This is a genomic window from Sporosarcina sp. AD_1, assembly GCF_057373025.1.
The window spans coordinates 1-101,287 of the sequence record NZ_JBPVIR010000011.1 but is presented as its reverse complement, the minus strand read 5'-3'; the positions used below and the strand labels follow the sequence as shown (position 1 = coordinate 101,287).

General features: G+C 44.3%; 100 protein-coding genes and 1 riboswitch. Of the genes, 30 read left to right on the top strand and 70 right to left on the bottom strand.

Features of this window, described 5'->3' with window-relative positions:
- Positions 1–325 precede the first annotated feature (325 nt).
- Complete coding sequence (locus ACSW3C_RS18430) at positions 326–1,228, bottom strand: DMT family transporter (protein ID WP_486564367.1); 903 nt, start codon at positions 1,226–1,228, stop codon at positions 326–328.
- 127 nt (positions 1,229–1,355) lie between these two features.
- Here ACSW3C_RS18430 and ACSW3C_RS18425 point away from each other — a divergent pair, with 127 nt between their 5' ends.
- Both ACSW3C_RS18425 and ACSW3C_RS18420 read left to right on the top strand, forming a co-directional pair.
- Positions 1,356–2,078, top strand: a complete 723-nt coding sequence (locus ACSW3C_RS18425; protein WP_486564365.1) for an MgtC/SapB family protein — start codon at positions 1,356–1,358, stop codon at positions 2,076–2,078.
- A gap of 15 nt (positions 2,079–2,093) precedes the next feature.
- A complete protein-coding gene (locus tag ACSW3C_RS18420) occupies positions 2,094–3,104 on the top strand; it encodes a cation diffusion facilitator family transporter (RefSeq protein WP_486564363.1) in 1,011 nt (336 codons plus the stop codon).
- A 79-nt stretch (positions 3,105–3,183) separates the two neighbouring features.
- On the opposite strand, the gene ACSW3C_RS18415 is transcribed toward ACSW3C_RS18420, so the two are convergent.
- The 4 genes from ACSW3C_RS18415 to pruA form a co-directional block, all read right to left on the bottom strand.
- The gene (locus tag ACSW3C_RS18415) at positions 3,184–4,350 is read right to left on the bottom strand and encodes an iron-containing alcohol dehydrogenase (RefSeq protein WP_486564361.1); all 1,167 of its coding nucleotides are present in this window, start codon (positions 4,348–4,350) and stop codon (positions 3,184–3,186) included.
- Positions 4,351–4,432: 82 nt separating this feature from the next.
- Positions 4,433–5,677 (bottom strand): Glu/Leu/Phe/Val family dehydrogenase, encoded by a 1,245-nt coding sequence (locus ACSW3C_RS18410; protein ID WP_238081086.1) that lies wholly within the window; start codon positions 5,675–5,677, stop codon positions 4,433–4,435.
- Positions 5,678–5,762: 85 nt separating this feature from the next.
- On the bottom strand, positions 5,763–6,956 hold the full coding sequence (locus tag ACSW3C_RS18405; RefSeq protein ID WP_486564359.1) for an ornithine--oxo-acid transaminase: 1,194 nt from the start codon (positions 6,954–6,956) through the stop codon (positions 5,763–5,765).
- Between the two features lie 75 nt (positions 6,957–7,031).
- Positions 7,032–8,579: an L-glutamate gamma-semialdehyde dehydrogenase gene (gene pruA / locus ACSW3C_RS18400; RefSeq protein WP_486564372.1), complete on the bottom strand. Its 1,548-nt coding sequence runs from the start codon at positions 8,577–8,579 to the stop codon at positions 7,032–7,034.
- 140 nt (positions 8,580–8,719) lie between these two features.
- Between pruA and ACSW3C_RS18395 the strand changes: the two genes are divergently transcribed.
- A complete protein-coding gene (locus tag ACSW3C_RS18395; RefSeq protein ID WP_486564357.1) occupies positions 8,720–10,027 on the top strand; it encodes a sigma 54-interacting transcriptional regulator in 1,308 nt (435 codons plus the stop codon).
- A 35-nt stretch (positions 10,028–10,062) separates the two neighbouring features.
- Here ACSW3C_RS18395 and yugI read toward each other — a convergent pair whose 3' ends face one another.
- The 5 genes from yugI to ACSW3C_RS18370 all read right to left on the bottom strand — a co-directional run bounded on the left by yugI (position 10,063) and on the right by ACSW3C_RS18370 (position 15,424).
- Complete coding sequence (gene yugI / locus ACSW3C_RS18390) at positions 10,063–10,446, bottom strand: S1 domain-containing post-transcriptional regulator GSP13 (RefSeq protein ID WP_486564355.1); 384 nt, start codon at positions 10,444–10,446, stop codon at positions 10,063–10,065.
- A gap of 105 nt (positions 10,447–10,551) precedes the next feature.
- On the bottom strand, positions 10,552–12,207 hold the full coding sequence (locus tag ACSW3C_RS18385) for an RNA polymerase sigma factor (RefSeq protein WP_486564353.1): 1,656 nt from the start codon (positions 12,205–12,207) through the stop codon (positions 10,552–10,554).
- 115 nt (positions 12,208–12,322) lie between these two features.
- A complete protein-coding gene (locus tag ACSW3C_RS18380) occupies positions 12,323–14,500 on the bottom strand; it encodes a hypothetical protein (protein ID WP_486564352.1) in 2,178 nt (725 codons plus the stop codon).
- A complete protein-coding gene (locus ACSW3C_RS18375; protein ID WP_486564350.1) occupies positions 14,490–15,047 on the bottom strand; it encodes an RNA polymerase sigma factor in 558 nt (185 codons plus the stop codon). Before ACSW3C_RS18375 ends, ACSW3C_RS18380 begins: the two co-directional genes overlap by 11 nt.
- A gap of 116 nt (positions 15,048–15,163) precedes the next feature.
- Positions 15,164–15,424, bottom strand: coding sequence for a DUF1871 family protein (locus tag ACSW3C_RS18370; RefSeq protein ID WP_238081069.1), 261 nt, complete (start codon positions 15,422–15,424; stop codon positions 15,164–15,166).
- 79 nt (positions 15,425–15,503) lie between these two features.
- On the opposite strand from ACSW3C_RS18370, the gene ACSW3C_RS18365 reads away from it, so the two are divergent.
- On the top strand, positions 15,504–16,676 hold the full coding sequence (locus ACSW3C_RS18365) for a MalY/PatB family protein (RefSeq protein WP_486564348.1): 1,173 nt from the start codon (positions 15,504–15,506) through the stop codon (positions 16,674–16,676).
- A gap of 29 nt (positions 16,677–16,705) precedes the next feature.
- Here the strand turns inward: ACSW3C_RS18365 and ACSW3C_RS18360 are convergent, their stop codons facing one another.
- Entirely contained in the window at positions 16,706–16,924 is a 219-nt protein-coding gene (locus ACSW3C_RS18360; RefSeq protein WP_486564346.1) for a hypothetical protein, read from the bottom strand.
- A 31-nt stretch (positions 16,925–16,955) separates the two neighbouring features.
- Complete coding sequence (locus tag ACSW3C_RS18355; RefSeq protein WP_486564344.1) at positions 16,956–17,693, bottom strand: peptidylprolyl isomerase; 738 nt, start codon at positions 17,691–17,693, stop codon at positions 16,956–16,958.
- A gap of 204 nt (positions 17,694–17,897) precedes the next feature.
- Between ACSW3C_RS18355 and ACSW3C_RS18350 the strand changes: the two genes are divergently transcribed.
- From ACSW3C_RS18350 to ACSW3C_RS18340, 3 genes are all read left to right on the top strand, one after another.
- Positions 17,898–19,133: an MFS transporter gene (locus tag ACSW3C_RS18350; RefSeq protein ID WP_486564342.1), complete on the top strand. Its 1,236-nt coding sequence runs from the start codon at positions 17,898–17,900 to the stop codon at positions 19,131–19,133.
- An 85-nt stretch (positions 19,134–19,218) separates the two neighbouring features.
- Entirely contained in the window at positions 19,219–21,072 is a 1,854-nt protein-coding gene (locus ACSW3C_RS18345) for a transglycosylase domain-containing protein (protein ID WP_486564340.1), read from the top strand.
- A gap of 298 nt (positions 21,073–21,370) precedes the next feature.
- Complete coding sequence (locus ACSW3C_RS18340) at positions 21,371–21,523, top strand: hypothetical protein (protein WP_486560570.1); 153 nt, start codon at positions 21,371–21,373, stop codon at positions 21,521–21,523.
- A gap of 489 nt (positions 21,524–22,012) precedes the next feature.
- Here the strand turns inward: ACSW3C_RS18340 and ACSW3C_RS18335 are convergent, their stop codons facing one another.
- From ACSW3C_RS18335 to ACSW3C_RS18320, 4 genes are all read right to left on the bottom strand, one after another.
- Positions 22,013–22,399: a hypothetical protein gene (locus ACSW3C_RS18335; RefSeq protein ID WP_486564338.1), complete on the bottom strand. Its 387-nt coding sequence runs from the start codon at positions 22,397–22,399 to the stop codon at positions 22,013–22,015.
- Positions 22,400–22,428: 29 nt separating this feature from the next.
- Entirely contained in the window at positions 22,429–22,905 is a 477-nt protein-coding gene (locus tag ACSW3C_RS18330) for a GNAT family N-acetyltransferase (RefSeq protein WP_486564337.1), read from the bottom strand.
- 118 nt (positions 22,906–23,023) lie between these two features.
- Positions 23,024–24,049 (bottom strand): helix-turn-helix domain-containing protein, encoded by a 1,026-nt coding sequence (locus ACSW3C_RS18325; protein ID WP_486564335.1) that lies wholly within the window; start codon positions 24,047–24,049, stop codon positions 23,024–23,026.
- A gap of 34 nt (positions 24,050–24,083) precedes the next feature.
- The gene (locus ACSW3C_RS18320; RefSeq protein ID WP_486564333.1) at positions 24,084–25,238 is read right to left on the bottom strand and encodes a PstS family phosphate ABC transporter substrate-binding protein; all 1,155 of its coding nucleotides are present in this window, start codon (positions 25,236–25,238) and stop codon (positions 24,084–24,086) included.
- 155 nt (positions 25,239–25,393) lie between these two features.
- Between ACSW3C_RS18320 and ACSW3C_RS18315 the strand changes: the two genes are divergently transcribed.
- The gene (locus ACSW3C_RS18315) at positions 25,394–26,137 is read left to right on the top strand and encodes a hypothetical protein (protein WP_486564331.1); all 744 of its coding nucleotides are present in this window, start codon (positions 25,394–25,396) and stop codon (positions 26,135–26,137) included.
- Between the two features lie 33 nt (positions 26,138–26,170).
- Here the strand turns inward: ACSW3C_RS18315 and ACSW3C_RS18310 are convergent, their stop codons facing one another.
- Positions 26,171–26,926, bottom strand: coding sequence for a DUF5694 domain-containing protein (locus ACSW3C_RS18310; protein ID WP_486564329.1), 756 nt, complete (start codon positions 26,924–26,926; stop codon positions 26,171–26,173).
- Between the two features lie 137 nt (positions 26,927–27,063).
- Between ACSW3C_RS18310 and ACSW3C_RS18305 the strand changes: the two genes are divergently transcribed.
- Positions 27,064–27,813, top strand: coding sequence for a MerR family transcriptional regulator (locus tag ACSW3C_RS18305; RefSeq protein WP_486564327.1), 750 nt, complete (start codon positions 27,064–27,066; stop codon positions 27,811–27,813).
- A complete protein-coding gene (locus tag ACSW3C_RS18300; protein ID WP_486564325.1) occupies positions 27,810–28,481 on the top strand; it encodes a VC0807 family protein in 672 nt (223 codons plus the stop codon). Before ACSW3C_RS18305 ends, ACSW3C_RS18300 begins: the two co-directional genes overlap by 4 nt.
- A 7-nt stretch (positions 28,482–28,488) precedes the next feature.
- Here the strand turns inward: ACSW3C_RS18300 and ACSW3C_RS18295 are convergent, their stop codons facing one another.
- Positions 28,489–29,223, bottom strand: a complete 735-nt coding sequence (locus tag ACSW3C_RS18295) for a sulfite exporter TauE/SafE family protein (protein ID WP_486564323.1) — start codon at positions 29,221–29,223, stop codon at positions 28,489–28,491.
- Positions 29,224–29,359: 136 nt separating this feature from the next.
- Between ACSW3C_RS18295 and ACSW3C_RS18290 the strand changes: the two genes are divergently transcribed.
- Entirely contained in the window at positions 29,360–29,914 is a 555-nt protein-coding gene (locus tag ACSW3C_RS18290) for a sigma-70 family RNA polymerase sigma factor (RefSeq protein ID WP_486564321.1), read from the top strand.
- Complete coding sequence (locus ACSW3C_RS18285; protein ID WP_486564319.1) at positions 29,911–31,014, top strand: DUF4179 domain-containing protein; 1,104 nt, start codon at positions 29,911–29,913, stop codon at positions 31,012–31,014. The genes ACSW3C_RS18290 and ACSW3C_RS18285 overlap by 4 nt, the downstream gene beginning before the upstream one ends.
- Before the next feature lie 139 nt (positions 31,015–31,153).
- On the opposite strand, the gene ACSW3C_RS18280 is transcribed toward ACSW3C_RS18285, so the two are convergent.
- The 10 genes from ACSW3C_RS18280 to ACSW3C_RS18235 form a co-directional block, all read right to left on the bottom strand.
- A complete protein-coding gene (locus ACSW3C_RS18280) occupies positions 31,154–32,743 on the bottom strand; it encodes a malate:quinone oxidoreductase (RefSeq protein ID WP_486564317.1) in 1,590 nt (529 codons plus the stop codon).
- Positions 32,744–33,017: 274 nt separating this feature from the next.
- Complete coding sequence (locus ACSW3C_RS18275; protein WP_486564315.1) at positions 33,018–33,767, bottom strand: SDR family NAD(P)-dependent oxidoreductase; 750 nt, start codon at positions 33,765–33,767, stop codon at positions 33,018–33,020.
- Positions 33,768–33,835: 68 nt separating this feature from the next.
- Complete coding sequence (locus tag ACSW3C_RS18270; RefSeq protein WP_486564313.1) at positions 33,836–34,645, bottom strand: SDR family NAD(P)-dependent oxidoreductase; 810 nt, start codon at positions 34,643–34,645, stop codon at positions 33,836–33,838.
- Positions 34,646–34,679: 34 nt separating this feature from the next.
- Positions 34,680–35,114: a MarR family winged helix-turn-helix transcriptional regulator gene (locus tag ACSW3C_RS18265; RefSeq protein ID WP_486564312.1), complete on the bottom strand. Its 435-nt coding sequence runs from the start codon at positions 35,112–35,114 to the stop codon at positions 34,680–34,682.
- A gap of 400 nt (positions 35,115–35,514) precedes the next feature.
- A complete protein-coding gene (locus tag ACSW3C_RS18260; RefSeq protein ID WP_486564310.1) occupies positions 35,515–36,705 on the bottom strand; it encodes a DUF4317 domain-containing protein in 1,191 nt (396 codons plus the stop codon).
- 122 nt (positions 36,706–36,827) lie between these two features.
- Positions 36,828–37,220 carry a helix-turn-helix domain-containing protein gene (locus ACSW3C_RS18255; protein ID WP_486564309.1) on the bottom strand — a complete coding sequence of 131 codons (393 nt, stop codon included), beginning with the start codon at positions 37,218–37,220 and terminating at the stop codon, positions 36,828–36,830.
- A gap of 12 nt (positions 37,221–37,232) precedes the next feature.
- Positions 37,233–37,547, bottom strand: coding sequence for a hypothetical protein (locus ACSW3C_RS18250; RefSeq protein ID WP_486564307.1), 315 nt, complete (start codon positions 37,545–37,547; stop codon positions 37,233–37,235).
- A gap of 471 nt (positions 37,548–38,018) precedes the next feature.
- Positions 38,019–38,417 (bottom strand): VOC family protein, encoded by a 399-nt coding sequence (locus ACSW3C_RS18245; protein ID WP_486564305.1) that lies wholly within the window; start codon positions 38,415–38,417, stop codon positions 38,019–38,021.
- A 31-nt stretch (positions 38,418–38,448) separates the two neighbouring features.
- The gene (locus ACSW3C_RS18240) at positions 38,449–38,796 is read right to left on the bottom strand and encodes a short-chain dehydrogenase (RefSeq protein ID WP_486564303.1); all 348 of its coding nucleotides are present in this window, start codon (positions 38,794–38,796) and stop codon (positions 38,449–38,451) included.
- 92 nt (positions 38,797–38,888) lie between these two features.
- Entirely contained in the window at positions 38,889–39,596 is a 708-nt protein-coding gene (locus ACSW3C_RS18235; protein WP_486564301.1) for a hypothetical protein, read from the bottom strand.
- 329 nt (positions 39,597–39,925) lie between these two features.
- Between ACSW3C_RS18235 and ACSW3C_RS18230 the strand changes: the two genes are divergently transcribed.
- From ACSW3C_RS18230 to ACSW3C_RS18210, 5 genes are all read left to right on the top strand, one after another.
- Positions 39,926–40,573, top strand: coding sequence for a GntR family transcriptional regulator (locus ACSW3C_RS18230; RefSeq protein ID WP_486564299.1), 648 nt, complete (start codon positions 39,926–39,928; stop codon positions 40,571–40,573).
- Positions 40,574–40,807: 234 nt separating this feature from the next.
- The gene (locus ACSW3C_RS18225; protein ID WP_486564297.1) at positions 40,808–41,926 is read left to right on the top strand and encodes a M20 metallopeptidase family protein; all 1,119 of its coding nucleotides are present in this window, start codon (positions 40,808–40,810) and stop codon (positions 41,924–41,926) included.
- Between the two features lie 33 nt (positions 41,927–41,959).
- The gene (locus tag ACSW3C_RS18220; RefSeq protein WP_486564295.1) at positions 41,960–43,372 is read left to right on the top strand and encodes a YfcC family protein; all 1,413 of its coding nucleotides are present in this window, start codon (positions 41,960–41,962) and stop codon (positions 43,370–43,372) included.
- Between the two features lie 72 nt (positions 43,373–43,444).
- Complete coding sequence (locus tag ACSW3C_RS18215) at positions 43,445–44,668, top strand: M20 metallopeptidase family protein (RefSeq protein WP_486564293.1); 1,224 nt, start codon at positions 43,445–43,447, stop codon at positions 44,666–44,668.
- Positions 44,669–45,040: 372 nt separating this feature from the next.
- Positions 45,041–46,084 carry an AI-2E family transporter gene (locus tag ACSW3C_RS18210; RefSeq protein WP_486564291.1) on the top strand — a complete coding sequence of 348 codons (1,044 nt, stop codon included), beginning with the start codon at positions 45,041–45,043 and terminating at the stop codon, positions 46,082–46,084.
- Between the two features lie 22 nt (positions 46,085–46,106).
- On the opposite strand, the gene ACSW3C_RS18205 is transcribed toward ACSW3C_RS18210, so the two are convergent.
- The 4 genes from ACSW3C_RS18205 to ACSW3C_RS18190 all read right to left on the bottom strand — a co-directional run bounded on the left by ACSW3C_RS18205 (position 46,107) and on the right by ACSW3C_RS18190 (position 49,581).
- The gene (locus ACSW3C_RS18205; protein WP_486564289.1) at positions 46,107–47,384 is read right to left on the bottom strand and encodes a DUF4179 domain-containing protein; all 1,278 of its coding nucleotides are present in this window, start codon (positions 47,382–47,384) and stop codon (positions 46,107–46,109) included.
- Positions 47,385–47,397: 13 nt separating this feature from the next.
- A complete protein-coding gene (locus tag ACSW3C_RS18200) occupies positions 47,398–47,910 on the bottom strand; it encodes an RNA polymerase sigma factor (RefSeq protein ID WP_486564371.1) in 513 nt (170 codons plus the stop codon).
- Positions 47,911–48,116: 206 nt separating this feature from the next.
- Entirely contained in the window at positions 48,117–48,779 is a 663-nt protein-coding gene (locus ACSW3C_RS18195; protein WP_486564287.1) for a peptidylprolyl isomerase, read from the bottom strand.
- A 94-nt stretch (positions 48,780–48,873) separates the two neighbouring features.
- Complete coding sequence (locus tag ACSW3C_RS18190; RefSeq protein ID WP_486564286.1) at positions 48,874–49,581, bottom strand: ZIP family metal transporter; 708 nt, start codon at positions 49,579–49,581, stop codon at positions 48,874–48,876.
- Between the two features lie 148 nt (positions 49,582–49,729).
- Between ACSW3C_RS18190 and ACSW3C_RS18185 the strand changes: the two genes are divergently transcribed.
- Positions 49,730–50,263, top strand: a complete 534-nt coding sequence (locus ACSW3C_RS18185; protein WP_486564284.1) for a DUF6143 family protein — start codon at positions 49,730–49,732, stop codon at positions 50,261–50,263.
- A gap of 84 nt (positions 50,264–50,347) precedes the next feature.
- On the opposite strand, the gene ACSW3C_RS18180 is transcribed toward ACSW3C_RS18185, so the two are convergent.
- The 3 genes from ACSW3C_RS18180 to yeiL form a co-directional block, all read right to left on the bottom strand.
- Positions 50,348–50,824, bottom strand: coding sequence for a hypothetical protein (locus ACSW3C_RS18180; protein ID WP_486564282.1), 477 nt, complete (start codon positions 50,822–50,824; stop codon positions 50,348–50,350).
- Positions 50,799–51,386, bottom strand: coding sequence for a GNAT family N-acetyltransferase (locus ACSW3C_RS18175; RefSeq protein WP_486564280.1), 588 nt, complete (start codon positions 51,384–51,386; stop codon positions 50,799–50,801). The genes ACSW3C_RS18180 and ACSW3C_RS18175 overlap by 26 nt, the downstream gene beginning before the upstream one ends.
- 83 nt (positions 51,387–51,469) lie before the next feature.
- Entirely contained in the window at positions 51,470–52,141 is a 672-nt protein-coding gene (gene yeiL, locus ACSW3C_RS18170) for a transcriptional regulator YeiL (protein WP_486564278.1), read from the bottom strand.
- Between the two features lie 79 nt (positions 52,142–52,220).
- On the opposite strand from yeiL, the gene ACSW3C_RS18165 reads away from it, so the two are divergent.
- Both ACSW3C_RS18165 and ACSW3C_RS18160 read left to right on the top strand, forming a co-directional pair.
- Positions 52,221–53,390, top strand: coding sequence for an MFS transporter (locus ACSW3C_RS18165; protein WP_486564276.1), 1,170 nt, complete (start codon positions 52,221–52,223; stop codon positions 53,388–53,390).
- 559 nt (positions 53,391–53,949) lie between these two features.
- The gene (locus tag ACSW3C_RS18160) at positions 53,950–54,411 is read left to right on the top strand and encodes a staygreen family protein (protein WP_486564369.1); all 462 of its coding nucleotides are present in this window, start codon (positions 53,950–53,952) and stop codon (positions 54,409–54,411) included.
- 76 nt (positions 54,412–54,487) lie between these two features.
- Here the strand turns inward: ACSW3C_RS18160 and ACSW3C_RS18155 are convergent, their stop codons facing one another.
- The 20 genes from ACSW3C_RS18155 to rpsF all read right to left on the bottom strand — a co-directional run bounded on the left by ACSW3C_RS18155 (position 54,488) and on the right by rpsF (position 75,254).
- Positions 54,488–55,030: a histidine phosphatase family protein gene (locus tag ACSW3C_RS18155; protein WP_486564273.1), complete on the bottom strand. Its 543-nt coding sequence runs from the start codon at positions 55,028–55,030 to the stop codon at positions 54,488–54,490.
- Positions 55,031–55,184: 154 nt separating this feature from the next.
- Positions 55,185–56,228, bottom strand: a complete 1,044-nt coding sequence (locus ACSW3C_RS18150) for an alpha/beta fold hydrolase (protein WP_486564271.1) — start codon at positions 56,226–56,228, stop codon at positions 55,185–55,187.
- Positions 56,229–56,372: 144 nt separating this feature from the next.
- Positions 56,373–58,127: an adenine deaminase gene (gene ade / locus ACSW3C_RS18145; RefSeq protein ID WP_486564270.1), complete on the bottom strand. Its 1,755-nt coding sequence runs from the start codon at positions 58,125–58,127 to the stop codon at positions 56,373–56,375.
- A gap of 128 nt (positions 58,128–58,255) precedes the next feature.
- Positions 58,256–58,357: riboswitch (purine riboswitch) on the bottom strand.
- A gap of 148 nt (positions 58,358–58,505) precedes the next feature.
- The gene (locus tag ACSW3C_RS18140; RefSeq protein ID WP_486564268.1) at positions 58,506–59,264 is read right to left on the bottom strand and encodes a nucleotidyltransferase domain-containing protein; all 759 of its coding nucleotides are present in this window, start codon (positions 59,262–59,264) and stop codon (positions 58,506–58,508) included.
- A 93-nt stretch (positions 59,265–59,357) separates the two neighbouring features.
- Positions 59,358–59,837: a 23S rRNA (pseudouridine(1915)-N(3))-methyltransferase RlmH gene (gene rlmH / locus ACSW3C_RS18135; RefSeq protein WP_207959592.1), complete on the bottom strand. Its 480-nt coding sequence runs from the start codon at positions 59,835–59,837 to the stop codon at positions 59,358–59,360.
- 79 nt (positions 59,838–59,916) lie between these two features.
- Complete coding sequence (locus tag ACSW3C_RS18130; protein ID WP_486564266.1) at positions 59,917–60,081, bottom strand: CxxH/CxxC protein; 165 nt, start codon at positions 60,079–60,081, stop codon at positions 59,917–59,919.
- A gap of 170 nt (positions 60,082–60,251) precedes the next feature.
- Complete coding sequence (locus tag ACSW3C_RS18125) at positions 60,252–61,502, bottom strand: S1C family serine protease (protein ID WP_486564264.1); 1,251 nt, start codon at positions 61,500–61,502, stop codon at positions 60,252–60,254.
- Positions 61,503–61,644: 142 nt separating this feature from the next.
- The gene (locus ACSW3C_RS18120; protein ID WP_238079796.1) at positions 61,645–62,433 is read right to left on the bottom strand and encodes an MBL fold metallo-hydrolase; all 789 of its coding nucleotides are present in this window, start codon (positions 62,431–62,433) and stop codon (positions 61,645–61,647) included.
- Positions 62,434–62,445: 12 nt separating this feature from the next.
- A complete protein-coding gene (locus ACSW3C_RS18115; protein WP_486564262.1) occupies positions 62,446–63,276 on the bottom strand; it encodes a two-component system regulatory protein YycI in 831 nt (276 codons plus the stop codon).
- Complete coding sequence (locus ACSW3C_RS18110; RefSeq protein ID WP_486564260.1) at positions 63,263–64,591, bottom strand: YycH family regulatory protein; 1,329 nt, start codon at positions 64,589–64,591, stop codon at positions 63,263–63,265. Before ACSW3C_RS18110 ends, ACSW3C_RS18115 begins: the two co-directional genes overlap by 14 nt.
- Entirely contained in the window at positions 64,582–66,411 is a 1,830-nt protein-coding gene (gene walK, locus ACSW3C_RS18105) for a cell wall metabolism sensor histidine kinase WalK (protein ID WP_238079799.1), read from the bottom strand. The genes ACSW3C_RS18110 and walK overlap by 10 nt, the downstream gene beginning before the upstream one ends.
- 3 nt (positions 66,412–66,414) lie before the next feature.
- Positions 66,415–67,125 carry a response regulator YycF gene (gene yycF, locus ACSW3C_RS18100; protein ID WP_238079800.1) on the bottom strand — a complete coding sequence of 237 codons (711 nt, stop codon included), beginning with the start codon at positions 67,123–67,125 and terminating at the stop codon, positions 66,415–66,417.
- Between the two features lie 231 nt (positions 67,126–67,356).
- Positions 67,357–68,826 (bottom strand): peptidoglycan DD-metalloendopeptidase family protein, encoded by a 1,470-nt coding sequence (locus ACSW3C_RS18095; RefSeq protein WP_486564258.1) that lies wholly within the window; start codon positions 68,824–68,826, stop codon positions 67,357–67,359.
- Positions 68,827–69,066: 240 nt separating this feature from the next.
- Positions 69,067–70,425, bottom strand: a complete 1,359-nt coding sequence (dnaB, locus tag ACSW3C_RS18090; protein WP_238079802.1) for a replicative DNA helicase — start codon at positions 70,423–70,425, stop codon at positions 69,067–69,069.
- A 19-nt stretch (positions 70,426–70,444) separates the two neighbouring features.
- On the bottom strand, positions 70,445–70,891 hold the full coding sequence (gene rplI / locus ACSW3C_RS18085) for a 50S ribosomal protein L9 (protein ID WP_248513933.1): 447 nt from the start codon (positions 70,889–70,891) through the stop codon (positions 70,445–70,447).
- Positions 70,888–72,864, bottom strand: coding sequence for a DHH family phosphoesterase (locus ACSW3C_RS18080; protein WP_486564256.1), 1,977 nt, complete (start codon positions 72,862–72,864; stop codon positions 70,888–70,890). The genes rplI and ACSW3C_RS18080 overlap by 4 nt, the downstream gene beginning before the upstream one ends.
- A 12-nt stretch (positions 72,865–72,876) precedes the next feature.
- Positions 72,877–73,812, bottom strand: a complete 936-nt coding sequence (locus tag ACSW3C_RS18075; protein WP_486564254.1) for a DUF2232 domain-containing protein — start codon at positions 73,810–73,812, stop codon at positions 72,877–72,879.
- Positions 73,813–74,118: 306 nt separating this feature from the next.
- On the bottom strand, positions 74,119–74,355 hold the full coding sequence (gene rpsR, locus ACSW3C_RS18070; RefSeq protein ID WP_147059474.1) for a 30S ribosomal protein S18: 237 nt from the start codon (positions 74,353–74,355) through the stop codon (positions 74,119–74,121).
- 38 nt (positions 74,356–74,393) lie between these two features.
- Positions 74,394–74,900 (bottom strand): single-stranded DNA-binding protein, encoded by a 507-nt coding sequence (gene ssb / locus ACSW3C_RS18065; RefSeq protein ID WP_238079806.1) that lies wholly within the window; start codon positions 74,898–74,900, stop codon positions 74,394–74,396.
- A gap of 66 nt (positions 74,901–74,966) precedes the next feature.
- Positions 74,967–75,254, bottom strand: a complete 288-nt coding sequence (gene rpsF / locus ACSW3C_RS18060) for a 30S ribosomal protein S6 (RefSeq protein ID WP_238079807.1) — start codon at positions 75,252–75,254, stop codon at positions 74,967–74,969.
- Positions 75,255–75,406: 152 nt separating this feature from the next.
- On the opposite strand from rpsF, the gene ACSW3C_RS18055 reads away from it, so the two are divergent.
- Positions 75,407–75,994: a DUF3267 domain-containing protein gene (locus tag ACSW3C_RS18055; protein ID WP_486564252.1), complete on the top strand. Its 588-nt coding sequence runs from the start codon at positions 75,407–75,409 to the stop codon at positions 75,992–75,994.
- A 46-nt stretch (positions 75,995–76,040) separates the two neighbouring features.
- On the opposite strand, the gene ACSW3C_RS18050 is transcribed toward ACSW3C_RS18055, so the two are convergent.
- The 4 genes from ACSW3C_RS18050 to ACSW3C_RS18035 form a co-directional block, all read right to left on the bottom strand.
- Positions 76,041–76,247, bottom strand: coding sequence for a hypothetical protein (locus ACSW3C_RS18050; protein WP_486564250.1), 207 nt, complete (start codon positions 76,245–76,247; stop codon positions 76,041–76,043).
- 51 nt (positions 76,248–76,298) lie between these two features.
- The gene (gene ychF, locus ACSW3C_RS18045) at positions 76,299–77,399 is read right to left on the bottom strand and encodes a redox-regulated ATPase YchF (RefSeq protein ID WP_486564248.1); all 1,101 of its coding nucleotides are present in this window, start codon (positions 77,397–77,399) and stop codon (positions 76,299–76,301) included.
- Positions 77,400–77,499: 100 nt separating this feature from the next.
- On the bottom strand, positions 77,500–77,697 hold the full coding sequence (locus ACSW3C_RS18040; RefSeq protein ID WP_486564246.1) for a DUF951 domain-containing protein: 198 nt from the start codon (positions 77,695–77,697) through the stop codon (positions 77,500–77,502).
- A gap of 21 nt (positions 77,698–77,718) precedes the next feature.
- Positions 77,719–78,591 carry a mechanosensitive ion channel family protein gene (locus tag ACSW3C_RS18035; RefSeq protein WP_486564244.1) on the bottom strand — a complete coding sequence of 291 codons (873 nt, stop codon included), beginning with the start codon at positions 78,589–78,591 and terminating at the stop codon, positions 77,719–77,721.
- A gap of 106 nt (positions 78,592–78,697) precedes the next feature.
- Here ACSW3C_RS18035 and yyaC point away from each other — a divergent pair, with 106 nt between their 5' ends.
- Entirely contained in the window at positions 78,698–79,255 is a 558-nt protein-coding gene (gene yyaC / locus ACSW3C_RS18030) for a spore protease YyaC (protein WP_486564242.1), read from the top strand.
- Here the strand turns inward: yyaC and ACSW3C_RS18025 are convergent.
- The 7 genes from ACSW3C_RS18025 to mnmE form a co-directional block, all read right to left on the bottom strand.
- Entirely contained in the window at positions 79,247–79,954 is a 708-nt protein-coding gene (locus tag ACSW3C_RS18025) for a DUF554 domain-containing protein (protein WP_486564240.1), read from the bottom strand. The two genes, yyaC and ACSW3C_RS18025, sit on opposite strands and share 9 nt — an antisense overlap.
- A 93-nt stretch (positions 79,955–80,047) precedes the next feature.
- The gene (locus tag ACSW3C_RS18020) at positions 80,048–80,887 is read right to left on the bottom strand and encodes a ParB/RepB/Spo0J family partition protein (protein ID WP_486564238.1); all 840 of its coding nucleotides are present in this window, start codon (positions 80,885–80,887) and stop codon (positions 80,048–80,050) included.
- Positions 80,880–81,641 (bottom strand): ParA family protein, encoded by a 762-nt coding sequence (locus tag ACSW3C_RS18015; RefSeq protein WP_248513924.1) that lies wholly within the window; start codon positions 81,639–81,641, stop codon positions 80,880–80,882. The genes ACSW3C_RS18020 and ACSW3C_RS18015 overlap by 8 nt, the downstream gene beginning before the upstream one ends.
- A 260-nt stretch (positions 81,642–81,901) precedes the next feature.
- Entirely contained in the window at positions 81,902–82,768 is an 867-nt protein-coding gene (gene noc / locus ACSW3C_RS18010) for a nucleoid occlusion protein (protein ID WP_486564236.1), read from the bottom strand.
- Between the two features lie 139 nt (positions 82,769–82,907).
- Positions 82,908–83,624 (bottom strand): 16S rRNA (guanine(527)-N(7))-methyltransferase RsmG, encoded by a 717-nt coding sequence (rsmG, locus tag ACSW3C_RS18005; protein ID WP_486564234.1) that lies wholly within the window; start codon positions 83,622–83,624, stop codon positions 82,908–82,910.
- A gap of 66 nt (positions 83,625–83,690) precedes the next feature.
- A complete protein-coding gene (gene mnmG / locus ACSW3C_RS18000; RefSeq protein WP_486564232.1) occupies positions 83,691–85,580 on the bottom strand; it encodes a tRNA uridine-5-carboxymethylaminomethyl(34) synthesis enzyme MnmG in 1,890 nt (629 codons plus the stop codon).
- 110 nt (positions 85,581–85,690) lie between these two features.
- On the bottom strand, positions 85,691–87,076 hold the full coding sequence (gene mnmE / locus ACSW3C_RS17995) for a tRNA uridine-5-carboxymethylaminomethyl(34) synthesis GTPase MnmE (RefSeq protein ID WP_486564230.1): 1,386 nt from the start codon (positions 87,074–87,076) through the stop codon (positions 85,691–85,693).
- A gap of 252 nt (positions 87,077–87,328) precedes the next feature.
- Here mnmE and ACSW3C_RS17990 point away from each other — a divergent pair, with 252 nt between their 5' ends.
- Positions 87,329–88,072 carry a sulfite exporter TauE/SafE family protein gene (locus ACSW3C_RS17990; RefSeq protein WP_486564228.1) on the top strand — a complete coding sequence of 248 codons (744 nt, stop codon included), beginning with the start codon at positions 87,329–87,331 and terminating at the stop codon, positions 88,070–88,072.
- Between the two features lie 56 nt (positions 88,073–88,128).
- On the opposite strand, the gene jag is transcribed toward ACSW3C_RS17990, so the two are convergent.
- The 4 genes from jag to rpmH form a co-directional block, all read right to left on the bottom strand.
- On the bottom strand, positions 88,129–88,944 hold the full coding sequence (jag, locus tag ACSW3C_RS17985) for an RNA-binding cell elongation regulator Jag/EloR (RefSeq protein ID WP_486564227.1): 816 nt from the start codon (positions 88,942–88,944) through the stop codon (positions 88,129–88,131).
- Positions 88,941–89,711: a membrane protein insertase YidC gene (gene yidC / locus ACSW3C_RS17980; RefSeq protein ID WP_486564225.1), complete on the bottom strand. Its 771-nt coding sequence runs from the start codon at positions 89,709–89,711 to the stop codon at positions 88,941–88,943. The genes jag and yidC overlap by 4 nt, the downstream gene beginning before the upstream one ends.
- 65 nt (positions 89,712–89,776) lie before the next feature.
- Complete coding sequence (gene rnpA, locus ACSW3C_RS17975; protein ID WP_486564223.1) at positions 89,777–90,121, bottom strand: ribonuclease P protein component; 345 nt, start codon at positions 90,119–90,121, stop codon at positions 89,777–89,779.
- A 114-nt stretch (positions 90,122–90,235) separates the two neighbouring features.
- On the bottom strand, positions 90,236–90,370 hold the full coding sequence (rpmH, locus tag ACSW3C_RS17970) for a 50S ribosomal protein L34 (RefSeq protein ID WP_144926158.1): 135 nt from the start codon (positions 90,368–90,370) through the stop codon (positions 90,236–90,238).
- Positions 90,371–90,903: 533 nt separating this feature from the next.
- Between rpmH and dnaA the strand changes: the two genes are divergently transcribed.
- From dnaA to ACSW3C_RS17935, 7 genes are all read left to right on the top strand, one after another.
- Entirely contained in the window at positions 90,904–92,253 is a 1,350-nt protein-coding gene (gene dnaA, locus ACSW3C_RS17965) for a chromosomal replication initiator protein DnaA (protein WP_238079824.1), read from the top strand.
- 166 nt (positions 92,254–92,419) lie between these two features.
- Positions 92,420–93,556 carry a DNA polymerase III subunit beta gene (dnaN, locus tag ACSW3C_RS17960; RefSeq protein WP_486564221.1) on the top strand — a complete coding sequence of 379 codons (1,137 nt, stop codon included), beginning with the start codon at positions 92,420–92,422 and terminating at the stop codon, positions 93,554–93,556.
- A gap of 97 nt (positions 93,557–93,653) precedes the next feature.
- The gene (gene yaaA, locus ACSW3C_RS17955) at positions 93,654–93,893 is read left to right on the top strand and encodes a S4 domain-containing protein YaaA (RefSeq protein ID WP_486564219.1); all 240 of its coding nucleotides are present in this window, start codon (positions 93,654–93,656) and stop codon (positions 93,891–93,893) included.
- Complete coding sequence (gene recF / locus ACSW3C_RS17950) at positions 93,883–95,001, top strand: DNA replication/repair protein RecF (RefSeq protein ID WP_486564217.1); 1,119 nt, start codon at positions 93,883–93,885, stop codon at positions 94,999–95,001. The genes yaaA and recF overlap by 11 nt, the downstream gene beginning before the upstream one ends.
- A gap of 80 nt (positions 95,002–95,081) precedes the next feature.
- Positions 95,082–97,004 (top strand): DNA topoisomerase (ATP-hydrolyzing) subunit B, encoded by a 1,923-nt coding sequence (gene gyrB, locus ACSW3C_RS17945; protein ID WP_238079836.1) that lies wholly within the window; start codon positions 95,082–95,084, stop codon positions 97,002–97,004.
- Between the two features lie 66 nt (positions 97,005–97,070).
- A complete protein-coding gene (gene gyrA / locus ACSW3C_RS17940) occupies positions 97,071–99,590 on the top strand; it encodes a DNA gyrase subunit A (RefSeq protein ID WP_486564215.1) in 2,520 nt (839 codons plus the stop codon).
- A gap of 119 nt (positions 99,591–99,709) precedes the next feature.
- The gene (locus ACSW3C_RS17935; RefSeq protein ID WP_486564213.1) at positions 99,710–100,813 is read left to right on the top strand and encodes an HD-GYP domain-containing protein; all 1,104 of its coding nucleotides are present in this window, start codon (positions 99,710–99,712) and stop codon (positions 100,811–100,813) included.
- Positions 100,814–101,287 lie beyond the last annotated feature (474 nt).

Here is a 101,287-nt window from a genome sequence, read left to right as displayed (position 1 = left end):
ACCTCGGTCGCCAGCGGGTTCTACTATTTAATAGAAGAACTCTGAAGAAATTCGAGTTGCTCGATTTCTGCTGGCATCATTTAAGATGTCAATTTTGAATCCGAAGATTCGAGTTTGTCGTGTTCCCGACGATGTCGGGTTCCGACTTTATTGTTGACGTTTTGCTGTTCAGTTTTCAAGGTTCATTGCGCTGTTTGTTTTCAGCGACTTTACTAATTTACCATGTTGTTTTCTTTAAGTCAACAACTTTTTTTAAGTTGTTTTTTTGTCATGCCCTCTCTCTCAAGAGGACATGTACTAATATACAACATAGTCATTTAAGAAATCAAGCTTTTTTCGAAAAAAATATTCGCCTAATTTTATTGCCGTCGACTATAAAGAGGAGAATCCCTGATATAACAACGATTCCGCCTGCAATTTGGCTGATGCTTAATGTCTCGTTAAAGATATAGTAAGCAAGAATGGCTGCTCCTACCGGTTCAAATAATATAGCAATTGAAATGACATTCGTGCTAACCCATTTCACTGCCCAATTAAAAAGGGAATGCCCGAATAAGTTTGGAATAAGAGCCAATAAGAAAAACCAAAACCAATTCGAAGTGTCATACGGTCCAAATGACTCTCCTTTAATTAAGACATAAAAAAACAGTGTAATGGTACTGATTGAGTACAAGACAAACGTATAAGTAATGAGAGACAATCTCTTCCTTACTTCTTGTCCAAATAAAAGGTAGGCTGTCACTAAGGCACATCCAGCCAGTGCAAGCATGTCACCATAGAATGCTGTGCCGCTCAATTTGAAATCGCTCCAGCTGATGATGATACTCCCAGCAATTGCGATACCAGCGGAGATAATTGTTTTTAGTGACAATCTCTCTTTAAAGAAAAAATACGTTCCCGCTAATGCGAATATCGGTTGTAACGTAACCAAGACGGTAGAACTTGCAACCGATGTGTAGTTAAGCGACTCAAACCACAGGATGAAGTGGAAGGCCAAAAAAATACCCGCTATCGCGGAAAAGGTCCAATCCTTCCGGCTTAAGCGGAATAACTCTTTTCGATACTTCAACAGAAATATCGGCAACATAAGAATGACTGAGAAAAACATTCGATAAAACGCAATCACTCCAGATTCGGCTGTCGAAAGTTTTACAAAGATCGCTGAAAGCGCTACGGAGATTACTCCGACAATAATGGGGATGTAAGGGTGTATTTTAGGCTGATCCAAGATGTTCACGTCCCTTTCATTAGGTGTTTATGTTATAAAGCCAGTCGTTCAGGCAATAGAAACAAAGAGAATTATATCATGCAAATATTATTTGTTACAGTTCAATTTTCTTATTGGGGGGATCCTTATGGAATGGATTGCAAACAGTGCCATGTACCCCGAGGTGTTGATTAAGCTCGTCCTTGCCTTGGGATTAAGTTTAGTGATTGGTGTGGAGAGGGAAATAAAGAAAAAGCCGATAGGGTTGAAAACGAGTGCAGTCATCTCCACTTTCAGCTGCCTCTTAACAATCGTTTCGATGGAAGCGGCGTATTTAGTTCCTTCACGGGCAGATATTAATGTCCAAATGGATCCGCTTCGACTCGCTGCGCAAATCGTCAGCGGGATTGGATTCTTAGGAGCTGGCGCTATTTTGCGCCGTGATAATGATAATATCACCGGCTTGACGACTGCCGCCATGATATGGGGTGCAGCCAGTATCGGGATTGCAGTCGGCGCAGGCTTTTATATCGAAGCTGCGTTTGCCGTCGTTTGTGTTTTGTTCGTTATTGAAATTGTCGCTCCCGCTCTGGATAAGTACGGTCCGAAACGCATTCGTTCTAAAGAGGCTGCATTTATTGTCATTGTTTCGGATAAGACTAAAATTAATGACCTGATTAAATTTCTTAACAACGAAAACATGATGATCGAAAATCTTCGTATCAAAAAAATTGTGAACGATAAAAAACAGGAAGCTCATGAATTAGACTTTCGTTTAGCCGCGCTCACAAAGAAAGAAACTGCCGAACTATATCTTGAACTCACTGAACTAACGTACATCGAATCAGTCGAACTAGAAATTTTCCCATAATTGGAGGCCATTCATGTGAACGATTTACTTCATCTACTGAAACAGGGGAATAAATCCTCCTTGCTTGCAGCTATTGTCAATGCGATCATCGCCATTATAAAAGGAGCCGCTTTCCTCTTCACGGGTAATGTCGCCATGTTCGCGGAAACCATGCACTCACTCGGCGATGCAGCGAATCAATTTTTCGTATTCATCGGGTCCGCATTATCTAAAAAGGCACCAACCCCCAAATTTCCGAACGGCTTCGGCCGCGTAGTCAATTTAGTCTGTCTCGGTGCCGTCATGGTAGTTGCCATCATGTCATATGAAGCAATCAAAGAAGGATGGCATCATGTGTTAAATCCAGTAGAAACGACTGGTTTGTGGATCAACCTTTCTGTACTTGGCTTGGCAACATTACTTGAATTCGCAGTATTATTGAAGGCATCCAAAGAAATTATGCACGATCTGGGTATTGATAAGAAAGGATTGTCTGCCTTCGCGTCCAGTTTTTCAAATTTAAAGCGTGCAAAACCTGCAACTAAATTAGTCTTTATGGAAGATCTCGTCGCCACAATTGGAGGCATCCTCGCTTTCGTGGCAGTTCTCCTTGCTCACTTTACAGGTTTCCTTGCAGCAGAAGGGATCGCCTCCATGATCATCGGGCTGATGATGTTCTATGTTGTCGGAAAGATCTTTTTAGAAAATGCGAGAGGCGCTATAGGGGAAACCGATGAGGAAATGTTAAATCATATTGCTTTTCTTGTAGCTGAGGATCCGGATATTAAAGATATCCAAAAAGTCGAAGTAATAAAAGAAGGGGAATTTCTTCACGTGGAAGTCGTGGCAGAAGTAGATCCTACTAAAACAGTTGCGTTCGTCGATGACATCCGGGACCGGCTCATGCTTCTAATCCTGAAGCAAAAAGGCGTACGGGAAGCAATTATTTCATTCGATGAAGATGATGGGGTTAAAACGTGGAAAGGTGTCAATCAGCCCGAGAAAATCCACGACATCAGTACAAAACTGCCTAAACCAAACAAATAATGTTTAAATGGCGGGGTGGCTATACGCTCCCCGCCATTATATTTGCACTTGGGTTATCCCCTTACATAAGCTCGAACTTTTACAAGGAGGCTGTCAGAATAGAAGCTACTTGCTCCTTATTCAATTTAGCAAAATTGCCAACCGGCCCTCCTGCCATCGCCTTTTCCGCCATGACGTCAATTTTCGAATCATCAATTCCGTAGTCATGCAAACGAGAAGGCGCACCAATCGAAGACCAATACTCACGAAGACGCGCAATCCCCTCGAGCGCAACGGCTTCTTCAGACTTCCCATCTGGGCTGACACCAAACACATTGACAGCCAATCTTGCAAATCGGCCTGGATTTAAGTGGACAGATTGCTCCATCCAGTGCGGGAATAAGATGGCGAGACCGCCGGCATGAGGTATATCATATACCGCGGAAACAGCATGTTCGATTGTATGCGTTCCCCAGTCCCCTCCGTTATTGCCCATACCAAGAAAACCGTTCAGACCCCATGTACCAGAAAGCAGGATGGTTTCCCGAAGCTCATAGTTTTGCAAGTGTTCGACAAGCTTCTTGCCATTCTCTATAATGGCACGCAAGGCACCTTCGCATAACTCGTCCTGAAGCGGCGTGTTTATTTCATCGTGGAAGTATTGCTCAAAGATATGCGACATCATATCGACTATGCCGTAAACCGTTTGGTCCTTCGGCAAGGATAGTGTATACGTTGGATCTAGAATTGAGAACTTTGGAAAACTGAATGGACTTCCCCACCCATATTTCTCTTCCGTCTCTTCGTTAGTGATAACTGAGCCCGCATTCATCTCCGAGCCCGTTGCTGCGATAGTTAAGATGGTTCCGAAAGGCAATGCATCTGCAGGTTTCGCCTTTTTCACGACGAAATCCCATGGATCCCCATCATATTTCGCCGCTGTTGCAATTAATTTCGTGCAGTCGATGACAGAACCGCCGCCTACCGCTAGAATAAAATCAATTTGATGTGTTTTACACAGTTCGGCACCGCGCGCTGCAGTCGTCACTCGCGGATTCGGTTCCACTCCTGCCAGCTCATGCACTTCCATGCCGTTAGCATTTAATATCTCCATCACTTCCTCATAGAGACCATTGCGCTTAATGCTTCCGCCACCATACACGACAAGCACCTTATTCCCATACGGCCTGATTTCTTCCGCCAGGGAAGCGATTTTGTTTTTCCCGAAAATGAGTTTCACCGGATTTTGAAAAACGAATCCATTCATGCAATCCTCTCCCATCATATATATATCAATTTAGGGCAAAAAAGACATCCTCTATTGAAGAGGATGTCTTGATTGTCGCATATTACGCCCAGCCACGGAAGCGTGACGCTTCAGCAGTTTTACGAATACCGATCATGTACGCCGCTAAGCGCATGTCAATATTACGAGTTGTGGAAACGTTATATACGTTTTCAAATGCAGTTACCATTTTTTCAGTCATTCTGTCGCGAACTTCTTCTTCTGTCCAGTAATAACCCATGTTATTTTGAACCCATTCGAAGTACGATACTGTTACGCCGCCTGCACTTGCAAGCACGTCAGGTACAAGAAGGATGCCGCGTTCAGTAAGAATTTTAGTCGCTTCAGATGTTGTCGGTCCATTTGCGGCTTCAACAACAATCGTCGCTTTAATATTATGAGCGTTCTTTTCAGTGATCTGGTTTTCGATAGCAGCCGGAACTAAAATATCGCAATCCAATTCCAAAAGTTCTTGGTTGGAGATCGTATTGTCGAACAAAGTAGTTACTGTTCCAAAGCTGTCGCGACGATCTAGCAGATAGTCGATATCCAATCCGTTCGGATCGTGCAAAGCACCATACGCATCGGAAATACCGATTACTTTTGCGCCTGCATCGTGGAGGAACTTCGATAGGAAGCTTCCTGCGTTACCGAATCCTTGGATGACGACACGCGCACCTTTCATATCTATTCCACGGCGTTTTGCCGCTTCATTGATGATGATTGTTACGCCTTCCGCAGTCGCACGGTCACGGCCTTGGGAACCGCCGAGGACGATCGGTTTTCCTGTAATGAATCCTGGTGAGTTGAATTCATCGATGCGGCTGTATTCATCCATCATCCACGCCATGATTTGAGCATTAGTGAAAACGTCCGGAGCAGGAATATCCTTCGTAGGACCCATCACTTGGCTAAGCGCGCGTACATATCCACGGCTTAAGCGCTCTAGCTCGCCCATTGACATTTCTCGTGGATCACAGATGATACCGCCTTTCCCTCCGCCATAAGGAAGGTCGACAATACCCGCTTTCAATGTCATCCACATAGATAGAGCTCGCACTTCGTCTGCAGTGACTTCCGGGTGGAAACGGACTCCGCCTTTTGTCGGACCGACTGCATCGTTGTGCTGGCCGCGATATCCTGTGAATACTTTCACTTTTCCATCATCCATTTTCACTGGAATCCGGACCTCTGTCATACGGATTGGTTCTTTTAGTAGTTCGTACATTCCTTCATCGTAGCCTAGTTTGTCAAGTGCTTCTTTGATGACAACTTGTGTAGACGTGAACAGATTCAGGTTTTCAGTCATGTAAAAGTTCGCCTCTTTGATTCATAATTGTTTTACAACGCCCATATTGTACCATAGTCTAAATGCCTTTTGTAGAAATTAATGATTAACTTTCAAAAACTTTATTGATTCGTTCGATCGCCCAATCCAATTCCTCTTTCGAGATAATTAATGGAGGAGCGAAACGGATAACCGTGTCATGTGTTTCTTTGCACAGCAAGCCAAGCTCTTTCAGCTTTTCACAGTAAGGACGAGCTTCTTCGGTCAATTCAACACCGATGAAGAGTCCGCGGCCACGTACTTCTTTAATAGAAGGATGCTGGATTTTCTTCAATTGCTCAATGAAGTAGTTACCAAGTTCCAATGATTTATCAGCAAGCTTCTCATCTTGCAGAACTTCAAGGGATGCAATGGATACTGCACATGCCATCGGATTTCCACCGAATGTAGATCCGTGAGAACCAGGATTGAAAACACCTAGGATATCTTTATTTGCTACGACGCAAGAAATCGGGAACACACCGCCACCTAATGCTTTTCCTAGGATATACATATCCGGCTCAAAGCCTTCCCATTCAGTAGCGAACATTTTACCTGTACGGCAAAGACCTGCTTGGATTTCGTCTGCGATGAATAGAACATTGTTCTTTTTACATAGTTCATAAGCAGCTTTCATATAGCCTGCAGGTGGAATGATAATGCCGGCTTCCCCTTGGATCGGCTCGATGATGAATGCAGCTGTGTTTGGTGTAATCGCTTTTTCCAACGCTTCAATATCGCCATATGGGACAAGCTTGATGCCTGGAAGCATTGGACCAAATCCACGCTTGTATTCCGGATCGGACGATAAGGAAACAGCAGTCATCGTACGACCATGGAAGTTGCCTTCACAACCGATGATTTCAGCTTTATCCTCTTCAATGCCCTTCACATCATAGGACCAACGACGAGCAGCCTTGATAGCAGTTTCAACAGCTTCCGCACCTGTGTTCATCGGAAGAACCATATCTTTGCCCGAAATCTGGCTAACCATTTCATACCACGGGCCAAGTTGATCGCTATGGAAAGCACGGGAAGTTAATGTCACGCGATCCGCTTGATCTTTAAGTGCTTGAATGATCTTCGGGTGTCTATGACCTTGGTTCACAGCAGAATATGCAGAAAGCATATCCATATACTTATTACCTTCCGGATCCTTAACCCAAACACCTTCCGCTTCAGAAATTACAATCGGAAGTGGATGATAGTTGTTCGCTCCGTACTTTTCGGTTTGTGAAATCACTTTTTCTGATACTGTCATATGAAACCCTCCTTCAATTATGTATGGAGCAGGCCAGGCAAATGCCGCCTGCTCCATGGTTTTCGCAATGGAAACTTACAGTGTTTCAGATGTTGTCTTGCCTTGCATGTGAAGCTGCAAGTAATCTGGTCCGCCTGCTTTGGAGTCTGTACCGGACATATTGAATCCGCCAAATGGCTGGTAACCTACAATCGCGCCTGTGCAGCCGCGGTTGAAGTACAAGTTTCCAACGTGGAAATCTTCACGAGCCTGTTCGATGTGGTGACGGTTGTTCGAAATGACCGCGCCAGTCAAACCGTAATCTGTGTTGTTTGCAATTTCAATCGCTTCGTCAAAGCTTTTCGCTTTTGTAATTGCGACAACTGGTCCAAAGATTTCTTCTTGCATAACGCGCGCATCAGGAGCGACGTCAGCAAATACAGTTGGTGCGATGAAGTAACCTTTTGAGCTGTCTCCTTCTCCACCTGCGACGAGACGTCCTTCTTCTTTACCGATTTCGATATAGCTCATGATTTTATCAAATGAACCTTGATCGATAACCGGACCAGCAAAGTTAGATTGGTCAGTTGGATCACCGTATGTTAATGCTTTTGTCAATTCCTCAACGCGGGAAACGACTTGATCATAAACATCTTCAAGGATGACAGCACGTGAACATGCTGAACATTTTTGACCGCTGAAGCCGAATGCCGACTTAACGATAGATTGTGCAGCCAATTCAAGATCCGCTTCACTATCCACCACAATCGTATCTTTACCGCCCATTTCAGCGATAACGCGTTTTAACCAAATTTGGCCTTCGTTCACTTTGCCAGCACGTTCGTAGATGCGTGTACCAACTTCACGTGAACCTGTGAAAGAGATGAAACGAGTTCTTGGGTGATCGACAAGGTAGTCGCCCACTTCAGCACCGGAGCCTGGGATATAGTTGACTACGCCTGCAGGCATACCTGCTTCTTCTAGTACTTCAATAAATTTATATGCAACAACCGGAGTCGTAGAAGCAGGTTTCAATAAAACTGTATTCCCAGTCACTAGGGCTGCAACTGTCGTACCTGCCATGATTGCAAGCGCAAAGTTCCAAGGAGAGATGACGACACCTACACCTAGAGGGATGTAATCGAAACGGTTGAATTCGCCAGGACGGCTTTCAACAGGCATGCCATCTTTTAATGTAAGCATTTGACGGCCATAATACTCTAAGAAATCGATTGCTTCTGCTGTATCAGCATCCGCTTCGTTCCAAGGCTTGCCTGCCTCTTTTGTTAGCAAAGCAGAAAATTCATGCTTGCGGCGGCGAATAATCGCTGCTGCTTTGAATAGTACGTCTGCACGGAATTCAGGCTTCACTTTTCTCCATGTATTGAAAGTTTCATCTGCTGTTTTCATCGCTTTTTCAGCAAGTTCTCTGCTCGCTTTGGAAACGCGGCCGATTACTTCTTCTTTGTTTGCCGGATTTGTGGAGACAAGCTTGTCTTCCGTCATAATCCGCTCTCCACCAATGATTAATGGATAATCTTGACCAAGGTAGCCTTCCACCAATTTTAATGCCTCTTGGAAAGCTTTTTTATTTTCCTCTTGAGAAAAGTCTGTAAATGGTTCGTGTTTGTACGGAATCATGATACTCCTCCTTCAATTATCCAAACGCAAAAATTATTTGCATTTATTCTTTGATTACAACTATAATAATGCAAGAGATTATTGCATATTTCAAGTCTTTTCTCTTAAATTTGTTATAAAATTTTCACTGGATGGTGTTAAAGTTGGTTCATTACGACAATCCTTACTTTCCATTTTATCAATTTGCGGTCAATCATGCGGGTGTCGGCATCCATGCCATCGACCAAACCGGCAGGACGATCATTTATAATGACAAGATGAAAGAGATTGAAGGGCTCGACCTAGATGATGTAGGAGACCGTTCCATACTGGAGCTCTTCAGTTTTGAACAGGAAGAAAGTACGCTGTTGAAAGTGCTTCAAAGTGGAAAAGAACAACTGAATGTCAAACAGACCTATTGGAACAGGAACGGGAATGAAATCACGACTATCAACGATACCTTTCCTATTTTCTCAGAGGGAACTTTAATCGGCGCAGTTGAAATTGCCAGAGATGTAACCGCCCTGGAGAAATTTATTTTCCACCCGCTCCGGAAGAACAGTACACCTGTCACGTTCAATCAAATAGTAGCCAATTCGGATGCGATGAAAGCTGTCATTACGACCGCAAGAAAAGCGTGCAGGGCAAAGCTGCCGATTCTCCTCATCGGCGAAACGGGAACAGGAAAGGATTTATTAGCTGAAAGCATTCATAACGAATCTTCGTCAACAGATACTCCCTTCTACACGCTGTTTTGCCATAGTACCGATTCGGAAATGATCGAAAAACTTGCGCACGAATTCGATGAAGCAGAGCAGTTTACCTTGTTTTGCGAACGGATCGACCTCCTGTCGATGGGACTGCAGCAAAAGCTTCTTTCCATTTTAAGCGATGCGGAGAAGGACGGGCGGCAGTTCATTGCGAGCATCGGGGAAGATCCCGTGGAATTGATTTCACGCGGCACCTTGTTGAAGGATCTTTATTATTTCTTCGCATCCTTCACTATCCGGATTCCACCTGTTAGGAAACGGAAAGAAGACATTTTGCCTTTTATTGATGCGTACCTGACGAAGCGTAAGGAACGTTTCGGCTATTCACTTGAAGGGGTATCCGAAGAAGTGGAACAGCTGTTTCTTCTTTACGACTGGCCAGGCAATTTACGGGAGTTGGAGTTTTTGCTGGATGAAATCTCTTCCTTGGCTACAATGGACACCGTCATCACATATGAAATGCTGCCTCTCCATTTCAGAATCAAAACGGACGACATGATGAACAAGCCTGTTCAAGCTGTCGACTTTATTGTACAACCAAATAAAGATTTAATGCCCCTCGATCAATTTTTGCGTGAGGCAGAGGAATATTATTTGCTGAAAGCGTTGAAACTTCATGATGACAACATCACAAAAACGGCCAATGCGCTAGGAATGAGCCGCCAGAATCTTCAATATCGATTACGGAAAATAAAAAAATGAAGGGAACGGCAACTCGAGCCATTCCCTTCATTTTTTCATTGATAACCTGATCGTTCGATCCAGTCTTTCAATTTGTCTTTAAGTGAATTAAAACCGTCCGCATCATGCTCTTTCACACGATCTTGCAATGATTTACGATTTTTCGCCGTCTTGTTCTTCTTTGCGGCATCTGTCGTTTCCTGCAAGGCACGGATAGATAGGCTGATTTTCCCCGCCTCTTCATCCACTTCCAATACTTTTACGTTTACTTCTTGTCCAATGGCGAGGTAATCGTTTATATCGCGAACGAACCCGTATGTGATTTCCGAAATATGAACGAGACCTTGCGTTTCCTCGTCCAGCGCGACAAATGCACCATACGGTTGAATTCCCGTCACTTTGCCAGAAAGTTCTTCCCCCACTTCATATTTTCTTGCCATGTTGAAACAGCTCCCAATCTTTTTGGTATCGATTCTGCCTATACGGCCATCCGCAATTATACCATGTAATGAAATGATGAGCAAAAAATTGACAAGTTTCAAACACTATTCGGGACGTTTGGAAAATTGGCTCACCGCTTGGTCCAATGACCGGTAAATACCGTTTGCTTTGAGCTCTTCATAATACTGGGAATAAAACCATCCATCTTCCTCCATCTCTTGAACAATACGGGTCATGATAGAAGCAGATGGAGAATCAGAACCTAACGATGCGATTCGCTGCCATGCTACCCGGTACTCTTTTTTCACACGGGAATCTGCGCCAACTGCATTATGACCCCCTTCTCCCAAAATGCTGATGAATACCCACGTATAAGCTCCATACAGATATTCCGAGGCTTCTTTCTTGCGTTCTGTTTTCAGCAGCAGGTTTTCCATTTCTTCGAGATAATTCACCAACTTATCTAATGACCGATCAGGATAGTGCAATGCCTTGTTAAAGTCATATTGAGGCAATTTTAAATATACAACACAATCAGGGTGAAGGAATCCAGCGATGAGGTCACTATACTCATTTGTCCCAAGTAAGGGAGTTGGATACGCACCGTTAATGGAGGTCAAGTAGATATTTTGCGACTCCATCCCCCTTAGCACGTTCTTCAACTCTTCAGATATGGTGTCCTCCTGTGGCATATAAACTTCACCGTCTTGTAGTTCATCCATTTCCATCAATTCCGGAAATTCAGTGGTGGATAATAAGTACGTATAGCCCCCTTGCATCTGCATAAGTTTAATTAAGTAGCGCTCCAAAAACCGCTCACTTTCTTCAAGATTTTTCGTCACCGGATGCGCAAACAGCTCCTCTGCTATCTCGGAGGGCAACTTAATCTCATCAATAAATTCATCGTACTGTTTGAGCGCTTCTTTCTTATCAATGACGCCTTTTTTCTCCAGAGTATAGTTTAAATTGAAAATATACATTTCAAATTCTTTACGTATATCTCTGTTATAAAGATAATTAATCATCATCGGGTCTTTCTCGATCAACGGAGCAAGTCCGCTTTGATCGAGCCTGTCTTGGAATTCCTTTTCAAAAGACGTTTCGAGCTTCGCAATGAGTTTAGCAGATGATGCCGCCTTATATTCATCGCTTGAAATGACCCAGAAATACGAGATAACGGCGAGAGACAGCAGGCCGGCCACCCAGAGGTAGATCGTTTTTTTAGGTCTGACAGGCTTCTTTTGTATGACAGGCTTTATGATAGATTGCGCTTGGTATAGCCGGTCATAACGGAAAGTTGGCCGAATCCTCTCAAGTGATTTATGTAACAAGGATAGCTTCTTTTCAATAAGCGGATCGTTGAAACTGGCTAATCCTTCCCTCTCCAGCTCGACTATCGTTCCCTCGGGCACGCCTGTAATAAGGGCAATTTCGTCCACCGGCAACATGTGTAACCGTGAAAAAAGTAGCACGCTTTTCATTTCAACTGGCAAGTCTGTCAATCTTTCAAAGAGTTCGTTATCTTCCTCAAATATCAAAAATCCTGTGGTTGGAGAGGGGATATTCTCGGAAAGCCGCTCATATACGTCGCGAAAAACATGGGCCTGTTCCAAATCCGCCTGTATGCCATTTTGGGCATGATATTCTTGAAAAAATGTTTCGGTCCATTCTCCAGCAGCTTCTGGCGACACACCAAATTGGATGGCCAATTGCTCCACCTGTCTCGCCAGTTGCATCAGGCGTTCTGTTCGTTCCCCCATGGAATCATCTCCCACTCTCTCCAATCTCTGTCCCTCTATCTTATCAAGTTATCTAGTTCTGGACAAACATACAAAAAGCTGCCACCCGTAGAGGCAGCAGCTCATAGACATTTCCTTACTTCGGTTCGTATTTCACACGCCATCCATCTTCCGTCCAGATCATCCGGAGTTCCACGGTCTTTTCATAATCAGGGAACTGCTCTGTATTCACATGGAGGGTAGCAACGCCCGGCCAGTTTCCTTCTTTGTCCTGTTCCATTCCGTTGAACGACATAGATGTGAACAACTCATTGAAGCGTGGCCATGACGGCTTCATGGTCTTCATGAATTCTTCCTTCCCCACGAGGTCACTCCCCGGACCTTTATAATAAAGTTTATATAACGTGTCGAGGTCATTGCGGAAGCCGGCATAGTAATAGAGTGCTACAATTGACATCGGCTCTATCCCTAGAAGCGCTTCCCCATTTTGGTCCTCCGACACTTGATTGTAAAGCCGGACGATATTCTTCATCGTATCTTCAGTGATTTCAGTAAGAGGCTGCTCTTCGTAAGAAGGTAATTTCTGCAATGTCACATCTCCAATGAACCAAATCCCATTGTCATGTATGACGTTAAGTGCATATCGTACATTCCCCTGCCTGGATAAATTGACAGTGCCATACAAGAGGTTATCGTTCCGAAAAACATCTTCCCCGGAGAAATTGATTTCATCGCTGTGCGATAATAAGGACAACGCCTTTTGCCACGATGCCTTATACTCATCCAATGACATCTCGTATCCTCTTTCGGAGTACTTCCAGACGTTTTCATGATGCAAGTGGTACATCATTTCAGGATCATTTTTCTCATTCGCCAGATCATATAGCGCGACAATTTCGACTGGAGACCGCCCTTCTAATACCGCCAGATCATATTGTTTTTTAAATGAACCGTATAATTCTTCAAGTTTTTGATCAAATGCAGTATCCGGCAACTTGATGTCTTCGTCTAGAAAAACTGGTTGTTCCCCGTACATATACATTTCTAATTGCCCTGCCCTTTGCACGACTAAGGCATCTTTGAGCGCATCGTATCCAATCCTGTTCAACGTTTCGGATGCAGTCCAACCTGATGCTTTCATCTCTTCCACAATAGGCATCATGACATAACGCAAAGGAGTTGCATCCGAACCAGACGCCATGTTTTCCCACGCTTCTCTGTATTCCAGCTTCACCTTACCTTGCTCATCAAAGACAGGTGATTTCTCTGTGCCCCGCAAGATCGTGTTGAACATAGTGACGTAATACGTTTCCAGGAGTTGATAAAGAGCCGAATTGTCCTCTACATTTGTCAAAGAATATTCCATGCCTCTCAACATTTCGACGGATTCCTCCAACGGATACACCAGCTCACCTGCCACAATATAAGGAGCTTCTGTCATCATATCGATATACGCCCGCGTGTCGGGGTTCAGAAGTGGAACAATTTGTTCATGTATTTTGGAAGAATAGTACTTAGTGAAAAACTCTTCGCCATACGAATCCACGTCAGATTGCAATTGAATCGACTGTTCCTTCATCGTATCCAGGATATTTTGTAGACGTTCCGGAAACGCCCCCTTACTCATTCCAATCATATACGCTTTATCAAGGGACGGATCGACCTCATACGCTTGCAAAACGTCGTTATTTTCCTTAAGGATTTCATCATAAATCGCAGTGAGGCTCTCCACTTTTTCTTTATAAGCATAGATAAATTCAAGGCTGCCCTCTTTATCTTCTGTTAATGGATTTGATTTAAGATCCTCCACCATTTCAGATGGTGTTTTTATATTTTCCACGCCTTGATTGTAAAATTGCATTAACCTTCCTTTCGGATCACCATCTTGCAGTAAGGAAAACCTATAGGAATCATCCCTCAGTAACCAAAAAGGATCGAACGCATCATACTTATCAAAGTCCTCCTTCTCCAACTTCAACATAGCTCTTCGCTTCTCTCTCTCCGCCTCATAATCCTTTTTCAATTTCTTAATAAACTGATCGAGTTCTTCCAAAGCAACCGGCTCTTCATCTGTATTTTTTTGATCCGCCACATATAATCCCGAAATAAGACTGATGATCAGAATGCTTGCGATGCCAACGACCCATACCATGACTTGCTGGTTGATCTTCTTCCTCCGTACCACCGGCATTTCAGCTGGTTTGGTTTCCGCTTCAAGTTTCTGGAGCACCTTGCTTGGATCAAATGTAGAAGGAACCCGCTCATACGATTTTTTCAGCAATTCCATCCGTTTCTCAAAACGCTCATTGTCCATTTGAAGCACCTCCTGCTTGCGAGATCATTTCTTTTTTGAGCAATTCCTTCGCTCTGAAGATCCTCGTCTTGACGGCTGGCATGGTCATATTCAAAATATCTGCAATTTGTTGGTAACTCACATCTTGAAAATAAAAGAGGATGAGCGGAATGCGATATTTTTCATCCAGACGGACCATCGCTTCATGCAATTCACGGTCTTCTTCAAAAAGGAAGACTTGGTCCTCGGCTGAAGGTTCGCTGGAATCAAACCGATTGGTGACGAACTTTTCTCGCTTCTCTTTTTCTCGTCCTTCCTTCCGGTAATAATCCCTTGTTGCATTTAACGTGATTTTATAGAGCCACGTCGTAAAACGCTGCTGGTTAAATTGGGGGAGAAAGCGATATAACTTGATGAACACTTCTTGCGTCACATCGCCGATATCATCCAGTCGCACGCCGCATTGGTATGCAAATTTCTCCACCGTTCGATAATAATTCGCCATTAATTCGCCGTAAGCCGCATGATCCCCAGCCTGGGCCTTGGCTATCAGTTCGGACTCATCCATTTCTCTTCCCCCGTTCTCTCTATTGCAGATGATACGACGGCAATCGTTGAATTGTTTCAAATGAAATAAAAAAAGCATCTGCCCAGTGGACAGATGCGATGTGAATGGTTTTTATATTAGACTATACATTTCGCTTCATATTTGATGGCCAGCAATTTGTAGGCAATTTGCATACAATGCTCAAGCGGAATCCATAATTCATATGAGTGTTCGTAAATCTCACGGATCCGTTTAGCCAAATCTGTCGGATGATCAAGCACTTGAAGTTCCGCGACTACCTCCGTAATCTCCAAGTCATATGCATGTGTACCGGCATCGAATGGATCCCATTCTTCAAGAAGCGCCACTGCTCTTTTATTCATCTCAATTGTTTGCACGACAGGTCACCTTATTTTTCTTTTCTCCTATTTATGATAGCATAGTATAGTCAAAGAAAAAAGGAAAGAGGGATTTTCATTGAAAGCATTTGAACATGTGATCGATCGCCGAAATACCCGCTCCGTCAAATGGGGAAATATGGAGGCCGTATATGGTGTGGAAGATGCATCCGAGATCTTGCCAATGTGGATTGCTGATATGGATTTCGCAGCCCCTGCACCCGTGATTGATGCTATGCGGGAACGCTTGGATCATGGGGTTTTCGGTTATTCATACATATGCAAGGGCTGTAAGGATGCTGTCCGTGAATGGCTTTCTTCCCGTCATGGATGGGAGACGAAAAACGAGTGGATGTTATTCCATCACGGTGTCGTTCCGGCTATTGCCACAGTTGTGGAAACATTTACAAAGGAAGGCGACAACATTTTAATTACGCCTCCTGTCTACCCGCCGTTCTTCAATGTACCAGGCCATCAGAAACGCAATCTTGTCGAGTGTGTAATGAAAGAAGAAGAGGGACGTTACTCGATCGATTTTTCAGAATTCGAAAACTCTTTAAAACAGAATGTGAAGTTATTCATCTTCTGCAACCCGCATAATCCAGGTGGCATCGTATGGAAAGAGGACGAGCTGAAGGAAATCCTTCGACTCTGCAAAAAATATGATGTGCTCGTCTTATCAGATGAAATCCATGCCGACCTCGTATTCGAGGGGAGCCGTCACATTCCGTTGGCGAAGATTGCCGAAACCGAAGGCGGTCGTGTCATTACATGTGTCGCTCCGACCAAAACTTTTAACCTCGCCGGCGTGCAAGCTGCCGTCATGATTGCCGAGGACGAAGATCTTTACGCGGCGCTCGCCCAAAATGCGTTAGCGCACGGACAAATGGAATTAAACGCATTTGCCGCTTCCGCACTAACTGCTGCTTATAAGGAAGGCGGTCCGTGGCTAGATGAACTGTTGGAAGTCATCTCTAGCAACATGGATTACGTTAAACAAGAACTTGAAGCGAAAGTACCTGGCATCAAGATCGCCAAGCCGGAAGCAACCTACCTGCTGTGGATCGACTACCGGGGAACTGGGTTAGACGAGAAAGACATGATGGAAAAGCTATTGAATGTAGGTAAACTCGCGCTGGAGCCCGGCACTAAATACGGCGAATCCGGAAGAGGCTTCCTCCGCATGAACGTAGCAACTCCACGTTCTGTTGTGGAAGATGGCGTGGAACGGTTCATCCGCGCATTGGCTTGAAAAAGATGGCGTAAAAAAAAACAGCATCCTCAAAGATGAGGATGCTGTTTTTCTCTTGCTTCGCGGCGCTCTCGTAAAATCCGCTCTTCCAATTCCCTCGTCTCTTCTTCCTGCTTTTTCGAATTACGGCGAATCCACATGAATGTGAGAATAAGAAGGACCATGAAAAATGAAAATGAGATAGCGGCCGGAATATACTCGGTCTTATCTTCCGGAAAGTAAAGGAACGGCATTAGGATCGCGTTCAATTACGACACTTCCTTTTTTGTTGAGTTTACATTATTTTTGAATGATTTCAATGGATTGAATCGAAACATCTTCAACCGGCTTGTCTTGACGGCCAGTTTCTACTTGAGCGATTTTATCTACAACGTCCATTCCTTCAATGACTTGGCCGAAAACGGTATGTTTTTGATCCAAGTGAGGAGTGCCGCCACGCTCAGCGTATGCTTCAGCGATTTCGTCCGGCCAGCCGCCTTTTTTCAATTGATCAGCAGAACCTGGTGCACGGTTCGCCTGAACGATGAAGAACTGGCTTCCGTTTGTATTCGGGCCCGCATTTGCCATGGAAAGGGCTCCCCTAATATTGAAAAGATCCATTGTGAATTCATCTTCGAATGAATCTCCGTAAATGCTTTCGCCGCCCATTCCAGTGCCGGTAGGGTCTCCGCCTTGGATCATAAAATCATTGATAACACGGTGAAAAATAATGCCATCATAATAGCCGTTTTCTGCATGAGTCAAAAAGTTTCCGACCGTTTTTGGCGCTTTTTCAGGGAACATCTTGATTTTGATCGGCCCTAATGTTGTGTTCATCACAACTAGTGCTTCATTTGCAGCAACTTCGTTTGTTAATTGTGGATACATGGCAGTAGCCTCCTCTGAATTTGAAACTGTTTGGTTTACGGAAGAAGTTGTTTCTTCCTCTAGTGGTTCTTCTGGCTTGAGTTCACTTTGACCGCAAGCCGTTAATAAAATCATTAACATGATCATCACAATGATGGTCATTTTCTTCACTTCTGCTCACCCTGTCCAAGTTTACCATATTCATTTCTGTTTTTCGATTTATTAAGCATGTTATTTCCTTCGGTAATCGAATTGTTTTATACTATTGCATGTCAGTAGGTAAAGTTTAGTTCCAACATGTAAAGGGAATCCTTTTTTTGATTGGAACTTTCCAGGCATTAGCGCATTTTGCATGCGAAGAAAGCGGGTTTCCAAATGACAGTACAAAAACGGAATTTTATTATTATATGGTTTGCTAACTTCCTGGTGGCCGGCACGATGACGATGATCATGCCTTTCCTCTCCTTATACATTGAGACATTCGGAGATCATTCGGAAGCTTATGTACAAAAATGGGCCGGGCTCATATTCGGTGCTACCTTCATTACCGCATTGATCATGTCGCCAATCTGGGGCCGTGTTGCTGATAAATACGGCTATAAGCCGATTCTGTTAATTAACGGTTTCGGGATTGCGACCTCTGTTTTCCTCATGGGCTTCGTCCATTCCGTCGAAGCATTTTTCCTTCTTCGTCTTCTGAATGGTGTCGTAACTGGATTCATTCCGACTTCTCTTGCGTTTGTCTCCTCCCAGACCGCTCGGGAAGAAGCCGGAAAGAGGCTCGGCACCTTGCAAATGGGAAGCGTCACCGGGACCTTGTTTGGCCCCGTGCTCGGCGGATTGCTGGCAGACGCATTCGGCTTCAAGTACACATTTATCATTACTTCCTTTTCGGTCGTCGTGGCCGCAATTATTGTATTGATCGGCATAAAAGAAGAGAAAAGAGTAAAGGACGCGAAAAGCGCCCATTACTCCCGCAAAACGATTTTAAGCGGTCTGCTCCATCATCGGCTCATGCTGAATGTCATGATCGTTACCGCGTTAATCCAAATCGGGAACTTTAGCATTCAACCGCTTCTTTCTTTGTATGTCGCAGATTTAAGCCATGCGACAAATGTAGCGTTCTTAGCGGGAATCACCTTTAGTGCGGCCGGTGTAGGCAATCTTTTATTTGCACGGCGATGGGGTAAGCTCGGAGACGATATCGGATATGAAAAAGTGCTTGGCACCTTATTATTGTTATCGTTCCTGTTCATCATTCCGCAGGCGTTTGTAACGAATATCTGGCAATTAATCATTTGCCGGCTGTTATTCGGGATTTCCATGGGTGGCATGATTCCAATTACAACGGCTTTGGTCCGGCGGGAAGCACCGATTAATATTCAAGGGGAAGTGATGGGCTATAACACGAGCTTCCGGTTCCTCGGAAATATTATCGGGCCAATGTTCGGCGGTATCGTGAGCGGATTCATCGGCATCTCCTCTGTCTTTATCCTGACAGGCGTCTTGTTTTTGCTTGGTTTTGCATTTTTATATTATGCCAAACGCAAACCGGTTCAGGACTTTGAGGATTTTCTTGCAGATGGAGAGAAACAGCGGGCAAAAGTTTAATAGACATTTCCGTAAAATGAGCACACTTCGACTTTCGAAGTGTGCTATATTTTTTATATGCATAATTTGGAATGGAGGCTCATATTTGAAGCAGTTAATCGGATTGGGATTCATCTTTCTTTGCATCCCGCTGTTATGGGGCGTCCAGCATTCAATCGCTTCTGAGGTAACGAAAGCACAATCAGCTCATAACGAGTTACAAGATTCGCTTGAACTAACTGAACGGCAAAATAGTCTACCCATTATCATCAAAGACCGCAACGGTATTATTGTTGCCGAACAATACGCAGAATGGAGACATCCTCTCGAACTGTCCTCTATCCCCCTCTTTATCCAGCAGCTGTTTATTACCAGTGAAGACAGGGGCTTTTATGAACACCGTGGGTATGACGTCTCGGCCATCGCAAGGGCGTTCGCTGTGAATGCCGCAGCCGATGACAGAAAACAGGGAGGTTCCACGATTACGCAACAAGTTGTCCGAATGAATTTCTTAACGACGGAGAAAACGTACGAAAGGAAATTCCGTGAACTGCTCTATGCGGCCGAAATGGAAAAACAGACGTCGAAGGACGACATTTTGGAAATGTATTTGAATGAAATGTACTTCGGACACCGGGTGTACGGCATCGGTGCCGCTTCCACGTACTTTTTCAGCCGTCCTCTCGAACAGCTGAATGAGGCAGAGATGGCTTTCATCTCCGCCATTCCAAACAATCCCTCCCTCTACGATCCGGTGCGTCATTTCGACAAGACGAAAAAGAGGCAGGAGCTGCTGCTTAATCTATTGGCACAAGAAGGCGTTATTACTGATGAGGAATGCGAAACGTATAAAAAATATCCGATCCAGCTGAGCTTAAAAAAGAAAGCGCGTGGATATGATGCATACAGTTCTTATGTTCTTGCTGAGCTGGAAGAACTGGTTGCCCAAGCGGAAGGATTCGAAGACAAGATTCAAAGTGCCGCTACCCCTGAGGAGAAAGAGGCATGGGAAAGAAACTTACAAACAAGAACAACCGAGATAGCCCAAAGCGGAATTGTCATTGACACCGCACTGTTACCAAACAAGCAGCTGCATGACGAAAAGGCGCTGGATGCATTGCTTCCGGAAAACGGTCTGCAAGCCGGTGCGGTTGTCATAGACAATGACACGAGAGAGATTGTCAGCATTTATGCTGGCAAAGGCTACCGTAAAGCGGATTTCAACCGCGCCTACCAAGCCTATCGGCAGCCGGGATCTGCCATTAAACCGTTGCTGGTATATGGCCCCTATCTTGAAAGTGGGCCCTATTCAGAACGAACGCCGATCGATAGCAGCAATATTTGCGTGGGCTCCTATTGTCCGACAAACATCGGTGGATACCGTTATGGCATCACAACACTGGGCGAAGCCTTCCGGTATAGCCATAATACAGCAGCCGTCCGCTTGCTCCTGACTGTCGGACTGGATCGTGCATTTGATTCGCTAACGCCTTTTCATTTCAAGATGGTGACAGAAGAAGACAAAACTTATTCTGCCGCACTTGGGGGATTTTCAAAAGGTGTGACGCCATTAGAACTGGCATCCGCCTACTCCAGCTTTATTGATGGCACGTACCAGCCAGCGCATGCCATACGTGCTGTTAGCAGCTATGACGGTGAAGCATTATACCAATGGAACGACCAGCGGGAAACCGTCTGGAGCTCTTCCACAACCGCCACCATGCGGTCGATGATGAATGATGTCGTGCGCAACGGTACGGGGAAAGGCATTCGTGCGACAACAGCCTACACAGGGGCAAAGACCGGTACGACCAATCACTACAAAGATATTTGGGTAGCCGGCTTCACTGACCGGTTTACGACAGCCGTCTGGATCGGACGCGACACCCCGCAGCCGATCAAGTACGCCAGTGACCAAAAAATACATGTACGCGCTTTTAACGCATTATTAGAGGAGTAGCCCTTATTGGGCTGCTCCTCTCAGACTGTAGACAAAGTCACTTCGAGATGAATAGAAATGCATAAACCAACCGGCAGGGAGCGCAACTTCGCTTTCCATGGGCTTGGCTTCAGCCTCCTCGTCACTTCGTTCCTGCGGGGTCTTCAGCTCAAGCTATTCCCATAGGAGTCTACGTTGCGCTCCCTGCCTTTGATATAATTTCTTTATGTTTAAGTAAATATGAAAGTTCTTTTAACTTCCTATATACAAGGTTCATCAATTTTATTATTACTAACATAACTTGTTAGCAGAACATCCGTTGATTGGAGCGGAAGGCGGCGACTCCTGGGGGATGAGCGGGACAGGTGAGACCCCACAGGAAGCGCAGCGGACGAGGAGGCTCACCGCCCGCCCCCCGGAAAGCGACCGCCAGAAGCGGAAATCAACTTTACTAGGAATCTTATGTGAGTAACAGTTGTTTATTATTTTTATACGAGACAACAAATTAATATGCTTTTGTCTACGCTCTGAGCCTTTATAAATAAAGGCTTTACATACAAAAAGATACAACTATAATTTTTAGATAAAATCTAAATAATAAATTTATTCAAACGTCTAAAATTATCTTTAAAATGTGGTTGTTATTTTACTTAAAAATCCCCATTCTTAATCGTCGCGACAAAATCAAATAAAGAAGGGATGAATTGTTTTATGGCTAGAGGAGAACTTATTAATACAACTTTTAAAAATTGTTCCCTTTTGTAGTTTCACTTCATTTCCAGTAAAATCCACAGAATAACCACCAGGATAAATATTAAAAAAATAACTCAAAAAATAAATAGCAAGTAATACTATAATCGGGGCGATTATAAATTTCCTCGAATTCTTATCTCTAAAGCTAAACATATTTTTAGTGCCAACCAAAAAATCATTCCTTTCTTATATCAATATTCTAAATATTTTACGTTAAGACATTTGAGAAGACAAGTAATATTGCAAAATTTAAAAAATTAATAGAAGAGAGGTGCTTCCCCCACAGCTCATGGATGGCTGCCCCTGAAAAAACAAATGTGAAGTGATCTAAATCTTGTTCCTTGATGGCCATAAATAACCTATCGAATAACTCATTTCTCATATTGGATAATGATTCACCGTTATGAGTCCCTTTATCCAAATCAAGTTCCAGAACAATATCAGATTTGATAAGGCGGGCTTTGATAAACTCGTGCATAATTCTATAGGTTTCCTCATCGTCTTTAAGGACTTTTCCATATTCATAAATTATATCATTTCCAACCGCCATCTCTTCGGAAAGGTTTTTAAATTCTTTTTTCGCTGGCCTGCTCAAGCACAGCTGCGATTGCTACGCTTTGTTATTCAACACAACAACTTTTCCAAAATGAATTCATTGTATGAGAGCTCATTCAAAATACGCTCACCCACTATGTTGTATCCTCTTCGCTTATACATTGCAGGTAAATAAGGATGCTTTTGCGCCACAGTTAATCGAATGACGTTCTCTTTTCTATCTGTTAATTCTTTTTCTGCTGATTTCATTAATTGCTTAGACAATCCCTGTCCCTTTAGCTCTGATTTTACCGCTAGTCTGCTGAGTACGAAGCAGTTCCAATCCTTGTTAAACTTTAGACGGACAGTACCCATAATAATAGGTGAGTTTGGTTGTTTGGCAACAAACAAAATGGTATCGTTAATCCACTGTTTCACTTCTTGAACTGAAACACTTGAAGCACTTGCCGGAAGTCCTAACTTCTCATTTTCCGAATACGCATCCCAATATAATTCCGCAAGTGATTTTGCATCACTTAATTGAGCCCTTTCAATGATAAACGCCAAAACTCACACCACCCCTTGTTTTACTTTTACACTTCCATATGTAAAAAGGCCTCATAATTCCAGAAGAATTACGAGGTATTTGTTTTATGAGATAAAATGAAGCCTTACCTTAGATTACTTAAATAAAATTTCTTATTTCAGCCAATACCTGCTCTACCTTCTCCTTATCACTAGAGAAGTATTTAATATTGCCGACTTTCTCTTCCTGCACCAATCCGGCCTTCTTCAATAGTTCAAGATGATGGGAAACCGTTGCCGTCGTGATCCCTAAGTATTCAGCGATTTTGGCTCCATATTCACGTTGGCCTGACAGCAGCCGTAGCATGAGCAGACGGTTCCGGTCCGCCAACACTTTCAGCTGCGACTCCAGTTCTTTGCTCGCATCTCGGACATCCGACAACGGAACGGCACATCCGTAGATGACAATGCAGACTTCCTTATTAAAAAGTCGGATACGTCCCGGCGAACTATAATATGACGGAATGAAATAAAACATTTTGTACTGGCTCGTCCGCCTGAAGGACTTCCCCATGACGTATTGTGCAAGCGCCAATGGTTCCATCGAAATCGATTGGACTTCCTGCATCTTCGTTTCCGCCATTTCCTTCTTGGCCTCCAAAGCCTGCTGGAACTCGATTGAGTCGTCAATCTCCAATACCAAGGAGCAGAACCCACGTCGGTACGTCTTTAAGTTAGACAGGAAGTCCATGACGCCTTCCCGTTTTTCATCTGTGTCCCACAAAATGGTTTCCTCGTAACCCGGCAAGGATGCGGGAGCCTTCAGCAATTCTTCTACTTGAGGCAAAGGGATGTATTCTGAAAAGAAATCATATACATAGTCGGCATCGCTTAATTGATCCACGCCCTCCACAAAGGCTTCGACATCGTGAAAATACGGGCATGGCAATAGAAAATTGAGCAACGGGGAGAATCCTAAATTAATTGATTTGGGCCATGTCGCGATAAATTCCTTTGCTTCAGTCGATAATTCTGCCCAGACTTTGTCGCTGTCCGCTTCAGCAAATTTATTCTTCGTTGCTCCCATGAAAACCCCTATAAGGGAAAGTGCCTCAACGACCGGCGAATATACATGATCAACGACTACCACGGGCTTCTTCTGTCCATCATCTTTCTCAAATGCCACGGTTGGATACCCTCCTCTCATAATTATCTTTTCATCATTGTGTTGCACTGTTGATACCGACATAACCCGTCTTCTCCACCAGTTCCTGTCCTTCCTCCGACAAAATCCAGTCGATAAAGGCATCAACATTTGGATTAATCGAACCTGCCGTAATCGCATACAATTCTCGTGTAATCGGGTATGCACCTGACCGAATTGTTTCAACAGTAGGCTCTACGCCATCCACCGCCAGCAGCCGAATATTATTGTTGCCGATCATGGATTCCGAATAAAATCGAAATGTATAACCAATGGCACCGTTGTAATTGCGATAGTCCGCCACATATTTGATAATGCCGCTCATCAAATCGGCAACTTCCTCTGTCGGCGCCTTCATAATAGGCACATCGCCCATGAACTCCTCCAGTGCCGTCTGGCTGCCACTATCCGCAGGACGTTGAAACGCTCTAATTTTTGACCGGTTTCCTCCGACCTCTTTCCAATTCGTCAACTTGCCTGAATAAATGTCGCGCAGCTCCGCCTGTGTCAGTCCTTTGACCGGATTCTCCTTATTGACGAAGAAGACGAAAGCTTCTTTTCCGATTGGTGTGAGAACCAGCTCTTTTCCTAGTTCACTTGCACGCGCTCGCTGCGCTTCAGACGGACCAAGCGCAAAGATGATGTCAACATCTCCTGCCAATAAGTTTTCATATGCACTTCCCGTTCGGTTCGACATGACGGCGCTATTGTATGGATCGTAATCCTGCTTCGGATAGACTGCTTGGGCAAACGCTGCATAGACTGGATAGAGGGCGGTAGCTCCGTCTATTATCGGAACATCTTGCTCGATGTGGAAGGAAGCCGGCCGGCCGAGCTCTACCGCTTTCGTTCTTGGCTTGTTTGGCGCATAGTCATACAAGTCGACATCGCTTGTCGCAACGACCGGCTTTGTTAGTTTATAGAGAGCAGGAACTGCCACAACACATCCAATCAAAACGATAGCAATGGGAACGCCATAAAACACCGCACGCCGTTTAACATGAAAGATGGACATGCCAACAATTACGATAAAACCGATGAACCCTCCGATCAGGATGGGCATCCATTCTGCATGCCCGCCAAACAAGAGAGTTAATCCGATAGGCACTGCAAAAAATGACACAAGCAATGTGAAACCTGCCAGAGATGCAATTCTACCAAATAGTTTCACGCCGCATCCCCCTTTTCTTATCATTATAGCAGGACGTAGAGGGGCAGGCGAATGGTCCCCTATCCTCTGTTTTTCTCTTCGTAGCTCAATTCTTAGTTCCAAATGATTGTATGCTATACTACCGGTACATCACTAGATTGAGAAAGGATATGGACATGAAGCAAAAAATCGGGGTGGCCCTGTTATTCATAGCCAACTTGGGATCCATGGGGCTGTTCTATTTCATTTTAGCCATGCTATTCGGCTTTTCCCGTGCACCAGAACCTCAAGGCACGATTATCCTTCTAGCAGCCGGATTAGCCGTCGTTCTCCAATGGGTTGCCTTTTATTTTGTAGCGTTTCGGTCAAACAAACTATGGCTTTCCTTCTTCATTATTTGGATTGTGCTCATATCGCTGCTTAGCGCAGGATTGCCTATTCTCTTACTCATTCCGATGCTGTATTTAACTGGGACAATCCTATTGGCCGTACACGATCCGCAGAAAACAAAGGAGTCCAACGATCTTACCACACGACCGAAACGCAGCAAGAAAGAGGAAACCGTACTCATCTTGGTATTTATTCCGACCCTATGGGCGACTCTCCTCTTTGTGCTGGACGTTATACAGATTGTCCCGCATTCGTTTTATTCCTCAGACTATTCTATGGTGGTTTTGCTCATTCTACTGCCGCTTGTCATAATATTAGGCAGCTGGATCGTCGTATGGAAAATCGCGAAAACCGGGTACAGCCCTTGGGTGTATTTCTTATTGCTTCCTATCTTATTTGTGGTGATAAGGATCCTACGTGTTGGCAGTGGATTTATTACCTTGCCTGTACAAATTCAAATCTCACTCATCCTTCCATTACTCGCTTATGGGGCAGCTGTTGTTTTGGTTTGGAAAATGCGAAGAGGGTGAAGAAGGCATATCCTCCCTCACCCTTTTTTTCTTTCATATTAAATACGGCAAGGCTGGTTCTACAACAACCTTTCCGCTTTCACGCAGGAAGTTTGAAACGATTTCAACATGGCTCCCTCCAACGAGGAAAAGAATCCGCTCTTCAGACGAAGCCGCCAAATCAAGCAAGTTGGAATAAAGGATCAAATTTCTTTCATACCACCAGTTCAACCAATGCATTCCGACGTATTCTTCTTCTGATTTTAATCGGGACATGTTCAAGTATGTTTGATGAATCCGCCGGGTAAATTCTTCTTCATTAATTTCTTGCAGCATTTCCAGCACACTTTTACTTCCTAAGCCTCTGGTGACTGGAGTCTCTTCCAGCCAACTAAAAAGTTCTTGAAACAATGCCGGCTCGTGTTCCTTTGCCCATTCATAAACTTCTCCGAAGTCCTTACGAAGAGACCCCTGCTCCATCCAGTCAATTGCATAGATTTTAGGATGACCCGCTTCTTTCGCCAGCCGGAAGCCGAGCTGGTCGATTTCGTTGACCTCCAATTCGTATGTTCCCTCAAGGTACAACTTATATTTGTCATTCAGCCATTCGTTATGTTTCTTCTCCATTTCTACTGCAACCTTTGTCGGTTTGAACGCACCCAATCTTTCGACGACCTCAACGATTTCACGCTGTCTTGCCGAAGATAAAAGATCATCTGTCTCGGTTTTATATAAATCCGGTGTATCCCCCATATGAAACATGCCGACCAACATTACTTTTGGTTTAGATTCTTCTATTTTAGTGTCCATTCTATCATCCCCCTATTCTTGTCCAATCCTAGCATAATAAAAGAATTGAAATCAATTTACTTTCTAAAAACTCTTGCATCTTACGTTGCGGAAGGTTCTATAATAAGTGTAGAAAACTATGGGGATGAGGTACAGAGATGTATACAATTGGGGAATTAGCGGACATGAGTAATGTAACTGTAAGGACACTCCGCTATTATGATGAAATTGGTTTATTGCCGCCTGCTCAGAAGAATTCAGCCGGCCATCGGCTTTACAAGGAAGAAGATATCTCCAGGCTTCATTATATATTAACGCTTCGTAATATCGGATTGCCGCTCGATACAATACAACAGGCTATGGTAGATCGGCACATGAAAGTTCAAGATGTTCTAGGGATGCGGCTTCAAATGATTCAAATGGAGCAAGAAAAGTTAAAGAAGATGGAGGCTTCCATTCATGCACTCCTTACCTTAGTGGAGCTAGAACAACCGACGGATTGGAAATCTGTATTCAGCTCCTTTTATTCGTATCCCTCCAAGCAGGAAGCCATTGATCGGTTATGGAATCAGCATTTCACGTCAGAAGAGAAGGATATTTTGAAAGAACTTCCGGGCTTAGGGGACAAAAGCGAGGCAGCAATAATAGCACTCGATTTGTTTAGAGAGACACGCCTCCATGCAGACGAATGTCCGAAGAGCCCGGTGGCACAGCAGTTGGCTAAACGGTGGATCGATTTTGTCGAGCAGTCGTATCAAGGAAATTTAGAACTTGCCAACAAGGTCTGGGATATGAGCAAACACCAGGAAGTATCGGGATTTTATTATTTCGAACCAAGGATAGCTGACTTCATTGAACAAGCCATCGCCTATTATTATGAGTCGCAAATAGAAGGGCAAGTAACATGAAAAAAGTGATTGTTTATGATTTGCTTATTTACATGGCCGTCCCTTACTTCATCTGGAATTATGGTCGGGAACCTTTAGGCGATTATGCAGCCCTCCTGCTTTCAACAGTGCCTGGCTTGATTTATACACTGTTCCGTTTCATTAACGAACGTCAATTCAACATAACAGGGACCTTCATACTTACCTCCCTCTTACTAGACACGTTGGTGAATCTTCTATCGGGTTCTGCAGAGCGCATGCTTTGGAATCAAGTCTATCTTGGCTATGGCTATGCCTTACTGTATCTGATTTCCATCCTCCTCAAGAAACCTATAGGGCTATATTTTGGGGTCGATTTTGCTTACATGCTCGGGAATCCCCGTGAACCAAGCAAGAAGCTATTCTTTTCAAAAGAGCTATTTAAATGGTTCCAGCTTGTAACACTGCTCCTTGTAATACGCGGAATCGTTCAGAACTCTCTTAAAGCCTGGTTATTGAATTCTTATGGAATAGATAGTTATGGGCATATGCTGGTTTATTTAAAGATCAGTGGCGGTGCTTTTGGCATTCTAATTACTTCACTCAATTTATTTATTGGGAGCAAAATAGTAAAAGTTTCACGGGCCCAAGTTCCAACAGATACTTGCCCACCATCGATTGAAGAAAAAGCACATCAGCCGCTCACCTGATGTGCTTTTATCGTATGTCGAGTAAATCAAGCAAACTATCCACCAGCAAATACAACCCCGTCCCTAATAAAATAATATACGTTACAACGCGGAAGGTATTTTCGTTAATCCTTTTAAATAAAAGCTGTCCGGCGAAAAGACCGATTACAACGAAAGGCAAGGCGATGCCACTTGATGTCCATACTGTTCGGCTCACACCGGCGACAGCCCATTGAATCAGCAGACTGACTACATAGATGAACAGGTAAAAGGCGAGCGTCGTTGCACGCAGTGTCGCTTTTTGAGTGCCTGTCCCCGCGAAATAGAGCAACAGGGGCGGACCCGGCATTCCGACGCTTGAGGTCAAGGAACCGGAAATTCCGCCAACGAGGGCATCTCCCTTTTTACTCTGCCGTATGCGAAACTGGAAGATAAGCAGAAGGGTCAAAACAATAATTAGGACGCTGATTCCAAATTTCAATTTGGTCATATCGAGTAGCAAGAAAATCACTGCGCCAATCGGAAGTCCGAAGATGCTTCCAGCGATAAAGCGTTTTAATACCCCGGTGTCCACATCTTTGGCAATCGTCGTAAGCAAACACCCCGAAATGACAATAGATAACAACAGGTTAATTTGAATCGCATCTGCCGGCTCAAAGAGCAAGAGAAGAAAAGGCGTTGCCACAATCGAGAAACCGAAACCCGTGCTAGTTTGGAGGACAGAGGCTGCCATGACGATCGTTATGAAAAATAAAATACTCATGTCCGCCCCCTTAACTACTAGATTCGTTGCCTCCATTTTACCATGATAAAAAATAATTTCCGTAATGTTGAGAATTAATTTCACACGAACCGATGTATGTAGTGTAAGGGCCTTTACACAAGAAGGAGAAATGTACATGCGAGTGACAAAAGAAAATTTCATAAAACGTTTCAAAAGGGGCAAGGAAGACGCATTGGAGTACGTCATCGACGAGTATGCGGGGCTCGTAAAAGCGATTGTCTACAATGCACTTCAGTCGTACAACGACCCGCATCTGATTGAAGAAGGAATCAGCGATACGTTCATGGGCGCCTTTGAAAACGCTAAACAATTCAACGGCGATCCAGAAGACTTCCGAAAATGGATTTGCACCATTGCAAAGTTCAAAGCAATTGATAAACAGCGATCCCTTGCCAAAACTCCTGTGGCCGCCGTTATTGATGAGCAGCAGCTGGAAGTAAAATCCGCTGAGGATGAATTCCTAATTCAATCCTCCACGGAAGAACTTCTGTCCATGATGGCCAAGCTGCCTCAAATGGACCGCGATATTTTTACGATGAAATACTTTTTAAATATGAGAAACGATGAAATTGCCAAACAGTTAGGCGTGACGAAGGCTTCCGTTGATAATCGCTTATATCGGGGTAAAAAGCGCTTGCAGCAGTTTCGCATGGGAGGAGTACTGACATGAAGAATTTGTATCGCCAGTTAAACGAGTTGAAGATTGATGTTGAAATGAAACCGATGGATATTAGTGAGGCAGAAAAGAACCGCATTAAAGGAAAGGTGCTGCGAAAGAAAAAGAAATATCGTGCCCCTAAACTGATCTCAGCAGCCGCTGCCCTTATCTTGGCAACGACAGTTGCATGTGGTTTTGCGTTTCCTACTTTTGCAGCAAAGCTGCCAATCATCGGCAATCTCTTTGATACATTCTCTGACGAGGAAAACTATGTATTTGAAGAATATGAGACATACGCAACAGACATAGGAGTGACAAAAGAAAGCAATGGCATTTCGATAACTGTCGAGAATGCTGTCTACGATGGCGAAAGCATCTCTATTGCCTATAGTCTGGTGAGTGATAAAGATTTGGGGGAACGGCCCGTACTAAAGGGACTTTTGGATGCTGCAGAGCTCAGTGATTACACTAAAGAATTTGGCTATTTTCCAAAGTACATTTCCAAAAAAATAAGTGAACATGAGTACGCTGGTTTATTTATCTACCAATTAATTAAAGGTCCGAAACCGGAAGAGATTCACGTGACATGGAAAGGCGACCAAGTATTCGACTATAATAAAGTATCAAATGCCCATTCCGGAGAGTGGTCTTATGAGTTTAAGTTAAATAAATTGGAGGCTCAATCAAAAGATTATATTGGTTCCGGATTACTATCTGAAAATGAGGGGATCAATGTTACACTTACAAAAATGACTTCTACACCGATATCTACAACGCTCTATCTGTCAGAGAGAGTCGACATTCCAACTGTAACAAAGCAGGATACCGAATGGCGCGGATTATTATTTGACTATAAAATAACAGACGATGTAGGGAATGAATATAACTTCATCACCTCTCACGGCACTGGGCATAGTTCTGACTTCAATCATCGGAAACTGGTGAGTACGCCGAGGATCACAATGTCACTTCTTGATGAGCGAGCGACATCCCTCTATATAACACCGATTGTCAACATCTACGAAAAAGAGGGCAATGAAGACATCAGTGACGTATCTCTGATACAAGAACCGTACGAAATTGAGCCGATTATAGTTCCAATAGAAAAGTAAGGAATAAGGAAGAGGATATTGTCTCCTTCCTTTTAATCCGCCAATCAAGCCTAATTACGGACAAATTAAATAAAGGACGAAATGACAAAGAACCTTCATCCACCCGGGAGAAGGTTCTTTGCGTTTTATTTAAAAAGGATTAATTTTCTTCGATTATCTCAACTTCTTGATGCTCCGACAATTCTTCAAGCTGTTCTTCTACCTCTTGCGGGTTTGCAATTTCCGGTTCAGGCTTGTCTTCGCTCAAGCCAAGAACTTTTGCGGTAGAATCGAGAAGCTCATCGAAAAGCTCTGGATGATCAACAAGCGAGATGCCGTAGGATGGGATCATTTCTTTGATCTTCGGTTCCCACTCTTTCACGTGTTGCGGGAAGCATTTTTTAATGACCTGCAACATGACGTGAACCGCTGTCGACGCACCCGGTGATGCACCGAGCAATGCAGCGATAGAGCCGTCTGCTGCACTTACAACTTCCGTACCAAATTGAAGAGTTCCCTTACCGCCAGCTTCCGTATCCTTGATGACCTGAACCCGTTGGCCTGCAACGACAAGGTCCCAATCTTCGCTCTTGGCGTCCGGAACGAACTCACGCAATTCTTCCATACGCTGTTCTTTTGACAACATCAATTGTTGAATCAAATATTTCGTAAGCGCCATTTCCTTCGCGCCTGCAGCTAACATCGTGAAGAGGTTATTTGGTTTCACGGAAGTGATCAAATCCAAATTAGAACCTGTCTTCAAGAATTTTGGTGAGAAGCCTGCAAACGGTCCAAACAGCAATGATTTTTTATTATCGATGTAACGTGTATCCAGATGCGGAACGGACATTGGCGGTGCGCCAACAGACGCTTTGCCGTACACTTTCGCGTGATGCTGCTCCACAACCTCCGGATTTTTACAAACCATGAAGATACCGCTGACTGGGAAGCCTCCGATATGTTTTCCTTCTGGAATGCCGGATTTTTGAAGGAGATGCAAGCTTCCTCCGCCAGCACCGATAAATACGAACTTGGCTGTGTGGCGTTCAACTGCCCCGCTGTTCAAGTTCTTCACTTTCAATTCCCAACGTCCGTCAGCTGTGCGCTTTAGGCTTGTGACGCTATGATTGTAATGAATATCGACTTGATTGTCCTTCAGATGATCAAACAACATGCGTGTCAACGAACCAAAATTGACGTCAGTCCCTGAATCGATTTTGGTTGCTGCAAGCGGTTCTGTGATCTTCCGGTCTTTCATCATAAGCGGCATCCACTCCGCCAATGTTTCCGGCTGATCAGAGAATTCCATCCCCTTGAACAGTGGATTATTGGATAGCGCTTCAAAACGCTTCTTCAAAAACTTTACATTATCTTCGCCATGTACATAGCTGATATGAGGCAGCGGCATGATGAAGTCTTTTGGGTTGCGGATTAGTTCACGATTCACGAGATACGACCAGAACTGTCTGGAAAGCTGAAATTGCTCGTTTACATTAATCGCTTTGCTAATATCCATGGAGCCATCGGATTTCTCAACTGTGTAGTTAAGCTCACATAATGCCGAATGTCCTGTCCCGGCATTATTCCACTCATTCGAGCTCTCTACGCCTGCTTCTGCAAGCTTCTCGAACACAGTGATATTCCATTCTGGCTTTAATTCTTTAAGCAAGGTCCCCAAAGTCGCGCTCATAATTCCTGCACCGATTAAAATGACGTCTTTATTGGTTTCTCTGTTGCTCATTTTTACCATATCCTTATATGTTAAGATTTTCAGAAAAAGACATGGGTCCTCACGCCTAATGATGCAACAGGCCAAGACGTGACCTATGAACCTTTTCTGTATCAGTGTAAACCTATAATAGTATAGCACAATCGTTGGTAAAGTTAAATATGAACAGCTTCTTCGCCTTTTCATTTTATTCAGAAGAAGAAACCAAGATTTTTCCCCCGTCAACCAGCAGAGTCCGTAACACTTAAAAAAAGGCTGAAACCCGGATGATTTCAGCCTTTTTAAGTCGTATTCGTCAGTAGATTTTGATGGATCCGCCATCGACCATGATCGTTTGTCCTGTAATATAATCCGAGTCATGGCTGGCTAGGAATACAGCAGTGCGGCCGATGTCGCCTTCTGGATCGCCAAGCCGGCGAAGCGGAATGTTGTTGACCATTTTCTCATAGAGTTCAGGTGCTGATTGGCTCCAAGCTTGTACCCCTTCTGTGAGGGCAATTGGCGCAATTAGGTTAACATTGATGCCATCAGGGCCCCATTCGTTGGCCGCTACACGGGTAATCGCACGAATCGCTTCTTTGGCAGCCGCATAGGAAGCTTGTGTCGGCTGGCCTGAAATACCAGCGCCGGAAGCAAAGTTGATCACTTTCCCTTTTGCTTTCTTCAATTCAGGATAGGCTGCTTTCATGAAGTGGAATGTCGGATAGAATCCTGTGTTAAAGGATAGATCGAACATGTCCATTGTCGTCTCCACAAACGGTGCTTGTTTCGAAGCATGCGCATTGTTGACGAGAATATCCAATTTACCAAACTTGGCTACTACTTCATTGATAATCGCTTCAATGTTTTCGGGCTTGGAAATATCGCGTATGAACAACATCCCTTCCGTATATTGAGAGATTTCTTCAAGCGTCTTATGCCCTTTTTCCTCATTGATATCCACGATCGCAATATGGGCGCCTTCTTTTGCCATAGCAAGCGCGATGCCGCGTCCGATCCCGGAAGCGCTGCCTGTAACAATTCCAACTTTACCTTCCAATCTCATATGAACACCTCATTCGTTAGTATGGTTCTACAACCTGCTTCCATCATGCAATTAAAACGAGGACAATCTTATTTAGATTGCATGTTACTCATGAACGTATTGAAGTCGGCAATGGATGGATTTCCAATGTAATGGCCGCCTTCTACTTTAATCGTTTGGCCGGTAATGTATTTTGATTCATCTGATGCTAAAAACAGCACGGTATAGCCGATGTCGTCAGGCTCCCCGTTGTATGGAAGCGCATTGAATTTCAAGAAGATATCTTGCACTTCTTTCGGCAAGTTCTTCTCAGCTGCCGGCGTTAGAATAAGACCTGGCGCTACTGCATTACAGCGAATCCGGTCCTTGCCGTATTGAGTTGCAATATACTTAGTCAAATGAGCAACCGCCGCTTTAGAAGCACCGTACGCTGATCTAATCGCATCAGAAGCAAATGCAGCCATAGACGTAGTATTAATGATTGAGCCTCCACCCACTTTTTGCATATGCGGAATCGCATACCGGCTTCCTAACAAAACGCTTTTCGTGTTAACTGTCATAAGGCGATCCCATTCATCTAAATCCATATTTACGACATCAAGGTCTTTTTGAAGGTTCGTCAAGCCAACATTATTAAAAAGAACATCAATTTTGCCATACGTATCGACCGTAAAATCGACCGCTGCTTTAATTGATTCTTCCACAGACGCGTCGAGGAAAATAGCAGAAGCAATGCCGCCTTCCTTTTCAATTTCCTTTACCGCTTCTTGAGCACCCTCGATATTAAAGTCACCAATGACGACCTTCGCTCCTTCTTTTGCCAGAAGCTTTGCACTGGATAATCCAATTCCTGAAGCACCGCCTGTGACGAGGGCCACTTTTCCTTCCACTCTTGCCATTGCATTTACCACCTTTATTAGTTTTTCACTATCCTCACTGATCCTTCATGACGTGCTCAAATAGCTTTTTTTGGATCGAAATCATTTGCTCAATCTCTTCATCCGTGAGAACGGAATAAATTCCTTGCCACATAGTTTGCCCTTCTTTTTGCGCATCAGTCAAAATGTCAAACCCTTTTTCGGTAATCGAAATCCGGACAATCCGGCGATCCGTCTCATCATACTGGCGCTCTGCATATCCTTCCTGAATCAGCTTGTTCGCAATGCTTGTCATGCCGCCAGGCGTATAACCAAGTTTCTTCGCCAGAACGGATTGCATTTGAGGCCCTTTTTCCCGTAACTCCGCAAGAACCAGAATTTGAGAAATCCCAATGTTCCGGTTGAAGTTCTTTAAAAAATAAAGCATCGTTTCATTATTGAGCAGCTCCGCTTGGCGGATCAGATCGAAAATAGTTGTCTTCATTGCCATAAGTAAATCCTTTCTCTTACATATTTAGTTTATCGCTAAAATATTTCATTATCAATAATTATGTTCGTAAAATGTTTATAACTAAACAAATTGTTTCATCCATTACAAACAGATAAAAACAATAGATGATTGCTCATTCCATTTTATCCAATCAGTTGGATTTCCCGAGAAATAAATTATTCTTCTATAGAATATGAGGACAGTTGCTTATCGAGTTGAACGGCAATTAGTCTGGCCGAACGCCAGATTAATGATCTCAACGCCAGAATATCAATCTGAACGCCAGATTAACGATGCCAACGCCAGAATATCAATCCGAACGCCAGATTAACGATACCAACGCCAGAATATCAATCTGAACGCCAGATTAACGATACCAACGCCAGTTAAACAACGGCCCTTACTTCAACAACTCTTCCGGTATAATGGTAAAACCATCAATAATCGTATCTTCCTCCACTTCAATCAACAGGCAACGCTTGCCGCCGACTGTTACTTGTTTCACGTATTTTAAATCTTGTGGACTGATGGAGATGTTGGCTACTTTTGTTTCAATCTTGATAGACTTCGATGTGTATTTCGGTACGATATGGGTTGCTTTCAGTTCGTACGATTCGTCATCAATTACGGTAAGGAATGCCCGTTCCACTTTATCCGAGTCGATGTCTTCCACGCCGCTCACTTTTAACACGCGTTCCAGCTCTCTTGTGTCCAATGTCGGGATGTTTTCGGGTTCTTCCTCTTCTTCGTCTACTTCCACCATCCGATTGATTTCATCGTACAGATTGGCAAGGGTGCGCGTATTTACCTCATGCCCGATCACTTCTTTCACAATCTCTTCAAAGACCGCCTTATCTTCCTGGGCTGTCATGATTTCCTCGCCGTCCAACACGGTTTCGATGAAATGGTAGTTGGGCTTATTCGCTTTCCCTGCCGCATACAAAATATGGTTGACGTCTGCTGCGTTGTTCGTAAAGGTCGGGAACAGAAAGCCTCCGATTGGAGACGTCAAATTGATAATCGGGTCGGCCATAAAGCTTGATTTAAATTCTTTTCCGACGAAATCAAATACGAGAGACCGTTTCGGCTGCTCCGTCTGATTCATGCTGCACAGAATAAAAGGCGTCGTGTATACTTCGTCCCGCACATCGGCCTCCGTCTCATCCGGCTCCCGCTTTGTCGGCTTAAAGTAACTCCCTCTTATAAAGGTGATGACAATGTCTTTATCATATTGGACATCCTGCACCATCTTCTTGGCGATTTGCAGCATCCCTTCTTTCCAATCCGCCACGTCATCGACTTGAAGCGCTTCATACAGTATGGTTTGAGTATGATCTTCCCGTTCCTCTTCCTCCCGTTTGAACTTCACTTCGAACAGCTTTTCATCCAGTTTCCCGCCGAGTACTTTTTTAAAGTTCGTCAAAAACAACTCCTGCTGTTCCCGATCGAGCAAGGAGAAAGCTTGGCTCGCCTCATGGTAAATTTCGTTGCTCTCCTGTTTGATGTATACATTGTAAATGTCCCGGATCGTCAACAAATCCGTGCCTAACTTAAAATGTTTTCGAATATCTGCAATATCTTTCTTGTTCATATTATCCAACTCCCTAATAGGTAAGAAATTCATAGTAAAAAGGAGTATCCCAAGATATTCTTGCTCTTGTGACACTCCCTCTATTATATCAATGATTGGCTGAAAGGCAGGCTTGCAACCCACTAGACTTGCTTATTCTTTTTCAATAGCTGTTCCATTTTTCGATCCGCACGGAGCAAGACTTGTTGAATTTGCTGGATTTCTTTTTCCCTTTGGATCATGAACTCCTGCTTTCGCTGAAATAACGCCCTGACCTGCTGAAGATTTTGGATCTCCTCTTCTGTCAGACGAGTATCGTGCTCCAAGTTACCTAACCATTCAAATAACAGTTTGATTTCTTGGAGTGTAAAGCCTGCTTGTTTTAATTTCCGGATCGCATCCAGCAATTCAACATGCTCCTCATTATAATCTCGCTGTTTGTTTACTATGTTCGGCTGCAATAAACCCATTTTTTCATAGTACCGAATCGTATCCTTGCTGCAGCCTGTACAAGCTGCAAATTCACCGATTTTCATTGTCTCACCTGCCTATCTTACATATTGGTAGACCATAAACAAGAGGACGCAGTGAAAAAGCAGCCGAAACAGATGATGGCCGTATCGAATTCTTCCATTCCCTATGCCTTCTGCCAAGGCCAGTAAATGCAATAGCCCAAATGCCACAAGCAGCATCCATAGGACCACCCCTTTGCTTGAAATAAATAACGTTGCGATTATCCCGAGAGATACCGCAATAAATAAGGCTGCTCGCATTTGAAACCCTTGTACTTTCCACTTTTGCACCCCCGCTACACCTGTCAGCACCGCGTATAATCCAATGATCCCATACACTGCTATTGCCAATAGAATCCCTCCCATCTTTCTATCTTCCACTGTAAAAGATGGAGTGAACTCCATGTCAATCCATAAAATGCATTTTGTTTACAAGTCTCTCTTTATAGTCGAAATGTAAAGGAATCTCCTCTTTTCAAAGTGTTTGTTCCGGGCCATGTACATCCATTTTACTTCATGCATCAATGGACGAGAGGATAAGTTTTGACTAACCTCATTTTTTCGATGAATGCTTCCGCTGGAAAGAAGTCGGCTCCATATTGATTGGGTTGATTTCAAATCGTTGGCGGCTATCGATCGTCACGCGTGTGCTGAATCCACTATGAATTCGGCTAAGAGGCGCAATTACGAGTGCCTACATGAAGCACAATGAAAAAACCGGAAATCCTCTTGATTCCCGGCAAAAAAATGAAACGCCATCCCCATGATCAGGATCGGCTTTATTAGTAATAGAATGCTGCATTATACAAGCTGATCGTCCAATCAATTCAACAAATCCATCTGCCACGAAACACCAAACCGGTCGTTTACCCAGCCGAACTTTTTGCTGAAACCGTAGTTGTCCAGCGGCATGAGTGCTTGTCCGCCTTCGAGCAGATTTTCATAAAGATGGACGATCTCTTCCTCCGTGTCACAAGTGAGGTAGATGGAGAAAGAAGGCGTGAACGTGAACTGATGTTTCACATGGCTGTCGATGCACATGAACTCCTGTCCATTCAAAGAAAACACCGCCTGCATCACCGTGCCTTCATCCCCAGGCCCCTCCGCCCCGTAGCGGGCAATTCGCACGATCTCCGAATTTTTCACAAGCGATGTATAAAACGTCATCGCCTCCTCTGCCTTGCCTTCTTGGAACATTAAAAAAGGGAGTACTTTTCCCATAGTCCTTCGACTCCTTCCTATTTTGTCATCATTATATACCGAAATGAATGAAGTCTTTCCGTTCGCTGATTGCCTTGTCAATCAAAGCGGCAAGTGTCTGAAGCTCGTCCGAGTGATGAAAACAATCCGAACTCACGACAACTTCACGGAATATAGGCAATGACTCCTCTGGAATTAAAGTAATGCCACAATAGGCAAGTCCATATTCCGGTCGGTCGTACGAATGAAAATACGTTTTCATACCAGCTAATGATTCAAGCAGTTCACTCATTATATCGTCATCAACCATAATGCAATGATACCGTTTTGGATTATATTCGATATACTTTTTTTGCTTGTCCTCCTCCAGGAAAATGCCGAACTCATGTACACAGGCCATACGGGTCCTCCTCTTCTATTGACGGCCGGGCAAAGTAGTAGGAGTATCTTACGTACCAAGAAAGATACTCCCTATTGTACCCGGATCAAAAATCAGTTCATCCTATTTTTGCTTTGTTGCAGCAATTTCGATTGTCCTGTACGCTCCCATTCCTCAACAGTTTGATAGGCGGCTTCAGGTGTATAGCCCTGCCCGACGAGAACGCCCATGAGGATGAATTCTTGTAGGATATGAGTGGCCGGAACCCCTCTTCTTACGTCCTCCAGCCCTTCTTGAACTAAATAATTCGTATACATGACCCATTCGTCTGGTGTCTGTGGTTGTTGAACCGCTGCTGGGGAACTTGTTCTATTCTCTGTATACAGGAAATTGTACAGCGTGGCATGTTTTAATTCATCGGTCAATATTTCAAATACAACATCGCGATATTCGCGATATGGTAGACCAGCCCGTATAATACGATACTTTTCCATTGCCTTCAATTCGCCGAATAACGCCTTTTTAATTCCTTCAATATAGGAAGCGGGCGGAACGAACTCCTCCTCTGACGCCATGGGTACTTCTTGCCCCGTCAGCTGCTGATACATTTGACGGTACAATTGATTGTGCCGTATTTCATCGTTCCGAATCGATGTAATGATATCCTTTTGCTCCGCATTCGGTGCTTTGGAAATAAGATAATCATAAAATAATTGGTCTTCCCGTTCGCCCTGGACTGCCTCAGCCATTAACTGTAAGGATCTCTGATAAGCTTGTTGTTGCGCGTTATCATACCCTTGGTAATAATCCATTTGTTGCACGCTGATCCTCCTTCGCATTCATCTCCTTATCGTATGAAGGATCTTTTCGAACTGTGCCATTTATCTAAGCCTACATCTACATAAGTCAAGAATTCATTTTGGCCATTACCCTGAAGCATCAAAGATTCCTCTAGGTTTCAAGCCACATATCATTTGTTTATTGTTTTATTCTTTTTATAACTATAGTACATTGTAATAAACAGCGTATCGCTCAAAAATTTGTCAAACTACCCAAATTCGTCTTTTGGGCAAGACGATTTCTAATGACATCTTGAACTTGTACATACTAACTATTTTTACACTCATATGGAAGTTGGAGGTTGCCTGAGATGAATAAATACTTGTTATTAACGGACCATGTCTACAACTATATTGTCGAACAGATCAATAACGGTGAACTGATCGCCGGAAGCAAGGTGAATGAAAGTGCCATCAGTGAGAGTCTAAAAGTGAGCAGAACGCCGGTACGCGAGGCTTTGATCCAGCTTTCAGCGGACGGTTTGCTGGAGAATGTCCCGAGGAAAGGATTTATTATTAAGAAACTGACGAAGGAAGAAGCGAAGGAAACTTTTTTTATCATTGGCGCCTTGGATGGCTTGGCTTGTTCCTTGGCAGCCCCCTTTCTCACCGAGAAGCATTATAAGGAGATGGAGTTCTATATTCAAAGCATCGATTTGGCCATCAATACGGAGAATTTCGCGATGTACCAAAAAATGCAGGAAGCGTTCCATCATGTATATTTATCACTTTGCCCAAATCGAAGTTTAGTCAACTTGCTGCTTCAGCTCGAGCGAAAATTTCTAAAAAATATGGATGGGTTAGGAGAACCAGAGTTTACGAAGCAACGGCTCGCGGAGACGAATAATGAGCATAGAAAAATGATCGAACTGTTCAGAGCAGGTAAAACAGCCGAATTGGAACAGTTCATGAAAGAAGTCCATTGGAATGTCGATAAAGCTGAAATCATCCCGTTGTAATATGTAATAAACCCCTTACTAGCAAGCTCCAAGCCACTTGGATGCTTGCTTTTCTATTCCTATTGCCACGTATCGAAACCTGGCCCTATTTCATCTTTCATCAACTAATAAAAACCATTTTTCAGAAACGATTTTTTTATTGAAAATCAAGAAATATAATGTACAATATACAATATACATCTCAAGGGAGTTTTTCTCTTGTGAAATATAAATGATCATAGGGGATATTATAAATTGAATAGTCAAAATTATGAATTAGCCGTTAACCTAAGACATGAACTACACCAACATCCTGAGCTGTCTAACGAAGAAGTCTGGACAAAGCAGCATTTAATAGATTTTTTGCAAACGCATACATCCAATCTTGAAATTATTGATAAAGGTACTTGGTTTTATGCCATCTATCGTGCGGGAGAAGATAAACCGAATATTGCGTTCCGTGCTGATTTTGATGCCCTGCCAATGGATGAAGTAATTGATGTGCCTTGGGCATCCAAGTTCCCGGGCAAAGCGCATAAGTGCGGTCATGACGGCCACTCTGCGACACTTGCAGGGTTTGCGCTCGAAGTCGATCAATTAGGCGCGGATAAAAACATCTACTTTCTTTTCCAGCCTGCGGAAGAAACAGGTGACGGAGCAATTCAATGCGTTGACCTGATCAAGGATCACCAAATTGATGAGATTTTCGCCTATCACAATATGAGCGGCCTGCCTTACAAAACAGTCGCTCTGAAGGACGGCACTCAATTTTGCGCATCCAAAGGCATGACGATCCATATGGAGGGCACACCGGCCCATGCCAGCCAGCCTGAAACAGGGATCAATCCATCCTTCGCCATTGCAGCAATTGTGAATGAAATTCCGAATTTCATTGCTGAAGATAAAAACAAAGGCCTTGTCCTTTGCACGATTGTTCAAATTGATGTTGGCGAGAAGGCATTCGGCATCGCGGCTTCGAAAGGCGATCTTCGCATGACAATTCGTGCGCTGTACGAGGAAGAATTGGATCGACTCCAAGAGAACTTGGAAACGTTTGCGAAGGAGCAAGCGGAGCAGTACGGCTTGCGGGTCAGCTTCTCGTATAACGATGAGTTCCCAGAAACAGCAAACCATAAAGAAAGCGCAGACAAAATGCGTCAAGCGGCAACGGATAAAGGAATGGCATTACTTGAGTTGGAGGAAGCGTTCCGCGGTTCCGAAGACTATGGCCACTTTACGAAGTTGACGAAAGGTGCTTATTGCTTTATTGGCAACGGTGAGGACTATCCACATGTCCATACGCATGAATATGACTTCAGAGATGAACTGATTGAAACGGGCGTAGAACTATTTAAAGGATTAGTCGGAATCTAAATTATATAGACAGAGGAATCGGGAGGAAATGACATGTCAAAGAAAGACAAACCAAAGGGGATCAATTTCCCGCACGTTTATATTATGTTTCTACTCGTTATATTGTTAGTAGTGGCTCTCTCTTGGATGGTGCCAAGCGGCCAATATGAACGTGTGGTCGATCCTGAAACAGGGATCACGAAATTGAATACAGAAGTGTTCAACTATGTCGATACAGAAAAACCGATCGGCTTCATGGACTTTTTCGCCGCCTTGCATAAAGGGGTCGTCCAGTCCGCTGACATTATCGTCATGCTGCTATTTGCGAGCGGCGCGCTTTACATCCTTGAAAAATCCGGAGCGATTGCCGCCGGAATCCATAAATTACTGCGCATTGCCGGCGGAAAAGAAAAGCTGATCATCTTTGCCTTACTCACGCTGTTTACCATTATGGGGACAATTGGATTTGGTGAAGGCGGCATTCCGTTCATCCCACTAGCGATGGCTGTTGTCATGGGAATGGGGTATGACCGAATCACTGCATTCGCTACCTCCACTATTGGTCTTGCCATCGGGTTCACAGCAGGTGTCGTCAATTTCTATACGACGGGCGTCAGCCAATCCATTGTCGGCTTACCGATCTACTCGGGTCTCGGTTTCCGAATCATTTCATTGATCGTTTTCCTAGCTATCTCAGTCATTTACATTTTGCGCTATGCGAATAAAACCAAAGCAGATCCTACGAAGAGTATTGTTTTTGAGGAATATAAAGCACAATTGGAGAATACGAAAACAGCCGAGTATGAAGAAGAAGAGTTCACTTGGTCCAGAAAGCTTGCTTTGCTCGGATTGGTCGCTGTGCTTGTCGGCAGTGCATTTGGCGCCATCAAGCTTGGCTGGGGCATGCCGGAACTGTCTGCTGTCTATGCCATCTATGCGGTTTTCCTCGTCATCATCTTGCGTTTGAATCCGAGTGAAGCGGCTGAAACATTCGGAACAGGTGCGGCAAGGCTCCTTCCAACAGGACTCGCGATCGGGTTTGCCCGCTCTGTCATGATTTTGATGGATCAGGCACAGATCATCGACACGGCCGTCCATTCTTTGTCAGGATTACTAAGCAATACAGGATCTATCATTACCTTGCTCGTCCTTTTCATCGTCGTTATCTTCTTCAATTTCTTTGTCGTATCGGGCAGCGGCAAGGCGATGATTTTAATGCCGATCATGGGGCCACTAGGGAAAATCCTTGGCATCAATCAGCAAGTAATGGTCGTTGTGTATCAATTCGGAGACGGGTTCACGAACTACTTATGGCCGACGTCAGGCGGATTGATGGCAGCGCTCGGCATGTCCAATGTTAATTACGCCGATTGGGTGAAGTTTTCATTGAAGCTCTTCCTATTGCTGCATTTCGCTGCGTTTATTTTAATCATCATTGCGAATTATATCGGACTCGGGCCAGCGTAACGTTTGCGGCTCCAATCAAACGAATTACTATCACTAGCTCATTGAATTAGCTAAAAATAAGGGGATGTCGACATGATCAATCTATTTGAAGAATCGAAGGCATACGAAGAACAAATCATTCAGGATCGCCGCTATTTGCATCAGCATCCTGAGATCGGATTTGATTTGCCGAATACCCAAAAATATATCCAGCAACGGCTTGAAGAAATGGGCATCGCCTATAAGCAGTGCGGGAAAGTGCCGCCTGAAGTACGAAAGAAATATGCCAGAGCTGGATTTGCGGATCAGGAACAATGCACAGGTGTCGTCGCAACGATTGGACAAGGCTCCCCTTGCATTCTTCTCCGTGCGGATATGGATGCTTTGCCAATCCATGAGGAAGTGGAGTCAGAATTTAAATCCGCAGTGGATGGCCGGATGCATGCCTGCGGTCACGACTCCCACGTTGCCATGTTGCTCGGAGCGGCTCAGCTGCTGAAAAACCATGAGGCTGAACTGCAAGGAACGGTCAAATTATTCTTCCAGCCCGGTGAAGAATGGGGCTACGGTTCGAAATTAATGATCGATGACGGTGCATTGGAAAATCCAAAAGTGGATGCGGCATTCGGCATTCACATCATGCCCGATCAGGAAGCCGGCACACTGTCGGTTACCAAAGGAACATTATCACAAGCAATGGATACGTATATTGTCGATATCCAAGGATACGGCGGACACAGCTCGCAGCCGCATAAGACGATTGATGCGAATATGATCATGAACCAGCTTTATACAAGCTTGAATTTATTGATGACCCGTGAAGCCGATCCGAGCCACAGCGTGACGTTCTCCGTCGGTTTCATGAGCGGCGGCACTGTGACGAATGTCATTCCGGACAAGGCAGTGCTTAGCGGCAATATGCGGAGCTATGATCAGAAGACGCGTGATCACCTCTGTGTACGCATTCCGGAAATGATCGACCATGTCGTCAAAGCATGGCGCGGTGAATACAGCACGACGGAATTCCATACGCCGACGACGTACAATGACCCCGAATTCGTGGACGCTATCACTCCGTTCCTGGAGCAAGTGGTAGGAACAGAAAACCTGGTGGATCTAGGGGTTCTCAGTGGCTCTGAAGATTTCTCGTACATCTCCCAAGCGGTCCCTTCCGCATTTGTTATCTTAGGGACAGGCAAAGAAGGCGAAGCGCCGGTTCATAACCCTCGGATGAAGCAAAACGAGGATATCTTTAAATACGGTGCGGCTTTGCATGCGAGTGTGGCATTAGGCTGGTTAGCTGGGCAACATAAATAAGCCTTACAAGTGAAAATGAGAGCGGAACTCAATTCCTTTTGCATGAAGCTAACCAGGGAATCGGGTTCCGTTTTAATCTTTTTCCGGTTCCAAGGGGGCATATTTCCTCTGCAAGTCGATATATCTTATAATAAAGCTAGAAACCAATACACTAGGAGCAGCGTCAGCATATACGTGACTATGTCATCGAAAATCAATTGATTCCTATACGGAGAAGGCTCCGGCAAATGATCGTTTGTTTGTATAGCTAGTAACTTATAGGTGTAAAATGAAAGTACGATAGGAGAGGCGTTATAATGGATGCGCCACGATACGAACCTAACAGTGTCATAGGTGGAAAATTACTATGAGATACGAGGGATATACATAACTATGGATACGATCATTGAGCTTTTCCGAAAAAAAGAAGTAAAGCGCTTCGTCATTTTCATTATGATCATCATACTGCTCTACAGTGTTCGGAGTATGATGAATCTCATTTTGCTGACTTTCATTTTCACATTTCTATTGAACCGGCTCGTCGAATTTACGGCCGCCCGTGTCCGACTGAATCATAAACTGATTGTCATTCTAATTTATACATTCATCGTCGGCCTTCTGACCGTGGCCATATTAAAATATTTTCCTCTCATTTCGTTTGAAATTAGTCAGTTGGTCACCCAAATTACGTTTTTCTTTACGCACGCACAAGGGCATCCGCTGCTCAGTAATCTGGAAGCCTTTATTTCAATTGATAAGATCAATTCGTATATCGCCAATGGGTTTTCATTTGTCGTGAAGTATTTCTCCGATATAAGTAAAATCAGTGTTCAAGTGATGATTGCATTGCTCTTAAGCTTGTTCTTCCTGCTGGAAAAACCGCGTCTAATCGAGTTTACAAATAAATTTAAGCATAGCAAAATCGCACCCTTCTATTATGAAATTGAATTCTTTGGGAAAAAGTTTTCCCGGACATTTGGAAAAGTGATCGAAGCACAGTTCATCATTGCGCTCGTCAATACATTTTTGTCCGTCATTATTTTGACGGTTCTCGGTTACCCGCAAATCGTCGGATTAGCGATCATGATTTTCTTCCTCGGGCTCATCCCCGTCGCCGGAGTCATCATTTCCTTAATTCCTTTGACGATTATCGGCTTTACAATCGGCGGCGTCCTGACAGTCATTTATTTGTTCATCGCCGTTATGGTCATCCATGCAATTGAAGCGTACATTTTGAATCCGAAGCTCATGTCGTCCAAAACCGATCTGCCTGTCTTCTACACATTCGTCGTGCTCATTTTTTCCCAAAACTTCTTCGGCGTGTGGGGACTGATCATCGGAATCCCTGTTTTCGTCTTCCTGCTTGACATACTGGATGTGACAAACAAGGAACCTAAGCAAGTAAATGAAATAGCAAAAGACAAGATGGATGTATGATGTCCTTCTTGTCTTTTTTTCATTATTTGATTTCAACACTCACATTGCCAGAAATGTAAGAAGGATACCCGGCTAATGGAAGCTTAAGTGGATTTGTATAAGCTTCGTCGGGCAAATCAAATCCTATGCTAATCCAATCATCTTCTTTTTTAGAAAAATAACCAGACATCGTGTGAAGTTCTTTTCCTTTGGCATCAATAATCGTGGAGAACGGATCGTGGTGATACCCCTGTTCCCCTTTTAATTCAAATTCTATATAGCCTCCTCCATGAACTGTCATATTGCTGAATCTTTTGTCCTTCGGCTGGCGGATAATCTGCTTTTTATCCGTATCAATGATAATAAAAGCATCCTCCCGATCCATCGCCATCAGCTTGTTAAACTTCAAGGTCAGATGGTCGGTTTGTCTAAAATAGTTACTTTGCAAGTAATAAGTAGTTACATTGGGATTATCCGAGCCTCTTGCAGTTACTCCATTTTGAATGGAAGTCCAGACTTCCCCCTTCTCATCCTCCAGGCGCAAATCTTCAAAGCCAAAGATTTTCATTGTATTCTCGGCATCATACTCCACTTCTATCGCCGTTTTGAGCGACCCAATGGAAATGGACCGAATATGGATTTTCTGTCCTTGCACTTCAACTGTCTCGTTGATCACGTACTGTTCTTTCTTGATGGGTTTTAACTCGATTCGAAAAGGGATTTGTATGGTTTCGCTCTCTTCTTCATTCTTAGAAAAAGTATATTCAATTAGTAGTTCTTCAGTTGGTATCTTTGTTTCAAATTCGAGTTCTGCTGTATGAGTTGATTCCGGATAATTGAAGCTGTAAGAGCCATTTTTAGCAATTGGCACACCATTTTGATTTAATACTTGAATACTGCTGATTTGTATTTGATTTGAACTTTTCTGTGTGGCGGATGAAAATATTATCAAACCATTTTCATCCGTTATTAGTCCTTCAAGTGTCACTTTAAAACTTTTAGATTCCCCGCTCGCGCCTATGGCCTGATAATGTTCATTTTCAATTGCCATCTGCAAGCCTTTATTGTCTTGAATCATATCGACAATCGCAGACATACCGGGAATTGAAGCGATGGCATTCGCAAATACCGGGGAGACGCGTATGGAAGTGATGAATGTCAGCATCAAGACAGCTGCCGCCACAATGGTCCATAGCCCCCGTTTCCGAACCTTTCGTGTCGCTCGTTTCTCTTTCGCCCGCTGAAATCCTTTCAAGATGGCATTTTCAAGCGGAGCCTTCGGAATCTCTTGTTTCTCAATGGCTTCCTTCCACTTTTCCAAGTTCTTTTCATCCTCATGCACGGCGTCCCTCTCCCCTCTCTTCGAAAAATGCCCGCAGCGATTTTATCGCCTTATACAATCTCGTTTTTACGGTACCTTCTGGCGTCATTGTCATATCCGCTATATCTTTGATTTTAATATCATGCAAATACTTCATATGGACCAATTGACGATCTTTTTCGGACAAATGGCTCAACGCTTCCTCCACTTCCAGATAGGTGAAATCATCACTGATTCCTTTACCTTGTAAGACATCCTCATCGGACACAAAGCGTTTCTTCTTCTGGAGGACATCATGGCAGTAATTCATCATAATCCGTATGAGCCACGTCTTCGCATATTCCGGCATGCGCAATGTACTGATTTTCTCATAGGCACGAAACGTCACTTCCTGGACGGCTTCCAGTGCTTCTTCCTCACTCTTCAAATAAGCGAGCGCCGTCCGGAAAAGCGCTTCCTGATGCAAAAACATCAACTGCAAAAAAGCCTCATCGTCTCCTCTTATCGCTTGCTTCGCAAGTTCCATCTCCGTCAACTTCCCACCCCCGACTGCTCCACTTATACATTAGACCCCTCTACCTCAAAAAAGTTTTTGTTCCACGCGAAACATTTTTTAATTTTTTTCCGGTGAAGACACTTACGGACTATTAATAAAAAAGGCAAACGGAGTTGTTTTTCCGCTTGCCTGTGTTTTATTCGGACTAATTATTATGAGCAGATGCTTACGCTCGATTATTTTAGCACGTCAGGTGCTGGATAATCATAGCCCTTCGTATCCACTGTGATGGTCTTTATTTTTTGGTCTTCGAGCGGCTTATTGTTTGCATCACGCTCTGCAGCAACGATCGCATCTACAGTTTCCATGCCCTCCAACACTTTTCCGAACGAAGCATACTCTCCATCCAGGCTTGGTGTGTCTTCCACCATGATAAAGAATTGGGAACCAGCCGTATCCGGTTCCATCGTCCGTGCCATCGAGATGACGCCTCGTTCGTGCTTCAAATTATTCTCAAATCCATTGTTCGTGAACTCGCCAGCAATTGAATAGTCGGGCCCGCCTGATCCGTTTCCGGCAGGGTCTCCTCCTTGAATCATAAACCCAGGAATGACACGATGAAATATAAGACCGTCGTAAAAGCCGTCATTAATTAATGAAATAAAATTGGCTACCGTATTCGGAGCAACTGCAGGCTCCAGTTCAATCACAATCTTTTCGTCGTTGCTCATCGTAATGGTTACAATCGGATTTTCTTTCACATCTGCCGGATAATCTTTTGCCTCACTTGCGTCCTTGGTCGTATCTTCCTTTTCCTTGGCTGTGCCACAGCCTGTCAACACAAATACGATTGCCAACAAACTAAGAAACAAACTACATGCTTTTGTACAAGTTCTCATATTCATTCCCACTCCTCTATGTATTCACCTTCTACTCTAATAGTACAAAAAGTTCGAGGATGAACACAACAGCCAGAGGTAAATGTCTTTCATTTCATTCCAATAAAGATAGATAGCAAGCCATTAGTCCAAATGCAATGCAAGCAACGACAACCGTATACTTAGGAGAGGATCGCCGAATAGCTTCAGGCAGAATCTCTTTCATCGTAATCATATAAATCGTGCCGACAGTCAAGCTGATGAGAAACGCCCAAACCATATGGTGTTGCGCACCGATCAGCTGGCCGATATATGCCCCGGCGGCGACTGGCAAGGCAATTAATACGGAGAGTATGAATAGTGAAAAGAAGCGGAGACCGGCGATGCACAGCGGGGTAAATAAAACCATGCCTTCTGGAATATTATGCAACAGCATCGCTTGCCACAGAGCAACGCCAACATCCGTATGTTCGCTCGTCCCCAGAACGATCCCCATCGGAAAATTATGCAGGGAAATGACCAACGCAAGAAAGATTCCGGTGTTCCTGCCATGATCCTTTCGAGAATGGCTCGGAAGGCAACGATGCATCCAAAAGAATAGAAGCACACCGAAACCAAATCCCCCTGCAAAGATAGTCCAATTTCCCAGTTCTATCGCTTCGGGCACAATCTCGATGCTGACCAATCCAAGAAGCAGGCCCGTACAAACCGCGTATACCGTACCAATACTACGCTTGAAGCGGTGAATGAAAGATGCAAGCCCGCCGCCTAAACCGATTCCCAAACAAGTCGACATGAACCCGACTACCCAAATATGCCCCAAGCCACCATCCTTCATTGATTTGTTTCTAAGGTTATATGGGACAGGACGAGCAATTATTCGAAGAAATTTATTCGAAAACGGCAGGCCTAACTAATTGTCCAAGCACTCCTTGCTGCCCTGCATACTCTGATAAAAAAGGAGTGATATGATGTCAAAACAAGATTTTCCGAAAGTGGTCAGCATCCCGAATCCCTTATATCAATCATTAAAGGGACGCTATTTTGTTGGACAAACTGAAACAATCCGTTTGGGAGAAGGGAAAAACGCATGGGGCGGCCTACTTAATCCGTCCGATTCCGATGTGGACCTATTTGTCAATGCCTTCACCATCACGAACCATTCCGACCAGCCGATCGAGGCACTCATTTGGTTCAATCCTGGCCCATTGCCCAACCGGATGAATTCCAAAAAGGTAACCCCAGCCAATACAGCGATCCATCCACTTCCTACCCCAAAAGTCCGGCTTGCATTTGGAGAAATGGCAGGCTTGCCGAAGAGAGGCGTCAACGCATTCAAACGGATCGTTCCGCCCCAAAGCACATTATCGGCTGATGAAGATGGAAAATACATCTTCCCAGCAGGGGGATCCTTCGTCATTTTCTTGGTCTCCCCGACTAACGAGTTGATTGACGCAGAAGTGGCGTATGGCTGGTTTGAGAAGAGAGTTTGTACAAGGTACTGACCGAATCCAGAGTTCGCTGCAGATCGATTACTCCCTCAAGTGCAATCGCTTGAGGGAACTTTTTTGTCGTGTACAGAAAAACTATTAGCTTGTGCTTACCATCTTTTCTACATACGTAAGTAAATCCGGATACATCGAGGTCCCTTTCAGCCGCTGTGCCGCTTCCCATAATGGCAATATGGCTGCATCCTCCTTTTTGGAATACAAGAGGGTGTACGGCTCTTTACATTGATCCAGTCCATGAAGGACAGAAGAATATGTGTATACTGACTGAAATTCATACCAGTCAAAATCCCGATGACTATTCGTTCGAATCACTTCACCCACATACGCACCAATACGAACGACAAAATTATCAAAGTGCCTGTGTAAAAGATCCGTTCCCAATAATCTTTCTTCGTACATATCAATGATTCGAACGCTCTCAACCGTATAGTCCAGGTTTCTTTTCGTCAGATTCTCTTGATCCCAAGCATCTTCTGAAACATCCTGGAACATTAACTTCGCCATTTGTTTCAAATCATCTTTTACTAATTTATTTCTCCCGAAGAAAGTAAACATAGTGGTTGGTCTCCTCATATGAATTCACTTGATACGCCATTTCTAGACGCACTTCTTTTTTAGCAACATCCTCATTCGAATAAGAAACCGTGTTGAAGCCGACAACGCGAAAACCATTCTTCAAATAAAACTGGATCGCAGGATAATTGGAGGTCTGCGTTTCCAATACAACGGAGCGAACCCCTAATTCAACTGCCCGGTTTTTGGCTGTATCCATTAAGCTCCTTCCAACCCCCTGCTGTTGGAACGCGGCATCGACATATAAATCGTGAATGAGCACTGTTTCATTCCAGTCCATTTTCTGAATGACCATCACCCCGGCCTCGGCCCCATTCACTTCAGCCAAATAAACTTCAGAGCCTTCTTTATAGTCCTCAAATAGATTCTCTTCCATATTCTTCATAAACGGCTGATCCAAGGTTTCTTCCCGCAAGGTGAAAGTCCACCCTTTGTCTATTTCTTCGAAAACCACCTCATAGTATTTCTCTGAGGTATATCGAAACATTACTTTTTTTCCTGCCGGATAATTTTCTTTAAAGATTTGTTGAATTGATATTGGCATAATAATTTCCCCTTATGAAATGTATCGTTTCCATCCCTAGACGTAAGTTTTCTTTAATTAATATGAAATCCATCAAATCAAAGCTATTTATTCCTCAACACGTCTGCAAGTTCATATAAGGAATGGGATTTTGTTATTTGATAATACCTTCCATCCTTTTGCAGATACCCCTTTTCACAGAACTGCGATAACACATGCAATAAGTGACGGTAGGATACCCCTAAATAATCACAAACGGTTACATGTCTCTCCTTATAAATCCCTTCGTCAGCCGTTTGTAAAATAAAATCGGCAAGCCGATTTTCAAGTGGAAAGGCCAGACTTTGAGAATATCTCGTAGCCATAAGTGTTGCTTTCACACTTAGAAACTTGGCTAATTCACGGAGGAATTTAGCATCTCCCATCAATTGTGTCCGGCAACGATGAATGGGAAGAGCGAAACAGATGGTTTTGGTTAACGCCTGAATTCCTTTTGTATAGTACACCTCATTTAATAATTCCATTTCTCCAATATAATCATTGGCATTGATAAAATTTAGTAACGAAACTTTCCCATTGTGGTGAGTGACATAAATCTTGCCCTTCCCCTCAATCACATAAAATAAGAAATCGGATCTCGATCCCTCTTGGATAATCCACTCATCCCGTTGATACTCGTGTACCTCCATCATCTCTTCAACGGGAATAGAAAATAAATGTAAAATAGAATGCTTCCTCATGTACAAATGTTTTTTCTCGCCTTGATAGATTTCCATCTTCCACCTCAAAACATGAGATATCTCATATTATTCCCTCGTCATTCCATGATACCATGCAATCATCGGAGGGGATAACATGAACACACATCGTTGGATGAGCATGCAGTTTTTTTGTTTTTTCATAACATGGGGCGTTTTTCTGCCTTATTGGACGGGGTGGCTGACTCATGCCAAAGGGCTTACAGTTCCCCAGGCAAGCTTAATCATGAGCTTTGGGCTCATTGCAAGAGGCCTTTCCACTTTAGTTGCTTTCCCTTATTTATCGGGGAAATTCAGTAGTAAAGCTTTATTACATGGTGCGGGAATTGGTACACTAATTGCTATTCTGTTTTACATTCCATCCAGTTCCTTTAGCAGTTTGCTTATCGTCACGTTAGCATTCCAATTTCTTTATCCAGCCATGATGCCTGCTCTGGACAGTGCTGCCGGCCTTCTCGTACAAAGTAACCAACTACGAGATTACGGGAAAAGCCGTCAATGGGGCTCCATCGGTTTCATATTAGCCGGCATAATTCTTTCTATCTTCACAGCGATGCTTGGAGATCACGTGATATTATGGGCGTTTTTACTTGGCATCGTCGTATTCGTTAGTCTTGGTTTTCTACGTGCTCCTGACATTCTAGCTACAAAACCACCAATAGATCAGGAACAAAAAGGAGGCATATTAAGATTATTCCGTATCAAACACTTCGGTTTGGTACTTAGTATCGTTATTCTCCTGCAAGCAGCCCATGCGTCTTATTACAATTATGGTTATCTCTTTTTGCAAGAAATCCATGCACCCAAATATTTAATCGGCGTTATTATTAACATTTCCGTATTGGCGGAAATCATCTTTTTTGCCAACGCAGACCGCAGATTTAATAAATTTTCAGTAGGGTCGTTGCTGGCCATAGCAGCACTGGGTTCTACCTTACGATGGATCTTACTATTCGCGTTTCCGAACGTCATTGTTTTCTCTATCGCTCAAACGTTGCACGCCTTCTCGTTTGCTATGGCGCATTATGCGTTTATGAAATACTTAATAAAACACATTTCACCTGCCCAGATTCCGAAAGCACAAGGCGTTTATTCAGCCCTAGCTCTTAGCTGGAGTACTGCTGTATTTACAATTTTCGGCGGCTACTTATACGAAATTGAGCCTAGATATGCCTTTATCGGCATGATTGTTTCTACAATCCCAGCGATGATCCTTGCGCTTGTGTATCGGAAACTGGATTATAAAAAGGAAGGCATGATTAAATAGAATTCTTTCTTTGATCATAAAAATGAGGCATTAGATTTGATTATCTAATGCCTCAGACTGTAGACAAAGTCACTTTGAGATGAATAGAAGTGCATAACCAACCGGCAGGGAGCGCAACTTCGCTTTCCATGGGCTTGGCTTCAGCCAATCGAACAGCGAAGGGTTCGATTTGTATAATTCCTGCGCCTAGCGCAGAAATTATACATCCGTTGCTCGCTGCGCATTCGCTTAAGCTCGCAAAAGCCGTACTACGCTACGGCTTTTCCTGCGGGGTCTTCAGCTCAAGCTATTCCCATAGGAGTCTACGTTGCGCTCCCTGCCTTTGATACAATTTCTTTATGGTTTAGTAAATACATGAAGACTCGTTAAACTTCTTATATACGAGGTCTATCATGTTGAATATTCATAACAACATACCTTGTTAGCAGAACAAATCTATAGCTAATATGGGCTGATTACTCCTCATGCAGGACTACTTTGGACCACTCTCAAATGGAAAGATTAGCGCCAACTAGCAAGGCAGCATATGTATAACAAAAACAAGATTGGCGTGAATCGCATGAATGAGTTCAATCCATCCAAACTATCTGTTGAATACAGGAATGGCGTAACGGCTGCAGGTCCAGTTATTCCTCGCTTGTACACATTAACTCACTCTGATTTCACAGGAGAGCTGTTTTTAACAATTGGAACCCACTATGCTTGGGATAAAGTGAACCCTAACATGAGAGATGAAGTATTAGGTGAATGGAAAACAGATGGGCATAGTTTGTACTACAACGTTTACGTTTTTATTGATGGAGCAACCCCTAGCCTTTCCACCTCCGCCATACGTAATGAAGTATTCCGACGCGAATTGCCCCTTGCCTTGACCGCCATTCGATATGGGGATCGATTTTTCTTCGATCTTCATCCCTATCTAGATGACGCTCCAATCATCGTTAATTTTATCTCCATTTACCCGCAATTTGCTGCACGGGAGAGTTGGGGTAGTTTTAACCGTTACTCAAAATCAGTTTGATTGAAATACACAGCTGGCCACTGTGTATTTCAATTACGCATGACCCGGTTCAACGTCGATTTTCTTTGTTAAGCAACTACACTAAAGAACCTAAATCAGATAAAGATAAACGACCAACGACTTGAAAACCATTTCCCCTTCCTCTAGGTTTAATAATAACTGTACCCATGTCAGGAATTGGACCTAATCCAACTCCTTCGGGAAAACTCTGCGCAACAACTACCTGATTTCTTCCCTCTTCAGGTATCGTCTCAAGCACGCATTGAATGGTAGTTAAGATGTTTCTTCTGTCTTGGCTAGATAAATTTCCACTCAACCGATATACCTCCAGCCAGAAGGGTTCAACGTAAACGTTGCAACGACCGAATGCTAACTGTGCCGTTTCAATTGTTCTACAAAAAGGGCTGGCAGCAACAGGATAACAAATCGGGATTCTAGCGTATCGAAGAATATCTCCATAGAAAATAGCCTGCCTACGTCCCTGCTCAGAAAGATTTCTCTGGGTTATGCAGTTTTGGAAATCTAAAACAGGTAAATCTTCTCCTACGGTTGCTTCCCCATGCCTTACATAGAGTATATAGCCCCCTTTTCTCAGGGAATCAAGTAATGCTTGATTCAAGACATCGTTTCCCTCCTTATCAACCGCTACTATCACTGTTACTGTATGTTACACACAGGTTTTTTGACCAATAAAAAAACAAACAGGAGCTATTAAGGCATGTTCCTGTTTGTATCGTAAGGTTTGATTCTATGAGATTAATTGAATTTGCCTACTATCGCTCAAGCTCCTCGAAGGTTTTATGTAACCATGCAGCGAACTTCTCCTTCTCTTCAAATTGCGGATAATGAGCTGACTCTTCAAATATAATGAACTCTTTTATAGGTGCTTCCAGACTCTCATAATAATTTTTTGCAGCACTCACAGACGTCATATAATCGAATTTCCCCATTACAAAATAAACCGGCACATCCACTTGCTTAACAAGATCCGGAATAGTGTGCTTTGTCCCTTCATTCAACAACGCTTCCTGTGTAACATGAATTCCTCTTAGATAACGTACGACATCCAGCCCGTTATATTCGGGGCTAAAAAGAAATCCTGTCAGATAATCTTTGTTATCATCAATACGTCTTGCCGCACCTCCATATTGGCGGACGAGACTTCTCGGTGTCCGCGCCTCTCCCTTTTCAATGGATGGTTGAAGAGACCTTAATGTCTCAATGTCACCTGAATTTCCTTTTAGTTTTGCCTGTTCCAGTGTAAATTCTAAACTGTCCAATTCGCTTTGCACTACGTCTGCTACTTGCCCAATGCCTACATACCCATAATATTTCTCAGGTGATTGATCGATAGCTTTCATTCCAATATAAGTGCCATACGAATGGCCCACTAATAAAACCTTTTCTTGGTTAAATCTCTCTGAAATATAATCGGTTAATGCCAGCAAATCCTCAACCAGCAAGTCAGCGGTCAGGTTCGAATAGTCCTCAAAAAAGTGATAGGATTTTCCACTCCCACGCTGATCATAATGTACAATGGTAAATTGCTTTTCAAGTTCTTTTTGGTATTTCCTTACATAAGGAATTTCAGAACAAGCTGGACCACCATGAACAAAGATAAGAATTGGATTGCTGGAATCTTTTCCTCGAATCATAATTTCATGTCCCGTGCCATTAATTTCAACCTGTTCCATTGTACTTATGCTTTGCTCCCCATTAATGCGAGGTGTCCATGTAGGGAAAAGCATCCAGAGTAATATAATGAACGAAGCAATTCCTAAACCTATCTTTACTACTCTAGCCGTACGCCTTTGCATGCCTTTTCTCTCCTGACGGCAGTGCCATGTATTGTTGCCCACTGCTTAACTCTTTTATCTATCTTACAACGCCGCTGTAATAGTTTATAGAGTAAAAGAGCTCCTCTTGTTTAGAGGAGCCCTATCCGAAACATTGGCTTAATGTTAGTAAACCTTTTCTTCAACCGCAACAGCTACAGGCACAAATTCAAATTTTGTTACATCCACAAGTCCTACATCCGTAATTTTAAGGTTCGGGATCACGGCTAATGACATAAAGCCTAATGTCATAATGGGATCAACATCAGCTGCAATTCCAAGTACGTCACGTGCCACATCATCGACTTTGCGTTGCTCTTCGATGACCTCTTCTCCTGAAAGATGACTCATCAACCCAGCTACCGGCAGTGCCATCGTATGGAGGACCTTGCCGCCATTGACCAGAACAACCCCGCCGTCTTGTTCTTTTAACTTCTCAACGGCCAATGCCATGTCCTCGTCGTTGGTCCCTGTCACAATCAGGTTATGTGAATCGTGTGCGATAGAGATGCCAATTGCACCTTTTCGAATGCCATAGTCTTTCAATAAACCAACGAATACATTCCCCGTATTATGATGTCTTTCAATCACAGCAATTTTGGCAACCGGATTATTGGGGTTGTACACGAATTCTCCTGCCTCATCCAGATCTACTTCGACGATGGCTTCATTGGTTAACGCTTCGGTTTGAATCACTTCAATCGCTCTCGCTTTATTTGAATCTAATTTCAAGGAAAGCTTCTCTTTGGAAAAATTACTGACATGTACACTAGATTGTACAGAAGAAATCTCGGCTCTCTTAAATGGCAATACATATTTTCCTTGATCCGCCACAAGTTGACCTTCGATATATGTTTGTTCCACTACCATGTTATAAAGATCGTTAAAAATGACTAAATCGGCTCTTAATCCTGGTGCCACCGCGCCACGGTCATTCAACTGACAGCATTCTGCCGCGTTGATGGTAGCCATTTGAATGGCTTGTATCGGATCCACATTTTCCTCTACACAAATACGGATTGCGTTATCCAAATGCCCTTTTTCTATAATGGTTTTAGCTTGTACATCATCACCACACAAAACACAGCGGCGGAAATTTTGAGTCGTGACACCTTTTAGCAAAGTACGCAGATTTTGCGTGACAGATCCTTCCCGTAAAAAGACATACATCCCCCGGGAGATACGAGCCTGCATCTCTTCTACAGTAGAGCATTCATGGTCATTTTCCACACCAGCCGCAATATATGCGTTAAGTTCCTTTCCGTTTACCATCGGACTATGCCCATCAATTCGCTTCTGTAGCTTCTTCGCTACTAACAGTTTATCAAGCACATCATCCTTGGCCTCAATGACCCCTGGGAAATCCATAAACTCAGCGAGTCCCATCGCTTTTCCGGTTTCTAATGGAGTTACCATATCAGAAGCGGTTAACACCGCACCGGCATTTTCCATATCGGTTGCCGGAACACAAGAAGGCAACATGTATTGGATATCCAACGCCGTGTGTTCTGCTGCCTCAATCATATAATCTAGCCCTTTAAGCCCTGCTACGTTAACAATTTCATGAGGATCTGCCATCACAGTCGTCGTGCCATGGGGAACCAGTAAACGCCCAAATTCCTCTGGCGTCACATAGGAAGATTCCACGTGAATGTGTGGATCAATAAAACCCGGTGCAATATATTTTCCTTTTACATCAACAACCTCTTTACCCTCATAGGTTTCTCCGATACCCGCAATCTTCCCATCGACAATGGCCACATCGCCAACAAGGATACTTCCTTGATAGACATCCACGATCTTACCGTTCTTCAAAACAAGGTCTGCAAGTTTCCGTCCTGCAGCTACGTCAATTAGCTGTTTCAATTCTTCTTTTTGCACTCTTTTCTCCACCCATCTGATTTGTATAAAAAAGCCCAAAGCACACGCTCCCCACTAGGAAAAGCAATGCACTTCGGGCTTTTAATGTCGAAATACAAAAAACCGAAACCTTTAAAATCAGTAAAGGCTTTCAGTCTTTAGCTTTTCATAGTCCGTTCATTTACGGTGAACAGGTAGAAACTCGTAGGCCATATCCCCACTATTATATGAAAACACCATATGCAGTTTTTAAGTTTTTTAAGTATAGCATTATTTTGGATTTTTGCAATCGGTTTTTGGGTGGACATGGTGGAAAGGTAAACCTGTATATTGACCCATAACTCTTTTGATAATCTTTCACAAAAAACTCATTCCATCCAAACTTCTTGCAATGTATGCCTAAAACAGTTCATCTAATTTTTCTGTCGGATCCTTCGCTTCCACTTGAAGCGTTTTACTATATTCTTCAATTCGATTTATTTCTCTTTCTATAAAATCGTTAATTACATAAATACGTGGTTCAATATCTAACTCATCACCTATTAGCTTTCTTTTTAATAGATGTTTCACTGCATTTTTCAATTCACCTACTGTAATGATGTCTTCCAATAATTCATGAAAGCTAATTGGAGGTGTCCTATTATATTTTTCAATCCACATACAAGCTAATATCGGGCGAAGTACATAAAAATACTTTTTTATTTTTACTTCTGGACCTTGTAGGTACTCACGATAATTATTTTTCGCCATGTTTAAATAATGATGCAGCATCGAATTTGGATAATATACTTCAGATTCTAAAGACCGCATATTACCTATAAACGAGTATTTTTGATAATAAACGATATTGCTTCTTAACCATTCTAAAAGTGGGGGATTATTCTTTCTAAAAAGACGCAACGCTTTTGTGACTTCCCAACCGCTTATATCTAATAACTCATTGATTGGCTCTTCAATCACATCTCTCTTTGCTCCAATTCCTTGTGGATCGATTGACAGATACCATTCCGGTGTATGAATATAAATAAACCGAACATCATAATCGCTGTCTTTTGAAGGAAACCCCCATGCTCTACTTCCAGATTCAACAGCATATAAGATCTTCACGTCGTATCTCTCTTCTATTTCTAACAATTTCTTTTGAATGATTTCGTTCATTTTCATCTCCCCCTTAAGCTTGAACTAGCTCCATCTTACCAAATCTAATTAATGGCGTATCGATTAGTAAAATGAATCCATCATTGACCTCATTTACTTATGATACGGTTCCCCCCGCATAATCCGAAACCCACGATACACCTGCTCCAACAGCACCAGCTTCATCAGCTGATGGGGAAAGGTCATCTTCGAAAACGACAGCAATTCATCCGCCCGTTTCAATACATCACTATGTAAGCCAAGAGATCCGCCAATGACAAACACGACTTTGCTCCGGCCATATGTCATTAATGACTCGAGTCCGGCAGCCAGCTCTTCGCTCGTTTTCATCTTCCCTTCAATTGCGAGTGCAATGACATATGCATCCGCCCCGATTTTAGCCAAAATCCGATCGGCTTCCTTTTTCTTGACGATTTCCATGTCGGCGTCGCTTAGGGATTCGGGTGCTTTTTCGTCGGCGACTTCGACGAGGTCGATTTTGGCGTAGGCGCCGAGCCGTTTGGCGTATTCGTCAATTCCCATTTTTAAATATTTTTCTTTTAGTTTTCCTACTGACACAATTGTAATATTCACAGGTTGTCCACCCTTTTCAAAAAGTTATTCACAAGACTTATACACATATCCACAGAACTTATCTACATATTGTGCCCGATTATTCGTTCGCCACAAGATAGGAAGCGGGCGTGTCACAGTACTCGCATTTTGTGGATAACTTTTCGTCCTCTTGTACCTTTTCCATGATCGGAAACGTTTCCTCCTTTGCAACAAATGCGTCGAGTGCTTGATTTATATGTGTTTCGCAACTATAAATTTTCATACATCTCATCCTTTCGCTCTTCTTTATTTTACACATAGTTATGCACAAAATCAGTAAACTATCCACATTGTTGAAAAACGGATAAAAAAACAGGCAGGATTAGCCGCTGTTTCAGCTTCCCTGCCTGTTGTGGATAAGCTTTCGTTACGTCTCTTGTAATGAGTGTAACATTAGAACGTGTTTCCGTCCCGAAGTACCATTTCAATTTCCACTAACTTGCCCTCTCGGTATACTTTCATCTTCATCGCGTCGCCGACTTTTTTCTCGTTATATAAATGCTTGCGCAAGCCGACCATGTCTTCGATTTTCTCGCCGTCCATCTCGACAATGACATCATATTTTTGGACGCCTGCCGCTTCGGCTGGCGTATTCCGGAAAACTTCTGTTACGACAACTCCATCCTTAATATCTTTTGGCATCCGCAAGACATCTCGTTGCTGGGTCGACGGGATATCACGAAGGTTCAGCAAGCTGACGCCCATCGTCGGTCGATTGACGGTTCCCGTCTTCTCCAAGTTCTCAATGACTGGCACCGCCACATTAATCGGAATGGCTAAGCCGATTCCTTCAACAGTCTCTTGGGTGATCTTCATGGAGTTGATGCCGACAAGCTGGCCCGCCAGATTGATGAGCGCGCCGCCGGAGTTGCCGGGATTGATGGCTGCATCAGTTTGAAGTACATCCGCTTGCCAATCGATCGTTCCGTTTTTGTCCAAATCAATCGGAATGGAACGGTCCTTCCCGGATACGACACCGACCGTTACCGAGCCCGCAAAGCCTAAACCGAGCGGATTGCCGATTGCCATTACGGTCTCTCCGCGTTTCAATGCATCCGAATCTCCGAATTCGATTACTGTATTTACGTGGCTCGCGTCAATTTCAACGACTGCTAAATCGGTCCATACATCGCTGCCGATCAACTTCCCGTCTACTTTTGTCCCGTCATCAAATGTAATCTCGAGTCCTTGCGAGCCCTCTACGACATGATGGTTTGTAACGATATAGGCCTTGCCGCCTTCCTTTTTATAAAGAACGCCTGATCCAGTCCCTATTTCTCTCGTCGTTTCGGAAGAGGACCAGAAATCCCGTACGGTCTGTAAATTCGTAATGCCGACGACCGTGTCCGCCACATCATTCACAATACCGGTTATATCCGTATTAATGTCGACGGATACCCGCTCGCTTTGCAAATTGTTCTGTCCCGTTTCTTCGTGTTTCACAAGCGTCGCCTGATCCTGTTTGCCATTCATCGAATAGACGACAAGCCATACGATCAGTCCGCCTACAATAGCGCCGAACAACGCAGGCAAAAAGCCGCTCCGCCGTTTCGGAGTGCGCTGATACTGACGGTATGGTTCCTCTTTTTTTTCTTCGATTATCGGTTTTTCCTCTTCCCGGGGTCCTTGATTGAATTCGTCCATTGGCCTCTCCCTTTCTTAGACAGATACACTCACTTTACCCTTATTCTTTAAAATCAAATACGCCGCTTGTCATTTTCTCATCGGCCATAAAAAAAAAGCACTCCAACAGCCGCGCTTCCGCCTCTGTCAAAGTGCTCTCGATCTATACTGTCACGAGCTCCGTCGGCTTCTCAGCGTCCGTATCGAACAGATGAACATATTCGCCTGTCACGATGCCGCATGTTTGCAGTGTCTGCGAAACGCTCATTCGTGCCAGGTCTTTCATATTGTTATCTTTGCTTAAATGGGACAAATAAATTCTCGTCTCTTTTAATGCGGCCACCTCACTCATGGCAACCGCAGCATCTTCGTTAGAGACGTGGCCGACATCACTTAAGATCCGGCGCTTAACCGACCATGGATAACGTCCCATTTGGAGCATGCTGACATCGTGGTTGCTTTCGAAGACAAAAGCGTCCGCTCCGTGAATGTGGCCCTTCATCCGGTCGCTCACATATCCTGTGTCCGTAATCAATGCAAGCTTCCGGTCATTTTCATGAAAAACGTAAAACATCGGATCTGCTGCATCATGCGAGACCGCGAATGATTGCACATCGAGCGAGCCGAATGATTGAACACTCTCCATGTCAAAATGGAATCGCTGCTCAGTCGGAATGTCTCCGACCAATCCATCCATGGCCGCCCATGTTTTACGGTTTGCGTAAATTGGCATGCCATACCGGCGTGCCAGCACGCCGATCCCTTTAATATGGTCGCTATGCTCATGGGTCACAAAGATGCCATTCACTTCTTTCATTGAACGGCCAATGCTCTCCATTTGCTGCTCCATTCGCTTCGCACTTAAACCGGCGTCCACGAGGAATGCATAACCATCTGTTTCGATATATATGGAATTGCCTGTACTTCCGCTGGCGAGCACACTAAAACGCATCGCAAAAACTCCTTACTCTTCTTCGACTTCCGGGTCCTCTGTTTCCTGAGGCGGATCAAGATGGAACTCTATTACTTTACCTTCAATCGCATTAATAAAGTGATCTTCCATCTCTCCATCTTTCAATTCTACATGAACATTCCATGTCGGGGCAAATACTTGAGTTTCCTGTAATTGGACAAGCGTCGAGTAGCCCAGCTTCACTTCCCGAACTTTGGAATCCGGCTTGACATAGCCTCTGGTCACGAGAGAACCGACTGCTTCCACGGGCGTCAGTAAGTCTTTATGGTTATAATTCGAGAAGCTTTTCAGCATCTTTTGTGTATAGCCTGTAATATTCCCCTCATCGTTCCAATAGACGGTGAGCATGGCATTTGGGCTGAAATAAATCGGCTCCTCTCCTGCCACTTGGAAGAAGACCGCCTTCTGCTCCGTTTCATTGACTTCCCATAAGGTATATTCATTTCCGGCATATACATAATTGGCTAGAAAGTGATCGAATTGATAATGCTTATTTGCATCTTTCACTGCCAGATCAGCTGTCAGCTTCGCTTGGATCATTGTATCATTGTCTAACAACACGATCGATTGATCTTTTAATCCTTCCAGTTCGTCTTTTGAGAAGGTGGCAATTTTGGCGGATATATAGGACGATTTGGTTTTCACGTTTTGCGGAATATCGTACGTTATATTGTCCTGTTTCAACACTTCTTCAATTGACGTTCTGCCAATCAGCGCCACATTTTGAGCATCCGAACGCTGTTTAAAGTAAAGGGTATATAAAAATATGTTCAGTATCGAAAAAACGACGATAAAAATTGTTTTGGTTTTATTCCAATCCAATCGGCTCACCTCCAAACTGTTCAGGTGAATAACGGATCCATTTTTGTTTGGATAAATAAAACCATCCCGGCTCCATAATGTATAGCTGCCGCTCCGTATCATGCCGCATCGTATAACCTAAAGTGAGATCCACTACATTTTTGAACTCCGACTTATTGGCATGTCTCATCGTCTCCGCTACATCTGTCCCGGAAGCCAGCTCTACTTCATCCTCCGTCAACCATTCATCCAGCGTATAATACGGACGGCTGTATTGTTGAATTCGATTAACTCCGTAGTTCACGGTAATCTCAGTCACTCCAGAGGAATCACTACTATGCACGGGCAATCCGTCCATGGATAATTGGAATTTCACATAATGCGATCGTTGCCCCATATAAACGAATCGGTACGAATCCGTCCAACCTCCATGCTCATTGATGGAATCCAGTACATCCTTGAAAAGCTCGGAAGGAGCAGCAGGGTTCGTGTTTTGAGCATCAGGATGAACGAAATTCAACGTTTTCTTTTCCGTATCCACGATCATTTTGGCCACATTGTCGCCATACTCCTCGTGATTGGAATCAACCGGGCTTCTGCGTACCGCATTTGGATCGTTAAATAATGCATTGCGGAACCGTGTCGGGCTTACTTCCTGCTGAAAGAATGTCTTCTCCTTTAGAACGACCGGCTGGCTCGGAACAGCGATATACTGCTGATCCGTCGTACTCACTTTCTCATAATCAGGCAAATCCTTGCTGTCCAGAGCGATCACTTTATAGGAATTCAAGAATTCATCCGCCATAACTTTTCCCTGATAATGATCTCCCGTCAAATGATTGATGAAGTGCACCTTAAAATTATTCTCCGAGGCATTCCATTCCACGACGATCCGATCGAAGGTAGCCTCTGGAAGATTCGGTTCCTCTATATTCAAGAGGACATCATAGATTGGCAGGGGGACATTCCCTTGGAAAAATAGTGTCATGCGGTTCGGTTCGCTTAAAAACTCATTAAACTTTTTCTGGTTCATCTCTTGAGGAGACCTGGAAAACTCCGTCACGCGCCAATGAGACATTTCATATAGAAATACGTCGATCTCTTTTTCTTCCATCGTCCCTTTGAGCCCCACTTCGGAATGGACAATCAATTTATAAGGCTTGACCAGTTCCCGGATCGACAGCTGTTTAGCAATCGATGTATCGACGGTTGATGTTGGTTCAATCGGGTCATAATTGGGCGTATACGTCCAGATGGAGAACGTGAACGCGATACTTAAAAGTACGAGCAGCAACAAGACGATCGATTTGATCGGCTCTAGATATTTCAACCCCACTCACCGTCCTCTTGTTGTTGTTCGTAAGGTAGTGTGAAAAAGATGGTCGTCCCTTTCCCTTCTTCACTTTCCGCCCAAATATCTCCACCATGGGCATTGATCATTTCCTTTGCTATGGCCAGTCCAAGACCCGTACCGCCCATCGCTCTGGATCTGGCTCGATCCGCGCGGTAGAAACGTTCAAAAATCCGGGTGACATTCGCTTTCGGTATGCCCATCCCGTCATCGGAAATCATCACTTTAATGAAATCTCCGGATGTCGTTACGCCAAAACGGACGTCGCCTCCATCCGGCGAATACTTCAAAGCATTGGAAATGATATTGTCGATGACTTGCGTCAGCTTATCTGGGTCAATCTCGACAAACAGATCTTCCCTCGGCAGCAATCGTTTGAAATGGACATTTTGAGACTTGGAGAATTCGAAACGTTCAATGATGGAATTGAAGAAATGATTGAACTCCACCCACTCCGTATCCAATTCATATTCTTTGCTGTCCATCCGGGACAATTTCAATAAGTCATTGACGAGCCGGATCATCCGCTCAGTTTCTGTTTGGGTGACGCGCAAGAAATTCGGTGCGATATCTTCGCTTTTCCATGCGCCATCCGCCAGCGCATCCAAGTAGCTCCTCATCGTTGTGAGCGGCGTCCGCAATTCATGGGAGACATTCGAAACGAATTCCCTTCGCTCCATATCAATCTTCTCTTGCTCGGTATTGTCATGAAGCACAACGATTAATCCATTCACAAATCCTGTTTCCCTTTGGGTGACAGAGAAGGTCGCACGCAGAATGTACGGCTGTTCTTCCGTACTGAAATCAAGGGCGATCGATTCCTTCATCTGAATCAAATCCTCGAAGGCGTATTCCTGTTCCAAGCCGAGAACGCTCGTAATCGGTCGATTTAATACGACGTCGCGGGTTACACGCAGCATCATCAACGCAGAGTCATTGATCAGGCTGATGCGCCCTTTCCGATCGGTCGATATGACGCCGTCGGTCATATTTTCTAGTACCGAAGCGAGCTTGCGCTGCTCACTCTCGGTCGTCGACTGCGATTCCTGAAGCTGATTTGTCAGATGGTTGAAAGCAATCGCGAGCTGTCCCATTTCATCATTGCCATAGACATGAACCTTCCTCGAAAAGTTCCCCTTGGCCATCGCCTGCGCCTGGCGTCTCATATCGGAAATCGGCCTTGTGAAGGTCTGGGCGATAAATATACCGATGATAATAGTAATCGTCAGGGATACCGCTACGCCTCCTGCGAGGATCTGGTTGATTTCATCAATTTGCTTATATACTTTTTCAATATTTGCCTCGACATAAAGCGTTCCTAAGATTTCGTTGCCGTCCATGATCGGCTTCACTTTGACGAAAACCCTTTTTCTATTCCTTGGATCCAGATTCGTCGAATCCACATCCGCCTCGGTCGTCATCGCTTTTCGGACAATGTCCTCTTTCATCGTTTGGTTTTCCAACCCACGATTTTCGAGCACTGATGTCGCCAAAATCTTATACTTTGCATTGATTACCCGTATTTCATTAATATCTTCCGAAGTAAAACCCGAAAGGACGGTCCGAAGACTGTTCTTTTCAGAATTCGGATCGTCCGCGGACCGTTCTTTTAATAATTCTTCACGCACACTGAATGCAACTAGATTCAACCGATCCTCTAAGGAAGTCGTAAAGTTTGTCTTCAGTGCATGCTCCAGCTCACGGGCGAAATAAAGCCCGATCACTTCCATCGCAATGATGATAAGCATGATGTAGATCAGGACGACCTTTGTATGGATGGAGCGGAAAAAACCGACCTTTTGCATTGGTTACTCCTGCTCTGGGTCACGCAAATAATATCCGACCCCTCGCCTTGTCACAATCCATGTCGGATGGCTCGGCGTATCTTCAATCTTCTCACGCAGCCGGCGGATTGTTACATCCACTGTTCGCACATCACCGTAATAATCGTAGCCCCAAACCGTTTGCAACAAATGCTCCCGTGTCATCACCTGGCCGATATGCTTCGCCAAGTAATGGAGCAATTCGAATTCCCGGTGTGTCAATTCAATCGTTTCGCCTCTTTTTTGTACTAAATAAGCGTCCGGCTGAATGACTAGACTGCCGACAGCGATATCATTGGACACCTCTTCCTGCTCTTCGGAAGCAGCTTTGGAATGTCTGCGCAAGTTCGCTTTTACTCTTGCGATCAATTCACGTGTTCCAAATGGTTTTGTTACATAGTCATCTGCGCCAAGCTCTAGACCGAGCACCTTGTCGATCTCCGAATCCTTGGCAGTCAGCATTATAATCGGGAAGTCGTATTTCTTCCGGACTTCCCGGCATACCTCCATGCCGTCGCGCTTTGGAAGCATAATGTCGAGCAGCATGATATCCGGCTGGATTTCCTCCACCTTTTCCAATGCTTGTTCTCCATCATAAGCACAGTGGACGGTAAACCCTTCCTTCTTCAAATTGAACTCTATTATATCTGCAATTGGTTTTTCATCATCTACAACTAAAATTGTCTTATCTTGCATGGCCCCTACCCTTTCCCGCCAGTTGGCGATGCTCTCTTATAGTTTACTCTATCATTGTTGCAATGAATTCGCACGCTCTAATCATTGCCATTCATAGGCTTGCTGTCTAGTTCCCTTCTCTAGTATTTCCCGGGGAATATTTCATCAAACTTCGCCACTAAACGACAATGGATGTCGGAACAAATTAAAAAGGAGGACACACATGCGGTGTCCGTCCCTGTTGTCCTCTTATTATTCTAGCACAGATAAAGGATTGATGTTGCTTCCGCCCTTGAACACTTCAAAATGAAGATGCATGCCTGTTGAGCGGCCTGTTGAGCCCATGACACCAATTTTAGATCCTTGCGGCACTGTTTGTCCCACTTTCACATCGATGGATGAGAGGTGCGCATACAAGGTTTCATAGCCATTATTATGTGTGATGACGATTCGGTTTCCATAGGTGCTGTGATACCCTACATCCGTTACGACTCCATTGTCCGCAGCAAGGATATCACGTGAAGATGGGCGGGCAATATCAATTCCTTCATGTACCCGACCCCATCGGTAGCCACGCTGGCTGGAGACATATCCTCCGACAGTCGGCCAAATGAATTCTCCTGTACCTCTGGAAGGAATCACTTTCGTTCCGACAACCGTCACTTCATCGACCGGTTCTTGAAGGACATGTTCCTCGGTAATGGAAGAACCGACAACAGCTCCGTTCTGCTTACGTATTAACCGCGTCACCAGCTTTTTACCATCCGTACCTTGTTGCTTTACGTGATCCTCACCCTTGAACGCCGTGTCATCCTCTTCGGTCACTTTTTTGAAGGCGATCGGTTCCATCTGCTTTGCTTCGTAATGGACTTCGACAGTTACAAACGGTTCAAGAACAGTAACATTCAATTCATCTCCGACATGAAGGAGTGTGTCTTCATTCAGGGATGGGTTTAATGTTAGCAATTCAGCCGTGGATAGATTATGGGCAACCGCAATGGAGCCCAGCACGTCTCCAGACTGCACTTTATACTTCTTCTCTTCGAGCGTCCCTTTATTTAATAGCTTCAATGCTTTATTTACGCTTAATACGTCCTCTGGATCGGCCAAACCATCCATCGGCTGTACGTCTGAACTGAAAACGATTTCAGAAATTCTTGTTTCATCTTCCTTCAAATCGGGTATCGGTTGTTCAGAGGTAGTGCGTGCTTCAAACTCAGCAAGTTCCGCCTCTGTTACAGATTGCAGCTTCAACTGTCGAAGCACTTCATCATAAGCTTGTTTATCTTTTACATAGAAAGCCGTCTTCCCACCGATTTGGACACCGACAGCTTCTGATTGGACGGTTAGCACTTCATCCAATTTATCAAACACGGCCTGTTCTTCTGTACCTGCCGTGAACACTTTCTCGGGAACAATCGATAATTCAGTGCCGATCGTTAATGGCAAATTCCCAAAGTTAGCCGCCACTTCCTTGATTTTCGCATCTTTCAGCCGATCAAGCTTTTCCTTATCCTCAATCATTCCGACATAGGTTCCATTCGTATAGACATGGTAGACCGTATGAAGGCTGCCTTCGTCATTTGCTGAAGCATAGCCTGACGTCAAGCTCCACCCGCATAACAGGATGGCCAGTATCGTAAGTTTATGTATTGGTTCTAGTAATCGATGTTTCATTTGGAATGGGCTTTTACTACTTCCCGTCTCCGCATTGCGTTTCATCCTACAAGACTCCTTCCATCTATCAACAAGAAGTCGATTTTTACATGACGACTCCTACTTTTTTCACACTTCTCTAATTTAACATAAGCAATCTATCTCTTGTTCGTTTGTCCTTTTTTGTAATGTATTTGTATTATTCCAACCAATTACTCTTAGTTATTACCATTTACAGGTAACTAACTAATAGAAAAACCGCAGGAATCTCGAGAAGCTGTCTCGATGTTTCCTGCGGTTTGGTAGTTATCCTGAAAATGCGGGTGCCTGATGCTGGCTCCAATCAATATTCAAGAACTTGTTATATTCCTTCGCGAATGCCAGACTCACCGTGCCTGTCGGGCCATTACGCTGCTTGGCGATGATGATTTCAATGATATTCTGATTCTCTGTTTCCTTATCATAGTAATCCTCACGGTAGAGGAAGGCTACGATATCGGCATCTTGCTCAATACTTCCGGATTCCCGCAAGTCGGACATCATCGGGCGTTTATCCTGCCGCTGCTCAACGCCACGGGACAACTGGGAAAGGGCAATGACCGGCACTTTCAATTCACGCGCGAGCGCTTTAAGAGAACGAGAAATCTCGGAAACTTCCTGTTGCCGGTTTTCCCCGGACCGACCGCTCCCCATGATCAATTGCAAGTAATCGATCAGGATCATGCCGAGTCCGTGCTCCTGTTGCAGCCGCCGGCATTTGGAACGGATTTCATTGATTCGGATACCAGGCGAATCGTCGATGAAAATTCCCGCATTTGAGAGGCTTCCCATCGCCATCGTCAGCTTCCGCCAATCTTCCGCTTCGAGGTTCCCAGTTCTCAGCACCTGAGCATCGATATTCCCTTCCGCACACAGCATACGCATGACTAACTGATCCGCGCCCATCTCCAAACTGAAGATGGCTACGTTTTCATCTGTCTTCGTCGCTACATTCTGCGCTACATTCAGGGAGAAGGCCGTCTTACCGACAGATGGACGGGCCGCTACGATGATCAGATCGTTACGCTGGAATCCAGCAGTAATCTTGTCCAAATCCCGGAAGCCCGTTGGTATCCCGGTTACTTCTCCACGTCTCGTATGAAGCAATTCGATATTGTCATACGTATCGACGAGAACGTCTTTAATATGTTTGAAGTCTCCTGAGTTTTTCCGGTTGGAGACCTCCATCATTTTCTTTTCGGCTTCCGCCAATACTGTTTCCACTTCGTCTTCCCTTGTGAAACCATCTTCCACAATCGTAGTGGCCACCTGGATCAAGCGGCGGAGAAGTGCTTTCTCCTCCACGATCTTGGCGTAGTATTCAATGTTCGCTGCTGTAGGAACTGCATTGGCAATCTCAGTTAAGTAAGAGATGCCGCCGACATCTTCCAATTCCTTTTTAGCAGACAGTTCCTCGGTCACTGTAACTACGTCGATCGCTTGTCCCCGATCACTTAGCGTGATCATTGTATTAAAAATCTTTTGGTGTGCCGTCCGATAGAAATCATCGGGCAGCAAGATTTCAGACGCTGTAATCAGCGCCTGCGGATCAAGGAAGATCGCACCAATGACTGACTGTTCCGCTTCATTGTTATGGGGAGGTACCCGTTCGATCATCCGGTCCATTCTGATTAGGTCCCTTCCATCATTCTTCCGTTACATGCACTTTGAGCGTAGCTGTAACTTCAGGATGTAATTTGATCGGCACATTCGTATAACCAAGGGAACGGATGGCATCCGGCAATTCCATTTTGCGCCGGTCCACCTTCAACTTCTTGGTTTTCTCAAGTGCATCTGCAATTTGCTTCGTCGTGATGGAACCGAACAAGCGGCCGCCTTCACCCGATTTCGCCTTCATTTCGACTGTAATTTCATCGATTTTCGCTTTTAGATCTTTTGCCGCTTGGAGTTCCGCCGCAGCATCTTTCTCAGCGCGTTTCTTCTGGCCATCCAATTGGCTCATATTCGCTGCCGTCGCTTCGACGGCCAGCTTATTTTTGAGAAGGAAGTTCTGTGCATATCCGACAGATACCTCTTTTACTTCGCCTTTCTTCCCTTTTCCTTTGACGTCTTGCAAAAAGATTACTTTCATTCTGAATTTCCCCTTTCTACTTTATTGGAAATAGCGGTCTTTAGTAATTCTTCCGCTTCCTCTACCGTATCTACATTCATTTGGCAGGCGGCATTCGTTAAATGGCCGCCCCCTCCGAGCTCCTCCATGATGAGCTGAACATTCAGTTCACCAAGCGAGCGGGCACTGATTCCGATCTTCCCATCTGGACGTGGCGCAATGACAAAGGATGCGATCACATCTTGCATCGTCAATAAAATATCGGCGGTCTGTGCAATCAATACGGAGTTGTATGTCACATCATTCCGTCCTTTGGCGATGGCAATTCCATTCTTTGATAAGTCAACCGTCTCAATTAGTTTAGAACGTTCAATATAAGTGGATATGTCCTCTTTCAATAACCGCTGGACGAGCACGGTATCGGCTCCATTTGTCCGTAAATAAGAGGCCGCCTCGAATGTACGGGATCCCGTCCGTAATGTGAAGCTCTTCGTATCGACGACAATACCTGCAAGCAGTGCCGTCGCTTCGAGCATCGTCAATTTCTCGTTCTTCGGCTGATATTCAACCAGTTCTGTGACAAGTTCAGCAGTTGAAGACGCATACGGCTCCATGTAGACGAGCATTGTGTTGTTAATGAATTCCTCGCCGCGTCTGTGATGATCGATGACAACGAGCTTCTCCGCCCGTTCGACTAGCCGCTCATCAATGACCATGCTCGGCTTATGCGTATCGACAACAACGACAAGCGATTTATCGGTGAGCATCGATAAGGCTGCATCCGGTTCGATGAAATGAGTATGCAGCTCTTCATCCGACTCAATTTCCATCATCAATCGAGTGACACTGCCATCCAGCTCATCCGGATTGTAGACGACATACCCTTCAATATTGTTCATCCGTGCCATCTTCCGCACCCCAATGGAGGCGCCAATCGCGTCCATGTCAGGCATTTTATGCCCCATGACAAACACTTTGTCGCTTCCTTGTATCAAGTCGCGCAATGCATGGGAGATAACCCGTGCCCGGACACGCGTCCGTTTTTCCACTGGATTCGTCTTCCCGCCGTAAAACTTCAACTTGCCGTCCGCACGTTTGATGGCCACTTGATCGCCGCCGCGTCCGAGAACGAGGTCTAAGCTCGACTGGGCTAGCTCGCCTAGTTCTGTCAATGAACCTGATCCTGTGCCGACTCCGATACTTAAAGTCAACCCAGTGCTTTGTTTCGCCGTCTTTTCCCGAATATCATCCAAAATGGAGAATTTCGCTTTTTCCAGCTTAGCGAGTGAAGCTTCATTGAAAACTGCCAAGAAACGATCCGATGCAATTCGTTTGACGAAGATTCCATTTTCATTTGCCCAGCTGTTGACGAGCGAAGTGACAAGTGAGTTCACTTGGCTTCTCGTCTGGTCATCCATCGTCTGGGCGAGTTCGTCATAGTTATCGACGAGCAGGATGCCCAGTACAGTACGGTCTGCATAATAAAGCGATTCCATCTCGACTTTCTCGGTCACATCGAAGAGATATATGAGTTTTTCTTCCGCCTTATAAATGACCTTGTACGAAGCATCATCCAGGTGGATAATCACATGATCGGGCGATTCATTTTTAATAATCGGATGAAAATCATCGGAAAGATCGTAAATATCCTCCCCGACCAGTGTCTCTTTGTGGAAAACCTTCATCGCATAGGGATTTGCCCATTCGATTGCATGTTTGTCATTCAACAGCATAATTCCGATCGGGAGCTCAAGCAGTGCTTCTTCCCCGACCTTTTTCATTCTGTAGGACAAGGACTCGATATGCTTTTCAGTTTCTATATAAGTTTGGTCCTCGATTTTCCATGCGCTCGCTATGGCAGCTACATAGAGCACGGTAAAGAATAGCCCGAACCAAAAGTTGTATAGGAACAGCAGTATGGCCGCCATGACTCCCAGAAGAGATAAGGCTGTCAATGGATAGCGGATTGCCCTTTTCCTAAAAAATGAAGTCATTGTTTCATCCCCTTACCTCGTCTGGTCTTTGTCAATCCATAATCGTACATTGGCCGCCACGTCAAATAAACCAAGCAGAATTGTAATAGGGCTCAAGACGATACCCGCGAACATCATGAGTGCCGTCACTATTCCAGTTGTCTTTAGTCTATGCATGAAATAATGAATAAGCGATAACCCTTGCAAAAGAAAAAGGAACCGCAATAAGAGCATGGCATTGACGAATAGTATATACATACCCGAACTTTCATCTATCTTGCCCAGTATGGAATATAAAAGCAGCAGCCCATAGATGAATACAGTGATGACCGGCAGCCGCAAGTCACGGAGCGGTGGAAATTGCGGGACATTCACTCCAATCCGTCTCATCAGCATAAAGTTAAACGTGATGAGTAAAAAGGAGAACATGAAAACCCCACCAATGAACATCATCGGAATGGTCACCCGGTAAAAGGCGAAAAACTCGTAAACCATCTCCTTGTATTCGCGGGACATGTTGCCCGTCTGTGGACCAAGCTCCAGAAGAAGTTTCTGCCAGCTTGCCATAATGGCCAATACACGATCGACCAGATTGATTTGAAATAAAAAAACTCCTGCCACGTAGGCCAACATGCCGAGTATGAGCAGTGTCAAAGATGTCGCCATAAATGTATAGAGCTTTGTTTTGCCCAAACTGATCATTTCACCGATCAAAAGCCCGATAATCAGGTAAAGCAAAGCGAACGGCAATGTGACAAGCCCCGCAATAAGCAACGATAGGAGAACACCCGCCACAGCAAGCATAATCGAAGTTGTCCGATCTGTTCGCGTCCTATAGAGCATGATCGGCAGCGGGATGAAAAAAGTTGTCACGACACCTGCTACTGTATATGTTGAAACGGCAAGCAATATGGCAAAGAGGGCGAGCATCATCGCTCCAAACGTTATTTTCCGTGCACTATCCTGCATGTTCCATTCCTCCGGAGCAATAATAGAACTCTTCCTGCTGAAAGAAATCCATTCAATTCGCTAAGATTGGCCCATCCCCCAGGAGGGGCAGGATGACCCATCCTTCTAATTGTACCATGAGTGCATCTGTTTCTCCAAAGGGAGGGAACGGCAAAAGACACACCCGGGACCTGGAAAAATTGCCAACCCGTCCAGTTGGCAGGAGATGACTTTCCAGCTCTATACATCACTCTCTTAGAGAGTAAAAAAAAACCGCCTTCGCACCAGTTAGACCGGTTTCACAAGGCGGTTCATGTAAAATTGTAATTATCTTTCTTCCGCTACGAATGGAAGAAGTGCCATAATACGAGCACGTTTAATAGCAGTTGTCAACTTACGTTGATACTTCGCGCTTGTGCCAGTTACACGGCGAGGCAAGATTTTTCCACGTTCAGAAACGAATTTCTTTAGTAGATCTGTATCTTTGTAATCGATATGTGTAATGTTGTTTGATGTAAAATAGCAGACTTTACGTCTTCTTTTACCTCCACGGCGTGGTGCCATATCGCTTTCCCTCCTCACTTTTACGTACGTTCATCCAATTAGAATGGCAAGTCGTCGTCCGATACTTCAATCGGGCCGCCGCCTGTCGAGAATGGATCATCATTAGTACGCGTATAGTTTTGTTGATTGGATTGTTGATACTGTTGGTTCGGCTGCTGATTCTGATAATATGGCTGATCGTTCTGAGGTGCGCCATAGGCAGCTCCAGACCGGTCTGCACTTGCACTTCGCGGTTCCAGGAATTGAACGCTGTCCGCCACGACTTCCGTCATGAAGACCCGCTTTCCGTCTTGTCCATCGAAACTGCTCGTCTGGATACGGCCTTCGACGCCGGCAAGACTTCCTTTGCGCAAAAAGTTAGCAGTGTTTTCAGCCTGCTTTCTCCAAGTGACACAGTTGATGAAATCGGCTTCCCGTTCTCCAGATTGGTTCGAGAATGCCCGGTTCACCGCAAGTGTAAAGCGTGTGACCGCAATACCACTCTGTGTGTACTTGAGTTCAGGATCTTTTGTCAATCGGCCAACTAAAACGACTCGGTTAATCATCAGATTGCAACCTCCCTCATCATGTTTCGAACTTTACCCAGTCACGGTTATGTCAATCTATATGGATCAGTTGTCAAGACGAACAGCCATATGACGAATGATATTTTCGTTAATGTTCGCTAGACGATTAAATTCATCGATCGCTTCAGTTTTTGCATTCGCAGTAACGAGTTGGTAATAACCTTCGCGCAAGTCGTCGATTTCGTAAGCAAGACGGCGCTTGCCCCACTCTTTCGACTCGATGATTTCCGCACCGTTGGAAGTAAGGATTTCGTTGAAACGTTCGATCAACGCTTTTTTCGCTTCATCTTCCACTGTTGGACGGATGATGTACATGATTTCGTACTTTCTCATCTTCAGTCACCTCCTTATGGACTTTGGCCCGATGATTTACAAAGGGCAAGGAGTAAGTAAATTTAATTTTATTACTCACATCGTCATATTTTAGCATGCCTACAGCTTTTTATCAACTATTATTTGATATACTCTACGTAAGGAGTGATGTTATGAATGAGTTGCCTGCGCCTGATCATGTAATTGATATCGATCTTCCAAAAGTGACGAAGAGCGGCATTCTTTGGACCATTGGCAGTTTCATCCTGTTTATCGCCATTCTCGTTGTGGTAAAAGGGGGATTCTCGTTTACCTTCTCTTTATGGGGCCTTCTATTGTTTATCATCGGCTATCTGGCTTTGATTGTCCTGCACGAAGCATTTCATCTGCTTGGCTTCCGAATTTTCGGCGGTGTGCCTTGGAAGCGAATGGTCGTCGGCGTAAACTTGAAGCTGGGTATCGCCTATGCAACGACTGACAAGCCGATGACCAATACCGCCATCAGGAAGGCTTTGCTGCTTCCTTTTTGGACGACCGGCATTGTCCCTGGATTAATCGGATTATATATAGAAAGCGGCATTCTTGTGGGTCTGGCTGCTTTTCTGATTGGCGGCGCTGCAGGAGACTTTGCCATGTATAAGGAGCTGCGCAAATTGCCGGATGACTGGCTGGTAAAGGATGACCCCGAACGTCCCAAGCTCTATTTGTATCAACCCGGCCGCATCAGCGATACGATCGAGGAATCTCCCGAATCCATGTAAACACAAAAACCGGTCAGGAGATGCATACATTCTCCTGACCGGTTTATTATTTTTCCATTTGGGACGTGCTGCGATCTTTTGGCACAGCTTGAATCGGCTTAAATGAAAATGCCAATACGAAAATGAAAAAGAGTAAACTGAACCCTTGAAACCACCAGATGGGAGTCGCTGCTCCCCAGTTCACGATCACTTGACGTAGCAAGGCAATACACAAAACAAATAGTGGAATCCGTACAGAATACCTTCTGAACATTACGCATCAACCCTTTTTCTTCTCATTATGAAACCAACTGCCTTCTATACGTTACACATTAAAGCGGAACAGCATGACATCGCCATCTTGAACGACGTACTCTTTACCTTCAAGGCGCACTTTGCCGGCCTCTTTGGCAGCCGCCATCGATCCCGCTTCAACGAGTGCATCGTAAGATACCGTTTCAGCACGGATGAAGCCACGTTCGAAATCGGTATGGATGATACCGGCACATTGAGGCGCCTTCATCCCTTTCCGGAACGTCCAGGCGCGCACTTCTTGAACGCCTGCCGTAAAGTAAGTGGCGAGGCCGAGCAGGCTATAGGCCGCTTTGATCAATTGATCCAAACCTGATTCCTTAATGCCGAGCTCTTCGAGGAACATAGCTTTCTCTTCGTCATCCAGCTCTGCCATTTCTTCCTCGATCTTTGCACAGACGACAATCACTTCCGCATTATCTCCCTTAGCAAAGTCACGCACCGCTTTTACATATTCATTGTTATCAGCATCTGCGATTTCATCTTCTGAGACGTTTGCAACATAAAGCATCGGCTTGATCGTCAGAAGATGCATGCCTTTGATGATTTGAAATTCTTCCGGCGTCAATTCAACCGAACGGGCCGGCTTTTCATTTTCGAACGCCTCTTTTAATTTCAATAAAACCGGCTCTTCCGCCATTGCTTCCTTATCCTTCTGCTTCGCCATTTTGGAAACACGAGTCAACCGCTTCTCCACGCTTTCCATGTCGGCAAGAATCAACTCAAGGTTAATAATCTCGATATCTGCAATAGGATCGACTTTCCCAGAGACATGGGTAATGTTTTCATCCGCAAAACAACGGACGACCTGGCAGATTGCATCCACTTCACGGATATGCGAAAGGAATTTATTTCCTAGCCCTTCCCCTTTGCTCGCTCCCTCAACAATTCCTGCGATATCGGTAAATTCGAATGCAGTTGGAACTGTCTTTTTCGGCAAGACAAGCTCTGTTAATTTTTGTAATCTTTCATCGGGCACTTCCACGATACCGACGTTCGGGTCAATCGTACAAAATGGATAGTTGGCAGCTTCTGCTCCTGCCTTTGTTATCGCGTTAAAAAGTGTCGACTTCCCGACGTTCGGCAATCCGACGATTCCGGCTGTTAATGCCATGGTTTTCCACTACCTTTCATATATCTGCACTTCAACTCATTCTTGGCCAATTCAACCTCTCTATTATAGGAACAGAATCAGGTTCTTGTCTATTATCGATTCAAATTTCTGCCTTTCCAATCACTTTCTTCATCTTTTTGGCGAACTCGTTGCGCGGAAGCATAACACTATGTCCGCAGCCTTCGCACTTGATCCGGATATCCGCTCCCATCCGAATGATTCTCCAGGCATTCTTCCCGCATGGATGAGGTTTTTTCATCTCCACGATATCATTCATTTCGAACTGCTTGTCCTGCATGATTCGCCGTCCCCTTTCCTTTTATGCTTCATTCAATTTGGTCACCAATGTTGGATATGGAATTTCAACACCCTGCTGCTCCAAGTATTGTTTCAAGCCGATACTAATCTTTCGGGTCACTTCATACTGACGCATCGGTTTTGTTTCAGCCAAAATCCGCTCAATAACAGCCGCATCCGTAAAGTCATGGGCACCAACTAGTCGTGGCGCGGCAATCAAGTCTTCATCGTTTTTAGCCATCTCAGTCAAGTAAGCCGTAATTAGCTTTTCCACTTTTTCTATTCCTAGCTCAAAAGGAATGGTCACATCAACGATAGCCAAAGAGTTTTTCACGGAGTAGTTAACAACTTGCGCTATGCTCCCGTTTGGTAATATGGTGAGCTCCCCTGTGAAACTTTTGATTTTCGTTGTCCTCAGCCCAATCTCTTCTACTTCCCCTTCTGCAGTGCCGATCTTCACGTGATCGCCAACAGAAAACTGATCTTCAAAAATAATAAAGAACCCGGAGATCACATCTTTCACTAAGCTTTGCGCCCCAAAACCAACTGCCAACCCAAGAACCCCTGCTCCTGCCAGTATCCCTTTTAGGTCAATTGAAAATTCAGCTAATACTGCGATGATTGCTGAAAAATAAACAACATACGCTAATACATTCTCTAGCAGTCTCAATAACGTTTGTTCGCGACGTGTATCCTTTCGTAGGGGTCCTTTCAGTTTAATGCCGAATACACGGCGAATCACCATTTTTCCAATCCTCACTACGACAGCAGCCAAAACGATAATAAATATGATCTTTAATGCATGACCCCCGATGGAAATCCATAGCTCTTCGTCGAAAATATAGTTTTCTAGTCTTTCTAGCATTGTCAATGTCTGTCCTACTCCGGCAGCCATTCAATCTCTCCTTTCACCGTATAAATTGAGTTCATTTAGCGTATACTGCCTACACCATTAGTAATTATATAAAAAGGTCGGAGATTTGACCGAAAGGAGATTTCCAATGTCCATAGCCTTATCCCCTTCATTTGATTATCGGATCCATTACAAAGAGACAGGCATCGTCTGGAAACTGAGCACATTCTTTTTAGAACATATTCCGTTTGATAAGAAATCACTCGTTTTCTATTGCATCGGAACAGATCGTTCCACTGGAGATGCACTTGGACCTTTGACTGGCTCCCATTTATCTGAATCCCTGATTTTTCCCTTCCCTGTTGTCGGGACATTGGAAAACCCATTGCATGCCCTGAATTTGCAGGAACAACTGGACAAGACGATGGACGAACATGCTGCTCCCTTTATCGTTGCGATCGACGCCTGTCTCGGTAAAAGCGAGTCCATCGGCCATTTATTATTTCAAGACGGACCCTTGTATCCTGGAAAAGCAGTCGGAAAAGAACTCCCTGCTGTCGGTGACTTGTCCATCAAGGGTGTCGTCAATATTTCAGGCTTCATGGAACACGCGGTCCTTCAGAGCACCCGTCTTCATCTATCCTTTGAGATGAGCCGCATTATTGCCCGAGCACTTCAGCTTGCCTACGGACGCCACTCAATGTAGTGAGTGGACGATCGTCACGATGATGGCGACAACAACGATTCCGGGAATGAAGTTCGCCACTCTCATTTTCGTGATGCCTATTAAATTCAAGCCGATGCCGACAATCATCAATCCCCCTGTTGCGGTCATTTCCGAAATAAAAAAGGAAAGCAATTCATCTGACACGAAACGGCTAATTTGCGTGGCGCATAGGGTGATAATTCCCTGATAAAGCAACACAGGGATTGCCGCAAATGCCACGCCAATTCCAAGTGTCGAACTTAATATAATAGAAGTAAATCCGTCTATGATTCCCTTCATAAGTAATACATCATGATCGTTCCGCAATCCACTGTCGATGGCACCTATGATCGCCATAGAACCTACTACAAAAATGAGGGTCGCCGTCACAAACCCTTGTGCGATTCCCGGACCTTCCTTTTTGGCCGGCAGCTTCTTCTCTATCCATTGGCCAAGCCGATTAATCTTCCCATCCAAATCCATCCATTCACCTATAACAGCACCAATGACAATACTTGTGATGACAATCAAGATTTGAGTGCTTTCAAATGTCATTTGAATTCCAATTGCCGTTACAGCCAGCCCTATTCCATACATGACAGTCTCTTTCATCCGCTCAGGGATATTGTTTAAAAACCTGCCGATGAATGCGCCAAGAACAATTAATAATGCATTCGTTATGGAGCCAAATAAAATCATGATGTCCTCTCTTTCATCGCAGATTTACGATTTTTACATAATGTCTCACTAAAAAGAATACCTATTTTGCATTCAAGCAAAATAGGTATTGATTTATTCACTCAACAACTCAAGAATCCGCTCTAAATCTTCCTCCGTAAAAAATTCGATTTCTATCTTTCCTTTGTTTTTGGTTTTCTTAATGGAAACATTAGTACCGAAGTATTCACGCAAGTTTGATTCTTGCTCTGCAATAAAGATATCTTTTTTCTTTTCGTTTTTTGTTTCACGTGGAACATCTTCATTTAATTTTTGAACTAGTCTTTCTAGTTGGCGGACATTTAGACCTTCTTTTAATGTCCTTTCCGCTACTGCAAGAATCTGTTCTTTTTTTCGAAGTCCCAATAATGTTCGCCCATGCCCCATCGATAATTTACCTTGGGAGATGTACGTACGGATTTTATCCGGCAATGATAATAATCGAATATGGTTTGCAATATGCGGTCTGCTTTTACCTAGACGAAACGCCAGTTGTTCCTGTGTAAGTTGCAAATTATCCATCAATTTCTGATAGGCTTCTGCCTCTTCAATTGGTGTTAGATCTTCGCGCTGCAAGTTTTCAAGGATAGCCATTTCCATCGATTCTTCATCGCTGAGCTGCCGAACGATGGCTGGTATTTCCTCTAATCCTGCCATTTTCGCAGCTCGGAAACGTCTCTCCCCTACTACGATTTCATGGGAAGTACCCACTTTCCGGACAATGATCGGCTGCAAAATACCATGTTCTTTAATGGAGTCGCTTAGTTCTGCTATCGCACTTTCATCAAACAATTTCCGTGGCTGATATGGATTCACTTTGACACTCTTTAAACGGATGTGCTCAATCTTTTCCGCATTTGACATGGATTCTTCAGGAAACAAAGCATTTAACCCTTTTCCAAGACCTTTAGCCATTGTGCACCACTTCCTTTGCCAGCTCTAAATATACTTCCGCACCTCGTGACCTGGAATCATATATAATGATCGGCTCCCCATGGCTCGGTGCTTCACTTAATCGTACATTTCGAGGAATTATTGTTCCGTACACTTTATCTTGAAAATACTTTTTCACTTCTTCAATGACTTGAATTCCTAAATTCGTTCTTGCATCAAACATGGTCAATAATACACCATCAATTTGTAAATTCTCGTTTAAATGTTTTTGCACGAGACGGATCGTACTTAACAGTTGACTCAACCCTTCAAGCGCATAATACTCACATTGCACTGGGATAATAATTGAGTCCGCAGCGGTCAATGCATTGATTGTAAGCAGCCCGAGTGAAGGAGGGCAATCAATGATGATATAATCATAGGATTCTTTTGCATCTTGAATGGCATGTTTCATACGTACTTCACGTGAAATGGTAGAAACCAATTCAATTTCTGCACCAGCCAATGAAATGGTTGCCGGGATGACTTCCAAGTTTTCCACTTTCGTTGGATAAATTACTTCTTTTATGTTCACGTCATCTATTAACATATCATAGATGCAATGATGGACATCCCCCTTGTTGACACCCACCCCACTTGTTGCGTTCCCTTGTGGATCGGCATCAATCAATAAAACCTTTTTGCCGATATGTGCAAGGCAAGCACTCAAGTTAACAGAAGTGGTTGTCTTTCCGACGCCACCTTTTTGATTGGCGATCGCTATTATCTTTCCCACGCTTGCACCTGCTTTCTCACTCAATGTACAACTCCATGTTCAGAATGATAAACCGTTTCTTGTCTAACAGATTGGAAAAAGTATCCGTATTTTATGAATTCATTACGGATGAAATCCAAAAGGCTAAATAGTCAGCAATTCACTCTATACTAGTTTAACAAAAAAAGAGTTATCATGGTAACGGTTCGCGCAAAAAAACTCCTGCTCACGGATAGCAAGAGTATCTCGCAATGACAACGAGAGTTATAGTATAATAGATTTTATTTTTTCTTTGGGATTTTAACCGTGATTGTATAGAAGTCATCGGAGTCTTCTTCTTCTGTTTTCACGTCAATTCCGCTTTTCGAAACGAGAGACAATGATTGCCGTATCGTATTAACAGCAATCCGTACATCCTTGCTAACCGATTTTCTCTTTGGGATAGCTCGTTTCTTTTCCTTCGTCTCTTCCTGAGGATTCATCAGCTGCTGAATTCGTTCTTCTAATTGTTTAACGTTCATCTGCTTCTCGAGTGCCTCATGGAATACTTGTAATTGCAATTCACTATCCTTAATAGGAATTAATGCGCGAGCATGTCTTTCCGATAATTCCTTTGATAGAATTTTACTTTTTATTTCCTCAGGCAATTTCAGCAAACGCAATTTATTAGCGATCGTCGACTGCCCTTTCCCTAGACGCTGTGCCAAAGCTTCTTGCGTGAGTGAATGCAGCTCCAGCAGTTTTTCATAGGCATAGGCTTCTTCGATCGCCGTTAATTCTTCCCTCTGCAAGTTCTCTATCAAAGCAATGGAAGCTGTTTCCTTGTCATCTAGATTCCGGACAATTGCAGGAACCTCTTTCCATCCCAGCTTTTTCATTGCACGGAAACGGCGCTCCCCTGCTATGATTTCATAGCCATCGTTTTCCGCCTTTCGAATGACAATTGGCTGGATTACACCGTGTGTATGAATCGTACGAGCAAGTTCTTCAATCTTCTCTTCAGAAAAAATCGTACGAGGTTGATATTTATTTGGGCGAATTAAATCTATATTTACTTGTTGGACCTTCTCTTGTGGAACTTCCTCATTCTCCTGGAAAACAGGTTCTTTTTCTGTATTTCCGAAAAATCGTGAGAACGTATTTTTCATCCCGGCACCACCTTTATAAGACTGCTCACCAATAATAAGTTAGTTCGTCATAATTATTATATATCCTCTTTATTGGTTATTAAAGAGTAGAATAAGACCCTTCCAAACGGCACGCTTACTTTTGTTTCACGTGAAACAATTACTGAATCGGCGTTTTATTGGGAATGCCTGGCTTCCGAGGATACTTCTTAGGTGTCTTTTTCAATTTACGGAAAACAAAAATATTTCTCTCGCTATCTTCAATCGGTAAGGAGAATGAGTATTTATCTTCCAACTTAGCTCCAAGGACTGAAATGGCTTTTTCCGCATCGGAGAGTTCCTCCTCTGCTGCCGCCCCTTTCATGGAGATGAATCGGCCATTTTCCTTTGCTAGTGGAATGCAAAGTTCCGCAAGAACAGATAAACGTGCCACAGCACGTGCCGTGACCAAATCGAATTGTTCCCGATAGGCTGGATTTTGACCAAATTCTTCGGCTCTGGCATGGACAAATCTTACGTTCGTAAGTTCAAGCTGATTTGCCAGCTCGTTTAAAAAGGTAATTCGTTTGTTCAATGAATCCACTATTGTGACAGATAAATTGGGGAAGCAGATCTTTAATGGAATGCTTGGAAATCCAGCTCCTGCCCCTACATCACATAAAGTTAATTCCCCTTCCATCGGGACGTAAAATGCTGCACTGATAGAATCAAAAAAGTGTTTTAAAAAGACAGATGGCTCATCAGTGATCGCTGTGAGATTCATTTTTTCATTCCACTCGACGAGTAACCGAAAATAATCGTTGAATTGACCTCTTTGTCTATCGTTCAATTCAATCCCTTTTTCTTGCAATGCTTGTACAAACTGTTCTGGATTCAATTTGACCCTCCTAACACGAATAAAAAAAACTGACGCAGACGTTCCCATCTGCATCAGTTCAATGACTCACCCTGATATTTTCGCGATTTTCCCCTGTTCAATATAAACGAGGAGAATCGAAATATCGGCCGGATTTACCCCTGAGATCCGTGATGCTTGTGCGATGGAAAGCGGCCGGACTTCACTTAAGTTTGTCTTGGCCTCTTTGGCTAGTCCTGAAATGGCATGGTAATCAATGTCTTCAGGTATTTTCTTATTTTCCATTTTCTTCATACGTTCGACTTGTTGCATCGATTTTTGGATATAGCCTTCATATTTGATGAATATTTCAACTTGCTCCGCGACATCTTCCGGTTTCTCTTCTATCGGAGGAATGATGCGGGCAATTTGGCTGTATTTCATTTCAGGCCGTTTTAATAGATCCGCTGCTTTCATCGGTTCTTTCAATTCGGCTCCTTCTGATTCACGAATGATTTCTTGCACTTCTTCACTCGGTTTGATCGTCACTTGGCGCAGTCGATCGATTTCTTCTTCGATCAATTGTTTCTTCGCAAGGAATGCTTCGTGCCGTTCCTCACTGATCATGCCAAGACGATATCCGATTTCAGTCAATCGCAAGTCTGCATTGTCGTGTCGCAAAAGCAAGCGATATTCAGCGCGCGATGTGAGCAAACGGTACGGTTCGTTTGTTCCCTTTGTCACAAGATCATCAATCAGTACACCAATATAGGCATCCGATCGGCTGAGGACTACTTCCTCTTTGCCGAGAACACGGCTTGCTGCATTTATTCCCGCCATGATCCCTTGTGCTGCGGCTTCTTCATAACCGGAGGTTCCGTTAATTTGCCCTGCCGTATACAGATTGCGGATCTTTTTTGTCTCCAAAGTCGGCCAAAGCTGCGTCGGAACGATTGCATCGTATTCGATTGCGTAGCCGGCACGCATCATTTCCGCCTTTTCCAGACCTGGCACGCTCTCAAGCAATTTCCGCTGAACGTGTTCTGGCAAGCTGGTCGATAGACCTTGTACGTAATATTCTTTCGTATTTCTTCCTTCTGGTTCCAGGAAAATTTGGTGACGTGATTTATCGGCAAAGCGGACGATTTTATCCTCAATGGAAGGACAGTAGCGTGGTCCCTTCCCTTGGATCATTCCCGAATACATAGGTGACAAGTGGAGGTTTTCATTAATGATTTCATGGGTGGCCGGTGTTGTATAGGTTAACCAGCAAGGCAATTGATCCATGATGAATTCAGTCGTTTCGTAACTGAACGCCCGTGGAACGTCATCCCCTGGCTGGATTTCCGTTTTGCTGTAATCGATTGTTTTGCCGTTGACACGCGGTGGCGTTCCTGTCTTGAAACGCACGGTTTCAAGTCCAAGCTCACGCAAGCTGTCTGCAAGCCCGATAGACGGCATTTGGTTGTTCGGTCCGCTTGAATATTTCAAGTCACCGATAATAATTTCACCGCGCAAGAAAGTTCCCGTCGTGATAATGACCGTTTTTGCACGATAGATGGCACCGATTTGTGTGATAACACCTTTCACTTCATCATCTTCCACAATCAGTTTTTCGACTACACCCTGGTGAAGAGTCAAGTTGTCCTGCTCTTCCAGAGTCCGCTTCATTTCTTGCTGGTACAGGACTTTATCCGCTTGCGCTCGAAGAGCCCGGACGGCTGGTCCTTTCCCCGTGTTCAGCATGCGCATTTGAATATGCGTCTTATCAATCACTTTCGCCATCGCTCCGCCAAGTGCATCAATTTCACGAACGACAATCCCTTTAGCAGGACCGCCGAGTGAAGGATTGCACGGCATAAAAGCGATCATATCAAGATTCATCGTTAGTGCGAGTGTCGATGCACCCATCTTCGCTGAAGCCAAAGCCGCTTCTACACCGGCATGGCCTGCTCCGATGACAATACAATCGAACGTGCCTGCTTCAAATTGTGGCATGTTCGTTCATCCTTCCTATAGTTAAAGTAGTCCTTGGCTCATGCGTAAAAATAATGTTATATGATGAAATAAGGGGCTGGCTGCCCCCACGGATTGTCTTGCTTCCGCTTTTATTTTCCTAAACAGAACTGGGAGAACAATTGGTTGATCAAGCTTTCTTGCACTGTATCCCCTACAATTTCTCCGAGTATTTCCCAAGTCCGCGTGACGTCGATTTGAATCATATCGACCGGAACATTCGCTTCAGCCGCCGCAATGGCATCTTGAATCGTGGCGTGTGCCTTATGGAGAAGGGCGATATGCCGTGCATTGGAAACGTACGTTAAATCCCCTGCTTCAAGCGAACCTTCAAAGAACAATTTGGAGATTGCTTCTTCAAGTTCATCGACGCCTTCTTCTTTCATTAAAGAAGTGGCGACAATTTTGGCGTTTTCAACGAAATTTTCGACCTCAGAAAGATCGAGTTTTCGAGGAAGATCCGTTTTGTTAGCCACGATAATTCGGTCCATACCCTCCGTCGCTTCAAAAAGCCGCTTGTCTTCTTCCGTAAGTTCCTCAGAACTATTGAGGACAAGGAGAATTAAATCAGCTTCCTTTAGTACTTGGCGAGAACGTTCCACCCCGATCCGTTCGACGATATCTTCCGTCTCCCGAATGCCGGCGGTATCAACGAGGCGTAAAGGAACACCCCGTACATTGACGTATTCTTCTATAATATCACGAGTTGTCCCCGCAATGTCGGTAACAATCGCTTTATTTTCCTGTACGAGACTGTTGAGCAGTGAAGACTTCCCGACGTTCGGCCTTCCGATGATGACCGTGGATAAACCTTCCCGCAAAATTTTCCCTTGGGAGGACGTGCGAAGCAGCTTGTCGATCTCCTCACTCACCCACGAGCATTTTTCAATCATTAACGGAATGGTCATTTCTTCAACATCGTCATATTCCGGATAGTCGATGTTCACCTCGACTTGAGCCAATGTTTCTAACAAGGCTTGCCGCAAATCCCCGATCAGCCTGGAAAGCTTCCCATCCATCTGATTCAGAGCGACATTCATGGCACGATCTGTTTTTGCCCGGATCAAATCCATGACCGCTTCCGCTTGAGACAGGTCAATCCGCCCATTCAAGAAGGCTCGTTTCGTAAACTCGCCTGGCTCGGCAAGACGCGCTCCCTCTTTTAGAATGAGTTGCAGCACCCGCTTCACTGCAACAAGGCCGCCATGGCAATTCACTTCGACTACATCTTCCCGAGTGAATGTTTTAGGTGCCCGCATGATGGAAACCATTACTTCCTCGATCACCTCTTCAGTCGAAGGATCGATCAGATGTCCGTAATGGATTGTATGTGATGGTTCATCCGCCAAGTTTTTCCCTGACGGCGAACGAAAAATGCGACTTGTCAGTTGGATAGCTTCGTCCCCACTGAGCCGGACGATGGCGATGGCTCCTTCACCCATTGGTGTGGATATCGCAGCAATAGTATCATAATGCATTTTCTTCACCTCTCCGACTTTGTTATGCACATGTGGATAACTATTTTGGACATGACTATCTAACGTAATATAATATCATAAAAGCCCGTTTTCTCCTAGTATCCACACCAAAAAAATGTGGATAATTCGTCTGATGGAAATAGAAATTAAATGGAGGTGGCTTCCTCATTCCAAACGAAATGGGGAAAAGTAGCCGCTATTCCATGTTATACTGTAGGAATTGAATATTTATTCATCGATTGGGGGCTTATTATGGCGATTATTTTTACCATGTTAGCGCTTGGCGCCATACTCGGTTTCATCGGAGCGGGTGGAGCAGGATTCATCATCGCCGTGTTGACACTAGTCTTTCATGTTCCAATCCATGCGGCGGTGGCCACATCTTTAACAGCGATGGCTTTTACGAGTCTTTCAGGGGCTTTCAGCCATTACCGGGAGGGCAATATTGCAATTAAAGCCGGTTTATTGGTAGGAAGTTTTGGTGCAGTCGGAGCTTTTATCGGTTCTAAGCTGGCAGTCTTTATTCCAGAGCAGAACCTTCATTATTTTACAGGCGGCATGCTGTTATTTTCGGCAGCTCTCCTCGTCTTTCGGTTATTTTTCCTTCATCCTAAGGAAGGTGGGCGTAATGACACCCGTTATTCAGTGTTTTTAGCGAAAACAGTTGCACTCGGCATCATCACTGGCCTGCTTTCGGGGGCATTTGGCATCGGATCGACTCCGTTTATTCAGCTTGGGCTTCTTACGTTTCTCGGGCTTAGTTTACGGCAATCCGTCGGCACAACGATGCTGGTCATTGTTCCCATTGCGATTGGGGGAGGCATTGGCTACTCCACTGAAGGCCTGTTGCATGCCAAGCTGCTGTTGCAAGTGCTCGTCGGCACAATGATTGGAGCATACATTGGGGCAAAATTTACGAATATCGTTCCAAAACCGGTTTTAAAAGCTGCGATGATTGCCACTCCGACAGTCAGCGGATTGCTTCTGCTCTTTTAATATGAAAAGCCTGCAAGGACACTCGGTTATCACGAGTATTCCTGCAGGCTTTTTCATTATTTCATCGGTTCAATGACCAAGTAACGGTTTGGATCTGTACCTTCTGAATACGTTTCAATATCCAGCCGGTTGGACAATGCGTTATGGATGACTTTCCTTTCGTAGGAAGGCATCGGCTCAAGCTGCACTTTCCTTCCCGTGCGAATGGCTTGGTCTGCCATCCGTTCCGCGAGCTGCTCCAGCGACTGTTCGCGTCTTTCTCGATAATCTCCGACATCCAGGCGGATGACTTTGAATTGTTCTGCATATTTATTCACAACAAGCTGGCTAAGTTGCTGAAGGGAATTGAGTGTCTGTCCCCTCTTTCCAATTAAAAAGGCTGCTTTCGAGCTTTCCAAGTGGAATGAAATGTACTTTCCGTCATTCTCATGCTCGATCTTCAAATCCTGGATTCCCATGTCTTCCGCGATTGCGAGCAAGTACTTTTTTGTCTCCTCGATCGCTTTGTCGTCCGACACTTTCTTCGATGACTCCGTATCCTCTGCTGGAGCATCCGTTTCAGCATTCATTGGTTCAATTGATGTAGTCAACTGCTCTGCCGGGCTTACCGGTTCCGTTTCTTTTACCTGCTCCGTCTCTACTTGCTCCTCAGTCACCGTTTCAGTAACGACTGACTCTGCCGCTATTTCTGGAGTTTCTTCTGCTTTCACCGTGACAACGACTTCAGCATCTCGTGCACCGATTCCTAGAAATCCTTTTTTACCGGGATCGACAACTTCAATCTCCACTTGATCCCGGGTTACGCCAAGTTCCCGCAAAGCCGCCTCGATGGCCAGTTCGACCGAGGCTCCCTTCCGCGCTACCTTGTTCATTTCCGTTTCCCTCCCATTTTTACAGGTGCCACTTCTTTCTTCTTAAATGGTTTGTAAATGAAGATGTTCTGGATAATTGAAATGATATTCCCGATAACCCAATACAATGCAAGTGCTGCTGGTAAAATTGTTCCCATGATCATGATCATGAAAGGCATGATATACATCATCACTTTCATTTGCGGATTGTCCATAGCAGGACCTGTCCGTAAAACGATGAATTGCATAAGTCCTGCAGTGATAGCCAACGTGATGCTCGGTGTTGCAAGTTCAAAGAAAAGAAATTTCCCAAGCACGATTTCAGGTGTTGCATTCATCCGGCTGATCGCATGATACAAGCCGATGATAATTGGCATTTGTATAATGACAGGCAAGCAGCCAGCTGCTGGATTAATCTTTTGCTCCGTCATGACCCGCTGCATTTCTTCCCGGTATTTCTGTTGAGTCACAGCGTCTTTGGACTTGTACTTTTCTTTCAAGCCTGCAAGAATCGGCTGCATCTCTTGCATCCGTTTCGAGCTTTGCGCCTGTTTGATCATAAGCGGCAACAGAATCAGGCGGATAATAATAGTAACCGCGATGATCCCGAGTCCGTACGTACCAAGCAGACCTTTGAATGTCACGATCAGCGATACAATCGGCCAAACAATATATTGATTCCAGAAGCCTTCACTGGTCGAGTAGATCGGCTCCTTGAATTCCGAACAGCCGGCCAAAAATACTGACAACACCGTCAGTATTAATAGTAATCCAAATTTCTTCTTCAAATCAGTTCCCCCATATCTGTCCAAAAATGCGTTGCTATCAGTTTATCATGAACATTTATAACGTTCTACTTCTTCCTTAACACTTTTGCGATCCGCAAAACATGCTGCAAGCTTTTTTTCGTTTCATGAAAATCCAAGTTGGCCGCCTGATGTCTGGCGATAATGACGTAATCCGCATCATTTCTTAGCTCATCCTTCAGCTCGAGAAACGCTTGACGGATATAACGCTTAATTTGGTTACGCATAACGGCATTCCCGATCTTTTTTCCGACGGAAAGCCCGATCCGGAATTCGGTCTGCTCCTCTTTCCGCAACACATATACGACAAATTGCCGATTTGCAAACGACTTGCCGCTTTTAAATACTTTTTGAAACTCTTCATTCTTCTTAATCCGCTGCCGTTTTCTCAAGTTGTTCACCTGCTTTTCGTCGATTCTTTCCCTCGACCTATCATTTCCTAAGGAAAGTGAAATAAGTCGGCATTCTCCCTAAACGAGAAAAAAAGACCACTGAGGACAGTGGTCTTATGCTGAAAGCACTTTTCTTCCTTTGCGACGACGAGCTGCAAGAACTCTACGGCCGTTTTTAGAGCTCATTCTCGCACGGAAGCCGTGAACTTTACTACGTTTACGTTTATTTGGTTGGAATGTACGTTTCATTTCAAAGACACCTCCTGCATTGTCCATCTACGTATGTGACAGTCTTGAACAGTATAAAGGGCTTGACAGATAAAGTCAACAACTTTTCTGCATCTTTTTATCCTTGCCTCAACTGCCGTTTCGATCTCTTTCTTTGATTCTCTCCTTAGAACGATTGCAAAACAAAAATTATTTATCCACAATCCTAAAATCATTTCATCGGGACAACTTGTGAGCAAATCAAAAAGTGATTTTTTTTATGCACAACACTTATCGACAAATTTTTCACATATGAAAAGCTGTGGATAAAACAAATGTCCACAGCTGCCCGCATTGTGAATAACTTATCTAACACCTTGTCATCCTTACGATTCCTTGGTACAATGAAAAAGATTTTGTTGTGAACATTATAAACAAGCCGACTCTTTATCCACAATTGTTAATATGTTGTGGATAATTTTTTCAACACTTTTGGATTTTTGTTATCCACAACGCTGAAAACTGTGTATAATACATATTTCCGAGTAAATTTCGATAGAAAAGGAGGCGCAAGATTGGATCAGTTAGAAAATCTATGGAATGAAGTTTTGTCGAAAGTGGAAGAAAAGATTTCCCGGCCAAGTTTTGAAACGTGGCTGAAATCTACAAAACTCATCTCCTATGGCGAGGAAAACGCGACGATAGCCGTTCCCAATTCATTCGCGAAGGATTGGCTTGAAACTCATTATGTCCATTTGATTACTGGCATCCTGTCCGAACTGACGGGTGAAGATCGGCTTATTCAGTTTGTTGTTCCCGAAGAGATGGAACAGCATGATTTTCCTGTGCCAAAACCGGTCGGAAAACAGGTCGAAAAAGTTCAAACGCCGTCAGCATCTGTCATGCTGAATCCCAAATATACATTTGATACGTTCGTCATCGGTTCAGGAAACCGCTTTGCGCATGCTGCATCACTCGCAGTGGCGGAAGCACCTGCCAAGTCATACAATCCGCTGTTCATCTATGGTGGCGTCGGTCTCGGAAAAACGCATTTAATGCACGCGATCGGCCATTATATTCTGGAGCAAAATCCTGAAGCGAAAGTCGTCTATTTATCATCCGAAAAATTCACCAATGAGTTCATCAATTCCATTATGAATAATAAAGCCGGCGAATTCCGGAATCAGTATCGGAATGTGGACGTGCTTTTGATAGATGATATTCAATTCATTGCTGGAAAAGAACAGACCCAAGAGGAATTTTTCCATACATTCAATACGCTCCATGAAGAATCCAAACAAATTATCATCTCGAGCGACCGGCCTCCAAAGGAGATTCCTACGCTGGAAGACCGTCTTCGATCGCGATTTGAGTGGGGCCTGATTACCGATATCGCTCCTCCTGATTTGGAGACACGGATTGCGATATTGCAAAAGAAGGCGAAGGCTGACGGCTTGATCGATATCTCGAATGAAGTGATGCTCTATATAGCCAATCAGATTGATACGAATATTAGGGAACTGGAAGGGGCACTCATCCGAGTCGTCGCCTATTCTTCCCTAGTCAATATGGATATCACCCCTGATCTGGCTGCGGAAGCATTAAAAGATATCATTCCAAACTCCAGGCCGCGTACCATTACGATCCTAGATATACAAAAGGCAGTCGGAGAGCATTTTAATATCCGGCTAGAGGACTTTTCAGCGAAAAAACGGACACGTGCCATCGCATTTCCACGTCAAGTGGCTATGTATCTGGCCCGTGAACTGACCGATTCGTCCTTGCCGAAAATCGGTTCTGAATTTGGCGGACGGGATCACTCGACTGTCATCCATGCCCATGAGAAGATTTCACAACAGTTAAAAGAGGATCAGGCACTTCAACATGACATCCAAGATTTGCGCAGCGCACTTGGACGCGGTTGAGCTGTGGATAAAATAGAATAACTGTTTCACACATGCGCACACTTTATGCACATGTGAATATCTTTTTAAATTAAGAGGTTAAGAAGCTTATACACATATCCACAGCCCCTATTACTACTATTACTGTTTTATTAATAATTAATTCATATATAAGCGAGGGATCGAGATGAAATTTGAGATTATGAGGGATCGCCTGCTCGATGGTCTGACAGATGTCATGAAGGCTATCAGTCAAAAAGTCGCGGTTCCTATTTTGACGGGGATAAAAATTGAAGTAGACGAAAAAGGACTCCGGATGACAGGAAGCGATTCAGATATTACAATCTGCACCTTCATTCCTGTAGAAGAAAACGGGGAGCAGCTGATCCGTGTGATAGAACCGGGAAGTATTGTGCTTCAGGCAAAATTCTTCAGTGAAATTGTTCGGAAATTGCCAACCAATGATGTAACGATCGAAGTTTCAAACGGAACGCAGACTCATATCCACTCAGGCAAATCGGAATTCCACCTGATCGGTTCCAATGCAGATGACTACCCAATCTTGCCGAATGTAAAAGACGATCACCGTTTTTCATTGCCAGCGGATCTGATGAAATCGATTATCCGTGAAACTGTGTTTGCGGTTTCCCAACAAGAAACACGGCCTATTTTGACAGGGGTTCACTGGGATGCGACTGAGGACAGCCTTACATGTGTCGCAACGGATAGTCACCGGCTCGCACGCCGTACTGTACAGCCGGAACAAATGCCTGAAAGCCCGTTCAGTGTTGTCATTCCAGGCAAAAGCCTTCAGGAATTGAATAAAATTCTCCCTGATCACTCTGATCTTGTGGAGATTGTCATTGCAGATCAACAAGTCCTGTTCAAAACAAAGAATGTCTTGTTTTATTCCAGATTGCTTGAAGGAAATTATCCGGACACTTCCCGCTTGATTCCTTCTGAATACAAAACATCTGTGACTGTGAACGGCAAAATGCTGCTTCAGGCTATTGACCGTGCATCGCTTCTCGCAAGGGAAGAACGGAATAATATCGTCCGTTTCTCTGCAGATGAAGGTAAAGTACTGGAAATCTCTTCGAATTCTCCTGAAGTCGGGAAGGTTGAAGAAACGGTCGAAGCCATTGATGTAAAAGGGGAAGATTTGAAAATCTCCTTTAGCGCAAAATATATGATGGACGCTTTAAAAGCGATTGATGGACAGGATATTGCCATCCACTTTACTGGTGCCATGCGTCCGTTCATTTTGAAATCCGCCGACAATGATGCCATTCTCCAGCTCATTTTACCGGTGCGAACATTTTGATCTTGAAGGATAGTCAATGAGTTGACTATCCTTTTTACTTACGGTCGAAAATTAGGTAAAATAGAAGGACAGATTACAATGCGAAGGATGGAAGTAAATGGATAAGTTGATGATCGATACTGAATTTGTCACGCTGGGCCAAGTGTTGAAAATGACGAATGCCATCAGTTCAGGCGGCATGGCCAAATGGTTTTTGGAAGAAAATCCCGTTTTCTTAAATGGAGAAGAAGAACGCCGGCGCGGAAAAAAATTATATGATGGCGATCTTGTTAACATTCCTGGCATAGGCCGGTTTAAAATAGTTTCGGCTACAAGTGGTCAAGCGGATGCACATTGAGCGGCTCGCTTTAACGAATTATCGAAACTATCCTTCACTCGATCTCTCTTTTTCTCCGAAAATCAATGTACTCATCGGAGAAAACGCGCAGGGCAAGACAAATATCATGGAGGCGATCTATGTATTGTCCATGGCGAAATCCCATCGCACTTCAAATGATCGTGAACTGATACGCTGGGAGCAAGAGTATGCTAAAATAGAAGGGGAGATCCAGCGGAAGTATGGTCGGCTTCCCCTAGAATTGACCATTTCGAAGAAAGGCAAAAAAGCGAAGGTCAACCATTTGGAACAAAATCGCCTAAGCCTCTACATTGGACAATTAAACGTTGTCATGTTTGCCCCGGAAGATTTAAACCTCGTAAAAGGCAGCCCGCAGATCAGGCGGAGATTCCTCGACATGGAGATCGGTCAAATCTCACCTGTCTATCTTCATGATTTATTGACGTTCCAAAAGGTCTTGAAGCAACGCAATGCCATTTTGAAAGAGAACCGAGGCAAGCTTGATTTTCATGACGTTATGTTCGATATCTACACGGAACAGTATGTTCAGGTTGCGGTGGAAATCATACGCAAGCGTTTTTACTTCATGGAATTACTGCAAAAATGGGCGGAACCGATTCATAAAGGGATTTCCAGAGGCCTCGAGCAATTAAAAGTATCGTACGGTACTTTAAAAGAACTTGATTCTGGGCAGACTGTGGAAGAGATGGAAAAGATAATCAGCCAAAAATTGCACGAAGCGAAGCGGAGGGAGTTAGAACGAGGCGTCACATTAGTCGGCCCTCATCGTGATGATCTCCATTTCTTTGTAAATGGCTATGATATACAAACGTACGGCTCTCAAGGACAGCAGCGCACAACGGCTCTGTCCTTGAAACTGGCAGAAATAGAATTGGTCAAACAAGAGGTTGGCGAAACACCAGTCCTGCTCCTGGACGATGTCCTGTCAGAACTGGACGACTATCGCCAATCGCATCTTCTGAACACTATGCAAGGCCAAGTGCAGACTTTTGTTACGACAACGAACATTTCGGGCATTGACCACGAAACGATACGGCAAGCCGAATTGTTCGAAGTGGATGCTGGCACTGTATTCAAAAGAGAATAAGAGACCAAAATCCCCTGCTTATGCTAGGCAGGTTCATCGTTATATGTATGGTTCAGAAAGGAAAGGTGAACACGTTGGCAATGGAAGAGAAAGACATGCAGACAGCTTATGATGCCAATCAGATCCAAGTTCTTGAAGGATTGGAAGCAGTTCGTAAGCGGCCCGGCATGTACATCGGGACAACAAGTTCGAGAGGGCTCCACCATCTCGTTTGGGAAATCGTCGATAATAGTATCGACGAAGCGCTCGCAGGCTATTGCGATCACATAGAGGTCACGATTGAGAAGGATAATTGGATCCGTGTAGATGACAATGGACGCGGAATTCCAGTCGGCATTCAGGAATCCACAGGCCGTCCAGCAGTTGAAGTCATTATGACTGTCCTGCATGCGGGCGGAAAATTCGGTGGCGGAGGGTACAAAGTATCCGGCGGTTTGCACGGTGTTGGTGCTTCGGTCGTTAACGCCCTTTCCGAAGCGACGGAAGTATATGTCAAACTCGATGGCAAAGTCCATTCGATTAAATTCGAGCGAGGCGTTCCGACGCAGGAGCTGACAGTCATCGGAGAGACAGATGAAACAGGAACAACGACCCGTTTTAAAGCCGATCCAGAAATTTTCACCGAAACGACTGTATATGAATATGACATCCTCGCCAATCGTTTGCGCGAGCTGGCCTACTTGAACCGTGGGCTGCGCATCAGCATTACAGATGACCGGGAAGAGGAAAAAAGGATGGACACCTTCTACTACGAAGGCGGAATCAAATCCTATGTCGAGCATCTGAACAAAAACAAAGGACCGATTCACGAGGAACCGATTTTTATTGAGGGTGAAAAAGATGGCATCTCCATCGAAATTGCTATGCAATATAATAGCGGTTATGCGGAGAACATTTATTCATTTGCCAATAATATCAATACGTACGAAGGCGGTACGCATGAGTCCGGTTTCAAGACAGCTTTGACGCGTGTCATTAACGACTATGCTCGCAAAAACAATTTGCTGAAGGAAGCAGATCCGAATCTATCGGGGGATGACGTCCGCGAAGGGCTCACCGCCATCATTTCTGTTAAACATCCAGACCCGCAATTTGAAGGGCAGACGAAGACGAAACTAGGAAACTCCGAAGTGAGCACCATTACGAACTCGCTCTTTTCGGAAAGCTTCCAACGTTTCCTTCTTGAAAACCCAACGACGGCACGACTCGTTATTGATAAAAGCTTAATGGCTGCCCGAGCACGGATTGCGGCAAAAAATGCCCGCGAATTGACGCGCCGGAAATCAGTACTGGAAGTATCCAGTCTTCCAGGCAAGCTTGCCGACTGTTCTTCTCGGGATCCGGCTATCAGCGAACTTTACATCGTTGAGGGTGACTCGGCGGGCGGATCCGCAAAAAGCGGACGGGACCGTCATTTCCAAGCGATCCTGCCTCTGCGCGGTAAGATATTGAACGTTGAGAAGGCAAGACTCGACCGAATCCTGAGCAACGCGGAAATCCGTATGATGATCACTGCGCTTGGAACAGGAATCGGAGATGAGTTCGATCTTCAGAAAGCGCGATATCACAAAATTGTCATCATGACCGATGCCGACGTCGATGGTGCCCATATCCGGACATTATTGCTTACATTCTTCTTCCGTTTCATGCGCCCATTGATTGAGGCAGGATATGTTTACATTGCCCAGCCGCCACTTTACCGGGTGAAGCAAGGGAAACATGAGGAATATTGCTTTGACGAAGTGGAATTAAGAGAGATCCTGAACCGTCTGCCAGAAGTTCCAAAGCCGGCCATTACACGTTATAAAGGGCTAGGTGAGATGGATGCGACCCAGCTTTGGGAAACGACAATGAACCCGGAGGTGCGCACATTGCTTCAAGTTCATCTCGAAGATGCGCTCGATGCCGATTCAACCTTTGAACAACTCATGGGTGATGAAGTAGAGCCGCGCCGCAGATTCATTGAAGAGAACGCAATGTACGTCAAGAATTTGGATACTTGATAGGCTTGTGATCAGGAAAATCTAGATGGATAAAGAGATTGCCTGAGTTGAAAGGAGTTTGACAACATGGCTGATATGCCGAACCGCGGTGTCCAAGGAATCAATATTAGTACGGAGATGAAGACATCCTTCCTCGATTACGCGATGAGTGTCATCGTGTCCCGTGCACTTCCGGACGTCCGAGACGGTTTGAAACCGGTGCACCGACGTATTCTTTACGCGATGCAGGACCTAGGAAACACAGCTGATAAACCACATAAAAAATCTGCTCGTATCGTTGGTGACGTAATCGGTAAGTATCACCCGCACGGCGACAGTGCCGTATACGACACGATGGTCCGGATGGCGCAGGACTTCAACTACCGCTATATGCTAGTGGACGGACACGGGAACTTCGGGTCCGTCGACGGCGACTCGGCAGCTGCGATGCGTTATACCGAGTCCAGAATGTCGCGGATTGCGATGGAACTGCTGCGTGATATTAACAAAGACACCATTGATTATCAAGACAACTACGATGGGCAAGAGAAGGAGCCGATTGTCCTCCCGAGCCGTTTCCCGAATCTTTTAGTGAACGGTACGTCAGGTATCGCAGTCGGTATGGCTACCAATATCCCGCCGCATCATTTAGGTGAAACGATTGATGGGGTATTGGCGCTCGCAGACAACCCGGCTATTACGACCGATGAATTGATGGAAATCATTCCGGGTCCCGATTTCCCTACAGGTGGAATCATCATGGGAAGAAGCGGAATCCGCAGAGCTTATGAGACCGGACGAGGTTCCATCATCATCCGCGGAAAAGTCGAAATCGAGCAGCAAGCGAACGGTAAAGAAACGATCATTGTGACGGAAATTCCTTACCAAGTAAACAAAGCAAAATTGATTGAGAAAATTGCTGAGCTGGTGCGCGATAAAAAAATCGAAGGCATTACTCATTTAGCGGATGAATCAGATCGCACAGGCATGCGGATTGTAATCGAAGTCCGCAGGGATGCAAATTCCAACGTTCTTCTCAATAATTTATATAAACATACTGCCTTGCAATCGAGCTTCGGCATCAATATGCTCGCCTTGGTCGATGGGCAGCCGAAAATTCTGGCGCTTAAAGAAATTCTCTATCACTATTTAGAGCACCAGAAAGTCGTCATCCGCCGCAGAACGCAATTTGATTTGAACAAAGCGGAAGACCGGGCTCATATTTTGGAAGGTTTACGTATTGCACTCGATCATATCGATGAGATCATTGCTTTGATTCGGGCATCCAAAACGACGGATGAAGCAAAACACGGCCTGATGGAGCGTTTCGATCTATCAGACCGTCAAGCTCAGGCGATCCTCGATATGCGTCTCCAGCGTTTGACTGGTTTGGAACGCGACAAAATCGAGTCTGAGTATCAGGAGCTTCTTGTCTTGATTGCTGAATTGCGGGCAATTTTGGCGGACGAACAGAAAGTCGTCGACATCATCAAGGAGGAACTGTTAGAAGTGAAACGCCGTTTTGCGGATGAACGCAGAACGGATATTACAATGGGCGGTTCTGAAATGCTGGAAGACGAAGATCTCATTCCTGTTGAAAATTCTGTTTTGACACTAACTCATAATGGATACATTAAGAGATTGCCGGCTAATACGTATCGAAGCCAACGCCGTGGTGGCCGAGGCATCCAAGGGATGGGGACAAATGACGATGACTTCGTGGAACATCTCCTGAACACGTCAACCCATGATACGATCCTCTTCTTCACAAGCCGAGGCAGGGTCTTCAAGAAAAAAGGATATGAAGTCCCTGAATATAGCAGAACAGCGAAGGGTCTGCCGATCATCAATCTATTGGATTTTGACAAAAATGAAAAAGTTACAGCGATGATCCCAATTGAAAAGTTCGAGGAAGACAAATATCTCTTCTTCGCTACTTGTGGAGGAGTTGTAAAACGAACACCGATCTCTGACTTTGCCAATATCCGGTCTAACGGTCTGATCGCGCTCACACTTCGCGGTGATGACGAACTGATTGGCGTTAGGATGACGAGCGGTAATGAACAGATCGCAATCGGGACGAAAAACGGCATGCTGATCAAATTCCATGAAGAAGATATCCGTGTGATGGGCCGGGTTGCAAGCGGAGTGAGAGGTATCCGCCTGCGGGAAGGCGACGTCGCTGTCGGAATGGATACGGTCAGAGAAGGCGATGAAATCCTTGTCGTCACGGAAAAAGGGTTCGGAAAACGGACACCAGAATCAGAATATCGGATTCAAACCCGTGGCGGCTACGGCTTAAAGACGTTGAACGTAACAGAGCGGAACGGCCAGCTTGTCGCCATGAAGACTGTTAATGGCACGGAAGATTTGATGCTTATTACGATTCACGGCATTCTGATCCGCATGGACATTGAGGATATTTCCTCAATTGGCCGGAGCACACAAGGCGTTCGCCTCATCCGTCTTGGCGAGGATGAGCTCGTTGCCACTGTTGCCAAGGTGGAGAAAGAAGAACCTGAAGAGGAAGCAGAGGAATCCGGGGATGACTTGACGGAGTTAGAACCGGCTGAAGAGATTTCGACTGAAACGCAGAATGAAGAATAAATGAAATATGGAAGTTGCTGATTCTGCTATTTGCAGGATCAGCAACTTTTTTCATAGTTTATTCCAAAAATATGGAGTATAATAGTCACAAAGAACTCGAAAGCGGTGAACCAACAGTAATGGAACTCTATAAGAACACGAGCGACTTACGCCCCGGTATCCTATTAAAGGAAGACGTTTTCGTCAAAACAAAATACCCGATCATGCGCAAAGACACGGAGCTGACGCCGGAACATCTTTATGCATTACGAGCATTTGGAGTGACACGGGTGAAGGTCGAAGAGCGGGTAGCTCCCGACAAATTGACTGACGAGGACAAAGATTCCCAAGCCATGTCTACCGCTGACATGCTGAAAAATATGCCCATTAGCCGAGAGACTCTTCGGAAACAATACTATGAAACAGTACGAAATTTTAAAAAGGAGTTCATGGGCTGGCGTTCCGGTGCAAAGGTGGATATTGCAAAAGTGCGTCAAACCGTAGTGCCCCTTTTGGAATCCTTCGCTACCCGCAAGAATATGTTGATTTCTCTAAATGAATTATCCGAGTCGAAAGATTATTTATATCACCATTCGGTAGGAGTGGGCATCTTGGCAGCCGCAATTAGCAAGCAGCTCGGTTATCCATCTGGAGATGCGTTGCAGGTAGGCCTGGCAGGCGTGCTTGCCGATGTCGGCATGGCAAAAATCGACCCGCAAATAACCGAAAAATCGGCCTTTCTATCGAGAGAGGAGTACAACGAAGTAAAAAAACATACGATTTTCAGCTTTCAAATGCTGCAAGACACGCCGCTACTACGTAAGGAAATGAAGCTGGCAATCTTCCAGCATCACGAACGGCTGGATGGCAGCGGTTATCCGAGAGGAGATAAATTGGAGAGCATATCGGTTTACTCACAAATACTGGCAGTGTCCGATGTTTTCCACGCCATGACGTCCGAACGGATTTATCGATCCAAACAATCACCCTATAAGGTGTTGGAAATGATCAAAGAAGAGGAATTCGGCAAGTTTGATATTAAGATTGTCCAAGCGCTAGAGAGCTTGATTGGCAATATATCTATTGGAACAAGAGTGAAATTATCGGACGGAGATATGGGAGAAGTGATGTTCATCCATCGAGATGCTCCGCTGCGCCCGTTGATTAAAAAGCTCCCAACCGGCGAAACAGTCGATCTGGCTTCAAAACGTTCACTCTCTATTGAGAAAGTATTGGAGCAGTAATTGAATAGATATGGCAAGAGCAAGGGACGAATTTGAATGGTAACTGTCTAAAAGAGCAGTTTTACTTGTTAGCATTTTAATTACTATTACGTGTTTTCCTAATGAAATGTAATAGGAAAGCACGTTTTTTATCCCGTTATATCATAGAGAGTTTTGAAGGAGATGCCGGTAGGAATAAACAAAAGGATAAAAATCTAAGGTTTTTCTAAAAAAACTATTGCGAAGAAAATAAGTAACTGGTATAGTAAGTAACGTTGCACTTCACTAAACCAATCAAAAAACATTTAGAAATAAAGTTTTTAAAAGTGTTGACATGAAGTGAACAGAGTGATAAGATATAAGAGTTGCTGATACGGCAACAACAAACATGAACCTTGAAAACTGAACAGCAAAACGTCAACAATAAAGTCGGAACCCGACCTCGTCGGGAAGAAGACAAACACGAATCTTCGGATTCAAAATTGACATCTTAAT

What these genes read in the sequence shown, in the direction of transcription:
- ACSW3C_RS18375 (WP_486564350.1), bottom strand. Translation starts at nt 15,047, where the DNA reads ATGGATGAGTCCGAACTGATAGCCAAGGCCCAGGCTGGGGATCATGCG.
- ACSW3C_RS18255 (WP_486564309.1), bottom strand. Translation starts at nt 37,220, where the DNA reads ATGAAAATCGGTGAATTTGCAGCTTGTACAGGCTGCAGCAAGGATACG.
- ACSW3C_RS18215 (WP_486564293.1), top strand. Translation starts at nt 43,445, where the DNA reads ATGATCAATCTATTTGAAGAATCGAAGGCATACGAAGAACAAATCATT.
- ACSW3C_RS18140 (WP_486564268.1), bottom strand. Translation starts at nt 59,264, where the DNA reads ATGAACGAAATCATTCAAAAGAAATTGTTAGAAATAGAAGAGAGATAC.
- recF (WP_486564217.1), top strand. Translation starts at nt 93,883, where the DNA reads ATGCACATTGAGCGGCTCGCTTTAACGAATTATCGAAACTATCCTTCA.
- yeiL (WP_486564278.1), bottom strand. Translation starts at nt 52,141, where the DNA reads ATGGAAATCTATCAAGGCGAGAAAAAACATTTGTACATGAGGAAGCAT.
- ACSW3C_RS18220 (WP_486564295.1), top strand. Translation starts at nt 41,960, where the DNA reads ATGTCAAAGAAAGACAAACCAAAGGGGATCAATTTCCCGCACGTTTAT.
- ACSW3C_RS18305 (WP_486564327.1), top strand. Translation starts at nt 27,064, where the DNA reads ATGTATACAATTGGGGAATTAGCGGACATGAGTAATGTAACTGTAAGG.
- ACSW3C_RS18350 (WP_486564342.1), top strand. Translation starts at nt 17,898, where the DNA reads ATGACAGTACAAAAACGGAATTTTATTATTATATGGTTTGCTAACTTC.
- ACSW3C_RS18290 (WP_486564321.1), top strand. Translation starts at nt 29,360, where the DNA reads ATGCGAGTGACAAAAGAAAATTTCATAAAACGTTTCAAAAGGGGCAAG.
- walK (WP_238079799.1), bottom strand. Translation starts at nt 66,411, where the DNA reads ATGCAAAAGGTCGGTTTTTTCCGCTCCATCCATACAAAGGTCGTCCTG.
- dnaN (WP_486564221.1), top strand. Translation starts at nt 92,420, where the DNA reads ATGAAATTTGAGATTATGAGGGATCGCCTGCTCGATGGTCTGACAGAT.
- ACSW3C_RS18095 (WP_486564258.1), bottom strand. Translation starts at nt 68,826, where the DNA reads ATGAAACGCAATGCGGAGACGGGAAGTAGTAAAAGCCCATTCCAAATG.
- dnaB (WP_238079802.1), bottom strand. Translation starts at nt 70,425, where the DNA reads ATGGACCGGATGATCGAACGGGTACCTCCCCATAACAATGAAGCGGAA.
- jag (WP_486564227.1), bottom strand. Translation starts at nt 88,944, where the DNA reads ATGAACAAGGTAGCGCGGAAGGGAGCCTCGGTCGAACTGGCCATCGAG.
- ACSW3C_RS18295 (WP_486564323.1), bottom strand. Translation starts at nt 29,223, where the DNA reads ATGAGTATTTTATTTTTCATAACGATCGTCATGGCAGCCTCTGTCCTC.
- ACSW3C_RS18185 (WP_486564284.1), top strand. Translation starts at nt 49,730, where the DNA reads ATGTCAAAACAAGATTTTCCGAAAGTGGTCAGCATCCCGAATCCCTTA.
- mnmE (WP_486564230.1), bottom strand. Translation starts at nt 87,076, where the DNA reads ATGCATTATGATACTATTGCTGCGATATCCACACCAATGGGTGAAGGA.
- ACSW3C_RS18025 (WP_486564240.1), bottom strand. Translation starts at nt 79,954, where the DNA reads ATGATTTTATTTGGCTCCATAACGAATGCATTATTAATTGTTCTTGGC.
- ACSW3C_RS18055 (WP_486564252.1), top strand. Translation starts at nt 75,407, where the DNA reads ATGAATGAGTTGCCTGCGCCTGATCATGTAATTGATATCGATCTTCCA.
- ACSW3C_RS18380 (WP_486564352.1), bottom strand. Translation starts at nt 14,500, where the DNA reads ATGGACAATGAGCGTTTTGAGAAACGGATGGAATTGCTGAAAAAATCG.
- ACSW3C_RS18415 (WP_486564361.1), bottom strand. Translation starts at nt 4,350, where the DNA reads ATGAATGGATTCGTTTTTCAAAATCCGGTGAAACTCATTTTCGGGAAA.
- ACSW3C_RS18050 (WP_486564250.1), bottom strand. Translation starts at nt 76,247, where the DNA reads ATGTTCAGAAGGTATTCTGTACGGATTCCACTATTTGTTTTGTGTATT.
- ACSW3C_RS18410 (WP_238081086.1), bottom strand. Translation starts at nt 5,677, where the DNA reads ATGACTGAAAACCTGAATCTGTTCACGTCTACACAAGTTGTCATCAAA.
- yugI (WP_486564355.1), bottom strand. Translation starts at nt 10,446, where the DNA reads ATGGCAAGAAAATATGAAGTGGGGGAAGAACTTTCTGGCAAAGTGACG.
- ACSW3C_RS18300 (WP_486564325.1), top strand. Translation starts at nt 27,810, where the DNA reads ATGAAAAAAGTGATTGTTTATGATTTGCTTATTTACATGGCCGTCCCT.
- ssb (WP_238079806.1), bottom strand. Translation starts at nt 74,900, where the DNA reads ATGATTAACCGAGTCGTTTTAGTTGGCCGATTGACAAAAGATCCTGAA.
- yyaC (WP_486564242.1), top strand. Translation starts at nt 78,698, where the DNA reads ATGTCCATAGCCTTATCCCCTTCATTTGATTATCGGATCCATTACAAA.
- ACSW3C_RS17935 (WP_486564213.1), top strand. Translation starts at nt 99,710, where the DNA reads ATGGAACTCTATAAGAACACGAGCGACTTACGCCCCGGTATCCTATTA.
- rpsR (WP_147059474.1), bottom strand. Translation starts at nt 74,355, where the DNA reads ATGGCACCACGCCGTGGAGGTAAAAGAAGACGTAAAGTCTGCTATTTT.
- mnmG (WP_486564232.1), bottom strand. Translation starts at nt 85,580, where the DNA reads ATGCCACAATTTGAAGCAGGCACGTTCGATTGTATTGTCATCGGAGCA.
- ACSW3C_RS18285 (WP_486564319.1), top strand. Translation starts at nt 29,911, where the DNA reads ATGAAGAATTTGTATCGCCAGTTAAACGAGTTGAAGATTGATGTTGAA.
- noc (WP_486564236.1), bottom strand. Translation starts at nt 82,768, where the DNA reads ATGAAAAATACGTTCTCACGATTTTTCGGAAATACAGAAAAAGAACCT.
- ACSW3C_RS18175 (WP_486564280.1), bottom strand. Translation starts at nt 51,386, where the DNA reads ATGCCAATATCAATTCAACAAATCTTTAAAGAAAATTATCCGGCAGGA.
- ACSW3C_RS18275 (WP_486564315.1), bottom strand. Translation starts at nt 33,767, where the DNA reads ATGAGATTGGAAGGTAAAGTTGGAATTGTTACAGGCAGCGCTTCCGGG.
- ACSW3C_RS18240 (WP_486564303.1), bottom strand. Translation starts at nt 38,796, where the DNA reads ATGGCCTGTGTACATGAGTTCGGCATTTTCCTGGAGGAGGACAAGCAA.
- ACSW3C_RS18125 (WP_486564264.1), bottom strand. Translation starts at nt 61,502, where the DNA reads ATGGACGAATTCAATCAAGGACCCCGGGAAGAGGAAAAACCGATAATC.
- ACSW3C_RS18165 (WP_486564276.1), top strand. Translation starts at nt 52,221, where the DNA reads ATGAACACACATCGTTGGATGAGCATGCAGTTTTTTTGTTTTTTCATA.
- ACSW3C_RS18040 (WP_486564246.1), bottom strand. Translation starts at nt 77,697, where the DNA reads ATGCAGGACAAGCAGTTCGAAATGAATGATATCGTGGAGATGAAAAAA.
- ACSW3C_RS18080 (WP_486564256.1), bottom strand. Translation starts at nt 72,864, where the DNA reads ATGACTTCATTTTTTAGGAAAAGGGCAATCCGCTATCCATTGACAGCC.
- ACSW3C_RS18035 (WP_486564244.1), bottom strand. Translation starts at nt 78,591, where the DNA reads ATGGCTGCCGGAGTAGGACAGACATTGACAATGCTAGAAAGACTAGAA.
- ACSW3C_RS17990 (WP_486564228.1), top strand. Translation starts at nt 87,329, where the DNA reads ATGGCGATTATTTTTACCATGTTAGCGCTTGGCGCCATACTCGGTTTC.
- rpmH (WP_144926158.1), bottom strand. Translation starts at nt 90,370, where the DNA reads ATGAAACGTACATTCCAACCAAATAAACGTAAACGTAGTAAAGTTCAC.
- gyrA (WP_486564215.1), top strand. Translation starts at nt 97,071, where the DNA reads ATGGCTGATATGCCGAACCGCGGTGTCCAAGGAATCAATATTAGTACG.
- ACSW3C_RS18020 (WP_486564238.1), bottom strand. Translation starts at nt 80,887, where the DNA reads ATGGCTAAAGGTCTTGGAAAAGGGTTAAATGCTTTGTTTCCTGAAGAA.
- ACSW3C_RS18160 (WP_486564369.1), top strand. Translation starts at nt 53,950, where the DNA reads ATGAATGAGTTCAATCCATCCAAACTATCTGTTGAATACAGGAATGGC.
- rplI (WP_248513933.1), bottom strand. Translation starts at nt 70,891, where the DNA reads ATGAAAGTAATCTTTTTGCAAGACGTCAAAGGAAAAGGGAAGAAAGGC.
- yycF (WP_238079800.1), bottom strand. Translation starts at nt 67,125, where the DNA reads ATGCAAGATAAGACAATTTTAGTTGTAGATGATGAAAAACCAATTGCA.
- ACSW3C_RS18310 (WP_486564329.1), bottom strand. Translation starts at nt 26,926, where the DNA reads ATGGACACTAAAATAGAAGAATCTAAACCAAAAGTAATGTTGGTCGGC.
- ACSW3C_RS18230 (WP_486564299.1), top strand. Translation starts at nt 39,926, where the DNA reads ATGAATAAATACTTGTTATTAACGGACCATGTCTACAACTATATTGTC.
- yaaA (WP_486564219.1), top strand. Translation starts at nt 93,654, where the DNA reads ATGGATAAGTTGATGATCGATACTGAATTTGTCACGCTGGGCCAAGTG.
- ACSW3C_RS18210 (WP_486564291.1), top strand. Translation starts at nt 45,041, where the DNA reads ATGGATACGATCATTGAGCTTTTCCGAAAAAAAGAAGTAAAGCGCTTC.
- ACSW3C_RS18405 (WP_486564359.1), bottom strand. Translation starts at nt 6,956, where the DNA reads ATGACAGTATCAGAAAAAGTGATTTCACAAACCGAAAAGTACGGAGCG.
- ACSW3C_RS18200 (WP_486564371.1), bottom strand. Translation starts at nt 47,910, where the DNA reads ATGGAACTTGCGAAGCAAGCGATAAGAGGAGACGATGAGGCTTTTTTG.
- ACSW3C_RS18385 (WP_486564353.1), bottom strand. Translation starts at nt 12,207, where the DNA reads ATGGGGGAACGAACAGAACGCCTGATGCAACTGGCGAGACAGGTGGAG.
- ychF (WP_486564248.1), bottom strand. Translation starts at nt 77,399, where the DNA reads ATGGCATTAACAGCCGGAATCGTCGGATTGCCGAACGTCGGGAAGTCG.
- ACSW3C_RS18260 (WP_486564310.1), bottom strand. Translation starts at nt 36,705, where the DNA reads ATGAACAAGAAAGATATTGCAGATATTCGAAAACATTTTAAGTTAGGC.
- rpsF (WP_238079807.1), bottom strand. Translation starts at nt 75,254, where the DNA reads ATGAGAAAGTACGAAATCATGTACATCATCCGTCCAACAGTGGAAGAT.
- ACSW3C_RS18270 (WP_486564313.1), bottom strand. Translation starts at nt 34,645, where the DNA reads ATGGCAAGAGTGGAAGGAAAAGTGGCCCTCGTCACAGGCGGTGCTTCA.
- ACSW3C_RS18075 (WP_486564254.1), bottom strand. Translation starts at nt 73,812, where the DNA reads ATGCAGGATAGTGCACGGAAAATAACGTTTGGAGCGATGATGCTCGCC.
- ACSW3C_RS18245 (WP_486564305.1), bottom strand. Translation starts at nt 38,417, where the DNA reads ATGGGAAAAGTACTCCCTTTTTTAATGTTCCAAGAAGGCAAGGCAGAG.
- ACSW3C_RS18265 (WP_486564312.1), bottom strand. Translation starts at nt 35,114, where the DNA reads ATGGCAATGAAGACAACTATTTTCGATCTGATCCGCCAAGCGGAGCTG.
- ACSW3C_RS18130 (WP_486564266.1), bottom strand. Translation starts at nt 60,081, where the DNA reads ATGAAAATTTATAGTTGCGAAACACATATAAATCAAGCACTCGACGCA.
- ACSW3C_RS18150 (WP_486564271.1), bottom strand. Translation starts at nt 56,228, where the DNA reads ATGCAAAGGCGTACGGCTAGAGTAGTAAAGATAGGTTTAGGAATTGCT.
- ACSW3C_RS18315 (WP_486564331.1), top strand. Translation starts at nt 25,394, where the DNA reads ATGAAGCAAAAAATCGGGGTGGCCCTGTTATTCATAGCCAACTTGGGA.
- ACSW3C_RS18180 (WP_486564282.1), bottom strand. Translation starts at nt 50,824, where the DNA reads ATGTTTACTTTCTTCGGGAGAAATAAATTAGTAAAAGATGATTTGAAA.
- ACSW3C_RS18120 (WP_238079796.1), bottom strand. Translation starts at nt 62,433, where the DNA reads ATGCGTTTTAGTGTGCTCGCCAGCGGAAGTACAGGCAATTCCATATAT.
- ACSW3C_RS18195 (WP_486564287.1), bottom strand. Translation starts at nt 48,779, where the DNA reads ATGAGAACTTGTACAAAAGCATGTAGTTTGTTTCTTAGTTTGTTGGCA.
- gyrB (WP_238079836.1), top strand. Translation starts at nt 95,082, where the DNA reads ATGGAAGAGAAAGACATGCAGACAGCTTATGATGCCAATCAGATCCAA.
- ACSW3C_RS18425 (WP_486564365.1), top strand. Translation starts at nt 1,356, where the DNA reads ATGGAATGGATTGCAAACAGTGCCATGTACCCCGAGGTGTTGATTAAG.
- ACSW3C_RS18280 (WP_486564317.1), bottom strand. Translation starts at nt 32,743, where the DNA reads ATGGTAAAAATGAGCAACAGAGAAACCAATAAAGACGTCATTTTAATC.